Source organism: Ferruginibacter profundus (genome assembly GCF_054783275.1).
The window spans coordinates 114747-213434 of sequence record NZ_BAAGQW010000003.1 but is presented as its reverse complement, the minus strand read 5'-3'; the positions used below and the strand labels follow the sequence as shown (position 1 = coordinate 213434).

At 39.1% G+C, this 98688-nt stretch carries 97 protein-coding genes (1 of these 97 cut by a window edge); 56 read left to right on the top strand and 41 right to left on the bottom strand.

The window, feature by feature from the left end:
* Window positions 1-184 precede the first annotated feature (184 nt).
* Together ACYVM0_RS20760 and ACYVM0_RS20755 are read left to right on the top strand one after the other, a co-directional pair.
* Window positions 185-880: a Rossmann-fold NAD(P)-binding domain-containing protein gene (locus tag ACYVM0_RS20760; protein WP_460560277.1), complete on the top strand. Its 696-nt coding sequence runs from the start codon at window positions 185-187 to the stop codon at window positions 878-880.
* A gap of 207 nt (window positions 881-1087) precedes the next feature.
* Window positions 1088-2503, top strand: a complete 1416-nt coding sequence (locus ACYVM0_RS20755; protein WP_460560275.1) for an MBL fold metallo-hydrolase — start codon at window positions 1088-1090, stop codon at window positions 2501-2503.
* 74 nt (window positions 2504-2577) lie between these two features.
* Here the strand turns inward: ACYVM0_RS20755 and ACYVM0_RS20750 are convergent, their stop codons facing one another.
* The 4 genes from ACYVM0_RS20750 to ACYVM0_RS20735 form a co-directional block, all read right to left on the bottom strand.
* Entirely contained in the window at window positions 2578-3075 is a 498-nt protein-coding gene (locus tag ACYVM0_RS20750) for a hydrogenase maturation protease (RefSeq protein ID WP_460560273.1), read from the bottom strand.
* On the bottom strand, window positions 3059-3817 hold the full coding sequence (gene cybH, locus ACYVM0_RS20745) for a Ni/Fe-hydrogenase, b-type cytochrome subunit (protein ID WP_460560271.1): 759 nt from the start codon (window positions 3815-3817) through the stop codon (window positions 3059-3061). The genes ACYVM0_RS20750 and cybH overlap by 17 nt, the downstream gene beginning before the upstream one ends.
* 17 nt (window positions 3818-3834) lie before the next feature.
* Window positions 3835-5559, bottom strand: a complete 1725-nt coding sequence (locus ACYVM0_RS20740; RefSeq protein ID WP_460560269.1) for a nickel-dependent hydrogenase large subunit — start codon at window positions 5557-5559, stop codon at window positions 3835-3837.
* 78 nt (window positions 5560-5637) lie between these two features.
* Complete coding sequence (locus ACYVM0_RS20735) at window positions 5638-6771, bottom strand: hydrogenase small subunit (protein WP_460560267.1); 1134 nt, start codon at window positions 6769-6771, stop codon at window positions 5638-5640.
* A gap of 160 nt (window positions 6772-6931) precedes the next feature.
* Between ACYVM0_RS20735 and ACYVM0_RS20730 the strand changes: the two genes are divergently transcribed.
* From ACYVM0_RS20730 to ACYVM0_RS20695, 8 genes are all read left to right on the top strand, one after another.
* Window positions 6932-7135, top strand: coding sequence for a hypothetical protein (locus tag ACYVM0_RS20730; RefSeq protein ID WP_460560265.1), 204 nt, complete (start codon window positions 6932-6934; stop codon window positions 7133-7135).
* Between the two features lie 11 nt (window positions 7136-7146).
* Entirely contained in the window at window positions 7147-7494 is a 348-nt protein-coding gene (locus ACYVM0_RS20725; protein WP_460560263.1) for a hydrogenase maturation nickel metallochaperone HypA/HybF, read from the top strand.
* 23 nt (window positions 7495-7517) lie between these two features.
* On the top strand, window positions 7518-8276 hold the full coding sequence (gene hypB, locus ACYVM0_RS20720; RefSeq protein ID WP_460560261.1) for a P-loop NTPase family protein: 759 nt from the start codon (window positions 7518-7520) through the stop codon (window positions 8274-8276).
* Between the two features lie 6 nt (window positions 8277-8282).
* The gene (gene hypF, locus ACYVM0_RS20715; protein WP_460560259.1) at window positions 8283-10628 is read left to right on the top strand and encodes a carbamoyltransferase HypF; all 2346 of its coding nucleotides are present in this window, start codon (window positions 8283-8285) and stop codon (window positions 10626-10628) included.
* Window positions 10629-10637: 9 nt separating this feature from the next.
* The gene (locus tag ACYVM0_RS20710; protein ID WP_460560257.1) at window positions 10638-10895 is read left to right on the top strand and encodes a HypC/HybG/HupF family hydrogenase formation chaperone; all 258 of its coding nucleotides are present in this window, start codon (window positions 10638-10640) and stop codon (window positions 10893-10895) included.
* Between the two features lie 16 nt (window positions 10896-10911).
* Window positions 10912-12015, top strand: coding sequence for a HypD family hydrogenase formation protein (hypD, locus tag ACYVM0_RS20705; protein WP_460560255.1), 1104 nt, complete (start codon window positions 10912-10914; stop codon window positions 12013-12015).
* Window positions 12016-12120: 105 nt separating this feature from the next.
* Window positions 12121-13158 carry a hydrogenase expression/formation protein HypE gene (gene hypE, locus ACYVM0_RS20700; protein ID WP_460560253.1) on the top strand — a complete coding sequence of 346 codons (1038 nt, stop codon included), beginning with the start codon at window positions 12121-12123 and terminating at the stop codon, window positions 13156-13158.
* Window positions 13159-13379: 221 nt separating this feature from the next.
* Window positions 13380-13703: a hypothetical protein gene (locus tag ACYVM0_RS20695; RefSeq protein WP_460560251.1), complete on the top strand. Its 324-nt coding sequence runs from the start codon at window positions 13380-13382 to the stop codon at window positions 13701-13703.
* 12 nt (window positions 13704-13715) lie between these two features.
* On the opposite strand, the gene ACYVM0_RS20690 is transcribed toward ACYVM0_RS20695, so the two are convergent.
* Entirely contained in the window at window positions 13716-15998 is a 2283-nt protein-coding gene (locus ACYVM0_RS20690; RefSeq protein WP_460560249.1) for a sensor histidine kinase, read from the bottom strand.
* A gap of 230 nt (window positions 15999-16228) precedes the next feature.
* Here ACYVM0_RS20690 and ACYVM0_RS20685 point away from each other — a divergent pair, with 230 nt between their 5' ends.
* The 11 genes from ACYVM0_RS20685 to ACYVM0_RS20635 all read left to right on the top strand — a co-directional run bounded on the left by ACYVM0_RS20685 (window position 16229) and on the right by ACYVM0_RS20635 (window position 26761).
* Window positions 16229-16855, top strand: coding sequence for a response regulator (locus ACYVM0_RS20685; protein WP_430987454.1), 627 nt, complete (start codon window positions 16229-16231; stop codon window positions 16853-16855).
* Window positions 16856-17072: 217 nt separating this feature from the next.
* A complete protein-coding gene (locus ACYVM0_RS20680) occupies window positions 17073-17663 on the top strand; it encodes a hypothetical protein (protein ID WP_460560247.1) in 591 nt (196 codons plus the stop codon).
* Complete coding sequence (locus ACYVM0_RS20675; RefSeq protein WP_460560245.1) at window positions 17614-18216, top strand: hypothetical protein; 603 nt, start codon at window positions 17614-17616, stop codon at window positions 18214-18216. Before ACYVM0_RS20680 ends, ACYVM0_RS20675 begins: the two co-directional genes overlap by 50 nt.
* A gap of 94 nt (window positions 18217-18310) precedes the next feature.
* On the top strand, window positions 18311-21679 hold the full coding sequence (locus tag ACYVM0_RS20670) for a beta strand repeat-containing protein (RefSeq protein WP_460560243.1): 3369 nt from the start codon (window positions 18311-18313) through the stop codon (window positions 21677-21679).
* A 47-nt stretch (window positions 21680-21726) separates the two neighbouring features.
* Window positions 21727-23166 (top strand): T9SS type A sorting domain-containing protein, encoded by a 1440-nt coding sequence (locus ACYVM0_RS20665; RefSeq protein WP_460560241.1) that lies wholly within the window; start codon window positions 21727-21729, stop codon window positions 23164-23166.
* Window positions 23167-23327: 161 nt separating this feature from the next.
* Window positions 23328-23585 carry an acyl-CoA-binding protein gene (locus ACYVM0_RS20660; protein ID WP_460560239.1) on the top strand — a complete coding sequence of 86 codons (258 nt, stop codon included), beginning with the start codon at window positions 23328-23330 and terminating at the stop codon, window positions 23583-23585.
* Window positions 23586-23840: 255 nt separating this feature from the next.
* Entirely contained in the window at window positions 23841-24113 is a 273-nt protein-coding gene (locus tag ACYVM0_RS20655) for a hypothetical protein (protein ID WP_460560237.1), read from the top strand.
* Window positions 24114-24139: 26 nt separating this feature from the next.
* Entirely contained in the window at window positions 24140-24583 is a 444-nt protein-coding gene (locus ACYVM0_RS20650) for a hypothetical protein (RefSeq protein WP_460560235.1), read from the top strand.
* Between the two features lie 921 nt (window positions 24584-25504).
* On the top strand, window positions 25505-25873 hold the full coding sequence (locus ACYVM0_RS20645) for a hypothetical protein (RefSeq protein ID WP_460560233.1): 369 nt from the start codon (window positions 25505-25507) through the stop codon (window positions 25871-25873).
* A 123-nt stretch (window positions 25874-25996) separates the two neighbouring features.
* The gene (locus tag ACYVM0_RS20640; protein WP_460560231.1) at window positions 25997-26293 is read left to right on the top strand and encodes a hypothetical protein; all 297 of its coding nucleotides are present in this window, start codon (window positions 25997-25999) and stop codon (window positions 26291-26293) included.
* Between the two features lie 12 nt (window positions 26294-26305).
* On the top strand, window positions 26306-26761 hold the full coding sequence (locus ACYVM0_RS20635; RefSeq protein WP_460560229.1) for a hypothetical protein: 456 nt from the start codon (window positions 26306-26308) through the stop codon (window positions 26759-26761).
* Window positions 26762-27108: 347 nt separating this feature from the next.
* Here ACYVM0_RS20635 and ACYVM0_RS20630 read toward each other — a convergent pair whose 3' ends face one another.
* From ACYVM0_RS20630 to ACYVM0_RS20610, 5 genes are all read right to left on the bottom strand, one after another.
* Window positions 27109-27642 carry a hypothetical protein gene (locus ACYVM0_RS20630; RefSeq protein WP_460560227.1) on the bottom strand — a complete coding sequence of 178 codons (534 nt, stop codon included), beginning with the start codon at window positions 27640-27642 and terminating at the stop codon, window positions 27109-27111.
* 8 nt (window positions 27643-27650) lie between these two features.
* Complete coding sequence (locus ACYVM0_RS20625; protein WP_460560225.1) at window positions 27651-28451, bottom strand: tetratricopeptide repeat protein; 801 nt, start codon at window positions 28449-28451, stop codon at window positions 27651-27653.
* Window positions 28452-28614: 163 nt separating this feature from the next.
* Window positions 28615-33411, bottom strand: coding sequence for a PKD domain-containing protein (locus ACYVM0_RS20620; protein ID WP_460560223.1), 4797 nt, complete (start codon window positions 33409-33411; stop codon window positions 28615-28617).
* 197 nt (window positions 33412-33608) lie between these two features.
* The gene (locus ACYVM0_RS20615; protein WP_460560221.1) at window positions 33609-34067 is read right to left on the bottom strand and encodes a hypothetical protein; all 459 of its coding nucleotides are present in this window, start codon (window positions 34065-34067) and stop codon (window positions 33609-33611) included.
* A 10-nt stretch (window positions 34068-34077) separates the two neighbouring features.
* On the bottom strand, window positions 34078-35577 hold the full coding sequence (locus tag ACYVM0_RS20610; RefSeq protein WP_460560219.1) for a carboxypeptidase M32: 1500 nt from the start codon (window positions 35575-35577) through the stop codon (window positions 34078-34080).
* 16 nt (window positions 35578-35593) lie between these two features.
* Between ACYVM0_RS20610 and ACYVM0_RS20605 the strand changes: the two genes are divergently transcribed.
* From ACYVM0_RS20605 to ACYVM0_RS20585, 5 genes are all read left to right on the top strand, one after another.
* Entirely contained in the window at window positions 35594-36688 is a 1095-nt protein-coding gene (locus tag ACYVM0_RS20605) for a Nif3-like dinuclear metal center hexameric protein (RefSeq protein WP_460560217.1), read from the top strand.
* 88 nt (window positions 36689-36776) lie between these two features.
* Complete coding sequence (locus ACYVM0_RS20600) at window positions 36777-37532, top strand: zinc ribbon domain-containing protein (protein ID WP_430987443.1); 756 nt, start codon at window positions 36777-36779, stop codon at window positions 37530-37532.
* 257 nt (window positions 37533-37789) lie between these two features.
* Window positions 37790-39445, top strand: a complete 1656-nt coding sequence (gene recN / locus ACYVM0_RS20595; protein ID WP_460560214.1) for a DNA repair protein RecN — start codon at window positions 37790-37792, stop codon at window positions 39443-39445.
* Between the two features lie 71 nt (window positions 39446-39516).
* Window positions 39517-39729 carry a hypothetical protein gene (locus tag ACYVM0_RS20590; protein ID WP_460560212.1) on the top strand — a complete coding sequence of 71 codons (213 nt, stop codon included), beginning with the start codon at window positions 39517-39519 and terminating at the stop codon, window positions 39727-39729.
* 46 nt (window positions 39730-39775) lie between these two features.
* Window positions 39776-40597, top strand: coding sequence for an enoyl-ACP reductase FabI (locus ACYVM0_RS20585; RefSeq protein WP_460560210.1), 822 nt, complete (start codon window positions 39776-39778; stop codon window positions 40595-40597).
* 123 nt (window positions 40598-40720) lie between these two features.
* Here ACYVM0_RS20585 and ACYVM0_RS20580 read toward each other — a convergent pair whose 3' ends face one another.
* Window positions 40721-40942 carry a DUF2795 domain-containing protein gene (locus tag ACYVM0_RS20580; RefSeq protein ID WP_430987439.1) on the bottom strand — a complete coding sequence of 74 codons (222 nt, stop codon included), beginning with the start codon at window positions 40940-40942 and terminating at the stop codon, window positions 40721-40723.
* A 184-nt stretch (window positions 40943-41126) separates the two neighbouring features.
* Between ACYVM0_RS20580 and ACYVM0_RS20575 the strand changes: the two genes are divergently transcribed.
* From ACYVM0_RS20575 to ACYVM0_RS20565, 3 genes are all read left to right on the top strand, one after another.
* Complete coding sequence (locus ACYVM0_RS20575) at window positions 41127-41780, top strand: ABC transporter ATP-binding protein (RefSeq protein ID WP_460560208.1); 654 nt, start codon at window positions 41127-41129, stop codon at window positions 41778-41780.
* 98 nt (window positions 41781-41878) lie between these two features.
* On the top strand, window positions 41879-43339 hold the full coding sequence (locus ACYVM0_RS20570) for a M48 family metalloprotease (protein WP_460560205.1): 1461 nt from the start codon (window positions 41879-41881) through the stop codon (window positions 43337-43339).
* A gap of 30 nt (window positions 43340-43369) precedes the next feature.
* Window positions 43370-44947, top strand: coding sequence for a DUF6770 family protein (locus ACYVM0_RS20565; protein WP_460560203.1), 1578 nt, complete (start codon window positions 43370-43372; stop codon window positions 44945-44947).
* 57 nt (window positions 44948-45004) lie between these two features.
* Here the strand turns inward: ACYVM0_RS20565 and ACYVM0_RS20560 are convergent, their stop codons facing one another.
* From ACYVM0_RS20560 to gatC, 3 genes are all read right to left on the bottom strand, one after another.
* Entirely contained in the window at window positions 45005-45571 is a 567-nt protein-coding gene (locus ACYVM0_RS20560) for an ATP:cob(I)alamin adenosyltransferase (RefSeq protein ID WP_460560201.1), read from the bottom strand.
* Window positions 45572-45646: 75 nt separating this feature from the next.
* Window positions 45647-46360: an ABC transporter ATP-binding protein gene (locus tag ACYVM0_RS20555; RefSeq protein WP_460560199.1), complete on the bottom strand. Its 714-nt coding sequence runs from the start codon at window positions 46358-46360 to the stop codon at window positions 45647-45649.
* A gap of 93 nt (window positions 46361-46453) precedes the next feature.
* The gene (gene gatC, locus ACYVM0_RS20550; RefSeq protein WP_460560197.1) at window positions 46454-46744 is read right to left on the bottom strand and encodes an Asp-tRNA(Asn)/Glu-tRNA(Gln) amidotransferase subunit GatC; all 291 of its coding nucleotides are present in this window, start codon (window positions 46742-46744) and stop codon (window positions 46454-46456) included.
* A gap of 113 nt (window positions 46745-46857) precedes the next feature.
* Between gatC and trpS the strand changes: the two genes are divergently transcribed.
* Together trpS and ACYVM0_RS20540 are read left to right on the top strand one after the other, a co-directional pair.
* Window positions 46858-47883, top strand: coding sequence for a tryptophan--tRNA ligase (gene trpS / locus ACYVM0_RS20545; RefSeq protein WP_460560195.1), 1026 nt, complete (start codon window positions 46858-46860; stop codon window positions 47881-47883).
* Between the two features lie 100 nt (window positions 47884-47983).
* Window positions 47984-48610 (top strand): deoxynucleoside kinase, encoded by a 627-nt coding sequence (locus tag ACYVM0_RS20540; RefSeq protein WP_460560193.1) that lies wholly within the window; start codon window positions 47984-47986, stop codon window positions 48608-48610.
* A gap of 101 nt (window positions 48611-48711) precedes the next feature.
* Here ACYVM0_RS20540 and ACYVM0_RS20535 read toward each other — a convergent pair whose 3' ends face one another.
* From ACYVM0_RS20535 to ACYVM0_RS20525, 3 genes are all read right to left on the bottom strand, one after another.
* On the bottom strand, window positions 48712-49362 hold the full coding sequence (locus tag ACYVM0_RS20535; RefSeq protein WP_430987428.1) for a response regulator: 651 nt from the start codon (window positions 49360-49362) through the stop codon (window positions 48712-48714).
* A 155-nt stretch (window positions 49363-49517) separates the two neighbouring features.
* Window positions 49518-50333 (bottom strand): sensor histidine kinase, encoded by an 816-nt coding sequence (locus ACYVM0_RS20530; protein ID WP_460560187.1) that lies wholly within the window; start codon window positions 50331-50333, stop codon window positions 49518-49520.
* Between the two features lie 13 nt (window positions 50334-50346).
* Window positions 50347-50892, bottom strand: coding sequence for a hypothetical protein (locus ACYVM0_RS20525; protein WP_460560185.1), 546 nt, complete (start codon window positions 50890-50892; stop codon window positions 50347-50349).
* Between the two features lie 1085 nt (window positions 50893-51977).
* On the opposite strand from ACYVM0_RS20525, the gene ACYVM0_RS20520 reads away from it, so the two are divergent.
* On the top strand, window positions 51978-52643 hold the full coding sequence (locus ACYVM0_RS20520) for a response regulator (RefSeq protein ID WP_430987425.1): 666 nt from the start codon (window positions 51978-51980) through the stop codon (window positions 52641-52643).
* A gap of 77 nt (window positions 52644-52720) precedes the next feature.
* On the opposite strand, the gene ACYVM0_RS20515 is transcribed toward ACYVM0_RS20520, so the two are convergent.
* The 3 genes from ACYVM0_RS20515 to ACYVM0_RS20505 are packed head-to-tail and all read right to left on the bottom strand — an operon-like array spanning window position 52721 to window position 54790.
* Entirely contained in the window at window positions 52721-53371 is a 651-nt protein-coding gene (locus tag ACYVM0_RS20515; RefSeq protein WP_460560183.1) for a response regulator transcription factor, read from the bottom strand.
* Window positions 53349-54149: a sensor histidine kinase gene (locus ACYVM0_RS20510; RefSeq protein WP_460560181.1), complete on the bottom strand. Its 801-nt coding sequence runs from the start codon at window positions 54147-54149 to the stop codon at window positions 53349-53351. Before ACYVM0_RS20510 ends, ACYVM0_RS20515 begins: the two co-directional genes overlap by 23 nt.
* Window positions 54122-54790, bottom strand: coding sequence for a hypothetical protein (locus ACYVM0_RS20505; RefSeq protein WP_460560179.1), 669 nt, complete (start codon window positions 54788-54790; stop codon window positions 54122-54124). Before ACYVM0_RS20505 ends, ACYVM0_RS20510 begins: the two co-directional genes overlap by 28 nt.
* 1090 nt (window positions 54791-55880) lie before the next feature.
* On the opposite strand from ACYVM0_RS20505, the gene ACYVM0_RS20500 reads away from it, so the two are divergent.
* The 5 genes from ACYVM0_RS20500 (at window position 55881) to ACYVM0_RS20480 (ending at window position 60421) form a co-directional block, all read left to right on the top strand.
* Window positions 55881-56150, top strand: coding sequence for an LPXTG cell wall anchor domain-containing protein (locus ACYVM0_RS20500; protein ID WP_460560177.1), 270 nt, complete (start codon window positions 55881-55883; stop codon window positions 56148-56150).
* 280 nt (window positions 56151-56430) lie between these two features.
* Entirely contained in the window at window positions 56431-56718 is a 288-nt protein-coding gene (locus ACYVM0_RS20495; RefSeq protein ID WP_460560175.1) for a hypothetical protein, read from the top strand.
* Between the two features lie 687 nt (window positions 56719-57405).
* Complete coding sequence (locus tag ACYVM0_RS20490; protein WP_460560173.1) at window positions 57406-58092, top strand: response regulator transcription factor; 687 nt, start codon at window positions 57406-57408, stop codon at window positions 58090-58092.
* A 160-nt stretch (window positions 58093-58252) separates the two neighbouring features.
* Window positions 58253-59092 carry an aminotransferase class IV gene (locus ACYVM0_RS20485; RefSeq protein ID WP_460560171.1) on the top strand — a complete coding sequence of 280 codons (840 nt, stop codon included), beginning with the start codon at window positions 58253-58255 and terminating at the stop codon, window positions 59090-59092.
* Between the two features lie 18 nt (window positions 59093-59110).
* Window positions 59111-60421: a cryptochrome/photolyase family protein gene (locus ACYVM0_RS20480; RefSeq protein WP_460560169.1), complete on the top strand. Its 1311-nt coding sequence runs from the start codon at window positions 59111-59113 to the stop codon at window positions 60419-60421.
* Between the two features lie 72 nt (window positions 60422-60493).
* Here the strand turns inward: ACYVM0_RS20480 and ACYVM0_RS20475 are convergent, their stop codons facing one another.
* The 3 genes from ACYVM0_RS20475 to mqnB are packed head-to-tail and all read right to left on the bottom strand — an operon-like array spanning window position 60494 to window position 62845.
* Entirely contained in the window at window positions 60494-61273 is a 780-nt protein-coding gene (locus ACYVM0_RS20475; RefSeq protein WP_460560167.1) for a hypothetical protein, read from the bottom strand.
* 18 nt (window positions 61274-61291) lie between these two features.
* The gene (locus tag ACYVM0_RS20470) at window positions 61292-62149 is read right to left on the bottom strand and encodes a 1,4-dihydroxy-6-naphthoate synthase (protein ID WP_460560165.1); all 858 of its coding nucleotides are present in this window, start codon (window positions 62147-62149) and stop codon (window positions 61292-61294) included.
* A 39-nt stretch (window positions 62150-62188) separates the two neighbouring features.
* The gene (gene mqnB, locus ACYVM0_RS20465) at window positions 62189-62845 is read right to left on the bottom strand and encodes a nucleoside phosphorylase-I family protein (RefSeq protein ID WP_460560163.1); all 657 of its coding nucleotides are present in this window, start codon (window positions 62843-62845) and stop codon (window positions 62189-62191) included.
* Between the two features lie 48 nt (window positions 62846-62893).
* Here mqnB and ACYVM0_RS20460 point away from each other — a divergent pair, with 48 nt between their 5' ends.
* The 4 genes from ACYVM0_RS20460 to fabD all read left to right on the top strand — a co-directional run bounded on the left by ACYVM0_RS20460 (window position 62894) and on the right by fabD (window position 65713).
* Window positions 62894-63304, top strand: a complete 411-nt coding sequence (locus ACYVM0_RS20460) for a 6-pyruvoyl trahydropterin synthase family protein (protein ID WP_460560161.1) — start codon at window positions 62894-62896, stop codon at window positions 63302-63304.
* A gap of 285 nt (window positions 63305-63589) precedes the next feature.
* Complete coding sequence (locus tag ACYVM0_RS20455) at window positions 63590-64006, top strand: 6-pyruvoyl trahydropterin synthase family protein (protein ID WP_460560159.1); 417 nt, start codon at window positions 63590-63592, stop codon at window positions 64004-64006.
* Window positions 64007-64034: 28 nt separating this feature from the next.
* A complete protein-coding gene (folE, locus tag ACYVM0_RS20450) occupies window positions 64035-64631 on the top strand; it encodes a GTP cyclohydrolase I (RefSeq protein ID WP_460560157.1) in 597 nt (198 codons plus the stop codon).
* Between the two features lie 191 nt (window positions 64632-64822).
* Window positions 64823-65713 (top strand): ACP S-malonyltransferase, encoded by an 891-nt coding sequence (gene fabD, locus ACYVM0_RS20445; protein ID WP_460560155.1) that lies wholly within the window; start codon window positions 64823-64825, stop codon window positions 65711-65713.
* A 60-nt stretch (window positions 65714-65773) separates the two neighbouring features.
* Here the strand turns inward: fabD and ACYVM0_RS20440 are convergent, their stop codons facing one another.
* Together ACYVM0_RS20440 and mdh are read right to left on the bottom strand one after the other, a co-directional pair.
* Window positions 65774-68260, bottom strand: a complete 2487-nt coding sequence (locus tag ACYVM0_RS20440) for a DUF7948 domain-containing protein (protein ID WP_460560153.1) — start codon at window positions 68258-68260, stop codon at window positions 65774-65776.
* Window positions 68261-68364: 104 nt separating this feature from the next.
* Window positions 68365-69294 carry a malate dehydrogenase gene (mdh, locus tag ACYVM0_RS20435; protein ID WP_460560151.1) on the bottom strand — a complete coding sequence of 310 codons (930 nt, stop codon included), beginning with the start codon at window positions 69292-69294 and terminating at the stop codon, window positions 68365-68367.
* A gap of 169 nt (window positions 69295-69463) precedes the next feature.
* On the opposite strand from mdh, the gene ACYVM0_RS20430 reads away from it, so the two are divergent.
* Entirely contained in the window at window positions 69464-70066 is a 603-nt protein-coding gene (locus ACYVM0_RS20430) for a T9SS type A sorting domain-containing protein (protein WP_460560149.1), read from the top strand.
* A 3-nt stretch (window positions 70067-70069) separates the two neighbouring features.
* Here ACYVM0_RS20430 and ACYVM0_RS20425 read toward each other — a convergent pair whose 3' ends face one another.
* Together ACYVM0_RS20425 and ACYVM0_RS20420 are read right to left on the bottom strand one after the other, a co-directional pair.
* Window positions 70070-70564, bottom strand: coding sequence for a hypothetical protein (locus ACYVM0_RS20425; protein WP_460560147.1), 495 nt, complete (start codon window positions 70562-70564; stop codon window positions 70070-70072).
* The gene (locus ACYVM0_RS20420) at window positions 70564-71058 is read right to left on the bottom strand and encodes a TlpA family protein disulfide reductase (protein ID WP_460560145.1); all 495 of its coding nucleotides are present in this window, start codon (window positions 71056-71058) and stop codon (window positions 70564-70566) included. The genes ACYVM0_RS20425 and ACYVM0_RS20420 overlap by 1 nt, the downstream gene beginning before the upstream one ends.
* A gap of 248 nt (window positions 71059-71306) precedes the next feature.
* On the opposite strand from ACYVM0_RS20420, the gene efp reads away from it, so the two are divergent.
* From efp to accC, 3 genes are all read left to right on the top strand, one after another.
* Window positions 71307-71873, top strand: coding sequence for an elongation factor P (gene efp, locus ACYVM0_RS20415; RefSeq protein ID WP_460560143.1), 567 nt, complete (start codon window positions 71307-71309; stop codon window positions 71871-71873).
* Between the two features lie 227 nt (window positions 71874-72100).
* Entirely contained in the window at window positions 72101-72580 is a 480-nt protein-coding gene (gene accB / locus ACYVM0_RS20410; RefSeq protein WP_460560141.1) for an acetyl-CoA carboxylase biotin carboxyl carrier protein, read from the top strand.
* 122 nt (window positions 72581-72702) lie between these two features.
* Window positions 72703-74049, top strand: coding sequence for an acetyl-CoA carboxylase biotin carboxylase subunit (gene accC / locus ACYVM0_RS20405; protein ID WP_460560139.1), 1347 nt, complete (start codon window positions 72703-72705; stop codon window positions 74047-74049).
* A gap of 140 nt (window positions 74050-74189) precedes the next feature.
* Here accC and rfbD read toward each other — a convergent pair whose 3' ends face one another.
* The 8 genes from rfbD to ACYVM0_RS20365 all read right to left on the bottom strand — a co-directional run bounded on the left by rfbD (window position 74190) and on the right by ACYVM0_RS20365 (window position 81735).
* The gene (gene rfbD, locus ACYVM0_RS20400; RefSeq protein ID WP_460560137.1) at window positions 74190-75062 is read right to left on the bottom strand and encodes an SDR family oxidoreductase; all 873 of its coding nucleotides are present in this window, start codon (window positions 75060-75062) and stop codon (window positions 74190-74192) included.
* 6 nt (window positions 75063-75068) lie between these two features.
* Window positions 75069-75623: a dTDP-4-dehydrorhamnose 3,5-epimerase family protein gene (rfbC, locus tag ACYVM0_RS20395; protein WP_460560135.1), complete on the bottom strand. Its 555-nt coding sequence runs from the start codon at window positions 75621-75623 to the stop codon at window positions 75069-75071.
* A 118-nt stretch (window positions 75624-75741) separates the two neighbouring features.
* The gene (locus ACYVM0_RS20390) at window positions 75742-76725 is read right to left on the bottom strand and encodes an SDR family oxidoreductase (RefSeq protein WP_460560133.1); all 984 of its coding nucleotides are present in this window, start codon (window positions 76723-76725) and stop codon (window positions 75742-75744) included.
* A gap of 26 nt (window positions 76726-76751) precedes the next feature.
* Entirely contained in the window at window positions 76752-78041 is a 1290-nt protein-coding gene (locus ACYVM0_RS20385; protein ID WP_460560131.1) for a nucleotide sugar dehydrogenase, read from the bottom strand.
* A 30-nt stretch (window positions 78042-78071) separates the two neighbouring features.
* A complete protein-coding gene (locus ACYVM0_RS20380) occupies window positions 78072-79049 on the bottom strand; it encodes a UDP-glucuronic acid decarboxylase family protein (RefSeq protein WP_460560129.1) in 978 nt (325 codons plus the stop codon).
* A 6-nt stretch (window positions 79050-79055) separates the two neighbouring features.
* Entirely contained in the window at window positions 79056-79280 is a 225-nt protein-coding gene (locus ACYVM0_RS20375; protein WP_460560127.1) for a PLD nuclease N-terminal domain-containing protein, read from the bottom strand.
* Window positions 79281-79284: 4 nt separating this feature from the next.
* Window positions 79285-80601, bottom strand: coding sequence for a UDP-glucose dehydrogenase family protein (locus ACYVM0_RS20370; RefSeq protein ID WP_460560125.1), 1317 nt, complete (start codon window positions 80599-80601; stop codon window positions 79285-79287).
* Window positions 80602-80604: 3 nt separating this feature from the next.
* Complete coding sequence (locus tag ACYVM0_RS20365) at window positions 80605-81735, bottom strand: DegT/DnrJ/EryC1/StrS family aminotransferase (protein WP_460560123.1); 1131 nt, start codon at window positions 81733-81735, stop codon at window positions 80605-80607.
* 203 nt (window positions 81736-81938) lie between these two features.
* Between ACYVM0_RS20365 and ACYVM0_RS20360 the strand changes: the two genes are divergently transcribed.
* Entirely contained in the window at window positions 81939-83213 is a 1275-nt protein-coding gene (locus tag ACYVM0_RS20360) for a 3-deoxy-D-manno-octulosonic acid transferase (RefSeq protein ID WP_460560121.1), read from the top strand.
* Here ACYVM0_RS20360 and ACYVM0_RS20355 read toward each other — a convergent pair.
* The gene (locus ACYVM0_RS20355) at window positions 83186-83905 is read right to left on the bottom strand and encodes a hypothetical protein (RefSeq protein ID WP_460560119.1); all 720 of its coding nucleotides are present in this window, start codon (window positions 83903-83905) and stop codon (window positions 83186-83188) included. The two genes, ACYVM0_RS20360 and ACYVM0_RS20355, sit on opposite strands and share 28 nt — an antisense overlap.
* Window positions 83906-83994: 89 nt before the next feature.
* Between ACYVM0_RS20355 and ACYVM0_RS20350 the strand changes: the two genes are divergently transcribed.
* The gene (locus ACYVM0_RS20350) at window positions 83995-84564 is read left to right on the top strand and encodes a thymidine kinase (protein WP_460560117.1); all 570 of its coding nucleotides are present in this window, start codon (window positions 83995-83997) and stop codon (window positions 84562-84564) included.
* A gap of 126 nt (window positions 84565-84690) precedes the next feature.
* Window positions 84691-85188 carry a hypothetical protein gene (locus tag ACYVM0_RS20345; RefSeq protein ID WP_460560115.1) on the top strand — a complete coding sequence of 166 codons (498 nt, stop codon included), beginning with the start codon at window positions 84691-84693 and terminating at the stop codon, window positions 85186-85188.
* Window positions 85189-85266: 78 nt separating this feature from the next.
* Here the strand turns inward: ACYVM0_RS20345 and ACYVM0_RS20340 are convergent, their stop codons facing one another.
* Entirely contained in the window at window positions 85267-88230 is a 2964-nt protein-coding gene (locus ACYVM0_RS20340) for a M4 family metallopeptidase (RefSeq protein ID WP_460560113.1), read from the bottom strand.
* Between the two features lie 204 nt (window positions 88231-88434).
* Here ACYVM0_RS20340 and ACYVM0_RS20335 point away from each other — a divergent pair, with 204 nt between their 5' ends.
* The 5 genes from ACYVM0_RS20335 to ACYVM0_RS20315 all read left to right on the top strand — a co-directional run bounded on the left by ACYVM0_RS20335 (window position 88435) and on the right by ACYVM0_RS20315 (window position 92553).
* Window positions 88435-89094 (top strand): heme exporter protein CcmB, encoded by a 660-nt coding sequence (locus ACYVM0_RS20335; RefSeq protein WP_460560111.1) that lies wholly within the window; start codon window positions 88435-88437, stop codon window positions 89092-89094.
* 96 nt (window positions 89095-89190) lie between these two features.
* Window positions 89191-89919, top strand: a complete 729-nt coding sequence (gene ccsA, locus ACYVM0_RS20330) for a cytochrome c biogenesis protein CcsA (protein WP_430987390.1) — start codon at window positions 89191-89193, stop codon at window positions 89917-89919.
* On the top strand, window positions 89885-90115 hold the full coding sequence (locus ACYVM0_RS20325; protein ID WP_430987389.1) for a CcmD family protein: 231 nt from the start codon (window positions 89885-89887) through the stop codon (window positions 90113-90115). Before ccsA ends, ACYVM0_RS20325 begins: the two co-directional genes overlap by 35 nt.
* An 84-nt stretch (window positions 90116-90199) precedes the next feature.
* Window positions 90200-91618: a Glu/Leu/Phe/Val family dehydrogenase gene (locus ACYVM0_RS20320; protein ID WP_460560109.1), complete on the top strand. Its 1419-nt coding sequence runs from the start codon at window positions 90200-90202 to the stop codon at window positions 91616-91618.
* A 164-nt stretch (window positions 91619-91782) separates the two neighbouring features.
* Window positions 91783-92553 (top strand): 3-keto-disaccharide hydrolase, encoded by a 771-nt coding sequence (locus ACYVM0_RS20315; protein ID WP_460560107.1) that lies wholly within the window; start codon window positions 91783-91785, stop codon window positions 92551-92553.
* A gap of 73 nt (window positions 92554-92626) precedes the next feature.
* Here ACYVM0_RS20315 and ACYVM0_RS20310 read toward each other — a convergent pair whose 3' ends face one another.
* The 4 genes from ACYVM0_RS20310 to ACYVM0_RS20295 all read right to left on the bottom strand — a co-directional run bounded on the left by ACYVM0_RS20310 (window position 92627) and on the right by ACYVM0_RS20295 (window position 96155).
* Window positions 92627-93358: a 3-keto-disaccharide hydrolase gene (locus ACYVM0_RS20310; RefSeq protein WP_460560105.1), complete on the bottom strand. Its 732-nt coding sequence runs from the start codon at window positions 93356-93358 to the stop codon at window positions 92627-92629.
* A gap of 3 nt (window positions 93359-93361) precedes the next feature.
* Window positions 93362-93733, bottom strand: a complete 372-nt coding sequence (locus tag ACYVM0_RS20305; protein WP_460560103.1) for a c-type cytochrome — start codon at window positions 93731-93733, stop codon at window positions 93362-93364.
* A gap of 23 nt (window positions 93734-93756) precedes the next feature.
* Window positions 93757-94812: a sugar phosphate isomerase/epimerase family protein gene (locus ACYVM0_RS20300; protein WP_460560101.1), complete on the bottom strand. Its 1056-nt coding sequence runs from the start codon at window positions 94810-94812 to the stop codon at window positions 93757-93759.
* A 185-nt stretch (window positions 94813-94997) separates the two neighbouring features.
* Window positions 94998-96155 carry a Gfo/Idh/MocA family protein gene (locus ACYVM0_RS20295; protein ID WP_460560099.1) on the bottom strand — a complete coding sequence of 386 codons (1158 nt, stop codon included), beginning with the start codon at window positions 96153-96155 and terminating at the stop codon, window positions 94998-95000.
* A gap of 216 nt (window positions 96156-96371) precedes the next feature.
* Between ACYVM0_RS20295 and ACYVM0_RS20290 the strand changes: the two genes are divergently transcribed.
* The 3 genes in view from ACYVM0_RS20290 to ACYVM0_RS20280 are tightly spaced (at most 50 nt apart) and all read left to right on the top strand, a layout consistent with a single transcriptional unit that may run on beyond the window.
* A complete protein-coding gene (locus ACYVM0_RS20290; RefSeq protein ID WP_460560097.1) occupies window positions 96372-97664 on the top strand; it encodes an MFS transporter in 1293 nt (430 codons plus the stop codon).
* A 20-nt stretch (window positions 97665-97684) separates the two neighbouring features.
* Window positions 97685-98578, top strand: a complete 894-nt coding sequence (locus tag ACYVM0_RS20285) for a hydroxypyruvate isomerase family protein (RefSeq protein WP_460560095.1) — start codon at window positions 97685-97687, stop codon at window positions 98576-98578.
* 50 nt (window positions 98579-98628) lie between these two features.
* A protein-coding gene (locus ACYVM0_RS20280; protein WP_460560093.1) for a GMC family oxidoreductase crosses the window boundary here: on the top strand, window positions 98629-98688 show its start. Its footprint extends 1623 nt past the window's final position; only the first 60 of its 1683 coding nucleotides appear in the window; the start codon lies at window positions 98629-98631; its stop codon lies beyond the right edge, outside the window.

The window sequence follows — 98688 nt, the reverse complement described above, 5'->3', positions numbered from 1 at the left end:
GCTTTCGGGAAAGAGGTCGTCGGTTCGACCCCGATACTCTCCACAAAGGTTCACATAAGTGAGCCTTTCTTTTTTTATGTTCTTTTCTGTTTATATTATTTAAGTGTAGTAATCTGATGTTATAAAATTCTCCGTGTCCTTCTTTATTATTTTTGTTATTTTGTTTTTACTAAAACAACTTTCTATGGCAAACAAAACAGCAATTGTAACAGGTGCCTCAGGCAATATGGGCCAGGCAGTGGTAAAAAAATTTTTAACCGAAGGGTATAATGTGGTAGGAACGATTGTTCCCAATGACCCTGCACCATTTGATATTGCAGATGATAAACTGGAAAAGGTAGTAGTAGACCTGATGAGTGAAGAAGATGCGGAAAAATTTGTGCAGAATGTAGTGGCAAAGTATGGTACAGTGGATGCGGTAGTGGCAACTGTGGGTGGCTTTGCAATGGGTACTGTTGCCAACACAAAAACATCCGACATTTATAAACAATACAAACTCAATTTTGAAACGGCTTATAATGTTGCCCGCCCTGCCTTCGTACAAATGCTGCAACAGAAAAGCGGCCGGATATTTTTAATTGGTTCCAAACCCGGATTAAGTGCAGTGAATGGTAAGGGAATGATTGCTTATGGTTTAGGCAAATCATTGATTTTTCGCCTGGCAGAATTAATGAATGCGGAAGCAAAAGGAACCGGTGTTGTTACAAGTGTGGTGGTACCCAGCACAATTGATACGCCACAAAACCGTAAAGCCATGCCTGATGCAGATACAAGTGCATGGGTAAAACCGGAAGCTATAGCAGCAGCAATTTATTTTTATTGTACTCCTGATGCGGCAGTGTTAAGAGAACCGGTGATAAAAGTTTATAATAACGGATAAGTTTCCAACAAGAGAAAAAATATTTAATTTTTATTGTTTGCCGGATTTTTATCCGGCAATTGATTTTAGCAAATATTGTATTCAACTTGTTAAAATGATTTTGCTCATATTGCTTACTGATAACAATCATTAAAAGTAGATTTATGATAACTACCTTAAAACTCAAACTTGTTGCATTTTTGTACAGTAAATAAAAATAGTTTACTGATGATAGTTGAACAAATTTATACCGGCTGTATTGCTCATGCGGCATACTACGTAGCGAGTAATGGCGAAGCTGCCATATTCGATCCCCTGAGGGAAGTGCAGCCTTATATTGACAGGGCTGCTAAAGACAATGCCGAAATTAAATATGTTTTTGAAACTCATTTTCATGCAGATTTTGTTAGCGGCCATTTAGACCTGGTAAAAAAGACGGGGGCGAAAATTGTTTTTGGCCCTACAGCAAAGCCAGCATATGATGCCATTGTTGCTGAAGATAACCAGGTATTTAAAGTAGGGGATATAAGTATTAAAGTATTGCATACACCGGGCCACACCATGGAAAGCACTACCTATTTACTGATTGATGAAAATGGAAAAGAACATGGTATTATAACCGGCGACACTTTATTTATTGGAGATGTGGGCCGGCCCGATTTGGCACAACATGTAATTGCAGAATTAACCGAAGAAAAATTAGCCGGTTACTTATTTGATTCTTTAAGAAATAAAATTATGCCGTTGAGCGACGATCTTATTGTTTATCCTAATCATGGTGCAGGTAGTGCCTGCGGTAAAATGATGAGTAAGGAAACAACAGATACGTTGGGGCACCAGAAGAAAGTGAATTATGCACTCAACCCCGCTTTAACCAAAGAAGCATTTATTAAAGTATTGCTCAACGGATTAACCACACCCCCAGTTTATTTTCCACAAAATGTGTTGCTGAATATTAAAGGATATGAAAGCCTGGATAAGGTTATGGAACGAGGAAAGCAACCCATGAGTGTAGCAGCATTTGACCTGGCAGCCGGTGAAGCTGATACGATAATTATTGATACAAGAAATGCCACTGAATTTGCCAGGGGCTTTATTCCCAATAGCATCAACATAGGTATTGATGGAAATTTTGCACAGTGGGTGGGAGAGATGATAAAAGATGTACGGCAAAAAATACTTTTAGTTACTGAGCCTGGCAGGGAAGAAGAGTGCATTATACGTTTGGCAAGAGTTGGGTATGATAATACGCTGGGGTATTTGAAAGATGGTTTTGCTGCATGGAAAAATGCCGGTAAGCAATATGAGACTATGAACAGGATTACACCTGCAGAATTTGAAAAAAAATATGCGGCAGAACAATTACTCGTATTTGACGTAAGAAAGAAAAGTGAATTTGATGCACAGCACGTGGTTAACGCTATCAACGTACCCCTTAACCAGGTTGAAAAATGTTTGGCAGCATTCCCCACCAATAAATCGTTTGTATTATACTGTGCAGGTGGTTACAGAAGTATGATAGCTGCATCAATACTTAAGCAGGTAGGGTGGAATGATTTTGCAGATGTAACCGGTGGCTTTGCCGAAATTGCGAAAACCAGTGTACCTAAAACAGCATATGTTTGTCCGACTACTTTATTATAAAGAGCAAATGATCTAAATCAAACGGCCCGGAATTTTCCGGGCCGTTTTGGTAAGGTGAGTTCAGGTGAAAATTTTTATGCCGCAAGAATTTCTTTTTCTTTTGTTTCCTGTGTTAAAGAAGTAAGTAGTGTTTTTATTTTAGCGATCAGCAAGGGCATCGCCTCTTCTATATCGCTGGTTAATGTTATGCCCTGTTGCTGCAGGCTTTCAATACTCATCACCAACAAATGTATCACCGGCATTTTGCCCATTAACTGCAATGCGCTCACCATATCTTTTAAACCAATATCGTGGGTGCTCATGGCTTTTGGAAAATCCTGTGCAAAGCGTGGCTTTATTAAACGTATAGTTCCGTTAGGGTTATTATCTAATGTGGCATCAATTAAAATAATCGTTTCATAGCCCTCAAAATATCCTAACAAATGAAAACCACCGGTACCACCATCAACCACATCAACATAGTCGGGTAAATGCTCGTGTTGCAGCCTTTCGGCAGCATGCACACCCACACCTTCATCACCCATCAGGTAATTGCCAATACCTAAAATCAGAATTTTATTTTGCTGCAACATCTTTGTCCTTTGAAGTTTTCTTTTCCGGGTTAGGTGTCTGGTGATGGTTTCTCTCAAAGGTTTCTTCTTCAATAAATTTCCAGCCACCACCCATACTGCTCATTTCGCCACGGCCTTCTACATAATCATGGTAGAACACGAGGTACACATGTATTATCACAAACAGGATAAAGAACCACATACTCCAGTGATGGATTTGCCGGGTTAAAATATCGCCGCCAAACATGGCAGGCACCCAGGCAAATAATTTAGGAAACCACCAGGTGCTCATAGCAGCATACAGTCCAAAACCGGTAAGGCATTGTACTAAAAATGCAATGAACGTAAGAAAATAAATAAATCCTGCCATGGCATTGTGGCCAATGCTCATGTGTTCTTTTCCTTTCAGCATTAAAATATCCATGCGGAAGACATACCACATCTCTTTAAAGAATTTTTTAGAGATGGGAAGAAATTGCCGCCAGCTGGCATATTTATTTCCTACGAAGCCCCAGTAGATACGAAATAAAAAATTAAAGAAAAATATATAAGCGGCTGCAAAATGAACATAACGTACCCAACCCATGGTGTAGGTATTGGTGGCATCTTTATGGCTTTGTAATGCCAGCGGATTGGCCATATAAAAACCGGTGGCTATCAACGCAAGCAGCACCAATGCATTTACCCAATGATAAATTCTTACCGGTTGTTCCCATACATACACCCTGCGAAGCCGGTGTACCCGTAAATGTTTTTGTAACATAAAAAATATTTTAGCAATTAATCTCCCAAAATGCTGATGCGGCTGATGTGTTTACCCTCTTCATCATAAATATGAACGCTGCAGGCCATGCAGGGGTCAAAGCTGTGAATGGTTCTGATAATTTCAAGTGGTTGTTTTTCATCGGCCACCGGTGTACCAATCAAGGAGGATTCATAAGCAGACATTTGCCCTTTATGATCTCTTGGCGATGCATTCCATGTGGTGGGAACTACCAATTGATAATTGGCAATCTTTTCATCTGCTATGTTTATCCAGTGTGCCAGCGCACCACGGGGTGCTTCTGTATGCCCGACACCCTTTGCAGTTTTAGGCCAGGTGGCAGGGTCAAACTTGCCCATCTCTGCCATTCGGGTATCGCCATTTTTTATATTGGCGATTAACTGATCAAAGAATTCTAATCCCCATTGTGCGGTCAATACACTTTCCAGTCCACGTGCAGCTGTTCTTCCTAAAGTAGAAAATAAGGCGTCGATAGGAACGTTAAGATCTTTCAAAGCTTTGTCTACAACTTCTTTAAAATCTTCTCTTCCTCTTGCATAACCCACAAGCATACGTGCTAAAGGACCCACTTCCATAGCATTGCCTTTCCACCTTGGTGTTTTAAGATAACTGTAATCTTTACTGGTATCTAAATTTTCAAATGGCGGTTTGGGGCCGGTATATTTTATCTTGCTTTCTCCTGCCCATGGATGCAGGCCTTTATCTTTTCCTTCTTTGTATTCGTACCAGCTATGCGTAATAAATTCCTGTACCTCTTCTTCCTTACGCAGGTCAACATCATATACTTTACTTACATCTTTATTCAGAATTGCCCCACCGGGGAATTTATATGATGCAGGATCCCTGTATCCGTTTGTTGGCAGATCGCCATACACCAGGTAGTTGCCTAAGCCGCCGCCAATTGCACCCCAGTCTTTATAAAAAGAAGCAATGGCCATTAAATCGGGGATGTATACCTGTTCAATAAATTCTTTTCCTTGTTGCAGTAGTTGACCAACATACGCTAATCGTTCTGCATTAATACCACTTACATCATCTATACTTATTGCACAGGCCATTCCGCCAACTAAATAATTCGGATGCGGATTTTTTCCACCGAATATGGCATGTATTTTTACAATTTCTTTTTGCCATTCCAATGCTTCAAGGTAATGTGCAAGGCCAATAAGATTTACTTCTGCAGGTAATTTGTAAGCAGGGTGCCCCCAATAGCCATTGGCAAAAATGCCCAGTTGCCCGCTCTCTACAAATTTCTTTACCCTGGTTTGAATATCGCTGAAATATCCCGGAGAACTTTTTGGCCATTTGGAAATGCTTTGTGCCAGCTCTGATGTTTTTTTAGGATCAGCTTTTAATGCATTCACCACATCCACCCAATCCATGGCATGTAAATGATAAAAATGAACTACGTGGTCGTGCATGTATTGTGAGCAGAACATAATATTCCGCACCAATTCTGCATTGGGAGGAATAACAATATCCAGTGCATCTTCCACACAACGTACAGAAGTTAAAGAGTGAATAGAAGTGCATACACCACAAACCCTTCCTACAAAAGCCCAGGCATCCCTGGGGTCTCTGCCTCTTAAAATTTCTTCCAGTAAACGTACCATGGTACCACTGCTGTAGGCATCTGTTATTTTACCACCTTCTATATCGGCTTCTATTCTTAAGTGACCTTCAATTCTTGTTATCGGGTCAACAACTATTCTTTTACTCATACAATTATTTTTACTTCTTTATTATTAAAAATTGCAACAAATTGTATGCTCCGGAAACCCCTTCATGGGGCAGGGGCATTAAGATTTTAATTCCTGTTCGCTTTGCTTTCCTTCTTTTTCAAGATTGAAAATAAGCTTGTGTTTACGCACATTGGTGGCAATAGCATGTGCTGCAATAGCAACACCGGTGCCAACCAGTGCCACTTTACCCAGGGTATCGGCATTGGCTTCTATACCAAATCCTGCAAAAGCAGAAGCTCTTTCATATAACCTGCCGTTATCCCAGTAATTCTCTTCGCTGCATCCGATGCAGGGATGGCCGGATTGAATCGGGTAACTGGTACCGTTATTCCACTTCATTACACCACAGGCGTTGTAAGTGGATGGTCCTTTACAGCCCACTTTATACAGGCAATAGCCTTTTTTGGCACTATCATCATCAAAGGTTTCTACAAACAGGCCGGCATCATAGAATGGCCTGCGGTAGCAAGTGTCGTGCACACGTTTGCTGTAAAAGGCTTTTGGCCTTCCCAGCCTGTCAAGCTCAGGGATTTTTCCAAATGTTACCAGGTGTACAATTACACCCGCCATTACTTCGCCAATAGGAGGACAACCGGGTACTTTAATTAATGGTACATTTCCTTTTAATAATTTATGAATAGGAGTTGCCCTTGTAGGGTTTGGCCTTGCCGATTGCACACAACCATTACTGGCGCAACTGCCCCAGGCAATAATGGCTTTAGCGCCTGCTGCGGCTTCTTCCAATATCTGCATCGATGTTTTACCACCAATCATACAATACACACCATCAGCACCTGTTGGTACACTGCCTTCCACGCAAAGAATATATTCGCCTTTATATTTTTCCATGGTGTTTTTCATTGCTGCTTCTGCCTGGAAGCCCGACGCTGCCATCAGCGTTTCCGTATAATCCAATGAAATTTTGTCTAACAGAATATCTGCTACAATGGGATGAGAAGAGCGGATAAAACTTTCGCTGCAACAGGTACATTCCTGGAAGTGTAACCAGATCACCGGTATACGTGGCTTGGTTTCCATGGCTTTTATTACCTGGCCAATGGCAGATTGCTCCAGGCCCATAAAGGCAGCCATCATTGTAACAAAACCGAGAAAGTCGCGGCGTGTATAACCTTTTCTTTCCACCTCCTGGTAATAGGTAGGTTGCGTTTTTATAGAAGCATCGTTAGTCATGAAGAATATTTTAAAAGTGAGGGAGTATCGTTAATTGGTAGTAAAGCTATTTTTCTGCTCTTCTAAATTTTATGACTTTTTTCATTTTTAAATATGACATTGGTCATCGCTGTAATTCAGGCTGCATGGTACTTTTAGTGCATTATCTAAAAATTGCAGTATGAAAAAACTTATTGTTGCTTTAGTATTTATTGTTTTGTGTATGCCTTTAATAAGCCCTGCACATCCCGGCCACGGAGAAACAGGCGGATTTACTATTACACATTATTTTACAGAGCCTGTACATGTAATTGTTTCTTTAGTGGCTTTGGCCGGCGTGATCCTTTATGCCCGTCATTTAAAAAAAAGCGAACAACGTAAATAAATCAGCTCATTATGCATGAACTCTCTATTGTAATGAGCATTGTGGATATTGCTCAACAGCAGGCTGCTGAAGCAGATGCAACAACCATCGAAGAAATTGAAATAGATATCGGTTGCCTGAGTACCATAGAAATGAATGCCTTTGAATTTGCCTGGCGGCAGGGCGTAAAGCAAACCATCTTAGAACCAACTCTTAAAAAGATCAACCGTATTAAAGGCAAAGCAACGTGTTTGGATTGCAATGCGGTTTTTGCAGTAGACAATGTATATGATGCCTGCCCGGTTTGCAAAGGGCATTTCATTAATATCACAGCAGGAAAAGAACTAAGGGTAAGATCTTTAGTGGTGGCAGAAGAATAATTATAAAAATAAACAGCTACTATATGTGTGCAACATGCGGATGCGACAGCAATGGAAATGTAACCATACACGGACCCGGCCATCAACATCAACACGATGAACAGGCTCACACTCATCACAAAAAAGTGGTGGATGTGGAGCAGGATATATTGCATGAAAATAATTTACTGGCCCAGCGAAACCGGGGTTATTTTGATGCAAAAAATATTTTAGCAGTAAACCTGGTCAGTTCTCCCGGCTCCGGTAAAACATCTTTATTGGAAAGAACATTAACCGACTGTAAAGGGCAAATGGAATTTGCGGTGATAGAAGGCGATCAGCAAACAACAAATGATGCAGATCGGATTCATGCTACCGGAACAAAAGTGGTACAGATCAACACCGGTAAAGGATGCCATTTAGATGCTCATATGGTGATGCATGCGCTGCAGGGGATGAAACCCAAAGAAAACAGTGTGTTGTTTATTGAAAACGTGGGTAACCTCGTTTGTCCGGCTATGTTCGACCTGGGAGAAAAAGAACGTGTGGTGATCATTAGTGTAACGGAAGGAGATGATAAACCATTGAAATATCCTGATATGTTTTACTCCTCTACCTTATGCATCATTAATAAAACAGACCTGTTGCCTTATGTACCTTTTGATATGGAGAAGGTAAAGGCCAATGCAAAAAAAATAAATCACCGGTTACAAATTATTGAATTGAGTTGTACCAATGGCGAAGGGTTACAACTTTGGTATGACTGGTTGAAAGCAAAAATATTGGTACCTGAAATTGTTTAATATTCTATGCACACTTATCATATCCATATAAAAGGAATAGTACAGGGCGTTGGTTTCCGGCCCTATGTATGCAGGGTGGCAGAACAATTTCATATCAACGGTTTTGTAAGCAATGCCTGCGATGGTGTACATATAGAATGCAATGCATTGCCTGAAACCGTTAAAGCATTTTATCAACAGGTCATCAGCGACCCTCCGGCCAACGCTGTAATAACAGCGCATCATCTTGAAGAAATACCGGTAAAAATATTTTGTTCATTTGCTATCAGGCAAAGTATACACGATACTAAGCCAGACCTGCTGCTGACACCTGATATTGCCTTGTGTGATAATTGCAGGCACGAATTATTAACCGCAGGTAATAAACGGTTTCAATATGCATTTACTACCTGCTTAAATTGCGGGCCACGGTATTCTATTACTACAGCATTGCCTTACGACAGGGAACATACTACCATGAGTAACCTGGTGATGTGCCCTTCATGTACTGCAGAGTATAACAATATACAAAACCGGAGGCACTACAGCCAAACCAATTCCTGTAAAGAATGTGCCGTGCCGATGCATTGGTACAGTTCATCTAAAATTTGCTTAAGTAATAATGCAGATCAAATACAGGAACTTGTTATTGAAGAATTGAAAAAAGGCCGCATCATTGCCGTTAAAGGAATTGGCGGGTACCTGTTATTATGCGATGCAGCCAACGAAACAACAGTACATTCTTTAAGAACAAGAAAACAACGTCCGGCAAAGCCTTTTGCATTGCTGTATCCCAATATTGAAATGGCAGACGGTGATGTGTGTTTACATTCATTTGAAATAAATGCCTTGCATGATAAATCTGCACCCATAGTTTTATGCAGGATGAAAGCGGTTTCTGCCAATGGTATTTGTAAAGAGATGATTGCGCCGGGGTTGGATAAAATTGGCCTGATGTTACCCTGTTCTCCATTGCTTTTATTAATTGCCACTGCTTTTGGTAAACCATTAATTGCTACAAGTGGCAACATCAGCGGTGCATCCATTATTTATAAAGATAAAGATGCGCTATTGAATTTATTTGAAGTGGCAGATTTTGTATTGACATATGAAAGAGATATTGTGGCACCACAGGATGATAGTGTGATCCGGTTTACTGACAGCGGACAAAAAATTGTATTACGCAGAAGCAGGGGCCTGGCACCGGATTATTTCCCTAATCCCTTTGCTGTTGGTGAGGGTACTCTGTTGGCCATGGGTAGTGAATTAAAAAGTGCCTTCGCCATTGCAGAGCAGAATAATTTATACATCAGTCAATACCTTGGCGACCAGGGTTCGCTGGAGGCGCAACTGTCTTACAAAAAAACATTACAGCATTTTACGTCATTAATTCAGGCAGTACCGCAACATATTCTTATTGATAAACACCCCGGATATTTTGTGTCGCAGTCGGGTAAAGAAATGGCGGATACCAAAAACATTCCCCTTACTGCAATACAGCATCATAAAGCACATTTTGGCGCTGTGCTTGCAGAAAATAATTTATTGCAAACTAATGTACCGGTAGCAGGTTTTATTTGGGATGGTACCGGGTACGGTGATGACGGGCAAATATGGGGTGGCGAAATATTTATGTATGAAGATGGTGAAATGGAACGTGTGGCACAACTCGATTATTTTCCGCAACTACTGGGCGATAAAATGAGCAAAGAACCAAGACTATCAGCATTAAGTTTATTAAAAAATCTACCCCATAAACAAGCTGTGATTGAAAAGTATTTTTCGGTTCAGGAATGGAAATATTACCAGCAACTGGTGCAGCAACATGATGCTTTATTAACCAGCAGTATGGGAAGATTTTTAGATGGTATAGCATCCATATTGGGTATTTGCCAGCTTAATACCTACGAAGGTGAAGCAGCCATGAAATTAGAAGTGCTGGCAGCAAGTTGTATGGAAAAAGTAAGTGATGACTATTACCCGGTGCTGTTGCAGAAAAGCCGTTTAGACTGGAGCTCTTTTTTAACAGCATTAATTAACGACCAGGAACAGGGGAAAGATATCGCTGCCATTGCATGGAAAGTATTTTTCTCTTTGTATAAAATGATTGAACAGGTGATCAGTTATTTTAAAATAGAGAATGTTGCATTTGGCGGCGGCGTTTTTCAAAATGCATTGCTGGTACATTTGTTAACAGAAAATATTTCTCCTGCAATAAAATTATATTTCCACAGGCAGCTTAGTCCTAACGATGAGTGCATTGGCTTTGGGCAGATAGCCTGTTTTGAAATAGAAAATACAAATGAAAAGTCAAAACTAAAAATTCCCGGAAAAAATAAAACCGCAGCAAAACAATTTCAGCTCACCGATTAAATCAACGATATGTGCTTAGCTATTCCCGGTAAAATATTATCCATCACCAACCAGCTGGATGAAACATTTCGTTTTGGAAAAGTTTCTTTTGGCGGAATAATCAAAGAAGTGAATTTATGTATGGTGCCGGATGCAAAAATTGATGATTATGTATTGGTGCATGTGGGGGTTGCCATTAGTATAGTAGATGAAGAAGAGGCACATAAAGTGTTTGGTTACCTCAGGGAAATGGGAGAGGTGGAAGAGCTGGAGCAAAACCATTTGTAAATTTAATTTATCGCCAATGAAATATTTATCAGAATACCGTGATCCGGAATTGGCGGAAGAATTTATTAAAGAAATTCACCGCATTACAACAAAACCATGGACGCTGATGGAAATTTGCGGAGGCCAGACGCATAGTTTGGTTAAGAATGGTATTTTAGACATGTTACCCGGTAATATCACCATGGTGCATGGTCCCGGTTGCCCGGTTTGTGTTACCAGCGTGAGTGTGATTGATGAAGCTGTTTACCTGGCACAACAACCCAATGTAATACTGTGTTCTTTTGGCGATATGTTACGTGTACCCGGCAGCCATAAAAATTTACTGGAAGTAAAAGCTGAGGGCGCAGATGTACGTATCTTATATTCTCCACTTGAAGCCGTTGTTGTAGCAAAAGAAAATCCGGATAAGGAAATTGTTTTTTTTGCAGTAGGTTTTGAAACTACCGCTCCTGCCAATGCATTAAGTGTGGTGCAGGCTGGCAAAATGGGCATTGATAATTACAGCATCTTAGCATCGCATGTTTTAGTACCACCTGCAATGGAAGCCATATTAAGTGATGATGAAAATAAAATTGATGCGTTTTTAGCAGCAGGTCATGTGTGTACTATCATGGGCATGGAAGAATATTATCCTGTAGCAGCAAAATATAAAACACCAATTGTTGTTACGGGCTTTGAACCTGTTGATCTGTTGCAGGGCATTTTAATGGCCATACAGCAATTGGAAAAAGGTGACTATAAGGTAGAGAATCAATATGCCCGGTATGTGCAGCGTGAAGGCAATAGAATGGCACAGGATACCATTAATGAAGTATTTACTGTAAGCGACAGGATATGGCGTGGTATTGGCCCTATAGCACAAAGCGGTTACGAAGTAAATGAGCAGTACAAAAAATTTAATGCAAGAGTAAAATTCAATATTGAGCTGCCGGTGGCAATGGAAAATAAAGAATGTATCAGCGGTGCTATTATGAAAGGATTAAAAAAACCAAAGCAATGCCCAAATTTCGGTATCAAATGCAAACCAGAACATCCTTTGGGTGCGCCAATGGTAAGTAGCGAAGGAGCCTGTGCAGCCTATTATCATTATGCCAGCGAAGGTGAATTGATCACAGCATGATTTTATATCCATTTTTGCAAAGGTGACGAGCCGTCATCAGCGTTTTAGCCGCAGCGGGAGTTTATCTGAAAAAATTATTAATTACCCATTACTCAATTATCCATTATGCATCTCGCCTGCCCCATGCCCAAGTTTGATTTTGATGTAATTACATTAGGCCATGGCAGTGGTGGATTATTAACCCATCGCCTGTTACAAAGTGGCGTGTTTAATATTTTTAAAAACGATCTGCTGAACCAGCAACACGATGGCGCCAGTTTTTATTTGGAAGGGAATATTGCATTCAGCACAGACAGTTATGTGATAGCACCGGTATTTTTTCCGGGCGGTAATATCGGCGACCTGGCTATTAACGGCACTGTAAACGATCTGGCAATGTGTGGTGCAGAAGCAAAATACTTGTCACTGGCATTTATTATTGAAGAGGGATTTACCATGCAGGAGTTTTGGAAAGTGCTGGTTAGTATTAAAGAAGCTGCCACTAAAGCCAATATAAAAATTGTAACCGGCGATACTAAAGTAGTGGAGAAAGGAAAGGGCGATAAAATTTTTATCAATACATCCGGCATTGGCGTCATTCATCCCAAAGCCAGCATTCATCACAATAATATTGAGGAGGGTGATGTAATTATTGTGAGTGGTAATATTGCTTCGCATGGCATTGCCATAATGAGCTTGCGCAAAGGGTTGGAATTTGAAACTACAATTAAGAGCGATACCATCAATCTTAATCATACAGTTCTTTCACTTATAGAAAAATTCGGCAGCGATATCAAATTTCTGCGAGACCCTACACGTGGGGGAGTTGCTTCGGTACTAAATGAAATTGCAGAATTGACCAATCTGGGTTTTTATATCGAACAAAAATTAATTCCCGTTGATGAGCAGGTGGATGGTGCCTGCGAAATGCTGGGGCTGGATCCCTTGTATGTAGCCAATGAAGGTTTATTTATTGCAGTAGTAAAAAAAGAAATAGCCAAAGATTTTTTGCAGCAATTGCAACAGGAAAATACAGGAACTAATGCCGCTATAATCGGCTCTGTTACCAGCGATCATCCAGGCAAGGTTATTTTAAAAAGCCGCATCGGGGGAACACGGGTTGTGAATTATTTAACCGGGGAGCAGTTACCCAGGATCTGTTAAATGATATGTTCATTTACAGCTTTTCCTGCAGGCATGTAGCAATAATTAAGCAGACTTGTACCCATTAAAAAATGCTGCGTTTGAAATACCCTGCAACTACCCTTTTAGATAAAATATTTTTTTTATATTAAACTAAATGTGGAAAATACTATCTTTTTTACGTAAAAATACTTTGTCATTTCGGTATATATACTATATTTGATTATAAATCAAATTCATATATGGTGGATTTAGAGCTTACCGAAATCACTATGGCAGGAGTACAACATTTGGAAGATTGGTTAACGGAGAATGGATACAGCAGCACTGTTGATATCTGGCAACCCGGAATTGCAGATATCCGTGCAGACGGAAAAGGTGAGAATATCCTGATCCAGGCCAAAACCATATTGCATCCAAATGAACAAATACCGTTAAACGGAACCGATAGATTTGCTTTGAAGGAAATGGCTGCACGGCTGGAACGCATACCTTATGTAGCTTATGTGGTAATAGATGATGAAAAGAACCTTGTTGGTGAAATTATCTGGGAAAGACTGAATTAGTAATAACACGATTTATTTAAAACCGAAGGTTGTAAAACAAATGGTCATTATGCAACCTTCGCCGGGCCTTGATTGAATGCTTACTTTACCATTGTTTACCTCTGATCTGCTTATTATATTTTTCAGGCCTACTCCGTTTCTTTTTTTAGATGTATCGAAGCCGATACCGTCATCCTGTATACAAAGACAAAGTTGTTCTTCTTTTTGCGTAATGCTGATTGTTGCATGAGTGGCGTGTGCATGTTTAATGATATTGTTTAATTGCTCCTGCACTATCCTGAAAATAGTGAGCTTTAATTTTTTATTTAAAGAACTTTCATCAAAATCAACCCAGTTGCTTTTTATATGTAGCGTATTTACAGCACGGATATTTTGTACAAGGTCATTTATTGCCTCCTGTAATCCTATTTCTTCCAGCGAAGGTGGCAGTAATGAATTAGACAGCTTTCTTATTTCAAGCATTGCTTTTTCTGTAAGCGTTTTGCTTTCCCCTATTAATTTTGCACTGAATTTTTTTTGTACCTGGGCACACTCCAGGTATAATTTTGCAGTGGCCAGTATCTGGTTGATATTATCATGCAATTCCTGTCCTATCTCAACACGTTCTTTTTCCTGTCCTGTTATTACAGCATCTGTTATCTGCTTTTGCCTTATTTTTCTTTCTTCAAGTAAACTGTTTTCCAGCTGTACTTTTTCAGTAACATTATTACCTATTGCCATTACCGCTTTTTTTTCATTATAGATAATGTCGTGAGAAGATACTTCTATAATTATCCTGGAGCCTGCTTTTGTAACATGATGCCACCGCATTGTTTTTTTTAACAGGCTGTTGTCCCTGGCCTGGCTAACCACTTCTGCAAATATGCCTTGCTCAGCTTCAGGATAAATATCCAGTATGGTCAACTGTAAAAACTCTGCTCTTTCATAACCATATAATGCAATGGCAGTATCATTTACTTCAGTAATTTTCAGGTCAGTAATATCCCAGATGATAATACTGGATGGGTTGTTATTAAAAAGATAACGGTAGCTGTCAACTGAATTTTGCAATAATACTTCAGCCATCTTATTTTCCAATATTACCGCCAGTATATTCCTTGCCCTTTCTATGGTTTTTTCTTCGTCTGCAGTGGGCGTTTTTACAGTGGTATAATAAATGGCAAAAGTGCCAATCACTTCTTTTTTTGAATTGAAGATAGGAAACGACCAGCAGGAGCGCAGGCCTTCCTGCAGGGCATAATGCTTATACGCCACCCACCTGGGGTCATTTTCAATATCGGTAACAATTACTTTTTCCTTTTTAAAGGCGGCTGTACCGCACGAGCCCGATGCAGCACCAATTGATACACCTTCAATTGCCGCACAATATTTTTCGGGTAGTGATGGCGATGCCCAGTTATACAATTTATTATCTTTTAATTTTAGTACCGAGCATATCATGCCCGTATGTATTTGCTCTATTGCTTTAAGATAATAACCTAAGTTGGCCTCCAGGTTGCTGTTGGCACGGGCATTGTTTTCTAAAAATTCTTTTTCAATTCTTTCCAGCTCTCTCAGGCGGCGGGTTTCGGAAATGTTTTTAAAAAAAATAGATATGCCTGATGTGGATGGGTAAATTGTTATTTCCAGCCAGATATTTTCGGCAGCATAATATTCTTCAAAATTTACCGGTGTTTTATTGCGGAGAGCTTTTTTATATTTGGAATAGATATTTTTTTTATTGGGGCTGTTATAAAAATGCCAGAAATTTTTTCCGATAATGGCTTCATTGGCAATGCCGGTTATTTTTTCCAGCTGGCTGTTCCAGCATTTTACGGTCCAGTTATGATCAACGGTAAAAAAGCCATCAGTAATACTATCCAGCACTTGTTGCAGGTCTTTTTCAATTTCCTTTTGTTCTGTCAGGTTATTTACAATGGTACTTGTTCTTACCTGGCCAAGTGCATTAGTGAAAAATGCAGAAAACACTGCCACGGGAAAACGCTCCCCGTTTTTTTTAATGCCCGTTGCTTCTACCCTGGCAAAGCCATTTTTTTCTCTTCGTTTTAAAGCCATTAAAAAACCCGGATCATTATGATCAATCAGGTCTTTCCTGGTAACCGTTTTAAATTCTTCGGGGCTGTACCCAAACATTTTAGTTGCCGCTTCGTTGGTTTCAAGAATGGTACCATCAGGAACAGTGAGAAAGAAAGCACTCAATGATTGCTCAATCAATACTTTATATTTATGTTCTGCTGCATTTGTTGTAAATAAACTGCTTGCAGCATCGGGATAACCAGAGTATAAATTTTTCATAATAAACACATGCCAGGTATTACCGGGCTCATTAAGTTTTAAGATTTACTATACCCTTCGCTAAAAATTTACAGTACCTTTTGGATTTAAAACAATATTGCTACTGGCAATTGTTTACTCTTTTAAAAGCAAACAATCAGTGATTTGTAAGTTATATAGATAAAAATTAGTTTTTTGTAGAAATAATTCTATCTTTATAATAACCTTATCACCCTTAAATCCTACTTGAATTGAAAAAGTTCCTGATAGTAGACGATCACGTAATTGTTCGTTCCGGAATAAAATTCCTCTTAGCAGAAATTTATCAACTTGCTGAAATACATGAAGCATCTGATGGCGATAGCGCTACTGAAAAATTAAAAGAACACCAGTTTGACCTGATTATGCTGGATATTCAGATGCCCAAGACAGATTCATTTGGTTTAATGGAGTATATACATATCAAATATCCGCAGGCAAGGGTATTGGTTTTTTCGGTTAGTGCAGAAAATACCTATGCCAGGAGGTTTATGAAGGCTGGCGCTTACGGCTTTGTTTCCAAAGAGGCACCGCTTGAAGAAATCATAAAAGCGATCAACCTGGTGCTAAACGATAGAAAATACATCAGCGAATCGCTGGCTTATAAAATTGCAGAAGATTCATTTGCCGGAAGATCTGATAATCCGTTTAATAAACTCTCCCCCCGGGAGTTTGAAATAGTATCATTATTGCTCAGCGGGCAAACAGTAAGTGATATATCCCAGTCACTCAATATTCAAACTTCTACCGTAGGTACACACAAAGCAAGATTGTTTGAAAAACTTAGTATCACCAATATACTGGAACTTAAAGAGCTGGCAACAGCATATAATTTGTAATAAATACTTCGTTCAAACATTCTTTTCTGTCCTGTGCTTTTCTTTAAAAGCATACAACGTAATACTATACACTATAGTAATAATAGAATTCTTTCTACAAGGGAATGGCAGCTCCCGCTACATGCTGTGTTTTTTTATTTGCGGTATTTTACACTTGCATATTATGGGGTTCATCCAATAGCCCTGTAACAACAATATCCTAACATAAAAACCAATTATGAGTAAGTCTGCCACTCGTAAGATCTCGATCTATTTAAAAATAGACGAGAACAGCATTGAGGAATATTTTAACCCCCACGACCCTGCCCGGTTAGACCGGCGGCAATTAAGCAATGATTTCCAGGAATATCTTACCGCATCTGTAGCCTGTGCCGGACGGCATACTGTTATTGATTATAAAGTTTTTTGCAGCGAATCAGGAGGCATGCGTTTTATGGTTGAGCCTTTGATGAGAACTATCCGCCGCCATTTTCAAATTCAGAAATTATTAAAGGAAACAGAATTTAAAAAATTCAAAAGGAAGAATTATATCCTTTTGATGTTCAGCATCCTTATTGTAATGTTTTGCCAGGGCGTTGTACCCAACTTGTTCGGGCAAGATCACAGGATACATTCCATGTTCAGTAATGCTATTGATGTTTTTAGCTGGGTAGTATTATGGAAACCGATTGAAAGACTGATCTTTTACTGGAATCCTTATTTAAAAGAAATTTTGTTATTTGATAAGATGCAGAATGGTAAAGTAAATATTATTGAAAGTGAAGAAGAACTTATTAATCATCACCTGGAGCATGTTGATGCAGCTTAATGCAACAGCACAATCTAAAAGTGGTATTGAGAATTATAATTTTCTCAGTAGTAAGGAGGCATATGTATGGATGCCATTGGTGCATCATGTAAGTAAAAAAGCTGTTTATACAGAGTTGCGTTATAATTATGAAGCTGTTGGAGCAGCATCATTATACATGGGTAAAAGCTTTACTAAAAAAAGTACAACTGCATATACGCTTACCCCGATGCTGGGTTTGGTAATGGGTAGTTATAATGGAGGTTCGCTGGCCTTAAATGCAGAACTGGAGCATAAAAAAACTTTTGCGTCGATGCAAACACAATACACAGTGAGCAGTGATGCGGTAAAAGATAATTTTTTCTTTACCTGGACAGAGATAGGGTATCAGCCTTTTAAATGGTTGTATGCAGGAGTAAGTACACAACAAACCATACAATATGGAGGTGAAGTGCAGTCGGAATATGGTATACTAACCGGGTTTGTGGTAAAAAAAATTACAGTACCGGTATATGTATTTAACCCTTTAAATAAAAGCAGGAATTTTATCATCGGGATCAATACAGAATGGTAATAAAATATTTTTCATCACACAGGCAAAAAAATAATCGCTGCCTGTACACTAATAACTATTGAATCAACCAAATCCAAATCCATAAATCCAGTTTATGAAAAAACCAATCATCACAGTCATGGCATTACTATGTGCCGTAATCTCTTTCGCCCAGGTTGGCGTTGGAACCGTTACACCTAATTCCACATTAGATGTACGGGGGTCAATGTCTACCAATTACAGGTCTTTCACCGCAAGTACTACAGCTGCTGCCACCGATAACCTTTTGGTGTTTACCGGTACCAGTGCCGCTACAGTAACATTGCCTACAGCAGTAGGTTGCGATGGCAGAAGCTACATGATAAAAAACGCAAGTACCACAGGCCCTACGCCGGCACTAACCATTGCCACAACATCAGCACAAACTATTGATGGTGCCGGTTCATGGTCGCTGACTTCAGCCAATGAAACCATAACATTAATAAGTAACGGTGCCAACTGGCATGTTACAGCACAAAGTTTACCCGGTGGTTCGGGCACCAACTGGACACAGAATGGTAACTCAGTGCCGTCTTTAAAATCAATTGGTACTATCAGTAACTATTCGCTGCCGTTCATTACCAACAATACTGAAAAAATGCGTCTTACCAATACCGGTAGTTTGGGCGTGGGCACCTCAACTTTTAATGCAACCAATCCTGAAAAATTATTGGTAGATGCAGGAACTACTACCTCGGTAAATGCTATTGTGGGAAAAGGATCTATAGACAGTTACTTACAGCTGAATATTCAAAATAATTCTGCAGGTGCTAATGCATCATCAGATGTGGTGGCCACAGCTAACAATGGCGATGAAACCACCAACTTTGTTGATATGGGTATCAATGGTGGCAGTAACACCAGTGGTGTTATGGGCGCAGCCAATGATGCATACCTGTATAATATTGGTCAGAACATGTTGATAGGCACAGGAACAGCATCAAAATCATTGGCATTTTTAACAGGAGGTACCTCTCAATCTGCTAATGAAAGAATGCGTATTGACGGAACAGGTAAAGTGGGGATTGGTACCAACGCCATTCCTAAAGCAGCCATCGGTGCAGCAAAATTTGCCATCGAAGGTACCGGCTCATCCCTAAATGGCCCGCATTTACAATTCACTACTTCTGCAGATAACTATCCGTTATCGCAATATTTACATTGGTCACATGATGCCGTGTATCATACTTATGATGCTTATTTTGATGGTGCCTGGAAAAGCTCCACCACAACAGGTGGTAACTTTGTGGAAGGTAAAGAAAATGGAAGGTATTACTGGCAATATGCCAACACCAACACACAGGGTGGCGCTATTACCTGGAACAATGGTATTGCGTTAACCAATACCGGTACTGTGGGTATTGGTACAGCTACTTTCAATGCTACGAATCCGGAAAAATTAGTAGTTGATGCAGGTACCACCACTTCTGTAAATGCTATTGTAGGTAAAGGAAGTATCAACAACTACCTGCAACTGAATATTCAAAACCAATCAGCCGGTACCGCTTCTTCATCTGATGTTGTGGCTACTGCAAACAATGGTGACGAAACCACTAACTATATCGATATGGGTATTAATGGTAGTGGCAATACCAGTGGTGTGATGGGAAATGCCAATGATGGTTATTTATACAATGTAGGGCAAAACCTTTTGATGGGAACTGCAACAGCATCTAAATCGCTGGTGTTTATGACAGGTGGTACAAATCAATCCGCTAATGAAAGAATGCGTATTGATGGTAATGGAAACGTGGGTATCGGCAATACCAGCCCGGCTTATAAATTGCAGGTAACTGCAACAAGCAATCCATTGTATTTAGGCGGTGTGCAAACCGGCGCAGGTACAGATAGTGTGGTAACCATCAACAACGGTGTTATCAGAAAAATAAGTGCGGCCACTGCAGCAGCTAATTCATGGTCATTAACCGGTAATGCGTCTACAACACCCGGTACAAATTTTATCGGAACAACAGATGCACAGGCAGTAGTAATAAAAGAAAATGGAACACAGGTAGGTAAATTTGATGCCAACTCTATCGCTTTTGGTAACGGAGCAACAATTAATAACGCTGCTAACTCGTATGCATTGGGTACATCAGCTAATGTAGGCTTTAATAAAAACCATGCCTATGCTATTGGCAGCAGTGCAACTGTAAGTGCTGATAGTTCATTTGCAATTGGTGTTGGTGCAGCCACTAACGGAAGTAATTCTGTTGCAATGGGTAATGGTGCTACAGCAAATAATACTAATGCCGTAGCCATCGGAAAAAGTGCAGTAACTGCTTTTAGCATCAGCGATGCGGTTGCAATAGGTACTAATGCCACTGCAAATAGTTCTAACTCTATTGCAATTGGCAGTAACAGCACCCTGGCTAATAAAACTTCTACCAATGCTGCCAATGCAATTGCAATTGGTACCACTGCAGTTTCCAATAGTGCAAGCTCCATCGCAATGGGCACCGGGGCTACTACTGCTTTTAGTATAACCCCTGCCGTTGCTATAGGAAATGGTGCTGTAGTTAATGGTAACAGCGGTGTTGCTATAGGGAATGGCGCTTCGGTAGGAACTATTTCGAATGCAACTGCATTGGGCACAGGTGCTTCAGTATCCGGTACCGGAACAAACTCTACAGCAGTTGGTTACAATGCTTCTGCAACATTAGCAAATGAAGTGATCATTGGCGACCGTAGTAACAGCAGTTTGTCTGTAGGTATTGGTACAGAAACTTTTTCGGGCACTAACCGTGAAAAATTATTGGTAGATGCAGGAACAACCACTTCAGTAAATGCTATTGTGGGTAAAGGCTCAATTGATAGTTACCTGCAGTTAAATATTCAGAATAACTCAACCGGTACCAGTGCCTCATCAGATGTGGTGGCTACAGCCAATAACGGTAATGAAACCAGTAACTATATTGATATGGGGATTAATGGCGGTAACTATAGTGGAGGTGTAATGGGCGCTGCTAATGACGGTTACCTGTACACTATGGGAAATAACTTTTTAATCGGAACGGCTAATGCTGCTAAGTCGGTGGTATTTATGACAGGTGGTACAGCCCAGGCTGTTAACGAAAGAATGCGCATTGACGGCAGTGGAAATGTAGGTATTGGTACTAATGCGCCTACATCAACTTTACAGGTTAATGGCAGCCAGGCTTTAGCTATTACTACTAAAACAACTAACTACACGGCAACTGCAGGCGACTATACAATTGTATGTAACAACACTGGTGCAATTACAATCACCCTTCCTGCAGCAGCAGGCTGTTCGGGCAGGGTATACGTAATTAAGAAAATATCAGCAGCCCTGAATAACGTAACAGTAGATGGAAATGCTTCAGAAACAATTGATGGCGCTACCACCCGTGTATTAACAACGCAATATGAAAGTGTAATGATACAATCTAATGGCACCAGCTGGTATATCCTGGCCAATAACTAATATAGTATTTTATTAATTGACAATTTTTAGTACATAAAATAAATACTATGAAAAAAATTATAAGAACAGTTGCAACTTTTGCTTTACTGTTTGTTATCAACAGCTGCATAACAGCACAGGTAACAGTACAGAACAATGGTATTTTGAGCGTTCCTGCATCAGGTATATTCTATATCAACGGGCCTTTGATAAATGCAGCAGGAGCAACGCTTACCAACAACGGCAGTATGTATGTAAAACAGGATATTACCAATAACCAGGTAGGTATGTCTGCCGGAACAGGAACCTTATATCTAAATGGCAGCAGCATGCAATCTATAATAGGGTCGCAAATGTTTAAAACCTATAACCTGGTTACCAATAATAATGCAGGCATTACCATTAACAATAACCTAAGTGTGAGTGGTGTGCATACCTATACGGCCGGTTTAATTACCACATCGGCTACACCTAACTATATGGTGTACGAAGCAGGTTCGTCTTATACCGGTGATGGTGATACGAAACATGTAGATGGCTGGGTGAAAAAATTCGGCAGTACCGATTTTGTTTTCCCTGTAGGTAATGCTACCTATGAGCGTACTATTGCTTTAACCAACCTTACCGCAAGCAGCGAATTTAATGTCAGGCATTTTGATAATCCTACTCCCAACCGCACCAATCTCTTTTCTCCCATTGTATTGATTGATACCAATGAATACTGGAAGATCAATAGAATAAGTGGTGCTAATGCCAAAGTGGTAATGAACTGGGATAATGCTAAAATACCCGTACCGCAGGTATTGATCACCGGTATAAGAGCAGGATATTACAATGGCTCCTTCTGGACAAATATCGGGGGTACTGGTGTAGGAGCTGTGGCCACCACGGGCACAGTTACCTCCAACAGCGTAGCTGCATTCAATAACAATTTTACCATTGCCAGTACCAGCTGGGTACTGCCTCTGGATATTATCAGTTTTACAGGCGTGCGTAATGGTAATTACAACCGCCTTAACTGGACCATCGGTAACGAAGTAAACGTATTGCATTACGAATTGCAACGCAGTAATGATGCGGTTAACTTTACTACCATCAATATTCAGCAGGCTAAAAATAACAGCAGTACGGAACAATATACCTATGATGATGTAGCTGCTATGCAGGGTAAAGTATACTATCGCTTAAAATGTATTGATGATAACGGTCAGGTAAAATATTCGGGAATTGTAATTATTACAACAACGCAGGATGGCCGCAAAGATTTTTATGTGTTGAAAAACCCGGTAAGCGACAGGATAGATATTTATGCAGGAGATGTGGTTAAAGGCACCTATAATTATACTATTACAAACACTGCGGGCCAGGTGGTACAAACCGGAACACTGGATATCAGGAACCAGGGTGTGTACACCATCAATTTGCAGGCGTACATTTCCAAAGGTATGTATATGCTGGTGGTGCGTAATGCCGAAAATGTTTTACAAAAAAGTATATTGAAAGAGTAACAGGGCATTATAATGATGCACTGTGGTTTTTGGTTATAATGGATATATGCAAACGGCGGGGATTTTATAATCCCTGCTTTTTTATTGGCTCAATCTCAATGCCGGGTTGACAACCCTTTCCTATTTGATTTAAAAAATATACCTTCATAAAAAATAATATTATGGAATTACAAGCACAATTTGAAAAAGCCGCAGCCGATAGTAAAAACCTTTCTGCAAAGCCGGATAACGAAACTTTACTGCAATTGTATTCGCTGTACAAACAAGGTACCGAAGGTGATGTAAATACAGAAGCCCCCTCTAACCCATTCGATTTTGTGGGCAAAGCCAAATACGAAGCCTGGTCTTCATTAAAAGGAAAGACAAAGGAAACAGCGATGGCAGAGTATGTGGCGCTGGTGGAAAAATTGAAAGGGTAACGGATTGCCAAAGCAGCCGCTAAATCGTAATAAAAAAGGTCTGCGTATAAAAAATTTGAGTTCTGTATTTTTAGTAATACAGTTCTTTGAGTTAACTACTATCCATTTGGGATGGAACAACCGGGTAGGAAGTTTGCGCAGGGAAGTAGCTACAGGTATGGGGTTAATGAGCAAGAGAAGTCGCCAGAAGTTGCAGAGAACTTAATGACAGCGAGATTTTGGGAATATGATAGCAGAATTGGGAAAAGATGAAATTTGGCCCCCAAACCCAATATTTCAATAAGTCCTTATAGTGCTTTTAACAGCAATCCCATATTGCTCAATGACGTAGATGGAGACAAGGCTGACGTTGGCACAAATTCAAAGGGTATCAGAAAAAATATTAAGAAATCAGCAAATAAATTAGTTGATGATTTAAAAAAGAAGACAGGATTAAATCTGGAACTTGTAGATGAGCATTTACTTAATCATGCCGTTATTATTGATGAAGGAGTCAGTTTAACTGCAAAAAAAAATTTACTGATATAATTGCTGATGAAACCCGAGTTATAAAAATGGATTTTCAAACGATAAAAGTTTTGTGCGTCGACCCCGATAATTCTTTACAAATATTTTTAAATCCCAAAGAGCTCGACTATGGAATTAAAAATACTAGCTCAGACTTAAATACTACAACAAATGGCTATGCCCTAACATTTTTTTATGAGATATTTCATACCCCATTTCATAATAATTTTCCTCATGACAATAAAGGACACAAAATGCCACTTGACGGACCGGTTATTTTTGAAAACATCATTCGCAAGGAGTTAAGTAAAGCAACAAATACTAATTTGGAACAGAGAATGTTCTACAATTTTATTCATCATGGCGATGGGAAACCTGGTTTTATTGCTTTTACACCAGAAGCAAAAATTATTTATGATAAATTAATAGAACAATGGATTATATTTTCCAATTTAAGATTGGGTGATAAGGAAGGCGAAAAAAAAAATTAAAAATCATTCAATCAATACCATTTCCAACAAGTGGGATTAGTAAAATAATGAAATTCTAAATACAGATATTAAAAATGAAACACAAATATGTTTTTATAAGTTTGATCTTAAGTATGTTTATTGACAATTCTTTTGGCCAACTGAGAGACAAATACAGTAAAACCGATAACGTATGTTATGCATTTCATAATGAATCTAAAACCTGGAATTTTTATTTTGATACAACAATCAAGAAATTTAACATAGTATTCGTTTATGACAAGGGTGATATAAGCCTTAAGATTGATACACTAAAATTTAGTGGATATTATGTATTTTTGGACACAAATAGAATTAACCTAAAACTAATAACAAAAGTAAGAGGTTCACAAAGAGCAGAATATTCAATAATATCTGACTCTCTTTATTTGAAAGGAAAGTCTCGCAATGTTTATCCCTCCATTTTGAAAATGACAACTAACTGAAAAGCGAAACTTTAAAATTTTTACTCTACTGCTTTGTTATTGAATAGCATCGACTTCACCAACATTGCCGGTAGCGGTACATAGTTATTGGTGGCCAAGCTCCGCCGGCTTGAGTAAACAGTCAATTCTAACCACAAAAGTATACCTTTTTGTCGCTGATATTTGTGGGTCGGGTAAGCCAGCACGTAATCATACTAACGACAGTAGAGGCAAAGTTAAAAGTGGGAGTCTTTTTGTATATTTAAACTCAGAACTTCTTTGATTTTCGTGCGCCCCATTCGGGATGAACCAGCCGGGCAGGAATTACTCCTCTGGAAGTGGGTACAGGTATGGGTTTAATGGAAATGAATATGATTATGGGTATAGAATTTATAATCCAAGAATTGGAAAATTTCTGAGTGTAGATCCCTTGACACATTCATTTCCATGGTATACTCGTTTTTAATTTGCGGGAAACATGCCGGTTGCTGCTATCGATCTAGATGGAGAAGAGCAAAAAGCTGTTATACATTATAAAGACCAGAAAAAAATTACATATAAAATAGAGATTAGGACAAAGAAACTGACGAAAGAAATAGTAGATCAAAATGTACATCAGGTTATTAAAGGAAACCAAGTAGGAGGTAAAATCGCTCAGGGATATGTTTTAGTGTTTGAAGTGTATAGAGAAGGAACAAAATCCATTCAAATGAATGTAGTGCAAAACTCGCCAACATTGGGTTTGAATCCGCAGGAAAAAGCAATATTCCAATCAAGCAACAAAATATATGAGAATGGCAAAAAAAATTCCATCTATTCTTATCCTGATAATAATTCTGTACAATAGGCGTCTGATGCAGTACCAGGAAGTGATTTTTATGAGGCCCGTAAAACCTTTCCTACTGTAATTAAGGGAGCGACTGTATTTAGTGCTGATGGTTTCAAAAGTGTTCCTTGGATGCATTATAGTATGGATAAAAATGACAAAATTATAGATCAATCAGACCAATTTGAAGAAAGATTGACTGCGATAAAAGCAGATGAAAGTGTTACTTCTATCTCTATCGATATAAGTCTATATGGAAAAGGGAAAGTAACAGAGGTGATTGTTGAAAATGTTAAGAGAGAATATAGAAAATTTGCTACTCAAAAATCTGGCTTAAGTAAAGATAAGATTACTGTGAATGGTACGATAACACAAATTACCGATACAAATTCTTCGAACAACTCATTTAATAAAAGTAGTGTAACTGTTACAAAAAATTAAATAATATTATTTATGAAAACTTACAAACTAATAAGTCTAATTCTAATATTGCTTTTAAAGCTTAATTCGGCAAAGTGCCAAAAATGGCCACTTCCAATTAATTTTTCTGACTATAACAGAATAATTATTCTTTCTGATAGTGTAAACATTAACGATACAATTATCTATAATCACACTGAAAACACCTATTTCAGATTCGTTTTTTTTGATACACGAGGGAAATGTTATTGTGAAGTTTACAAAAATAACAAATTATATGACAAAGGTTACTACGAAAGTTCTTTGGACACATTAAAGCAATATTTTAGTTCACCTAAAGGGCATGGGTTAAGAGGAAAACTTACAGTTAGTCAGTATTTTGAACCTGTGAAAAATGGGTTATGGACAGAACACTATAAAGGGATTAGACGAAAAACATATTATGTCAAAGGGCAAGGCTATTCAAGTCAATCAAGGGCTGAAGATTGATTTCTGTAACACCATTGGTATCAAGACCTTTCGTATGTTACGGTAAAGTAATGGAGCAGCAAACGGCAGAGGGTCAAATTATCTGGTTTTTAAAAAAGAGAATACAATAAAGGGTTTAAGTAAGGTTATTTTTAAGTTGAATTTTTTAAATACTATAATTGAAAGAACTTGTTTTGCATTTGCTACGCAAATGCAAAAGCCGCAGTCAAACGGTTAGGAATACTTGCCGCAGGCAAGCCCTATAAATACAAGACCCTTGGTGCCAAAGTAAAAGATCTTGTTCGGGCTGTAAGAACGGTATTAACTAAAGGCTATGAAGTTTTGAAAGGAGCTACTATTTCAATTGTTTACCAACAATATCCTGCAGCAATAGCTATTGTATACCTTAGTTTGGTTTGCCCATAATTTGTTAATTGTAATACTAAAGGCGCGACTCTAATAAAACCTCCCCCCTGAGTAATTAAACGATAACCTATCCTAAATGTGTATAAATTTTCAAAAGCTTGGTAATATTTCGCGGGCGTAAATGTCATATCTGTAAAATCTTTACCTATAATGCCCGTCCAACCTAAACTTGATTCCATAAAATGCCTTTTTTTCCCATAGTAGATATTGAACTCTAAAGGTATATTATAAATTCTGGTACTATCTGCATGTCTTACAGATGAGGCAAATCCTGCTCTTATTGAATAATGAATTTTATTTTTCGGGTTACTTCCAAAAATTCTTTCATAGTTTATAGACAATAATGCTCCTGAATTACCCAGAAATTCCCCAAAAAAAGATTGGGTTACAGGTTTGTCATCGCAGTCATTTAACTGAGAAAACGTAACTTTTGTAATTAAAAGGGACAAGATCAAAAGAGCCACTCTCGGTATCATAATTTCCCTTATTTACATGTACTTTTTTGTTCATTAATTGCTTCTGTAAATCCAAGTTCGCTACTATTTTTGAAGTCTTCACAAGCCTCTTTCATTTTTCCTGATCTTTTATATGCAAGACCTCTAAAAAAAAGCACTTCGGCGTTTTTTAAATTGTAACTAAGAGACTTATTAAAATCATTTATAGCCTTTTTTTCGTCTCCAATTGCTGAATATGCAAATCCTCTATTTGCAAAAGCTTTTTGATTTGGCTCAATTTTAATAGAAGCAGTAAAATCTATTATTGCACTTTCATACAGCAATAATTTACTTTTTGCATATCCCCGATTACAATAATATTCACTACTGGTAGAATCTAAATTAATAGCCATGTTTTCGTCTAAAACTGCTCCGCTGAAATCATTGACCATTAATTTGCAAATAGCTCTATCATCATAAATATTTGCCCTTGACTCATTTTTACTTATAGCAAGGTTATAACATTGTATAGCTAATGTATATTCTTTTTTATATGAATAAATTCTTCCAAATTGGTAATACGCTTTATAATTATTAGAATCTAATCTAATTGCAAAATCCAAATCTGAAACTGCTTTATCATATTCTTTTAGAATACCATAAGATGCCCCCCTCAGTACGTAGGAGTCATAGATGTCCTTCTTCGTATCTATTGAAGCCGAAAAAAATGCGATTGCCTTATTCAAATCGCCATCTAGATATTCCTTATGACCTTTCTCGTAAGAGGATTGGCCCGAACAAACACTTAGAATCAATGCCAACGTAGTTGTAAATAAAATTACTTTTAGCATATTTTTAAATTATTCTTTCCTCTTACTTAAATCAACCTATACTCCAGCGGCGCACGAACCAGCAGCTACGAAGAACAAATTTTTGTTTTGAACCTGCAACATCCTATTGGCATCAATAACTTAAAATAAAAGAAAAGCAGGATAATTTTAATTGATGAGCTGATTACTGTATCAAAGCCACGTTACCCTTCAGCGTCAGCACGCTGCTGTTGTCGCAAATAATATCCACAGTATAAACAAATACATCAGGATTCTGTTTCATGCCCCTCACCGTGCCATTCCACCCGGCATTAACGTCGTTAGGCATAAAACCATTTTTTTCATACACCACTTCGCCCCAGCGGTTGAAGATGCGTAAGGTTTTAATGGAGAAAAGGCCTGTACCTCTCGGGTAAAAAATATCATTCACCCCGTCGCCATTGGGAGAAAAAGTATTCGGTATAAAAACATTGGCGCCATTACAAATAACAAATACGGTTACATGATCACGGGTTTTGCAGCCGCCGGCATTGCTTGCCTCAACCATGTATTCGGTGGTTTCTCTTGGTTTAACGGTAATGCCTGGGTTATGATATTGTACAATACTTTGTGTTGGTGTCCAAACCACTGTACTTACATCGGCCGAGATGGTGGGCATCAGGTCAACTGTTTGTCCAACATTAATAGTTTTGTCGTTGCCTGCTTCTACTGTAGGTATAGGATACACTTTTACCGTAACAAAGCCGGTATCTTTAAAACAGCCTTTATCATCGGTACCAATTACTTTATAGGTAGTGGTGTTTTGCGGAGTTGCTAATGGAGTTGCGCTGGAGGTACTGCTCAATCCTGAAGAAGGACTCCATACATAAGAGAATCCTCCGCTGGCAAATAACCGCACCGAACTGCCTTTGCACAAAGTATCTCCCCGGCTGTTCAACATCGTAAAACGTTGTTTTACTTTTACCAGCACACTGTCGGTATTACTGCAACCCTGCAGGGTAGTGCCTTTTACAATATAGTTGGTAGCAGAGTCGGGTTTGGCTGTTGGCCTGGCACAATTGGTACAACTCAGTCCTGTAGCAGGTGTCCAGGTATAGGAAGCTGCACCTGTTGCATTTAAGGAAATGCTATTGCCCCTGCACACTAAAGTATCGGCACCGGCATCAACAATGGGCACTACAAAAGCATCAATAGTTTTAGTGATGGTGTCTGCACAGCCGCTGCTGTTAATAGCGATCAGCCTGGCGTTATAAGTGCCTGCAGTGGTATAGATCTGTGATGGCGGATTTTGTATAAGGGAAGTATTGCCATTGCCGAAATTCCAGTGCCATTGTATAGCAGAAGTGTCCGGTATTAATAATTGTCCCCTAAAGCTAACAGTTAGTGGCGCACAACCATTGCCTGTGCTGCCGATACTGGCTTGTGGTGAGGCGACGATTCTTACCGGCGCAGGATTTTTTAATGTATCGGCACAACCACTTTGTGTGGTAACAATTAATTGCGGAAAATAAAGCCCCGGTGTGCTGTAAAAATGCGTTGGGTTTTGCAAAACAGAGGTATGGCCATCACCAAAATCCCAGGCATAACTGGTAATAACATCATTGCTTATAGACGAATCAGAAAATGCAATGGAAGCAGCATCACAATAATTGTGATTAATAAATCCAAAGTTGGCAGCAACACCATTTACAATAATTGTATCCGGGCCTAGTATGGGTACCACACATCCTCCCGGATCTACTAATATCATTTTGGGTACATAAATGCCGGGAATGGCATAAGTGTGCGACATTACAGAATCTAAAGTAGACGTGGTGGTACCATCATTAAAATCCCATATAAACGAAAGCCTGTCTTGCGTGGTGGCAGCAAAATGTACCGTTAAAGGTTTGCAGCCATTGATAGGGCCATAGGTAAAATTGCCCACCGGTCCCCGAACGGTAATTTTTCTTTGATAAACATCGGTACAACCACCCGGACTGGTGACGGTTAATTTAGCAAAATAAACACCCGGTACATTGTAAAAGTGAGAAGGGTTATCGGATTGTGTGGACGTGCCGTCACCAAAATCCCAGTGTACAGCAGTAAAGTTTTGTGATTGATTGGTGAAACTTACAAACAAAGGCGGGCATGTACCCAACGAATCACTCATACTGAAATTGGAATGTGGCGAAACGATCTTTACATAATCAGGAATGATGAGCGAATCACTGCAACCGTACTGATCAGTAATAAATAATTTTATGGTGTATAAGCCATCAGCCGCATAACTGTGTGTGGGATTGGTGGCAGTACTGGTAGTGCCATCACCAAAATGCCAGGTATAATTTAAGCCCGGGCCTGTTGAACTATTGGTAAATGTAATCAACCTGGTGGGGCACGATAAAGTATCTGCTGTAGCAAAACCAGCTACCGGCTTTGAAATAATAATAACACTGTTTTTTACAATAGAATCAACACAGCCCTTACTGTCTGTAACTTTCAACGATACGGTGTAAACGCCGGGCCCGCTGTAAGTGTGTTGAAACGGGGGAGCTGTTAAGGTATCAATGATGCCATCTCCGTAGGTCCATGTCCAGCTGCTGATGGGATGCGTACCATCTGTTACAGAATTATCGGTGAAGGTGATAGCACTTAGTAAACAGCTGCCGGGCACGCTGGGTGCAAAGCCTGCAGTAGGCCCGTCTACCTGTATGTACAGGGATTTTATTAAAGTGTCTTTGCAATTAAAAATATCAGTTACTATTAATTGCACCGTGTATTTGCCGGCCTGCGTATAGATATGTGAGGTGCTGGCATTGCCGCCGGTAGCGCCATCACCAAACGACCATTCATAACTGGCCACATTGGCATTATTATTACCGGTAGCAGTAAAGTTTACCGCATTGTTTTTACAAATTACAGAATCTGAAGCGGTGAAGCTGGCTCTTTCATCGATGATGCGTACAGTTGTTATTTTCGTGTATTCGCAACCTGTAGTATAATTTTTTACCCGTAAAGAAATAGTGTAGGTTCCGGTATCTGCAAAAGTATGTACCGGACTTTGTTGTGTAGAAGTATTGCCATCACCAAAATTCCAGTTCCATTCATCAGCACCAATGGATTTATCGGTAAACGTACGTGTTTTAGATCTGCATAAAAAATCCACATCAAATGCTGCAATGGGCGGATTAATATGTACGTAATTTAAGAATTTGATAGAATCGCAGCAACCGGCATTGCAAACAATTAAAGTAATAGTAAAATAGCCGGTATCCTCATATGTATGGCTTGGGTTTTGTTCTGTTGAGGTGCCGCCATCACCAAAATTCCAAAGCCAGTTGGTAATGGTACCTGTAGAAAGATCAGTGAAATTTACAGGAAGGTGGGCGCACACATCTCTTGGCGTAGCCACTAAATTTGGAACCGGTTTTACGGAAGCTGTGATACCACGTGTAACCGTTGCCGTATCCGTACACCCTCCGGCAGTGGTAATAATAAGTTGTATATCATAAACACCTGCAGCAAAAATATGTGTTGGATTGATGGCAGTGGACGTATTGCCATCACCAAAATCCCAGTGGTAACTTATTACCGGGTCAACAGAATTTATGGTAGCTGAAAATGTCCAGGTTAATGGGGCACACGCAGCCACCGGCAGATTATTAATGCTAACCTGTGGCGGTATAATTTTTACCAGGTCAATCTTTTTCAAAGTGTCCGAACAGCCATTGGCATTTGTCGCTATCAATGTAACGGTAAATGTTCCCGTGCTGTTGTAGGTATGTATAGGGTTGCGTACGGCAGAGGTATTACCATCGCCAAAATCCCAGTTATAAATGGCTGCACCGGTACTGGTATTATTAAAACTAACAGTAAGCGGGGCCTGGCAGCCGCTGGTGTTGGTTGCAGTAAAGGTTGCCGTGGGTTTATTTAAAACTGTAATGGTTTTGTAAGCGGTATCAAGGCAGCCTCCGAAATCTGCAATCATACGCACCTGGTAAACTCCGGGTGTGCTGTATATTTTTACCGGGTTGATTTGTGTGGATGTAGTGGCATCACCAAAATCCCAGGCTGCAGCAACAGGTGCCGGTGCCGAAGTATTGGTAAAGAGTAACGGGGCATTTACACAAACACTGCCGGCACTGGTAAAGGCGGCATTGATAGTGCCTATATTGATAAGATTTGTTTTGGTAATGGTATCAGTACAGCCGCCACCGTTAGCAGTGATCAGCCTTACGGTATAAATACCTGCGGTATTGTAAATATGAGAAGGATTGGCTGCTGTGGAAGTACCACCATCACCAAAACTCCATTGGTAAGTTAATACACCTGTACCGGTTGATAAATTTTGAAAATTAACAGTTACCGGTGGGTTACAGGCGGAAGGGGTGTTATTAGAAAAATCGGCATGTACACCACTGCTGATTTTTACATATTGCAGCTTTGTTAACACCTTGCTGCAACCAGCACTATTGGTTAATCGTAAAGTAACATTATAGTTACCCGATCCGGTATAGGTGTGAGAAGGGTTTTGAATATTGCTGGATGCACCATCGCCAAAATCCCATTGCCAGGTACTGATAGTACCGCTGCCGGAAGTACTTTGGTCGGTAAAATTTACCGGTAAGGGAAAACAGCCCGTTAACGGAGCTCCTGTAAAGGCAACTGCCGGCGCTGCATTTACAGTAATGTATTGTGTTTTAATAATGGTATTGGAATCTCCATTTACATCATGCACCACTAACTTAACCGTATATTGGCCGGGATTAAAATAAGTAACAGAAGGATTTTGAAGAAAAGAAATGGTGCCATTGCCCAGATCCCATTTCCATTGGGTGGGAGAGCCTGTGGATTGATCGGTGAAACTTACTACAAGCGGTGCACAACCCGCCAAAGGAGTGGCTGTAAAATTAGCAGTTAATTGAGCTTTTGTTGAAAAACTTAAAAAAACTGATAATACAGCAATTAAACTGTATTTGACTCCAGTGCTGGCAGTCATTGTTAGTGCGTTGTTTTTTATGAATAATTGGACAGTACAGCCAAAGCTGTATGCTGCTATAACTCAAAACCAGATAAAAAATTGTGTTAGAAAGAAAATAGCCAGGACGAGTATTTCCGTTGTGGTTTAAGACAATTAGTATAAGGTTGTAAGCTAAAAATTCTGCGAAAAGCTAAGTTAAGGAAGTTTATCCACATTTACAAGCGCTGCATGTGCAAAACTTTAGGTTCCGTGGTGCCCCAGGGGGCTAATTCCATAATAGGGAGGGCTTTTTTAGTGAACTTCCACTCACGGTTTAAGAAGCTGAAGGCCGTAACCGAATTGGGCAGGGTGATCACCAGTTTACTATAATCATCATTGGAGCTCCAGGTTCCGGAAAGAACAGTGGTACCCATTGTAGCCGTCATAGGGCCATCAAGTAAGGTGTTTTTGGTAAGCTTAAATGTATAACCGTTAAACTGTGCGGTCAGGCTGGTGCCATTGTCAGTAGCCTCTTCCACCACAAAATCTTTATTTAAAATATTGTCTTCAAAATATTGTTCCAGTAAACTTCTGTTAGCCGCAATAATGGCGCTTTTACTACAGCTGCTCAGCAGTAACAATACTGCAAAAGCCAGTGCAATAATAAACCTCGACCTGTAGATTATACCCGGCATACCTTCATTTTTAAGTATTGTAAATATCACTGTATTTTTTAGTGGCATAATTAATAAAATGGGTACTGTTTAATGTTTCGCCTGTGGCTTTTTTACACAATTCCTCAGAAGTGTGATACCTGCCGTACGGATAAATATTTTTTTTAAGCCAGTTGAGCAAAGTGGCGTTATTGCCATCCGCTATTTCTTTTTCCAAAGAGTCATTTTCCCTGCTTATCGCTGCATACAATTGTGCGGCATACAAACTTCCCAAACTATAGGTGGCAAAATAACCAAAACTGCCATGGCTCCAGTGTACATCCTGCAGGCAACCTCTTTTATCATCAGGTACTTTTACACCTAAATATTGTTCGTAATGTTCATTCCAGTATGCAGGAATATCTTTGGTTGCAATCGTTCCGTCTATCAGCATTTTCTCTATCTCGTACCGTATCATCACATGAAAATGATAGGTCAGTTCATCGGCTTCGGTTCTTATTAATGAAGGCTGTACTTTATTGATGGCCCTGTAAAATTCCCTGGTGGTTATCTTGCCAAACTGCTTAGCGAAGAACGTTTTTGCCAGCGGAAAATTGTGTTGCCAGAAGGGTAAAGCCCTGCCCACATTGTTTTCCCACAGGCGGCTCTGGCTTTCGTGAATGCTCAGGCTGGCGTACTCACCCAGGGGTAATCCGTATTCATCACCGGGTAAACCCTGCTCGTACAAAGCATGCCCGCCCTCATGTATACAACTCCAGGTCATGTTACCAAAATCGGTTTCATCTATTCTTGTGGTAACCCTTACATCGGCATTATTAAAATTGATGGTAAAAGGATGTTCGCTTATATCCTGCCTGCCGGCTTCAAAATCAAACTGCATGCGTTTTAAAATTTCCACGCCAAATTTCCATTGCTGGTCTTTATCAAAATGCTGGTGCAGAAAGTAGCTGTCTGCCTGTGTTTTATTTTTTATAGTGTTTAATAAAACTGATAATTGAGGTTTAAGGTCTGCAAAAACTTTATCTGTAATGGCTACAGTTAATCCTTTGTCATACTCATTCATTAAAGCATTGTAAGGATGTTTTTCATATCCCAAAATTTCAGCTTCCTGTTTTTTCAGTTGTATCAGGTCATCCAGGGGTTGCTGAAAAATAGCAAATGCATTTTCCTTTCTCGCCTGTATCCAGGCATGAAAACTTTTATTGGTGGTTTCGCTTAGCTGCCGCACAAAATGGCTGCTGAACCTGGTGGCTTTGGTATAATCGGTCAGGCTCAGCTCCACATTCTTTTTTTCGGCATCACTCAAATCGTCTTTGCCTGCCAATTCTTTAAGTAATACACCCATTTTTTCATCGGTAAATTGCTGGTGGGCTATTTCACTCAATGTGGCAATCTGTTTGCCGCGTATGGTATTTCCTTTGGGGGGTAAATACGTTTCCTGGTCCCATTGCAAAACTGCTGATGCGTATTTTACATCGGCTATTTTTTGCATCTTTGTTTTATATTCATCGTACAACATTGCTGATTTCATACTTTAATATTTATACATGATCATTCAGGATATAATAACTTCCTTAGAAAAAACGACACCCCTTACATTACAGGAAAGTTACGATAATGCCGGCCTTATTACAGGTAATGCCAATTGGCAATGTACGGGAATTATTACAACATTGGATGCAACAGAAGAGGTGGTAAAAGAAGCCATCGAAAAAAAATGCAACTTGATCGTGGCGCATCACCCTATTGTATTTGGCGGATTGAAAAAAATAACCGGCAGCAATTATGTGGAACAAATCATCATCACTGCCATAAAAAATGATATTGCCATCTATGCCATTCACACAAACCTCGATAACTGGCTATACGGTGTAAATGGCACCATCGCTGATAAATTAGGTTTAATGAACTATGAAGTGTTGCAAGCTAAAAAAGGGGTATTAAAAAAGCTGTTCACCTTTGCCCCGGTTGAGCATGCAGACAAAGTACGCAATGCGATTTTTGCTGCCGGCGGCGGAAAAATCAGTAATTACAGCGAATGCAGCTTCAATAGTCCCGGTTCAGGCACTTTTAAACCTGGCGCAACCACAATGCCTTTTATTGGAACAATCGGCAAAAGGCATACTGAAGAGGAGATCAAAATAGAGGTGATCTTTCCTGCCTGGTTGGAGAAACCAATTTATAATGCCCTCATTCAGGCGCATCCCTATGAGGAGGTGGCTTATGACATAATTTCTTTAGAAAATACCAGCCAGGTGATTGGCAGCGGTTTAATAGGCAAATTGCCCACCCCCATGGCTGAAGTCGATTTCCTAAAAAGTATAAAAGAAATTTTTAACATTTCAATGGTCAGGCACACAGCTTTAATGGGAAAAGAAGTGCAAAAAGTGGCCCTTTGTGGGGGTGCCGGTAGCTTTTTAATCGGGGCTGCAATAGCGGCTGGTGCTGATTTCTATATCAGTTCCGACATCAAATACCACGAGTTTTTTGATGCCAACGGCCGCCTGGTAATTGCTGATATTGGCCACTACGAGAGCGAACAGTTCACCACCGACCTGTTATTTGAGGTTTTGACAGAAAAATTCCCTAACTTTGCCGTCCTTAAAACTGGCCTGAATACCAATCCAGTTCAGTATTTTTAAGAAAAGATAAGGATGATCTACAGATGGCTTTTAAAACGCCTGTCTTTAAAAAATCTGAAATCACAAATCTAAAATCTAAAATTAAAATATGGCTTCAGTAAAAGATTTCTCCGTTGAAGAAAAATTAAAGTCCCTGGTATTATTGCAAAAAATAGATTGCAAACTGGACGAAATTCAAATTCTTAAAGGTGAATTACCTATGGAGGTTAAAGACCTTGAAGATGAAATTGAAGGATTACATGCAAGACAAACCCGTGTGGAAGAAGAAATAAATGGTATCCAGGAATTTATCGAACAAAAGAAAAATGGTATCAAAGAAGCGGAAGAGCTGATTAAAAAATACGAAAAGCAAAGTGAGAATGTAAAGAACAACCGTGAGTTTGAAGCGATCAATAAAGAGATTGAAATGCAAACCCTGGAAGTGAAACTTTGCGAAAAGCACATTAAAGATGCTACTGAAGAAATTTCTGATAAAGCAAGACAACTGGAAATTGCAAAGAAAGCAGTAGCTACCAAAGAACATAACCTTGCCGGTAAAAAAGGGGAGCTGGAAAAGATCATCAGCGAAACTGAAAAAGAAGAAAAGCACTATAATAAAGAAGCAGAAGCAGCAAGAACTCATGTTGATGAAAGATTGGTATTGAGCTACGATCGTATCCGTAAAAACTACCGTAATGGCTTAGCAGTAGTACCGGTAGAAAGAGATAGCTGTGGTGGTTGTTTTCATGCTATTCCTCCGCAGAAACAAAGTGAAATTAAGCTGCGTAAAAAAGTAATGGTGTGCGAAAACTGCGGCCGTATTTTAGTTGACGCAGATTTAAATGATACTGTAGAAGTAAAATAAGTGCTCCGGATATGCTATCCGGATCTACCGCAAAATAATTAAAACATCCCGACATACGTCGGGATGTTTTTTTGCCACGGATGGCACAGATTTTCACGGATTAATACACTTGGCCGGAACTTGGTTTTATTATGAAAATAATCCGTGAAAATCTGTGGAATCCGTGGCCAATTTTTTTGCCGCAGGCAAAATAGTCTACTTTCTTCTGCGGCATCAGCGAAATCTGCGGGATATTCTCTAATTTGCTCCATCAAATTATGCTTTCAAAATTACACATACAGAATTACGCTATCATTGATGATCTTATTATCGATTTCAGTGATAACCTCAATATCATCACCGGTGAAACAGGAGCCGGTAAAAGTATTTTAATGGGCGCCCTGGGCTTAATACTGGGCGAAAGAGCTGATAGCAGCGTATTGCAGCAAAAAGAAAAGAAATGCGTGGTGGAAGGTTATTTCAACAGCGAAAACAAAACTGCGGTAAAGCAATTCCTGGCAGCGAATGACCTTGATGCAGAAGAAGAACTGGTGATAAGAAGAGAGATTGCGGTTAATGGAAAATCAAGGGCATTTATTAATGATACCCCGGTAAATGTAAACCAGTTAAAAGCATTAAGTGCGGCGCTGGTGGATCTGCACCAGCAGTTTGATACGTTGGAACTAGGCGATGCAGATTTTCAGCGGGAAGTATTGGATGCATTGGCAGATAACGGAAAATTATTGCAGCAATACAGCACGCAGTTCAATCAATTTACCAGAACAAAAAAAGAACTACAGGAATTACAACAGCAACAAACCACTGCCAATACCAGTTACGACTATAATAAATTTTTATTCGACGAACTGGAAGAGGCTAATTTTAAAGACAACGAATTAGAAGAGCTGGATGCAGAATTAAAGTTGTTAAGTAATGCCGAAAATATAAAACAGCAATTAGGCAGTATTTACTTCGAATTGAAAGAAAGTGAGCAGCCGATAGTGCAACAACTGAAAGCACTAAATAATCGTTTACATGGTTTAGAACAATATCATGGTGCTATTGAAGGCTTGAATAAACGTTTATTAAGCACACAGATAGAATTACAGGATATTGCAGATGAACTGGAACAGATCAATGATAGCGTACAATACAGTCCTGAACGCATACAGGAAGTGAATGATAAGATTTCATTGGGTTATAAACTATTGAAAAAACACAGCGTAAATTCCACCAGCGAATTGCTTGCTGTTAAAGAAGCATTACAGGAAAAATTAAATGATGTGCTGAACATCAGCGAAGCCATTGCACAAAAAGAAAAACTTACTGCTTCGTTATTAAAGGAGTGCGAACAATTGGCAAAAACAATTGCTGCTAACCGCCATAAAGCCATCAAACCTTTTACAGAAAAAGTGAATGGTTTATTAAAGCAGGTGGGGATGCCCAATGCACAAATTAAAATTGAACTGACTGCTGTTGAATTAAGTCATACAGGAAGTGAAGCGATTGAGTTTTTATTTGATGCCAATAAAAGCAATCGTTTTGAACCTTTACGTAAAGTTGCCAGCGGAGGTGAGCTGAGCAGGTTAATGCTTTGCATAAAATCTTTAGTAGCGCAAAAACTGCAATTACCTACGTTAATATTTGATGAAATTGATACCGGCATCAGTGGTGAAGCTGCCAAGCAGGTTGGTAATATCATGAAAGAATTATCAAAAGGGCATCAGCTGATTTCCATTACGCATCAACCACAAATTGCGGCAAAAGCCAATGCACATTATTTTGTGTATAAGGCCATCAAAGGAGATAAGATCATCACTTCAGTTAAGCTTTTGAATAACGACGAGCGTATTACCGCCATTGCACAGATGCTGAGCGGCGAAAAGCCCACTGCTGCTGCATTACAGAATGCCAGGGAGATGGTGGGGAATTAGTACCGGAAAGCTACGGCTTCCCGCCGGTATTTTGAACCCGTTGTTTCAAACAATACTACCAATCACAAATCATGCTCCAAAAGATTTTATTACTTATGGTGGTGGCAGCAGCTATACTTACCGGCTATGGTATGTATCAATTCTGGAACAAAAAAATCAATCCCCGCCGGTCTTTCAAACATTTTATACTGTATATGGCACTTAACCTTGCCGGTATATTGGTGATTGTGTTTGTGTTTGGCTTTGTTATAATTTATTTTAAAGAGTTTTTCTTTAAAAAATAAGAATAGTACATTTACTTTTTAAAAAAATAAAATTCAACAAACGATCATGTCATACAACTTACTAAAAGGAAAACGTGGTATCATCACCGGTGCACTGGATGAAAATTCAATTGCCTGGAAAGTAGCAGAAAAAGCGCACGAAGAAGGTGCCACATTTGTTTTAACCAATGCACCCATTGCCATGCGCATGGGAGAGATCAATAAACTGGCAGAAAAAACCGGCAGCCAGATCATTCCTGCAGATGCCACAAGCGTAGAAGAATTGACTAACCTGTTTACCCAAAGCCAGGAAGTACTGGGCGGTAAACTGGATTTTGTACTGCACTCTATCGGGATGAGTGTGAACATCCGTAAAAAAATTCCTTATACAGAAAGCAATTACGATTACTTCATGAAGGGCATTGATGTAAGTGCAATGAGTTTTCATAAAATGCTGGCGGTAGCAAAAAAATTAGATGCGATAAACGAATGGGGTAGCGTGGTGGCATTAACGTATATGGCAGCACAACGCACGTATCCGTTCTATACTGATATGGCCGATATTAAAGCAATGCTGGAAAGTATTGCCCGCAGTTTTGGTTATCATTATGGGGTAGATAAAAAAGTACGTATCAATACCGTTTCTCAATCACCTACCAAAACCACGGCAGGTACCGGTATTAAAGGCTTTGGCGATTTCTTTGATTATGCCAATGCTATTGCGCCTTTAGGCAATGCCAGTGCAGAAGATTGTGCTAATTACTGCATTACTTTATTCAGCGATTTAACCAGGATGGTTACCATGCAGAATTTATTTCACGATGGCGGTTACTCTACAACAGGTGTAAGCAATTATGTAATGGAGAAGTTAGGTGTACCTGAGAGTTAATTCTTTTATCGGTTAATTAGTTATTGAAACAATGTAAATAAATAAGCCTCCTGAATTTTTCAGGAGGCTCTTTAATATCGCATAGAACCACTCGTAGCCGGTGGCTGAAAACTTGCAGCTTTCTTAATACTCTTCTTCATTAAAAAAGAAATCTTCATGGCTCGGGTAATCCGGCCAGATATCTTCCAGGCTTTCGTATATCTCACCTTCATCTTCCAGTTCCTGTAAATTTTCTACCACTTCAATGGGGGCACCGCTACGGATAGAGTAATCAATCAACTCATCTTTGGTAGCTGGCCAGGGTGCGTCTTCTAAATGGGAAGCTAATTCTAGTGTCCAAAACATATTATATCTCTTTAATTTTCTTAAATAATTGCAGGGCTGTCTATCCCTAATTTTCCGCAAATGTATACGTTCTGTGGAAATAACCAAAAGTGTTTTATTAACGGCTGGTTTTTAAGAAGATTGTGTAAACCCCGTTAAAAGTTGCATTAGCTGTTTTTAATAAATTATTACTTACTTTTAAAGCATGTTATCAGCAAGAAATATTCATAAGAAATACGGGCAGTTAGAGGTTTTAAAAGGGGTGGATATCAATATAAAAAAAGGAGAGATTGTGAGCATTGTGGGCAGCTCGGGCGCCGGCAAAAGCACGCTGCTGCACATTTTGGGTACTTTGGATAAAGCTGATGCCGGCGAGATCATCCTCAATAACCAGCGGGTGGATAAGCTCTCTCCCAAAAGGCTGGCTGCCTTCCGCAATAAGGAAATTGGCTTTGTTTTCCAGTTTCACCACCTGTTGCCGGAATTTACCGCTTTGGAGAATGTGTGCATTCCGGGCTGGATTGCCGGGGGCAAAAAGAAGGAAATTATTGCTAAAGCAGAGGGATTATTACAAACTTTAGGCCTGTCCGGCCGCCTGGAAAATAAGCCACAGCAGCTTTCCGGGGGCGAACAGCAGCGTGTGGCTGTAGCCAGGGCATTGATCAACAATCCCTCCATTGTGATGGCAGATGAACCCACAGGAAACCTGGATAGTGCCAACGCAAAAGACCTGCATCAACTGTTTATCGACCTGAGAAAACAATTCGATCAAACCTTTTTAATTGTTACCCATAATGAAGAACTGGCGCAGATGAGCGACAGGATTGTAATGATGAAAGATGGCAAAATAATAAATTAGGTAATTATCCGTTATCTAGCAGTTATGAGTAAAATTTTTAATTGAAAATATTACTGAATCACTATTTTTGCACTGCACCCTAAAGGATAACTAATTTTATGAAACCGTCTACCGGCAGAGCTTCCGGCTTGATCATAGCCTTTTTATTTTTTTCTTTTTATATAGTGGCGCAGCGCCCGCAATTGTATGCTTACCAGGACCTGTCGAAGTTTTCTTTTGCAAAGCAGGATGATTCTTTAAAAAAGAATTGGGTATGCCCCGATTTGTATAAAGACAAAGCCACTCAAAAAAAATACAAGGAAATATGGGATGGCCGAACTGATTTTATTACCAGCGCCATTGAAGCCAATAATTATATTAATGACGGCGATATTTACAATTATATCAACCAGATCATTACCGACCTTACAAAGGGCAACCCCACGCTAATCAAACAAAAGCAGCTTTTACTCATCGACAGAAGTGCTTCCGTAAATGCCTATGCTGTTGGCGGCAATGTAATTGCAGTTAATCTCGGGCTGATCACATTTTCGCAAAGCAGGGAAGAAGTGGCATTGGTGGTAGCACACGAATTATCGCATAATATTTTAAACCATGCCGAAAATTCGATGAAGGAAATGGCCGTGTGGTTAACTTCTGATGAATATAAAAACTCATTGAATGCGGTATTGGATTCTAAATACGAACGCCTGACCAAATTAAAAAAAGTAGTGGAAGGATATAGCTTCAGCAGAAGCAAACATCACCGCTATCACGAAAGCGAAGCGGATTCATTGGCAATTGTGTTGCTGAGAAACAGCAATATCTCTTTTGACCCTAAGGCATTTTTAAGACTGGATAGTACAGACAACGAATATAAAGAGCCTTTAAAGAATGAAACCAAAACCTACTTCGCTGCTTATAATACTACTATTGAAGATTGGTGGTTTACAAAACGTACCAAAGGGCTGTCTTCAAAAAATTATAATTTTAAAGACACCACCAGGCTTAATGATTCATTAAAAACACATCCTGACTGTATAGAGCGGTATAACAAAACAAAAAATCTCGTAAACATCAAAGGTGCTTTTACTCCGGTAACCGCCAGTATAAAAGAGAAGGCCAATAAAATGCTGCTCTGGAATATGTACGATAACATGGATCTTACCGCATGTTTGTACCGTATCTTTTTAGAAAAGGATAAAGGCAATACCGACACCTGGTACGATTTTATGGCGCATAATATTCTAGCAGGTCTTAATTATTCCAATAAGCAACTCAACCGTTTTAATGCTATTGGCATTAAGCCCAAAGAGTACATTTCTAAAAACTATTACGAACTGCAGACCATGCTGGAACAAATACCCGCCGATAATTTAGAACAACTATATAAATCATCCGCCAATCAGAGTTTTTGGGGAAGTATGTCAGCTGAATCAAAAGGATTAAAAGTGCTGATGAGTACACTTAATTTTGACAGTGACGACAATGATAAAAAGAAATCCAGTGCCGCTAAAGAATTCATCAGTAGTAACCCCACAAGTATGTACTGCGAATTTGCAGATCATTTTAAAAAATAGCATTTTATCTTTTACCTGAAACTATACAACATGAGAAAATTAATGGTATGCCTTACCTTTTGCATTTTTGCAACTATGGCTAACGTAAAGGCACAATCGAAAGTATTTCAAGAAGTAAATGAAGACATTTCTTCTGAAATGAAGATCATTACACAGGATGAGGCCCTGGTGGGCTACCTGGTGTTTACACAACTGGAAAAAGCCAGCGAAGATTCTTTTAATTACAAAATAACATTGATGGATGAAAACCTCAATGATATTGGTACTGTAAATTTCAGGGAAGAAAAACTTGACCTTGATGCGGTATCTTTTGAGCAGGACATTTTATGCTTAGCGTATTTAAAAAGCAATATCAACGGAAAAGTATTTAAAAACAGGAAGGAGTACAATGCCTTTGATGCAAAAAATGCCATCTTTACGCAGTTCTTAACGCTTGATGGAAAAATCATAAAAACCAACACCAATAGTATCAGTTTAAAATCTGCCGACTACGAACTATGGGCATCACCCAGGAGTAAGTTTACTTACTATGGCGGATTAACACACCGTATACAATTAAAAAACATTTCTCAAAAAGGCTTTGCTTGTTTTTATGGCGATAAGGATGGCTGTAATTTAATCAGCTACGATCTTACCGGTAAAGAACTATGGAAGAAAAGTATTTCGGAAGAGCAGGCCTATAGTTTACTTACTTCAAAAGCAGATATTTATTTGTTGCAGAAGGTAAAAGAAAAATATTACGAAGGAGGTTATTCATTGCTGAGTTATAATGCTGCTGATGGTAAGGCTTACGATAAAATTGCTTTAAACGATAAAGAAGGTAATTCTTTAAAAGTACTGAGCTTTGCAAATGATCCTGTAACCGGTACGCCATACTTAAGCGGAAGTATAATTGACCAGGATAAGGGTAATAATATCAGCAACGGAAAGCAACTGGCTAAGGGCCCTTATTCAGGTGTTTTTGTAATGGATATAAAAGGCCATACTAAAACTGATATCAAACAAACTTTTACGTATTGGGGCGATGGTTCTCAAAAGCCAACGATATCTAAAAGAGGGTACATCAGTGATGTAAAATCTTATGCCATCATGAGCAGCTCATTCAGGGATTATAATGGTAATACCTATTTTACCGGATCAGAGTTTGTTAAAAAAGCCAAGATCGGTTCTATTGTTTCATCCATTATATTTTTACCACTGGTAACTGTAACGCCAATTATCCTGGCAGTATCGGGTACTACTAAGTGTAAGGTCACCGATGTGGCTTTAATGAAATTAAATCCAAAGGGAAGTTTATCTTTTGAAACAGAGATTCCATGCGACGATTCCAAATACCTCAGGGGTGTTTTTCCTTTAAATGGTTTTTTAAATCAGAGAAGTTTTTACAGCGTGGATAATGCCAACACCAAAGCGAACTATATGATTGTTGACGATAGTAAGAACATCATGATCTACAATGTGAACCAAAAGAAAATTGTACGTACCGTTCCCCATAAAGATGGAAAGATCAGGACCTACATCTTTCCTGCAAAAGAAGGACATATCATGGTAGTGGAAAATAACAAAAAAGAAAAATACACCAGACTGTCTATTGAAGCGCTGAACTAAGATATAAGAACGCTTTTATTAATGTCCCCTCAACTTGTTGAGGGGATTTTTATAACATTAACTGCTGATTCTTGGTTTCCACGGAATTTCTCCCACACCCAGCAAATGGCCGATATATCTTGCCAGCACAAAAAGATAATCACTTAAGCGGTTAAGATATTTTATCACTAATGGCTCTACAAACAGGTCATGCTGCTGCATATTTACACATAGCCTTTCTGCCCGGCGGCAAACACAGCGGGTGATATGTGCGGTGGATATGGCTGGATGCCCTCCCGGAAGAATAAATGATTTCATTGCCGGTAAAGTTTCATTCATGCTGTCGATCTCGTTTTCCAACAGCACAATATCTTCTTCCTTCAGATCCGGGATCTTCATTAAAGGTTCTTTATCCGGGTCGCAGGCCAAAGAGGAGCCGATAGTGAAAAGGCGGTCCTGTATTTCTTTTAAAGTTATCCTGGAAGGTTCATCGGTAATATTGTCAATCACCAGGCCGATATAGGAATTTAATTCATCAACGGTGCCATAGCTTTCAATACGGATATGGCTTTTGGCAACTTTTGTGCCGCCGATAAGGGACGTCTTTCCAAGGTCGCCTGTTTTTGTATATATTTTGAATGCCATAATAGTTGTGGTAGTTACAGCACAAAGCAACAAAAAATATCCGTATTAGTTCAGTAAAAATATGGAGGCACCGGTCTATGCAGGTTGCGCAATGGTGGCCGGGTTAGCATTGAGTTTATCCGTTTCAATTACGCCGTCTCGTAAACGTACCACACGGTGGGCAAACATAGAGATGTCTTCTTCGTGGGTTACCAGTATAACGGTATTGCCATCGGCATGTATCTTACCCAGTATATCCATGATCTCGTAACTGGTTTTACTATCTAAATTACCTGTAGGTTCATCTGCTAAAATAATAGCAGGGTTATTGATCAATGCCCGGGCAATGGCCACCCTCTGGCATTGTCCGCCACTTAATTCATTGGGTTTATGATGACTTCTGTCCTGTAGTTTTACTTTAGCCATTACTTCATTGGCTCTTTCTGTTCTTTCTTTTTTACCAATGCCGCTGTACACCAATGGCAGTGCCACATTTTCCAATGCAGTTAACCTTGGCAATAAATTAAATTGCTGAAACACAAATCCTATTTCCTGGTTGCGTACTTCGGCAAGGTCATTGTCGGGCATGCGGCTTACATCCTTGCCATTTAAAATGTATTTACCTCCTGTAGGAGAATCGAGACAACCCAGGATATTCATTAAGGTAGATTTACCGCTACCGCTCGGGCCCATCAGAGCCACGTATTCATTCTTAAATACATCCAGGCTAATACCTTTAAGCACCTGCAATTCCTGCTTGCCCAGGTAGTAGCTTTTGCGGATGTTCTCTAAATGAATTATTCCGGTCATAAATTGGGTTTAGAAGTTTAATGGTTTAGAGGTTTAGTGGTTCAGGTGTTTAGAAAACTCTTAACTAAACTGCTAAACCTCTAAACTCCTAAACTATTTCTTTATCACTTTCGGTACTTTAAAAAATTGTTCATCATGTAAGGGGGCATTACGTAAACCTTCTGCACGGCTTACACTGCCTTGTACTTCATCTGCTCTCAGCACATTTACCTGCTCACTCATATGCAACAAGGGTTCTACTCCTGTAGTGTCTACTTCGTTCAGTTTTTCTACAAACTTTATCATGCGCTGCAGGTCGTTTTTAATACTTTCTTTTTCAGCGTCGTTAAACTGTAACCTTGCCAGGTTAGCCAGTTTATCTACCATTGCATCATTTACTTCCATGTTACAAATATACTCCAGTTTTAGGTTTGCCTGTTTTGAATTTATTTAAGTGGCAGCATATTTACCCCTCTCTGATTCCATATTGCCAATTCCTTTTTTTATCTTCGCCCACTATGGCAAAGCATAAAGAAACCATGCCTACCGGCAGGCAGATAGTAATGAGTGGCATCAGGCCCACCGGTTTTTTGCATTTGGGTAATTACTTTGGGGCAATCCGTAATTATATTAAAATGCAGGAAGATTTTGAATGCTATTTTATGGTGGCCGACTGGCATTCACTCACCACACATCCTGATACCAAAGAGCTGAGAGGCAATGTAGAAAGGGTATTGGCGGAAAATATTGCCTGCGGATTAGACCCCGGCAAGGCGGCTTTTTTTTGCCAGAGTCATGTGCATGAAACGGCAGAACTGTATCTATACCTGAATATGCTGGCCTATAAAGGGGAACTGGAAAAGACGGTTACATTTAAGGATAAAGTGCGCCAGCATCCCGAAAATGTAAATGCCGGTTTATTAACCTACCCGGTTTTACAGGCTGCTGATATTATTTTACACCGTGCCCGATATGTACCGGTGGGTAAAGACCAGGAGCAACACCTGGAAATGGCCCGCAATTTTGCCAACCGCTTTAATCACCGCTACGGAGAAGTGTTTCCTGAGCCTGTTGCATACAACTATAATGCAGAATTGGTAAAAGTGCCCAGCCTGGATGGCGGTGGTAAAATGAGCAAAAGTGAAAACCAGATGGCTACACTGTACCTGGCAGATGAAGATGACATGATAAGGAAGAAAGTGATGAAAGCTAAAACTGATGGCGGCCCTGCAGAAATGAATTCGGTAAAACCCGATTACATAGAAAATATTTTCGGGCTGATGAAACTGGTATCGGCTGAGGATGTGATTGCAAAATTTGAAGCTGATTACAATAACTGCACCATTCGCTACGGCGATTTAAAAAAGCAACTGGGAGAAGATATGGTGAAATTTATAGCCCCGATAAGGGAAAGGATCAATACCATTTTGCCCGATAAAAACTATTTGAAACAGGTAATGGAACAAGGCGCAGAAAAGGCCAATAAAAGCGCTGGGGAAACCATGGCACTGGTAAGGGAAGCCATGGGATTAAAATATTTCTGATTTTAGATTTTAGATTTCAGAATTTGTTTACTTTAGATGTTCCGCTTGTGAATGAGTATGCAACCGGCAATCGCAAATCGACAATTGAATTATGGCTAAAATGAAAAAACCAAAGCATATTGCTGTGGCCGGAAATATAGGTGCCGGCAAAACCACGCTTACAGAAATGTTGAGCAAACATTACAAATGGATTCCCCAGTTTGAAGATGTGGATCATAATCCTTACCTGAACGATTTTTATGAAGATATGCCCAGGTGGAGTTTTAACCTGCAGATATTTTTCCTGAACAGCCGTCTTAATCAATTGCTGGAAATACACCGCGGTACAGAAACGGTGATACAGGACAGAACGATTTATGAAGATGCCAATATTTTTGCACCCAACCTGCACGACATGGGCCTGATGGGCAAACGTGATTTTGATAATTACTATAAGTTTTTTGAAACACTTAAAAGCATGGTGCAGCCACCGGACCTGCTGATCTATTTAAAAGCATCGGTACCAACGTTAGTGGCACAAATTCAAAAAAGAGGAAGAGAATACGAAGAAAATATAAGGCTGGACTACTTAAAAAAACTAAACGAGTTTTACAATAATTTTATTGATAATTATAAAGAAGGTCCCTTATTGATCATTGATGCAGATAAAAATAAATTTGCAGAAAACGAAGAACACCTGGGACAGATCATCACAAGTATTGACAGTAAGTTGTTTGGCTTATTTTAAGCAAGCTTCAAGGGGGCAAATTTGCTGGTTAAACAGTATTTAAAAAGAGTTTGCTGTTATTATTAGGTGCTCCCTTGCAGCTATTCCTCTTGCCACTATTCTCAATCTATAAGTGAGTTCTTCATCGCATAAAACACCAGTCCCACAGAGTTCTTTACCCCAAAGCGTTCCATCAGCCTGTCTTTAATAGCTTCCACTGTTCTGGAACTGATATCCATTTTAGATGCAATCTCTGCTGCTGTAAATTCCATACAAACCAAAGTGAGTACTTCTTTTTCCCTTTCGCTTAAAACCACTTCGGTAGTGAGATTGGGATTGAATTTTTGTTTGGAATAATTTTTTTTGATGAGTACCTTATTTACAAAAGGATTCAGGTAAAAACCGGTACGCATTACATCCATCACAGCTTTCCGTATTTCGGATGGCTCGGTACTTTTTAAAAGATACCCTGCAGCACCGCAATCCATCAGGTGGCCTACAAATCTTTCATCTTCGTACATGGTAAGTATGATCACACGTATACCCGGAAAATTTTTGGTGATCATCTTGGTGGTATCAATACCATCTTTTACGGGCATTTTTAAATCGCATAAAATTACATCCGGCTGCGATTCAGGAATCTTTGATAAAAGTTCTTCCCCGTTTTCGGCCTCCATAACAAATTTAATGTTGGTGTAGGCACGCATGGAAAGAATGACTCCTTTACGGAATATTTTGTGATCGTCTGCTATTGCAACTTTAATTTCATCCATAAGTAAGGCGGTGCGATAAAATTACGGAAAACAATCATTAATTAAAAAAATATCGAATGATGAATTTGTAATACCCGGTTTACTGCCCTTTGAAACTTTAAAAATGAGGAGAAAGTTCACACAGATTTAATACTGGTGTTTACGTATGCGGTATGCTAAATCAACGCTTCCATCGGCACTTCAATGGTAACCTTGTAGTAGGTGTGGCTGGGGTCTATCTCAAAATATATCCTTCCCTTAAGTACTTTAATACGGCTGGCAATATTTTTTAAACCCAGGCCCAGGGCACTCTGGTTCAGTTTTTCAAAATCGGCCTGTACAATACCGGTACCATCGTGGTGCAGGCGAAAATACATATTGCTGCCGCTGTTGTTTTGGGTAAGGTGTATAAAACCGGCATTGCTATGCTTAAATACATTGTTCACCAGTTCCTGCACAATACGAAATACCAACAATTCCTGCTCCACTTTTAACCTTACACGGTAATCATGAAACCTTGCGCTGGCATTAATACTGCCGCTGCCGCTTATTTTTTGAAACAGGTCGTTTACCGCACTTTCCAAACCGAAATTTTTAAGTGTGGGCGGCATCAGGCTATGGCTGATATTGCGGATAAGCAAAATAGCATCATCAATAATCTGCTTGGCACTGTAAATACTTTGTAATTGCTGGGCTTTTTCCTGGTTTACCAGGTTCTCGTTAAGGTAAAGACGGGCAGTGGCCAATAACGGACCGGCATCATCATGCAGGTCGGCGGCTATGCGGTTACGTTCTTCTTCCTGGAAACGTATGGAAGCGTTTAATAGTATCTGTTGTTTTTCCTCTTCTAATTTTTTAAGCTGGTTATTAAACCGGATTACTTTTCGCTGGTGTATCACTACAAACACAACAATACCTATGGCAAGTATTATCATGCCTAGCGTACCAAGGAATAAAGCAGCGGAAACACCTCCTGTTTGTAAAAAATACATTGCCGGTTAATAATTAGTTTTGTTTGTTAAAAGGATATGGGTTTTCATCAAGCATATCAAATGGGTTATTATTTGGGGTAAGGGGAATATTGGTTTCCTTAATAAATAACGCTACACATAGCAGCAAATTCTTAAAAATATTAAACGAACTATAAATAAATACATATTGCGCTCTGAAATTCAAATCATTGATCATTGTTTTGGAATAGATCAGTAAAAAGAAATTTCCTGAAAAGAAAATAAACAAGGCCACTGCAATCCAAAATGGTTTTGATTCATATAACGGAATTTGTACCTCATATTTTATCTTTTCATAAAAAAAATAAATTAAAATAATTAACATGAAGAAACTTTCTACAATTGCCTGGTTGGCACCAAATTTAAGTTTGGGACTTACAAAGTAGTCATATATGGAATATACGAGGAATATGGGGGCTATGACTAGAAAAGCTTTTCTGGCTAACTTATTTTTAAAGTTATTTTGAAAAAAGTAGAGTAAAATGCAAAATTCAAGGGCAAGATGGAACCTTATCACTATAAAATAAAGTTCTTTATTCAAAGAGTAACTCTTTATAAGAATTTGGAGGCCTATTGTTAATGCATAGCAAATAATGTAAATACAAAATACCTTTAGTACATTCGACTTATTGTTTTTATAAAACAAAGCCAAAAAAACTAAAGGTAGAAAATTAGATAAGTAAGATATGTTAAGAATTAGGTCGATGTGGAATCAATTAATTCTAACAAATGTAATAAAGAGTTGTCTATAAACAAAACTCTTATTCTGCTAATTAATTAAGCTGCACTTACAATTGCATCAATCCAAGGTTCGTTCATGGTAAAAAGGTTTTTTTTGTGGTTTATAATCAGTTTCTTAATGCAAACTTGCTCCAAAACCCTTCCGTGGGCAACTGCTCCGCAGAAATGTTAATATGTGGAAAAGTAATGAAACCCCCTGTGGTAAAGGATTTGCGTACTTGCACCAAGTAAAAAGACGGTAAAAGATGGGGTAAATGTACGAAAATAAAATAGTAAAATTACTATGGAATAAAACGTAGCTTTACCCAGGCAATTTTACTATTTCAAGTAAGTAATTGTCCGGGCCTGTGGTTCCAGGCCCGGAGTAGTTTTCCGGGGCGGGGTAGAAACTGATAAAACCTGTTTACAATAATGTTACCCTGGGGTAGCAATTGTAAACATAAAAACATTTGGTTCAGAGGTATTGGACGTAAAACGGGCTATGAATTAGTTGATTAACACCGGCAACACAAGCACAAACAGGTTCTTCTTGGATATCAGGCTACTTAAAGCTTTAGTTTTTTGGATAATTGGATAAAATCTTTTCGTGTGCCAATGTTAATCAACTGCAACAAAAATAGGGCGGTGTGCAGGGGTGAACAAGAGCATTAGTGCTCGTTTTTGGGTTTACAGGATTTACTTTATATCAAGTAATAGTGCAAAGGGGTACCGTAGATTAACGATATACAAATAGCGTACCATTACTACGTATAATTGCTAAAAACGAGGTGATAACCAACAGAATGTGGAAAAGTTTTTACTACAGCGGTGTACAGTATTGTAGCCTAACTGTTAATGGAAAATCGTAACTTTAAACGGATTTATACTAACCCCTTTTCTTAGACTATGAGTAACGACCACTTGATCAAGATTGCTATTGCTGACGACCACAAAATTTTCAGGGATGGCATTAAGATGGCCCTTTCAGGAAAAACCAACCTTAAAATGCTTTGGGAGGCCGAAGACGGCAAGGATATGATGCACAAGATTGCTATTAAAAAACCCGAGGTTTTATTAATGGACATCAGGATGCCGGAAATTGATGGCATAAATGGCATACAACTGATACGCAAAGAGTATGAGGACATCAAGATAATAGTGCTGACTATGTATGATGACCAGCAGATGATCAGCAAAATGATGGAAATGGGTGCCAACGCCTATCTTACCAAAACCACCGACCCAGAAGAAATTTACGAAGCCATACTCACCTGCATGAACGATGACTTTTATTTTAACGACCTGGTGAATAAAGCAGTGATGGGTAAACTGATGCAGAAAAAAAATGTACGCCAGCACTACGGCACCAATACCCCGGTAAATTTTAACGAGAAAGAATTGAAGATACTGAAACTGCTTGCTGAGGATAAAACCACCGAAGAGATCTCTAAAATAATTTTTCTCAGTCCACGTACTATTGAAACCATTCGCCAGAATATGAAAACCAAGGTGGATGCTAAAACCATTGGCGGGTTAATTATGTATGGGATGAGGAATAAGTTGATTGAGTAGCTGGTAGTTTACCATACCAACTACAATAACTATTGTAGTTTCTGCGAATTTGGCGAAACCTGCCTGCCGCAGGCCAATTAAAAAGTAATTATTCCATTCTTTACTGCATAAATTGCCAGCCCAACACGGCTTTTTACATCCAGTTTTGTAAACAGTGCGTCACGGTAAGTATCAATATGCCTTGGGGTCATATTCATCGTCAGGGCAATTTCCTTATACGTCATATCGGTACTGGCCAATTTTAAAAATTCAATTTCTCTTTCATTCAGCAATGCTTTTTCCAGTGATGCCTGCTTTCGAAAAAGCGATGCTATTTTATTGGTGGTGTGGTTAGAATAATAATATTCACCTGCGGCAATACAAACGAGAGCATTTTTTAATTCTGTCGGATGAATATCTTTTTTAAGAAAGCCTGAAACACCAGCCTGAAGCAAACGTATCAGCGCTATTTCGCTGTCGTACATGGTAAGGATAACTATTTTTATTTGCGGGTGCTGTTGCGATAGCCATTTTGCAGTTTCATAGCCATCCATTTTTGGCATATTCAGGTCCATCAGCACGATGTCAGGATCGTAGCCATTGGCTATTAATTCAGTAACCTCCAGGCCATTTCCTGCTGTGGCCACCACAGTAAATTCATCAAAATTATTGATAAGATTGGCAAGAGCATCTCTTAATAAAATATGGTCGTCTGCCAGTATAAGTTTATAAGCTTGTATCGTTTTCATTTAATGGGATTTCTATTTTAATTTGTGTTCCTTCATTTACAATACTGCTGATATTGGCAGAACCTTTTAACAATACCGCTCGTTTTTTTATATTTTGTAACCCTGTGCCTGCCTGTTTTTCGGCTAGTTTAAAACCCTTGCCATTATCATTTATTTCAAGTATAAGCGATGCTGCTTCATAGTGCAGGTGTATATCTATTGCAGAAGCGTCTGCATGTTTGATGATATTGTTGATGCTTTCCTGAACAATTCTGAATAATACCAGTTCAGTATTAGTATTTAAAAAAACGGTATTGCCTGTAGTGGAAAGGTTGATATTGTATTGGCCGGATTTTTTTAACTGGGAGGCTTCAAATTCAAGAGCCTTAATAAGGCCGTTATTTAAAATAATTTCGCTGCTCATACTGCGGCTGATATCAGAAAGATCGTTAATGGCTTCACTGATCATATTTACCGAATCATCAATCTGCATCCTTGTTTTTTCTCCATCGCCATGGTTAAGTGTGTTCAGATGTAATTTGGCTAGGGTTAGTTTTTGTCCGATGCTATCATGTATTTCTCTTGATATATTTTGAAAAGTTTGTTCCTGTATTTCTAATTGCGATTGCAGTAGCGCATTTTCATGCGATGCTTTTAATGCTTCAATATCTTTAAAATAGGCATTTTGCTTTTGCTGATAGCGGTAGATTATGCTTGTAATAAATACAGTAAGCCCAAGCATCAGTAAAACCGAAATAATTATAAAAACAATTATAAAATCTGCTGGTGCTTTAAACATAAATAACTTTTGATAATAAAAAGATACATAACAATTAGAGCTGTATTAGAAATAGCAAAAATCTGAAATCCAAGATTTTTATAGTCCTTGTTTTCTTTTATAAATGGAAGTAACGAATAAATAGGGAAATTGATGCAGCTTGCGAAAAATACACCCAATACAATCCAAAAAGATGAAGATTTTATAAGAATTAATGTGGGGTTACTATGTAATAAATCTCTAAAGTAAAAAACAGAAAAAATGATTAGGAATAAATTCGCTACAATTTTGGCATCGATAAGAATAGATAGTGTTATGTGCAATATAACTAAGATAATAGCAATTATTATAGATAAACAAAATAGCAGCTTTATTTTTTTAAGCCATGTCGACCTCTTCAACACCTCAATGTAAAATAATCCCAACATCACAAATTGCAATAAAGTAAATAGTTCAGTTATTAAAAAAGCTGTTTCAAAACCATAGACTTTATAATAATGAAATAAAAAAGTACCAGCTGAAACCAACAGACCAAAGGTGATAAACCACAAAATGTATTTGTAATAAACAGGTTTATCTTTTTTTAAAAAGACAAGTGCCACAATAAAAGTGATAGTAATAACAATAGAGCCAAATAGTACAATAAAGCTGTGCAGTTTCAAATTATAGATTTTCTATGCAATACTACTTTTATTTATTCAAAAAGCTTTCCGAAAAATCCCATTTTTTTCTGTTGTTTTTCACATTTATTTAAACTGTGCATGTTTCATCTTTAAAGCATCAAGTTAATCCGTACCCAATTAAACTAATCCGTACTCTATTTTATGCAACAGTTACATGTAACAGTAAGGGTCAAGCCGCCATCATAAAATTTAAAGTAGCAGAATTATTTCTGACCACTACTATTAAAAATTTACAAGGGAAGATACAGCGTTGAACTGTGGATGAAGTGAGAGCTTCTTCAACGTACTCTATAAAATTTAATTTAAAATGAATAAGTAATTAATTTAAAATAAGATTATCCTGTTGCTTATTGTATCAGCTTTTAGTCTAAAAAATTTTGCACAGTCAAGCCCGACAGATTTCCCAGTTTCAATAAAGAATACACCAATATTAACTGATACAGTTTTTGTGAATTACCTGACTGATTTTTATACAGACTTAAATATTAAAAGTAAGAATATGGATAAAATTAAGTCGATAGCGGTAGCTAATACTATATCTGAAAAAGACCTGAATGAAATCTATTAAGATTTTGGATATTCTACCAAAGAAGATTTCTTTGCATTCATAAATAGGCAGAATCAAAGAACAAAAAGTTCTAAATACAAAATACGATTTTTCAAACATCAGTAATGATGAGAAAAGTAATATAATTCAATCTGCTTCATCCTCTATGCCAGTAGCAAATATTGTACCTTTGGGAGGAGGTAATGAATGTGAAGCAAGACGACTTAGGTGTATTGCTAGTGTCAGCGCACAGTCTATTCTAATGCATGCGGGGTGTGCAACTGCAGATTTAACAATCATACTTGGAATTATATGTCATAGTGCTGCATTAGTTTATCAGGCAGCTGAAAGTGGTAGATGTAATGATGCAGCTCAAGATTGTTCGGCTTCTCAACAATAATAGATTTAGAACCACTTGTAAAATCAAAAATAGATTTAGCCGGTATTATTACTGAACAATAATTAGGCAGGTAATTAATTACTGGCTAAATCTATAATTTATAAAATTAAAAAACTATAGTTATGAATTCAATAAAGTTAAATTCTCTCAAGGCAATTCCTTTTATCTGTATAATTGTAAGTATCGCTATTAGTAAATCGCAATTAGGTATAACCGAAAATAATAAGTTACTCCTATATGCAGGATTATCGGGTATTTCTCTTTTATCTGTATTTTTTCTTTTTATCAAAAAAAAGAAATTGGCAATGAGTAACAGAGGAATGGTAATTTCGGTAATTACAGGTTTAGTTGCAACTTTAATTGTGGCTTATCTTTTTATAAAAAATAAATGAAACGAGGAAAAGGATTTTGATTTTTGCAATTGTGTATTATATAAGCACCATGTTAATCTTTATTTTATCCCCGGCATTAGTTAAAAAAGTATTTTTTTTTGACTAGTTACATAGTCATTAATATTACTCTACTTGGGATTTTATATATAGCAGTAAAAAAAGCGATTGACCACTAATAGCTGTTGCCAATTTTTTAACTGTTGCCATTATTAATTTTGTATCCTTAAGTGAACTTCGCCGGAAATAGCTTTCCAGTCATATAATTTTCAACCGTACCACTTTGAAATTTTGGTTAACCTGGATATTGACCTATTTAATAAGCAATACTATTTTGGCTCAATCCAAAATAAAAGATTCGCTGAATCCCTCCAAGCCTGAAATCTTCACTTCCGGTTTTATTGATATTGTTAATAATGGTCAGATAAATGCATCAGCTCGTTTTATCCGTTTGTACATTGGCGAACCACATAAATTTGCCATTCCACTTTCTTTGTATGGCGGAGTATCCAACAATAATTTTCAAAATCAAAGTAATACAGGGGGCAAAGAAGTAATGATCATTTGGTAAATCAATACATTAATCCGTTAAGTGGTCTGATCAGTATTTCAATTGACGGCGTTAGCTATTTTAAAAAAACACGAAATATTACTAAAACAGGTTTTCTTTATCATATTGGCGAAAGGGTTTTAACAGGGTATAGGACAGGGCTTGTTTCTAATCCACAAACCGGTAAGCCGACTAATTTTTTAAACAGTTTTGCTACAGCAGGGCTGTATTTTCAAACAGGTGCATGGGAACGAAGTAATGCAAAAAACGTGGGCGTATTTTGGGTGGCATTCCGATATATCGGATGTTATTCAAATCCAGCTCAAGTAAAAGATTTTCTACCAGGCACTAATACCAATGGTTTTTATCATGGTTATTCTGTTGGCTTTGGAGTTGAAATAAATAATTTGGTAAATCTGAAGGCTGTATATTACAAATATGTAAAAAAAACTGAAATTGATTATTCGCTACCTATCTATCAATTTTCCTTTAATTATTCCCTCAAAAGCTAACTTATTATTTCTTAATATATAGGTGCGGTTTTAATAATTTGTCCCTAAAACGTTCATTCCCCCACACTACATCGTAAAATTCCCATCCTAAACATAGGGTAATTACACGCTTTCTTATGTTTCATTATAATTTGAACTTGCAGTTCGGCGTTAATAGATAGCAAATCTACTAATCCAAACCAAGACAAGTAATATTATGATCCCCAAAAACGATAGTGAAGAACCGATAAGAGTAATTATTGCAGATGACCATGTGCTGTACCGTGCAGGTGTTAAAACCGCTTTGAGTGCTAAGAAAGACATTAAAGTAATAGCTGAAGCCGACAATGGCATGCACCTGCTGAACATGCTTAAAAACGTAGCGACAGATGTAATATTGCTGGATATCCAGATGCCGGTGATGGATGGTATAACTACGTTACCAGAAGTGAAAAAACTCTATCCCAACATTAAAATAATAATGCTGACGATGATGGATGATCACAGTATGATCACCAAACTGATGGAGCTGGGTGCTAACAGTTACCTGACCAAAACCAGCGACAGCGAAATTATTTATGAAGCCATAAAGACCTGTTACGAACAGGAATATTATTTCAATTCTCTTACCAACAAGGCCTTACTTACCAACCTGAAGCAAAGGAATTTTGTAACCCCCCAAAAATTAATGCAGCAGGAAGCACAGCTGAACGATAAGGAAACCCTTATCTTAAAACTGATGTGCGAAGAAAAAAGTACTAAAGAAATTGCAGATATTGTTGATCTGAGTCCCCGTACGGTGGAAGCTATCAGGGATAAGCTGAAAGTAAAAACGGGTGCAAAAAGTACAGCCGGCCTTATTATGTATGCCGTAAAGCATAAGATACTGGATGAAGAAATGTAAAATTCAATACTTGAACTAAGTCTCTAAAACTGTAATGAAGAGGTAAATCCCGCCAGCAATGGCGGGATTTTACTTTTACTAAGGTTGGTAACCCTGCTTCAAATCAGCAACTGCCGGCCGGCTTTTCAACCACTGACGGGGTTTAAGGTATATTTGCGTTATGGCATGGATCAGTTACAATGGAAAGATGTATAAAGATAATACACCAATAGCAGGTGCGGCTAACCGCGGCCTGAGGTATGGTGATGGTTTATTTGAAACCATGAAAATGAAAAACGGACAGCTCATTTTAGATAATGAACATTTTGCCCGTTTGTGGAAAGGTATGACGGTATTGCAGTTTGCCATACCCAAACATTTTGACCCGGAAAAATTAGCTGCAGCAATTTTGCAACTGGCAGCAAAGAACGGGCATGAAAAAGCTGCCCGGGTAAGGGTCACTGTTTTAAGAGGCGACGGTGGCTTATATGATGTTGCCGATCACTCACCCAATTATATAATAGAAACATGGGCATTGCCTGAAAGCAACGGCGAACTCAACAGCAATGGTTTGGATACAGGTATTTATACAGCAGTAAAAAAAAGCTGTGATATACTCAGTAATTTAAAAACCAATAATTACCTGCCGTATGTAATGGCGGCGCTGGAAGCTAAAAAGCAAAAATGGAATGATGCTGTAGTGATTAATAGTTTCGGGAGAGTATGTGATACCACAATTGCCAATATTTTTATTATTAAAGATGAAGTGGTATATACGCCGGCATTAAGCGAAGCTTGTGTAGCAGGTGTGTTCAGAAAATATATTATTGACCAGGTTCCTGCTACCGGTTTTTCCTGTAAAGAAAAGGAGATAACTATAGCGGAATTAATAGATGCAGATGAAGTTTTTTTTACCAATTCCATTTACAATATGCGTTGGGTAAAAAGTTTGGCAGATAAAAATTTCGGCAACGCTATTACTCAAAAAATTTACGCTTCGCTGTCGCCAACCATTTTATAACTTATTTGTTAGTATTAGATGACGCCAACAGTAAATATATTCTGGTTTCGCCGTGACCTGCGCCTGCAGGACAATGCAGGGCTTTATCATGCATTAAAAAGTAGCCAGCCGGTTGTACCTGTTTTTATTTTTGATACCAATATTTTAGATGCGCTGGAAGATAAGTCGGACAGAAGAGTTGAATTTATTCATGCCGCCTTACAGGAGTTACAGGAGCAATTAATACAGATGGGATCTTCGCTGGAAGTATACCACGGTACACCTTTAGCAGTATACAAAACCTTGCTGGCTAAATATACAATTGAAAAAGTTTTTACCAATCATGATTACGAGCCCTATGCTTTGGAAAGAGAAAAAGCAATGGCAGAATTGCTGAAAAGTAATGGTGCTTCTTTACATACCTATAAAGACCAGGTATTGTTAGAAAAAAATGAAGTGCTTAAAGATGATGGCACCCCTTATACCGTATTTACCCCATACAGCAGAAAATGGAAAGCAGTTCTAAATGAGTTTCACTTAAAGCCGTATCCCACGCAAAAATATTTTGCTAATTTTTACAAACAACTGCCGGCAGCAATACCTGCTTTAAAAGATATTGGTTTTACTATTGTTGATGTTCCTTTTCCTGCAAAGGATTTAGATAAAGAGCTGGTAAAAAAATACCAGGAACAAAGAAATTTTCCTGCCATAAAAGGCACTTCAAAATTAGGTGTGCATTTACGCTTTGGTACTATAAGTATAAGAGCCCTTGCTGCAAGAACCAAAGACCTTTCAGAAACTTACCTGAATGAATTAATATGGCGTGATTTTTATCACATGATACTCTGGCATTTTCCTCATGTGGGTAAAGGCAAAGCCTTTAAAGCACAATATGATACTATTGAGTGGAGAAAAGACAGCGGAGAGTTTGAACGCTGGTGTAAAGGACAAACCGGGTACCCCATTGTTGATGCCGGTATGAGAGAATTAAATGCTACCGGCTTTATGCATAATCGTGTACGCATGATAGTGGCTTCGTTCCTCACCAAACATTTATTGCTCGACTGGAGATTGGGTGAAGCTTATTTTGCACAAAAATTATTGGACTTTGACCTGGCTGCCAATAACGGGGGCTGGCAATGGGCCGCAGGCAGTGGTTGTGATGCTGCACCTTATTTCAGGGTGTTTAATCCTTACCTCCAAACACAAAAATTTGATCCGCAATTAGTATACATAAAAAAATGGGTGCCCGAATTCCAGGAGTTCAGTTATCCTAAACCAATAGTGAATCATGAAGAAGCCAGGAAACGCTGCCTGGCAGTGTATGCCGAAGCATTGAAAAAAGAATAGGACGTGTAGCGTGAGAGGTGAACCGCCAGGCGTGAATTATTGACGATTCTCCTGTCACGCCTCACAACATCCTTACATCAGGCCATCGCCATAAGTATCAAATTTTCTGAAATAACTTTCCCTGTATGCAGGATTGAATTTTGCATAAAAGCTGATGAGTAACATCACCTTGGTTTTCAATCTCGGATATTTATCTACTGCTTTCCAGAAACCAACATTAGGGCGAAAGAGATTTTGTGCCAGTGTATTCAGGTCATTTTCCATGGCCGATAAAGCATACTGTGTCAATATACCTTTTTTGCAAAGCATAGTATCCACATCCTGCGATGACTGGTTATTTTGTATAGCACCAACGCCACCTGCAGCATCGTTATAAAGAAAGCCTGGTTCATTGGCTTTATTCCATGCGGCAGTATCTAAATATCCGGGATGATTGCGGAATAAAATGCTGGAAAATTCGTGGTGAATGGTTTGTTCAATATAGTCGTTGGTATAACCATTACTAATACCATCGCTGGTAATGTAAAGATTGTCGGAAGAGTTGGTGCCACCAAAAGGCGTTTTGAAAAACTCCATGTCTTTAAGAAAATATATAGCTTTTAAATTGGCCGCCAGTAAAGGAGTTGGATATTTACGGAGCGCTTTAATGGCCACTTCTTTGGTACGCTCAATCTCTGCCGGTAAAATTGCCCTGCCGATTGCATTTATTTCAGCTGTTCTCCAGGTATCGGGAAATATTTCCGGGGCATAACTGAAAACTATAGCTACACCCTTTACAGTAGTATCAGAAAAATCAGCAAATAAATTACTGCTGAACAGCAGTAAAACAATCAGCAGGTGATTTTTTTTCATGTGCTAATGTAATAAACCTTATTGTAAAAAAATAGCTTCTGTATTAATAATCGTACCGGGATGAAGCTGCCGGTATATTTCCAGTAATTTTATGATCGCATTTCTGCCTTCTTGTTCCAGGCCGATAGAAAATTTATTTACATAAAGGTCGATATGCTTCCGCATCACTTCTTCACTCATTTCCTGCGAATGCCTGCGGATATAATCATTGAGTTGAGGATAGCTGGCGAATGCAAATTCAATACTCTTTTTTATCAGCCGGTCAATTTTTTGCTGTACCGCACTATCAATATTTCTTTTTATCACAATGCCACCGAGGGGAATAGGATTACCGGTTTCTTTTTCCCAGTAATCACCCAGGTCAATTATTTTATGCAAGCCTTTATCAGCATAGGTAAAACGATTTTCGTGAATAATAACCCCCAGTCCTTTATCGGCTAAAACAAAATTTTCAATCTCATCATACCGGAGAAATATTTTATGCTTAGCGTTGGGATAAGCAAGTGAGAAAAGTAAATGCGCCGTTGTGTTCTCCCCGGGTATTGCAATCACTGCATTGTCTACTTCGCTTTTATCTTTCAGGTATGCTGCCTGTGGCTCACCTTTGGGGGGGCGGCAAATCAGCAATGGCCCCACACCGTTACCCAATGCACTGCCACTGTTTAGTACAGCATAATTGCCTAATGCCAGCGGCAACACACCATAACTGAGTTTGGTAATATCCAGTTTGCCTTCAATAGCCCATTGGTTAAGGGTTTGTACGTCTTCCAATACCGTTTCAAATACCAGGCCTTCGGTATCAATTTTGTTATTTACCAATGCATCAAAAATAAAAGTATCATTAGGGCATGGTGAAAAACCAAGTGTAAATTTCATCTGTTAATTATTTTATTGAGCTACCAGGTGATAGCTGTACTAATCTTTTAATTGCCTTACCAGTTTAGTTAATTCTGTATTTAAACTTTCAAAGGCTTCTTTTATTTTCCATTTTGATTTATCTCTTTCACCAACATAATTACTGATGGCACGGATTTGTATAAAAGATATTTTTTCCTGCAGGCAAACATAATGCAATGCGGCACCTTCCATAGTTTCCACCTGTGGGTCAAATGCATCAGCCAGTTGAATTTTTTGTAAAAAACTATCACTCACTTTATTTATGGTTACAGCCTTTACCGATTTCAGTTTTATATTTTTGGGTAATATGGTGGCATTGATCAGCCAGCCGTTTGCAAATGGAAACTGGTGGCCGTCAATTAATCCGGAGCTGGTAAAAGGTGTAAATATTCTTTTTTCTTCGGCACCAATATCACCAAAAGTATCCTGTTTAACTAATACAGTCTCACCCAGGGCCAGTTCGTTTGAAAAGGCGCCTGCAATACCTGCCTGTATTACAAAATCGTACCCCCGCTGTTGCAATTTTTTTTGCAAATGATACATGGTGGCAGGCGTTCCCACGCCTGTAATGAGGATATCAACATTGGAATACTGGTTGATAAAAAGCTCAATTTCATTTGGCGTTGCCGCTATCAGTAAAATTTGCATACCGCAAAATTCGTATTTACACTTCATATTTCAGGATTTAGGGGTTACCTTTGCCGAAATTTTTGAAAATAGCCAATGGTTTACATCACCCGTATAGAGCATTTTAACGCAGCGCACAAGCTTTTTAACCCCAAATGGAGTAAAGAGAAGAATGAGGAGGTATTTGGCAAATGCGCTAACGAAAACTGGCACGGGCACAATTTTGAGCTGTATGTTACTATAAAGGGAGATCCCAACCCCGATACAGGCTTTGTATATGATGTAAAAAAGTTGAGTATAATTGTAAATGAGCATGTAATTGAAAAACTCGACCATAAAAACCTGAATATGGATGTTGATTTTATGGCCGGCAAACTTTGCTCTATCGAAAACCTGGTTATTGGTATCTGGAACCAGCTTACACCACACCTGCCGCCAACGGTTCAGTTGCATTGCCTTAAATTATACGAAACCCCACGCATTTTTGTGGAATATTACGGCAATTAAGGGTAGATAAAGGTTTGGCAATCCAGGTATTTTCTTTTTACCAGGCAAGTTTTTTAAGCGTTAACAACCCTTAAAGATTTTACGCAATCGGGAAATTAAGTTTCACGTTACTCAAACAATTCCTAACTTTATTTGTAATTGACTTTCATTAGTTGATGTGTTTGAACAGCAGACTTCTGTTATAACCTTCAGCAAAAAAAGTATTGAATTATTCCACACAATTTTTCAGTACGCTTGTTGATGATTTCCTGCAACAAAATTGGTTGATGTGTGTTATACAATTGTATGAATAAAAAAGTAGCCGTTTACCGTAAGGAACATTTTAATGCAGCGCACCGGTTGAATAATCCTTTGTGGGATGACGCAACCAATAAAAAGGTATTTGGTAAATGTAATAATCCCCATTACCACGGGCATAATTATGAATTGATTGTAAAACTTACCGGTGTGCCCGATGTAGCCACTGGTTATGTATACGACCTTAAATTGCTAAGTGATATCATTAAGGAAAATGTGATAGATACGTTTGATCATAAAAATTTAAATGAGGACACCGAGGCATTTAAAAACCTGAATCCCACAGCAGAAAACATTGCAGTGGTCATCTACAATATTTTACGGGAAAAGATTGATGCCGCATTTGATCTCCAGGTACGCTTATATGAAACCGAAAGAAATTTTGTGGAATACCCGGCAAACTAAACAATAAAATCATTTTAAACAGTTACTAATGGCATATTCAAAAGGGGAGAAGTACGACGAAAAAACAACCGAAGGCCTTATTAAAACCTACAGGGAAAGTATTGAACTTTTAGGAGAAGACCCGGCAAGAGAAGGTTTGCTTAAAACACCGGAACGTGTGGCAAAAGCTATGCAGTTTCTTACACAGGGTTACCAGATGGATGCCAATGCCATTTTAAACTCTGCCAAATTTCACGAAGAAGTAAGTGAAATGATCATTGTAAAAGACATTGAATTGTATAGTATGTGTGAACATCACATGTTGCCTTTTTACGGCAAAGCACATGTTGCCTATATACCCAACGGATATATTACCGGCCTTAGCAAAATTGCAAGGGTGGTGGATGTATACAGCCGCAGGTTGCAGGTGCAGGAAAGATTAACACACCAGATATTAAATGCTATCAAAGAAACATTGAACCCATTGGGTGTTGCAGTAGTAATTGAAGCATCGCATTTATGTATGATGATGAGAGGTGTGCAGAAACAAAATTCTGTAACTACTACTTCTGCTTTCTGGGGTGAGTTTGAAAAGAATGAAACGAGAAGTGAATTTGTGAAACTGATCAGTTCGAGGCTGCATTGAGTTAACCGGTTAATTGGTTTATTGGTTTATTTGTGGTTAAGGTGCTTAACTTCAAATAAACTTTTTTTATGCCTACATTTTTGAAGCCTGATATTTATATCTTTGATTTATAAAACTGAATTGGATTTTAAAAAGGTCTAAGCCAATCAACTAATTAACAAGTAAACTTATTAACCAATAAATTCACCACGATGGCACATGCTTATGTATTTCCCGGCCAGGGATCACAGTTTTCAGGAATGGGAAAAAACTTGTACGAGAGTAATTCATTAGCCAAAGAATTATTTGAACAGGCCAATGAAATTTTAGGTTTCAGGATATCAGATATTATGTTCAGCGGAAGCGATGAAGACCTGAAACAAACCAATGTAACTCAACCTGCAGTTTTTTTACATTCGGTAATTGCTTATAAAACATTAGCTGATGCAAGGCCCGACATGGTAGCGGGCCATTCATTGGGAGAATTTTCGGCATTGGTAGCCAACAACACATTGAGCTTTGTAGACGCCTTAAAATTAGTTTCAATAAGGGCGAAGGCCATGCAAAAAGCCTGCGAACTTAACCCCTCTACCATGGCTGCAGTATTGGCTTTGGCTGATGATAAAGTAGAAGAAATTTGTGGCAAAGTGCATGTTGAAACTGAAGAGGTGGTGGTACCGGCAAACTATAATTGCCCCGGGCAATTGGTAATAAGCGGCAGTATCAAGGGCGTGGAAATGGCTTGCGAATTAATGAAAGCTGCCGGTGCAAAACGTGCCTTACTATTACCTGTTGGGGGCGCATTTCACAGCCCGTTAATGATCCCTGCCAGGGAAGAGCTGGCAGATGCTATAAATGCCACGCTATTTAATGTTCCATCTTGCCCGGTTTACCAGAATGTTATTGCAAAAGCAGTTACCGAACCTGCAGCTATAAAACACAATTTAATTGCTCAGTTAACCGGTGCCGTTAGGTGGACTCAAAGTGTACAGGCAATGGTTGCAGATGGCGCTACTCATTTTACCGAAGTTGGTCCGGGTAAAGTATTACAGGGGTTGGTACAAAAAATAAATAAAGAGATGGTGGTGAATGGAGTGAGTTAAAAAAATACCGGGTGCCATTGGCACCCGGTAAAATAAATATGCAGAAGGCTGATCATTTTATTACCTGATCAAAATAGTGGTTCCTTTTTGACGTATGATATTTCCTGTAGCATCTATTACTTCCAGCATCCATACAAAAGTACCCGCATTTTGCTCCTTGCCTTTATAGGTTCCATCCCATCCGGTAGCGGGGTCTTTAGTTGAAAATACCAATTCTCCGTAACGGTTGTAAACACTGAAGTAATGAAATTCCTGCACACCGGTAACAATCGCTTTCAGGATATCATTATCGATATCTCCATTAGGGGTAAAAGCATTAGGCACATAAATACTTGTTTTGGTATTGGGTGGAAGTCCTGCAAGTTTAAAGTCCTTAATAGCCTGTGTACCACCGCAGGCTTCGTTAATAACTACTTTTATGGTATAGGTAACATTTAAAGTTAAGCCTGCAAATACACCGGTACTATTACTGCTGATGAACGTAGTGCCATCATACAATGCATAAGTGACTGTAGAACCGGCAGAAGGAGCAGGTGATAAAGATGCCGTGGCAGACATGGTGCTGAGATTGGTGGCTACCGTTACCGTGTACACGGGCAATGCGCAATACTGGGATACATCGATGGCGGTAACAAAACCTGCACCACAGGCATAAATAAGATTTTTTCCATGGTCATACGCAATATCATACACTGAATTGGTGCTAAAACCGGCAATATTTATATCTGCTGCAGCTGCATCATCAAAACCAACACCATTGAATTTGTATACCTTGATTGTACCATTAGTGTAGCCAATGAATACGTTATTACATTCATCTGCAAAGATACCGCCCTGCATCAGCGCTGTGGAGGGTAGTACAACAGCAGTACCTGTTTCAACACCTGTTTTTTTGTTGAAGGCTTTAAGCGTTTTGCCATCCCAGTAAAATAAATAATCTGCATTAAGTGCCAGGCAATTGGTGGAATTATCCAGGCCACCTCCAAAATACGGCCTGTTATACGGTTCTTTTATTGTTAAACATCCTGATAGGCTTGTCCAGGCGATATTAGCAGGGGCATATGGCGGTGTATGTTTATATATTTTACTGTCGCCATTGGGTGTAAGTACCGAAATTGAAAATATAGTATACATGTCATTGCTTACGGGGTCAATAATAATATCAGAAATATCATTATGCCCCCCGGATAAGCCGGAAATATTTGAAGTAGATGGATCAACCAGCGGAGGGGAAAGAATTGCCAGTTCGTTATTGGCAGAACCACCGCCGCCAGCAATCAACATTTTAGGGGTGCCGCCATTGCAGTTCCACAACATCTTCCAGTTTTCGCCAAAATTTAAATTGGCATTGGTAATATAATTATCATATACGCCTGCTGTGGTTAACCTGATCACTTTAAAGCCAGAGCCTGCCAAACCTTGCCCGAGGTAAATGCTACCACTGGTTTTTTCTACTACCCAGCCACCTTCTGAACCACCAAAATTCCAGACCGGTAGGGTTAATGCACCCGTAAATGTCCATTGTAATACACCGGCAGCATTAAACTTTGCCATCTTTTGTACAGAAGCATCGCCACCCCCTGATACATATACATTACCCTGGTAATCGAAATCGATATCTTTTGCAGCTGAGGCATATTGGCCGGTTAAACTGCTGGTGCTTGTAACAAACGGATCAATAATAATTGCTTTATTGTTATTGTACGTACCATCTGTTTTAAAACCAACTTCTTTATTGGTTACTTCAAAAGCAATATTGATTCTTTCATTTTTATCATCTGCATAAAAACAAACCGGTACAGACTGAATAATACCATCAATATCAGAACTGATGATAAGATTACCACCTGCATCTGTTTTCAATTTACTTACATCTCCCCTGTATTTCATTTTTATTACACTGATATCGGCACCAGGTTTTACCAATAAACTATATTCATAACCTTGTTTACTGGCAGACGAAAAAGAATATTCTGCATCAATACCCGGGTAAATGTCTTTATAAATTATTTTTTTAAAAGCCCGAGCCTTGCCCGGCAACATACCGTAAGTATGGTAGCCTCCTGATAAATCTTCAGCAATTACAAGGGGGGCAGGGTTTGCGTTAACCCATTCCATGGTGATGGTTCTGTCAATGGGAATTACTTTTTCTTTTATCTCTGCTTCACTCATGCCTTTACGCTCCAGTTTTTCTATGTCCCTGTTGGAAAGTTTTTTTAATTTCCGTTGTAAGTACAGCACTCCTTTTTGGGTAAACAAAACCGGCATATTCAGGCCTTCGTAGCCGTATAATATATTGCCCATATATTCACAGGACGATAAAACAGTGCCGTATTGCCCGATGTTTTCGATGTAGCGTATCCTGGTATCAAACAAATCATTTGAACCTGCCGGGGAATATAATAATGGTTTGCCTGCTATAGCAGCGCCCGGGGCAATAACCTTTTTTTCGGTAACTGTGGTTTGTGCGGTACTGTATATCCAGGTAAAAAATAAGAGGCAAATACAGCAGCAATACTTCAAAGTAAATGGTACATTTTTTTGCATAAGGGTTGTTAAGGCATTACGGGGCTTATAAAGGTAAGGATATATAATAAAAAAAACTGCTAAAATATTTTAGCAGTTTTTCTATTTTAGCCAGGTAAACAGGCTTATAAAGTTGCCAATACGTCGTTCATGCTTCTTACTGCAGCGGCGCTTTTTTCAAAAGCTGCTTTTTCAGCATCATTCAGTTTAAAATCAATGATCTTTTCCCATCCGTTTTTACCAATAGTTACCGGTACGCCCAGGCAAATATCATTTTGGCCATATTCTCCATCTAAAGCAACACAGCAGGTAAATAATTTTTTCTCATCACGAATAATGCTTTCCACTAAAGCAGCTCCGGCAGCACCTGGTGCATACCATGCAGAAGTGCCGATAAGGGCAGTTAAAGTAGCTCCGCCTACCATTGTATCTTTTACAATTTTCTCTTGTTGTTCGGCAGTTAAAAAGTCGGTAACGGGGGCACTGTTCCAGGTGGCTTTGCTGATCAATGGAATCATGGTAGTATCGCCATGTCCGCCCACAACTACAGCATTTAAATCAGCAGGGCTGCAACCTAAGTGCTGGCTCAGCTGGTATTTAAAACGGCTGCTGTCTAAAGTGCCGCCCATTCCAATGATCCTGTTCTTTGGTAAACCGGTAGATTTTAATGCCAGGTAGGTCATGGTATCCATCGGGTTGCTGATAACAATAATTATAGCATCAGGTGAATGTTTTAAAATGTTTTCGCAAACACCCTTTACAATGCTTGCATTTACACCAATCAATTCTTCCCTGGTCATACCGGGTTTGCGGGGCAAGCCACTGGTGATCACTACCACATCGCTGCCGGCAGTTTTGGTATAATCGTTAGTGCTGCCAACAATTTTGGTATCAAAACCCAAAAGGGTAGCGGTTTGCATCATATCCTGTGCTTTACCTTCGGCAACGCCTTCTTTAATATCCAGCAATACCAATTCGTTACACAATTCTTTACGGGCAATATTATCGGCACAGGTGGCTCCCACGGCTCCGGCACCTACTACAGTTACTTTCATACGATCATTTTTATGTTTAAGGAAATTATTTTCGCCGCAAAGGTAATTGATTAGAGCATTGCTGTTATTGACTGTTGTCATGTTTTTTAAACCAACAGTAAAATCTTTTAACGATTTGCTAAGATTGTTTGGAACATTTTTGCGTTAGCAGGTATAACTTATTCAAGCCATGATCAAACCTCTTATCCTCACCTGCTTTGCGGTGGCCTGCTTTAATTTGCCCGCTATAGCAATAGCACCCGGAATTTCGGTAGTATATGATTCCAAAAAGAAAGCCGTTAATATCAGGTGGCAGCAAAAAAATCCCGGTATAAAATCCTTTATTATACAGCGGAGTGCCAACAATAGCGACTGGGCAGATATTGCCCGGCAGGAAACCGTTAATTTTAATCCTGCTAAAACCTACTTTTTTGCAGATACCAAAATAGCTGCGGGTGAAAATTATTACCGTCTTAAATGTATCACTGAAAAAGGGCAGACGGAATATTCTGCCAGTGTAATGGTTATTACCGGCACTTCAGAAAACAGTTGGGTAATGTACCCGGTACCTGTAAGAGACCTGCTGACGTTACAATACAAAGGCGCACAAAAAATTAACGGTGTGGTAAATGTCTTTATCAGTAATGTAAATGGCAGAATAATTACCCGGGTAAGAAGTGCTTCATTGAATACCATTATCAGGATACCGGTAGATAACCTGGGCAGTGGCATTTATGATGTAAGAATTATTATTGAAGATGAAGTGGTATGGAACCAGCGGTTTGTAAAATAGAATTTACTTTTTCAGTGCTTCCAGAATTTCCTTCTTTTTTACACTGCCCTGGTTAAAATACACCAATTGATTTTGTTTATTGTAAAATGCTAAAACAGGGATGGTTTTGGGTTGATAGAAGCCGCCAAAAAAATATTTGATGTCTCTGCCAATGTAAACCGAAGGATATTGCGCTAAATTAAATTTATCGTAAAATATTTTTATTTTCTGCAGTAGTTCTGTAGTTGCCAGAACCAGGTTGGTTGAATCTGTAATCTCAGGTAAGGTAAGCATCAGTTGCAGTTGATCCTGGCAATGGCCACATTCGGGATTAAACAACATGATGATGGTGTTTTTGTTTGCCTTAAGAACAGTTTGTGTAAATGCAACAGAATCGGCATTCAGCAAAGTAAAATTGGGCAGGGCCTTATTTTTCAGGTAAGGCGGCGTGGTATCGTACTGCGAAAAAGCAGCAGAGCTGAAAAGTAAAACGGTAAAAAAAATAATCAGTTGCTTCATTATTTTATGGCGGCAGCAATTTCTGCTATTGGTGTACTACCTGTAAATGAGGTTACAAAATTTCCTTTTTTGTCGTATACAAAAATGGAGGGGAAGGAACGTACTTTATAAAAAGTACCTAAAAAATAACTCGGATCTCTGCCCATAGTTATATTAGGAAAGTCAGCGATCTTATATTCGTCATAAAATTTTCTGAGGTAGGCATAATCTAATGGCGAAGCCATAACGATCTGCGCTTTTTTAAAAAGTTTTATGCTTGCTGTAAGTTCTTTGGTTTCCATCTGGCAATGCTCACAGTCCGGGCTGAACATCATGATGATGGTTGCTTTTTTCTTTTTCAGGTCGGCTTTGGTAAAATAAGTGCTGTCTTTTACATTGGTTAATTTAAAAGAGGGTACGTTAGGAAAGCGCAGGTACAATATTGACGTATCTACCTGTGCAAAGCTCATTGCACTTACGGCTACGGCAAAAAACAAAAGAATATATTTTTTCAAAGCTTAATTTTTTTATAAAACTAAATTTTTTGATTGAGAATGAAATGTTAAGAGGCAGAAAAGTTTAGAAGTTTAGGGTTTAGAGGTTTAGTGTTTAGAAAGTTCAGGAGTTTAGAATAGCAGTGTATAAACTTCCGAACACTACCCCCTGAATTTCCCAAACCTGCCCCTAAAACAGAAAACCCAAAACAGTAGGCTGAAAACAGCTTTTTTTCTCTACTTTTGCAGCCACTTAAAAACAAAGCATCATGGCAACTACAGCAGATATGCGTTCAGGACTGATCATCAAGGTAGATGGCAGTTTATATACCGTAATTGAATTCGGGCAGAATAAAACCGCCCGTGCAGCAGCAAAAGTCTGGGCAAAATTAAAAGGTGTGGATAATGCCCGTACCATTGAAGTAACCTGGAATAGTGGTGAAACCATACACCCGGTAAGGGTAGAGAAAAAAGCCTACCAGTATTTGTATAAAGATGATACCGGTTATAGCTTTATGGATACCGAAACCTTTGAGCAGATCACTGTTGCTGAAGCAATGATAGATGCACCTAAATTTTTAAAGGATGGCCAGGAAGTTTCCGTATTAATTAATGGCGAAACCGACCAGCCAATGGGGGTGGAATTACCAGATAAAATTGTATTACTGGTTACTTACAGCGAACCGGGCATGAGGGGAGATACGGCAACCAAGACATTAAAACCAGCTACCGTTGAAACCGGCGCTACAGTTAACGTTCCTTTATTTGTTAATGAAGGGGAGTTGATAAGGGTGAATACAAAGACAGGCGAATACGTAGAAAGAGTAAAAGCTTAACTAATAATTTTATACTGAAAATGGATAGCGGTTTTTACTGTTATCCATTTTTAATTTTATACGATTTTTATGTGTTTTTTAGGGTTTTTTGCACATTTTTAGCCCATTTTTGGCAAAAAAAGCCCAATTCCCAAATTTTTTATTTTAAGAAAACTTGCATTTTTGGATAATCATTTACTACCTTAGCAGTCCCCTATAATTATCCATTTACTAATCAAAAATTACACATGGACATTAAACAGATTCAGGAGCTTGTTAAGCTCATCAACAAAACCAATATCGGCGAAATTACCATTGAAGAAGAAGGGGTAAAAATAACCGTTAAACAAAAAAAAGATCCCGTACAACATATTGTAGCTAATGCAGGAGCACCTGTTTATTCTGCTCCGCCACCAGCACAGGCTCCGGCCGCAGCTGCGCCGCCACCGGCAGCAGCAAAACCAGCTGCAGAACCCAAAGCCGATAACCTGGTAACCATTAAAAGTCCGATGATAGGAACTTTTTATCGCCAGAGCGGTCCGGGTAAACCGATTTTTGCTTCTGTAGGTGATGAGGTTACAGTAGGTAAAGTGGTTTGCATCATTGAAGCCATGAAACTTTTTAACGAAATTGAAAGTGAAGTAAAAGGAAAGATCGTAAAGGTACTGGTAGAAGATGCCAGCCCTGTAGAATATGATCAGCCTTTATTTTTGGTTGACCCATCTTAGTCGTGGGTGGTGAATCGTCAGTCGTGATTAGAGCTTTCAAATTGAAAAGCTTTTGGTTTATCATACTGTTCTAACTCACGTCTCACAATTCACGATTCACATCTCACCATTATTAATTTCAAATGAACAAGATGTTTAAAAAGATATTGATTGCCAATCGTGGGGAAATTGCACTTCGTGTAATACGTACCTGTAAAGAAATGGGCATCAAAACCGTTGCGGTTTATTCCACTGCTGATAAAGATAGTTTACATGTAAAATTTGCTGATGAAGCCGTTTGTATTGGTAAACCTGCCAGCAGCGAAAGTTATTTGAACATGGCGCATATTATGGCGGCTGCCGAAATTACCAATGCGGATGCTATACATCCAGGTTATGGTTTTTTAGCAGAGAATGCCAAGTTTGCAAAAATTTGTGGCGACCATGGTATTAAATTTATTGGCCCCACGCCGGAGATGATCAATGCAATGGGAGATAAGATCACTGCCAAGCAAACAATGATCAACGCAGGGGTTCCGGTAGTACCAGGTGTGGAAGGTTTACTGGAAAGTGTGGAGCATGCAAAATCTGCTGCTAAAGAAGTGGGTTACCCTGTAATATTAAAAGCAACTGCCGGAGGTGGAGGTAAAGGTATGAGGGTGGTTTGGAACGAAGAAGAAATAGAAAAGGCTTACGAAAATGCAAAGACAGAAGCCGCCGCTTCCTTTAAAAACGATGGTATCTACATGGAAAAATTTGTAGAAGAACCACGCCATATTGAAATACAAATTGTGGGCGACCAGCATGGACAGGTTTGTCATTTAAGTGAAAGGGATTGCTCTATTCAACGGCGTCACCAGAAATTGGTGGAAGAATCACCATCGCCTTTTATGACGCCGGAGCTGAGGGAAGCCATGGGTAATGCAGCTATTAAAGCAGCGGCATCTATTAATTACGAAGGTGTAGGCACGATTGAATTTTTAGTAGATAAACACCGCAATTTCTATTTCATGGAAATGAATACCCGTATCCAGGTAGAACATTGTGTAACGGAAGAAGTGATCAACTACGATTTAATTAAAGAACAAATAATGATTGCCGCCGGCGATAAGCTTACCGGTAAAAATTATATTCCTGTAATGCATGCTATTGAATGCCGCATTAACGCAGAGGATCCTTACAATGATTTTCGACCAAGCCCCGGAAAGATTACGGTGTTGCATCAACCCGGCGGGCACGGTGTACGGGTAGATAGCCATGCGTATGCAGGTTATGTAATTCCTCCCTATTACGATAGTATGATAGGTAAATTAATTGCGGTTGCGCAAACCCGTGAGGAGGCTATTGATACCATGAGCCGTGCATTGAGTGAGTATGTGATTGAAGGTGTAAAAACAACTATTCCTTTTCATTTGCAATTGATGAAGCACCCCGATTTCAGAAGTGGTAACTTTACCACTAAGTTTTTGGAAGGGTTTACCATGCAATAAGTAATTGATAATATATCAGGATAAAGGCTACACCAAGTGTAGCCTTTATTATTTTCCAATGACCGGCGGCTTCACACCACCAACTACAATACTCCGTTCGGTGAAAATACCGGCAGGGAAACTAAGGAGGGTATTGTTGTTTATTGTGTCAACTTTAAACACTTTTTCAAACTCTCTTTCCAACCAGGAATAGCAATACCAAAAGTTTTTTTAATTAAATCGGTATCCAAAGCAGAATACAGCGGCCGTTTTACCGGCGTTGGATATTGCGATGAAGGGATAGGGGTAACAATGCATGTACTGCCAGTGAATTCTTTTATGGCTACAGCAAACTGATGCCAATTAATTACGCCGTTGTTGCAATAGTTAAATACCTGGCTAGGGATACCGGATAAAGAATGTTTGTCAATGATTGACATTATTACAGTGGCTAAATCTGCTGCATAAGTAGGGCAGCCCCATTGATCGGCTACCACATTTATGCTTTCTTTTTCTTTCATCAGGCGCAGCATCGTTTTTACAAAATTATTGCCGAAGGAAGAGAATACCCATGATGTTCTGATGATGATGGCAGAAGGATTATTTTGTAAGGCCAGTTGTTCGCCTTGCAATTTAGATGCGCCATAAACACTAACCGGATTGGTAACGTCGGTTTCTTTATAAGGGTGTTTACCGGTACCATCAAAAACATAGTCGGTAGAAATATGAATGAGCTGAGTGTTATGCGTTGCGCAAACAGCCGCAAGATTTCCTACCGCAGTTGCATTAACTAAAAAGGCCGCATCGCTTTCCGTTTCTGCTTTATCAACTGCGGTATAAGCAGCGCAGTTAATACAGTAACCGATGTTGTTTTTGGCGAAGTATTTTTTTACTGCTTCAAAATCTTCAATAGCCAATACATCTCGCCCTACAAACAAAAAATGGTATTGCGGATACAATGTTGCCAGTACCTGGAATTCTTTTCCAAGCTGGCCATTGGCACCGGTAATTAAAATGGTTTTATTTGTTGCCACTTCTTTTTAAAAAATAAAATTAGTGATACAATCATTCAGGAACGGGTGCTTTGTATCTTTTTCGGAAATGATAGCTTTATCAGCAGGAATCTGCCAATCGATTTGTAAAGCAGGGTCATTGTACATTATGCCACCCTCGCATTCTTTATGGTAAAAATCATCGCACTTATAAAATACTTCTGCAGTTTCGCTTATTACCGAATAGCCATGAGCAAATCCCTGCGGTATCAATAATTGTTTTTTATTGGTTGCAGATAACTCAATAATAAATGATTTGCCGTATGTAGGAGATCCTTTGCGGATATCAACCGCTACATCTAAAATACTTCCGCTTAATGCTCTTATTAATTTTGTTTGTGCATGCGGATTTAGCTGGTAATGTAAACCTCGTATCACACCATACGACGATTGTGCCTGGTTATCCTGTACAAATTTTATAGTAACCCCTTCTGCTGCAAAAGTGTTTTCATTATAGCTTTCAAAAAAATAACCACGGCTGTCTTCAAAAACTTTAGGTTCAAAAACCAGTAAGCCGGGAAAATCTGTTTTTACAAAAGGCATTTTAAATTGATAATTGATAATCACTTAACGAATAATACTTTCTGGGAGCAAAGCTTTGCAATATTGTAACGGACCTGAAAATTAAAAAATTATTCATTATCCGTTATCTCATTATTCATTAACTATAAAGTTGTTTAAAATAATTAATAGTCTCAATGAGCCCGTCTTCAAATTTTTTTGTTGGCTGGTAGCCTAATAATTTTTTTGCCAATGAAATGTCTGCCAGTGAATCTCTAATGTCTCCGGCTCTTGGTTCACGATAGGTGGCTTTAAAATTACTGCCTAATTGTGCCTGGCATGTCTTGTATAGATCATTTACCGTAAATCTTTCCCCAACGGCAACATTGTATACCTGTTTAAAAGCAGCTTCATTATCAGTAAGCATTCCTTTTACGTTTACCTGCACTGCATTGTCTACAAAAGTAAAATCCCGGGTTTGTTCTCCGTCGCCATTAATGTAAACCGGGGTTTCGTTCATGATGCCTTTTACAAATAAAGGTATCACTGCGGCATAAGGACCGTCAGGATCCTGCCTTGGCCCAAAAATATTAAAGTACCTGAAGCCCATAAGTTTGATGCCATATACATCGGCAAAAACCTGGGCGTATAATTCATTTGTTTTTTTTGTTGCTGCATAAGGTGATAAACAATTACCAATACGTTCTTCTTTTTTGGGTAATGTAGGCTCGTCGCCATATACAGAAGAAGAAGAAGCATATACAAATGTTTTTACTTTATTATCAACAGCAGCTTTAAGCATGTTGGCAAAGCCACCAACATTTACTTCGGTAAAATACAAGGGTTCTTTAATGCTCCTGGGTACCGAACCTAAAGCAGCCTGGTGGCTTACATAATCAATACCTTCGCATGCCTGCATACAGGTTGCCGCATTCCTGATATCTCCTTCAATAAATTCGAAGCCGGGATATTGGTTTAAAATGTTGAGGTTATTTTTAAAACCATTCACCATATTATCCAGGACCCTTACTTTTTTAGCACCATTTTTTAGCAGGTATTCTGCAATATGGCCACCAATAAAACCGGCCCCCCCGGAAACTAAAAAATTGCTGGTGCTGATATCTTTGTTATGAAAACTATTCATTTAATCATTATTAATTATTCATTTAACTACAGGCTCCAGTAATTCCTGCTGCTTATCTTACCCCTGTAAATGCCTTTTAAATCTGCTATCAAAGCATGGGGCTTTGTGATAGTATTAAAATAAGCGTCATCTAATTGTTTATATGCATTATGCGGTACAGTTACAATTATCGCATCATAATCATTACTAAGTTCTGCTGCTAAAGAAAAACCATATTCATGTTTCAGCTCATCACTTTCAGCATGCGGATCAGCAACATCTACATTTAACGAATAAGATTGTAATTCTTTTACCACATCTGCTACTTTGCTGTTCCTGATGTCGCTTACGTTTTCTTTAAAAGTGGCGCCCATTACTAATACTTTAGCATCTTTTACATTGCCATTATGCTGAATAACATGCTGCAGTATTTTCTTTGCCACATATCCTGCCATACCATCATTAATAACACGTCCGGCTAAAATTACCTGGCTATCATAGCCTAATTCTTTTGATTTGTAGGTTAGATAGTACGGGTCAACGCCAATGCAGTGCCCGCCTACAAGACCGGGTTGAAATTTTAAGAAATTCCATTTAGTACCTGCCGCTTCCAGCACTTCGTAAGTATTGATATTCATTCTGTCGAATATGATACTGAGTTCATTCATCAATGCAATATTCAGATCACGTTGCGTATTCTCTATAATTTTTGCGGCTTCGGCTACTTTAATAGAAGAGGCTTTGTGTACACCTGCTTTCACTACCAGTTCATAAACTCTGGCAATCACATCTAAACTTTCTGCATCGCAACCACTTACTACTTTTATAATACTTGACAAGGTATGTTCTTTATCTCCCGGATTAATTCTTTCGGGTGAATAACCTAATTTAAAATCAATGATATTTTTTATACCACTTAATTTTTCAATGATGGGTAAACAATCTTCTTCGGTACAACCAGGGTAAACCGTACTTTCAAATACTACATAATCATCTTTCTTTATCACTTTACCAATAGTTTCGCTGGCTCTTTGTACAGGCACAAGGTCGGGCACATTGTGCTCATCTACAGGAGTGGGCACAGCAACAATGAAAAAATTGGCCTGCCTTAAAACATCAAGATCGTTGGTAAACTCAATATCACAATTATCAAATGCACTGCTTTCCAGTTCCTGGCTGGGGTCAATTTTGTTACGCATCATTTCCACCCGCTTTGGATTAATATCAAAGCCTATCACTTTAATTTTTTTAGCAAATTCCAATGCGATGGGTAATCCAACATAACCTAAGCCTATCACGGCTAACTTCTTTTTTTTCTCAATCAGTTCCTGGTACATAATCAGTAATAAATAATTAATGATGAATAATTAGCCCTTTCGTTCAAATTCTTTGGGCAGTTTATATAATTCTTCTTTAGGTAAATTTTTAAAATATTCGTAGGTGATTTTTAATCCTTCGGCCCTTGCAACTTTTGGTAGCCAGCCTAATAATTCTTTTGCCCTGGTAATATCCGGCTGTCTTTGTTTAGGATCGTCAGTAGGCAATTCTTTATAAATAATTTTTTGTTTGGTGCCTGTGAGTTTAATGATCTCTTCTGCAAAATCTTTTAGTGAGATCTCATCAGGATTGCCAATATTTACAGGCTGTGCATAATCACTCATTAACAGGCGGTAAATACCTTCTACAAGGTCATCTACATAACAGAAACTCCTTGTCTGGCTGCCATCACCAAAAACGGTGAGGTCTTCTCCACGCAAAGCCTGCCCTATGAATGCCGGTAATGCCCTGCCATCGTTTAATCTCATACGTGGACCGTAAGTATTAAATATCCTGATGATCCTTGTTTCTACCTGGTGGAATGTGTGATAGGCCATGGTGATCGCTTCCTGAAAACGTTTGGCTTCATCATATACACCCCTGGGCCCGACAGGATTTACATTACCCCAGTATTCTTCGTTTTGAGGATGTACTAACGGATCGCCGTACACTTCACTGGTACTGGCTACTAAAATTCTTGCCTTTTTTGCCAATGCCAATCCTAAGCAATTGTGTGTTCCCAGGGAGCCTACTTTTAAAGTCTGGATAGGGATTTTTAAATAATCGATGGGGCTGGCGGGAGAAGCAAAATGTAAAATATAGTCCAGCTTGCCGGTTACATGAATAAATTTAGATACATCATGGTGGTAAAATTCAAACTCCTTTAATTTAAAAAGATGTTCGATATTTTTAAGGTCACCTGTAATTAAATTATCCATGCCTATTACATGAAAACCTTCTTTGATAAACCTGTCGCAAAGATGGCTGCCTAAAAAACCTGCTGCGCCTGTTATTAATACACGTTTCATTTAATGTTACAATTGTTTGTTAGTAATTCTCTGAACACGACCTATAAATAAAAATAAAAGCGAACCGAGCATAGGCAAAAAAATAATTACCACGACCCATATTAACTTTGTTACTGAATCTTTAAAATCACTTTTTAAAACATTAACCAATGCACTAAGCCAGAACAGCAAAATAAGGAGAATAAAAATACTCCAGGTAACTAAATTAAACTCTGGTTGCAGTAGTTCCATATTATTATTGTTGATTGACCACCCTTCTTCCCACACTAACGTAATAGAAGCCCATTTCTTCCATCTGTTTTAAATCGAATAAATTTCTGCCGTCAAAAATGGTTTTATTTTTCAGTAAAGAAGTGATCCGGTCAAAATCGGGAGTCCTGAATTCACTCCATTCTGTAGCGATTACTAAAACATCCGCATCCTCTAAAGCATCATATTGCCTTTCTGAAAAAACTATTGTATCTCCCAATAATGCTTTTACATTACCCATCGCCTCAGGGTCAAAAGCCTGTACAATAGCACCTGCTTTCAGTAATTCTTCTATAATATATAAAGCGGGCGCTTCTCTAATATCATCGGTATTAGGTTTAAAAGCCAAGCCCCACAACGCAATTTTTTTGCCTTTAAGGTCATTATTAAAAAACGCTTTTATGGCAGGTAATAAATGCAGTTTTTGCTTGTCATTTACTTCCATCACAGCATTTAAAATTTTGAAATCGTAATTGATGTCATTAGATGACTTTACCAATGCCTGCACATCTTTGGGGAAGCAGCTGCCACCATAACCAATACCTGGAAATAAAAAACGTTTGCCGATTCTTTCATCGCTGCCAATGCCTTTGCGCACCATATCCACATCTGCACCGAGGCGTTCGCATAACTGGGCAATTTCATTCATGAAAGTGATCTTTGTAGCTAAAAAAGAATTGGCGGCATACTTGGTTAACTCTGCACTTTTTTCATCCATAAAAATTATGGGGTTACCCTGGCGTACAAAAGGTGCATACAAATCATTCATTAATTTTTTCGCTCTTTCAGATGTGGTGCCAATAACCACCCTGTCTGGTTTCATAAAATCGTCTACTGCCACACCTTCACGTAAAAATTCAGGATTGCTTACCACATCAAATGCAACGGTAGCATTTTTTGCAATGGCTGCATGTACTTTATCTGCAGTGCCAACAGGCACGGTGCTTTTATCAATAATTACTTTATATTCTGTAATAATTTTTCCAAGGTCATCAGCAACGCCTAAAATGTATTTTAAATCTGCACTGCCATCTTCTCCGGGAGGAGTTGGCAAAGCCAAAAAAATCACTTTAGCGTCTTTAACAGCTTCATTAAGAGAAGTGGTAAAATGTAAACGGCCTTCTTTCTGGTTACGTAAAAATAATTTTTCTAAACCTGGTTCGTAAATGGTAATTTGTCCTGATGATAATTTATCGACTTTATTTTTATCAATATCCACACAGATAACATTGTTGCCTGTTTCGGCAAAGCAGGTTCCTGTTACTAATCCTACATACCCTGTTCCAACAACTGCAATTTTCATGTGCTATTTATTTACAAATTCTAAAACTTTATTTACGATAAATGTTTGTTGCTCTTCATCCAGTTCGGTGTGAATGGGGAGGCTGATCACTCTTTCCGTTAACCAGTCGGTAATAGGCAGGTTAAAGTTGCTTCCGCCAAAAGCGTCAAACATTTTTTGCCGGTGAGCGGGCACGGGGTAATAAATCATGGAAGGTACCCCGTTGTCTGCCAAAAACTGGTGTAACGCATCTCTGTCAACACCCTCTACCAGTAAAGTATATTGATGAAATACATGTTTGTTATCAGCAGCTCTAAACGGAGTTGTGATCTTTTTATTATCCGCAAAAGCGTTATCATAAAAATCAGCAGCCTTTACCCTGGCTGCAATATATTCGTCCAGGTGTTGCAGTTTTATATCCAGGATGGCTGCCTGTATGGCGTCCAGCCTGGAGTTACAACCCACTACATCATGATAATATCTTTTACTTTGTCCGTGGGATGCGATCATTTTTAATACAGACGCCAATTTATCATCATTGGTAAATATGGCACCGCCATCGCCATAGGCACCCAGGTTTTTGCTGGGGTAAAATGAAGTGCAGCCGATGTTACCGATGCTGCCGGTTTTTTGGGTGGTACCATCACTAAAGGTGTAATCATTACCAATTCCCTGGGCATTATCCTCAATCACAAATAAATTGTGAGCCGCAGCAATTTTCATAATGGCTTCCATGTTGGCAGCATGGCCATATAAATGCACTGGTACAATAGCTTTTGTTTTAGGTGTGATAGCTTTTTCAATTGCCACCGGATCAATGCAAAATGTTTTAGGATCTACTTCTACAAAAACGGGTTTCAAACGGAGTAATGCCGCTACTTCCACAGTAGCAATATAGGTAAATGAGGGGGTGATCACTTCGTCGCCGGGCTCCAAACCTAAGGCCATCATGGCAATCTGCAATGCGTCGGTGCCATTGGCACAAGGGATACAATGTTTGCTGCCATGGTATTTTGCAAGGTTATCAGCAAAATCAGCCACTACTTTTCCGCCTATAAAAACGGAGCTTTCCAAAACACCTAATACTGCTGCATCTACTTCAGTTTTTATCTTATGATACTGCGTCTTAGTATCTACCATTTGTAAGGGCCTCATAAAGCTTATTTTAAATGTGGGCAAAGATAACATTCAGCAGGCAGTTGGCAAAGGGAGAATTGGGAACCTGCCTGCCTGCTGCCGGACTGGTAACCAGGATTTTGGAATGAGAATATTTCTGTTGTACAAAACATCCCGGTAGTTGAAAAGCCGGATTGCAGAAGCAATAATCTTTTTTGTATAGATTTGCTTTAAAATAACACTTGGCCAAACTATTTTATAACCTGTTTCTTTTTCTGTACTCTGCAGGCATACGTATGGCTTCTGTATGGAATCCTAAAGCCCGGAAATGGCTTGAAGGCCGGAGGAAACAGGATTACAATGTATTTCAACCGGGAATTAAAAATCCCAAATCAAAAATCATCTGGATGCATTGCGCCAGCCTGGGCGAATTTGAGCAGGGGCGGCCACTTTTAGAAAGCCTGCGTAAACAAGATGCCAATCTGAAAATCGTACTTACTTTTTTTTCGCCCAGTGGATATGAAGTAATGAAAGATTATAAAGGAGCAGATGTTGTTTTTTATTTACCGATGGATAATATTTTTTCGGCAAAGAAATTTATTGATGCTATTAACCCATCATTAGTGCTGTGGGTAAAATACGAATACTGGTTTTATTACCTGCAGGAATTAAAACGGCGCAATATTCCGGTGCTGCTGGTTTCGGGTGTATTTAGAAAAAGCCAGCCATTTTTTAAATGGTATGGCGGTATCTGGAAACAAATGCTGGATAATTTTGATCATCTTTTTGTACAAAATGAAAGTTCAGCAAGATTATTGCAAACTATAGGCGTGCATGAAAAGGTTTCGGTAAGCGGTGATACCAGGTTTGACCGTGTACTGGAAATTGCCCAACAATCATTGGACTCGGCAATTATACAATCTTTTTGTGCAGGTAATACCATTATTGTTGCCGGCAGCACCTGGGAAGATGACGAAATTATTTTAGCGGCTTATGGCGATGAAACCGGTCACCGGCAAAAAATAATTGTAGTACCGCATGAATTAGATAAAGCGCATCTTGATAATGTAAAAAGGATGTTTAAAAAATCGGTTTGTTATACTGAGGTAGAGGCTGATGCTGCATTATTAAATTCAATTTCCGGTTACAATACTTTGATCATTGATACCATTGGTATGTTAAGCCGGTTATATAGCTATGGTCATATTAATTATATCGGCGGCGGTTTTACCAATGATGGCATTCACAATATACTGGAAGCTGCAGTATGGGGCAGGCCTGTAATTATTGGCGAGAATTATGAAAAGTATTTTGAAGCAACAGACCTGGTGGAATGTGGCGCTGCAGAAAGTATAAGCGATGTGGTTGAATTAAAAGAAGTGATTGATAACTGGCTTACAGATACCACTGCATATAACGAAAGCGCAACTGCGGCAAAAGAATACGTGTATGCAAAGGCAGGGGCTTCAAAAAAAATAATGGAGTATATTTATATAAAACGCCTCTTAACCAATTGAATAAATTGCTTTACAATTTCATTGTCTTCACTCCAGCCGATCTTGGTTTTTAATTCTCTCTGGATCCAGTATTCGGCCTCGGGTAAAATAGAAAAACTGTTAATGGTTTTTATACTCCTTTCATACATATTTTCATCGCCACGGAATAATTCGTTGATATATAAAAAACGGTCGTTGACACCAATGGCTTTTTTCAGGTCACGTATCGGAGTTTCGGTTAAAGTATCGCCGAGGTCACTTTTGGATTGCTTTAATTTATCGTTTAAGGAAGCTGTATTGGCACCAATAGTCTCGTGCACCTCTTTTTTTTGTGCAGGTGTTTCCTGTAAATGATGCGCCAACGTGGGAATATCCTGTTCCTGCTCCTGTTCAAAAATTATCTGTGGTTTATTCTGTACACTTATCTTTTGCATGGCTTCGGCATTGCGCCTGATCTCTTCCAGTTCTGCTTCTATTTCGGCTTCATCCACCTGCAAAACTTCCACTGTTTTTTCTTCCTCCCTTTTTACTGCGGGTAAAATAGTTTGTGGTATATCTATATTAACCGCAAGAGTGGCATCCGGTGCAGCGGCCTGCTGTAGTTGAGAAAGCTCCAGCTCCAGCATTTGCACTGTTAAGAGTAACTGGCCTGCCGGCACTTTAGCGGCAAACTGTTCCTGTAATTTTTTTATGAGTGTGTCCACTCTTTGCATGAATAATTATACTTTTGATGCCCTGTAAGTAAAACGGTACCAATTTTTGGTGGCCTAAGTTACAACTACAATTTTAAAAAATTATACTAATGTTTATAGAACCCAGTTTTGGTGGCGGGCGAAGGGGTTGGATTGAAGTGATCTGCGGCAGTATGTTCAGTGGCAAAACCGAAGAACTGATAAGAAGATTAAAGCGGGTGAAGATCGCCAACCTTAAGGTGGAAATATTTAAACCTGCCATAGATGTGCGTTATGATGCAGAAAAAATTGTAAGCCACGATACCAACGCTATACAATCCACCCCGGTGGAAAGCTCACAAACCATTTTACTGCTGGCGCAGGATGTAGATGTAGTGGGTATTGATGAAGCCCAATTTTTTGATGCAGAGATCGGTAATGTGTGCGAATTGCTGGCCATGAAAGGGGTTCGTGTTATTGTGGCCGGGCTGGATATGGATTATTTAGGCAAGCCCTTTGGGCAAATGCCCAGCCTTTTGGCCAAGGCCGATTACATAACCAAGCTGCATGCCATTTGTGTAAAATGTGGCAATATTGCCAACATCAGTTTCCGTAAAGAAGCCAAGGGGCCGCAGGTTTTGCTGGGCGAAAAAGATATTTACGAACCCAGGTGCAGGCATTGTGCACAGGAGCAGGCGTAACTTTATTGCGGTGCAACCTTTTAATAAATACAAGTCTCAACAGCAGGAGTAATTTAAATGTATTAAAATTCAATTGCAGCCTGAACGGCATATGCATATTTTACATACTTTTTTAAATTTATTGCCATGAAACATTCAATCATTATCACATTATTCATCGCTGCCCTCATCTCCTGCAATCAATCAACTGATGAGAGTAAAATTCTGGAAAACCGCATTGATAGTTTGGAGAAAAAACTGGCCAATACATACAAACCCGGCTTTGGAGAATTTATGAGCAGTATACAAGTGCATCATGCCAAGCTTTGGTTTGCCGGGCAAAATAAAAACTGGGCCTTGGCCGATTTTGAGATACATGAAATAATGGAAGCAGTGGAAAATATTCAAAAGTATCAAACCGAAAGAAAAGAGTCAGAAAAAGTGATCATGCTTAATCCAGCATTGGATAGTGTGAACGCCGCCATAACAAAACAAGATCCTGTTCAATTTAAAAACAGTTATGTGTTGTTAACCAATACCTGCAACAATTGCCACCATGCCGTAAATTTTCAATTTAATGTGGTTACCGTTCCCGATAAACCTCCATTCACCAATCAAATATTTTCAACAGAAAAATCCAAATAAAAAAATTGGACATTGCAAGTACAAAAAAACGTCCCCAATTAAAATTGAGGACGTTTTTTCATTGGCTGTAAGATGCATTTATTGCTTCACAAACTTGGAAGAAAGCACTGTTTCTCCATTGTTTATCTTAAGCAGGTAAACACCTTTTGGCAGGGTTGAAATATTTACCTGTTGTATATTGCTGCTGATCTTTTCTTCCATCACCACAGCACCACTTATGTTCACCACTTTTAATGTAGCTTTTGGAGCAATTTCGCCCAGTACGCTTACATTTAATACATTGGTGGCAGGGCTTGGGTACACTTTCAATAAACCGTTGCCGGTAATTTCAGTTCCGTTACCGGTGATGCTTGCAGTACCCAATTGTACTTTTAAAGTATAACAGGTGGATGCATTATTAGCATTGTTGTAACCAAATACTCTTGCATAGTAAGTACCTGCAGTATAGGTGCGACTAATGGTTTCGCTTGTAGTGCCACCATTTTGAGAAATCGCCAATTGTGTACCTGCACTATTTACAACTGTAAGGTCGTAATCAGCCGGTAATGTTGTTAAAGTAATTGTTGCAGTACCGCCGTTGGTAATTACAAATTTGTAATAATCATTATCGCCACTGGGGCTTATTAAGCCGGTAACGTTAGTGTTAAACGGAATTACAGCTGCGCCGGAAATGGTTCCGTTGGTAGAAACATCCAATGCGCTCTGGCAACTGGTTGCCACAGTTGCAGTAGCTTTTATTGTATAGCATGTTGCACTGTTGGCACCGTTGTAGCCAATTACTTTTATGTAGTAAGTGCCTGCTGCCTGGCTGGTTAAAGAAACAGTTTCTGTTGCAGTAGAGCCTGTGCCAGAACCAATCTGCGTGCCTGCGCTGTTATAAATGTACAGGTCGTAATCCACGCCACCCGGACCAACAAGATTAAACACATTGCTGCTGGTAGCAGTGGTTACTATTTTAAAGTAATCAATATCTGTTGTGGAACTGATGGCTGCAGAATTGGTAACACCTGATGTTATACTTGCGGCGGTTGCCAATGTTTCATTAGGTTCAAATGCAGCAGCACAACCCGATGCAACAGCAGTTGTGGTAAATGAAGCCGTAGCTGCAGTGCTGGTTGATGCAGAACAATTAGTTGTTACTCTCCAGTCGTAAGCAGTAGAAGCAGTGAGGCCTGTTACAGCAACTGATGTAGCTGTAGTTGCAGCAGCAAGCGTTGTCCATGTAGAGGCAGAAGATAATTTATACTCTACCAAATAACTTACCGCATTAGAACCTGCAGTCCAGCCTAATGTAGCGCCGGAGCTGGTAATAGCCGATGCGGTTAATGCAGTGGGTGTACCGCAGGCAGAACTGTATGCAGCACCAATACCCACCGCATACCATGCATTGGTGGTAGCAATTACTTCTGCACTTCCTGCACCATACAGATCAATGGCAGATTGAATAGCATAAGTTCTTGCATTGGCATAAGTAGAAGTAGAAATTAAATAAGTGGTATTGGTTCTGTAGGCAATAGCTGCAGCTTTATCAATACCAATACCTGTTACCGTGTAGGCGCTGCCGATATCGTTGGTGCCGCTGCCTCCCTGCGATAAAAGATAGAACCAGAAATTTAATACACCACTGTTGGTATGTACGCCACATTGGTCGTTGTTGTTGCTAGGGGTACAGCTGGTTGTGTTTACCCAATAGGTACCACCATAAGTATCCGGCTGGCTGAATTGGTTGGGGTTGGCCATATTACGGAATGCTGCACCAATGTTTTCACCAATTAACCAGTTGCCGCCGGTACCCTTTGCATAAAATTCTATTGCAGTGCCAAAAATATCGCTGAAGCCTTCGTTCATGGCTCCGGATTCTTTTGAATATACCAGGTTGGACGTTCTTTCAGTAACACCATGAGTGATCTCATGCCCGCAAACATCTAATGCTGTTAACGGCGTGTAAGTAGTGCTGCCGCTGGTACCACCGTCACCATAGGTCATACGGGTACCATCCCAGAATGCGTTGATATTATTGCCGTAGCCAAATGCAACTAAGTTGGTATGTACATAACTGTTTAAAGCAAAACCAGCATTATCAACACTGTTACGGTTAAACTTAGATAAATAAAAGTCATAGGTTTTTTCGGTGCCCCAATGGCCATCTGTGGCATACTGATCTTTATTGGCATTTACATTGTTCCAGTTATTATCCGCATCAGTAAAATCAACTGCTGCTCCGTAATTGGTTCCAGCCAGTCTCATATCATAAGTGTTGATACCATTGCCCCTGCCGGTTTCTCTTAAACGATAAGTGGTGCCTGTAAAATCAGTGGTAATAGTTTGTGTGCCGGTATAGGCTGTAACTGCTGTACCTGTTGCATTAGTGGTATGAATTAATTCTCTTGTACCTAAAATGCTTCCGTTAACGGCATCAACAAATACAATCTGCCTGCTCATGGGGTATTGTGCATATATATCCAGTTTATATGCCAGCCTTAAAGATGCAGGTATCACTTCATTTTCGCCGCTATACCATACTAATTCAGATTTGGGATAGAAAGTAGCCTTAAAATCATTTTGTTCTCTTTTAATAAAGGCTTCCTCTGCAGGTATCTGCCACTTATAAGATTGTGCACCAACAGCAGCCATTGCTTTTTGCAAGGCAGCAGAAAAGTTGATGGCAGCGGCATTTTTTAAACCGGCCGGAAAATCTTTTACCCATTTTCCATTCTGGCTCAATACAGTATTTCCCTTTACATGCATTACATAAATGGCATTCTCTACAGGAATGCCTAAATAACTTTGCTGGTAACGAAAATGTTCCATGCTAAGGTTGTCTTTTTCTGAATGTGCAAGCAAGGCGCCGGAAGAAGAAGTAAAACTGCCTTTATCATCAGCCAGTATTACCGAGCCTTTGTTAAAGGCAGCCGGCGCATTTTTAAAATCAATAAATTCAGGATACATGCCGGGATTGCCTTTTACAAAATCCTGCGCTTTGGTATCCATAGCGGATAGCAGTCCTGATGAGACCAGGAGGGTGATTAAAATTTTTTTCATTGTTTGTTTGTTAAGTTAGGAATAGAAGAAAAATATATTGTAATATAAATGGAATAATTATCTCATACAAGAGTAGAAATACGGTGGGAGAATTACTGTGGATAACATTGGTTTTAACTAACAGCTGTTAGTATAGTTGATTACATTGTTATTCCCGGGGTAAATTTTATTCCGGTTTTTATTGAATGTTAGTAATTTGCAGCAATGTTTAAACGGATCTACGCTTTGTTACATAAAGATGTATTGCTTGAGTTCAGGCAAAAGCATACTTTTTATGGCATTGTATTGTACATTGCTTCCACCGTTTTTGTTATTTATCTTTCTTTTCCGGACAAGCCTGATGGTGCAACCTGGAACAGTTTATTCTGGATCATTCAATTATTTATTTGTGTAAATGCCGTGGCTAAAAGCTTTTTGCAGGAAGGGAAGGGCAGGATGCTCTATTTTTATTCCATTGCGTCTCCGGCAGAATTCATCATCAGCAAAATAATTTACAATGTTTTATTAATGGTGCTGATGAGCAGCATCAGCCTGGTATTGTTCTTTTTCTTTTTAACCAACCCGGTCAACAATTCCTTACAATTTACGGGCATTGTAATTTTAGGAGGCATCAGCATTAGCCTGGTATTTACTTTAATGAGTGCAATTGCTGCAAAGGCGCAGCAGAATGCAGCCCTTATTGCCATAATGGGCTTCCCCATCATACTACCGCAATTATTAATGCTGATGAAACTGAGTAAAGTTGCCTTTGCAGAAGTATTTCGGGCAGGCGCCGTGATGCAACTGAGCCTGCTTATTGTTGGGTTGGATGTACTGGTAGTGGCCATGGCCGTGGTGCTTTTTCCTTACCTGTGGAAGGATTAAAATAAATAAGCCGGCAGTATTTGCAAAAAACAACAAACTGGTAACTGCAAACTCAAAACTCTGCCCTATCTTTGCGGCACTAAAAAAAATCTTCTTTTGAAGAAAAGCTGGTGGAAAATATTATCCTTTGTTTTGCTTATCTACACGGTAGTGGCAGGTTTTTTAATGAAGGTTCCTGATCTGCCCATTATCCATCAGTCTATCCGCAATTTATATTTTCATGTGTGCATGTGGTTTGCAATGATGATCCTCTTCATTGTAAGTTTTGTGTACAGCATTAAATACTTACGTGACTCCAGTTACCGCAATGATATTTTTGCTAAAAATTTTGCAGCAGTAGGCGCATTTGTTGGTATACTCGGTTATGGCACCGGTGCTATCTGGGCCAATTATACCTGGCTTACCGATCAGAATCAGAGTCTCGGTAGTGTACTTAAAGAACCTAAATTACTGGGTGCTGCCATTGCTTTATTAATTTACGGTGCCTATTTTGTATTGAGGGGCAGCTTTACTGATATTGATAAAAGAGCCAGGGTAAGTGCGGTGTATAATATTTTCGCTTTTGTAATGTTGTTTCCCAGCATCTGGATCATTCCAAGAATGGTGGGGAGCTTACATCCCGGTGCGCCGGGCAGCGATAGCGGTAACCCTGCTTTAAACGCACAAAAAGATCTTGATGCAGCCATGCGTATGATCTTTTATCCTGCAGTTATCGGCTGGACATTGCTGGGGGTATGGATCGCTACTTTAAAAATAAGAATACAATTATTAACAGATAAAACACTATTAAATGAAGAAGTATCAATGGACATCGATAATAAATAAGGTGTTATTAATGTTTGTTTCTTTGTTTTTTTGTGCCGTTGCATTTGCACAGGATAAACCCGGGGTAGAAGAAGTAATGAGGAGCAATGGAAAAATTTATGTAGTGGTGGCAGTTTGCCTCACTATACTGATCGGGCTTTTCCTTTATGTTTTTTTAGTAGACAGAAAAATAAGTAAAATAGAAAAAGAAAACTAAACCGACCTGCCAGCCGGTTATAATAATTCGCCTGAATTATACATTTTTAAAACAACGATTGCAAAAAACTAAACTACAACTTTTATGTCAGCAGAAACTACGTACAGTTTTTTTCACAGTGTGGAACAAAGCTTTGACAAAGCAGCAAAATTCACTACATGGGATAGTGGATTGTTAGAACAGATCAAACAATGTAACTCGGTATTGCGTATGCACTTTCCGGTTAAGGTAAATGATAAGATAGAAGTAATTAAAGCTTATCGTGTGCAACACTCTCATCATAAAGCACCTTGTAAAGGAGGTATCCGTTACAGTCCTGAAGTAAACCTGGATGAAGTAATGGCACTGGCTGCATTGATGACCTTTAAATGTGCCATTGTAAATGTGCCATTTGGTGGCGCTAAAGGCGGTATCACTATCGATCCTAAAAAATACAGTGTATACGACCTGGAAAAAATAACCCGCCGTTACACCGCAGAATTGGTAAAGAAAAATTTTATTGGCCCGGGCATTGATGTACCTGCACCCGATTACGGAACAGGGGAGAGAGAAATGGCCTGGATAGTGGATACTTACCAATCACTTAAACCCGGCGAAATTGATGCAGCCGGTTGTGTTACCGGTAAGCCAATCACACAAGGTGGTGTACGTGGCCGTAAAGAAGCTACAGGCATGGGGGTATTCTTCGGTATCCGTGAAGTATGTAATATGCCCGACGTAATGGAAAAGCAAGGCTTAACGGTGGGTGTTGTTGGTAAGAGAGTAGTGGTACAGGGATTAGGAAATGTGGGGTATCACAGTGCTAAATTTTTCCGTGAAGCAGGTTCAAAAGTAATTGCCCTTGCAGAATTTGAAGGTGCTATTTTTAATGCAGATGGATTGAATGAAGAAGAGGTTTTTCAACACAGGAAAAAAACAGGTTCTATTTTAAATTTCCCCGGTGCTACCAACCTGGCAAAAAGTTCGGATGCATTGGAACTGGATTGCGATATCTTAATTCCTGCGGCATTGGAAAATGTTATTAACGGCGATAATGCACCAAGGGTAAAAGCAAAAATTGTTGGCGAAGCAGCAAACGGCCCTTGTACACCGGAAGCGGATGAAGAATTTACAAGACGTGGTATTTTATGTGTACCCGATATGTACCTTAATGCGGGTGGCGTTACGGTTAGTTATTTTGAATGGCTGAAAAATTTAAGTCACGTACGTTACGGCCGTTTGGAAAAACGTTTTGCAGAAAATTTAAATGGCCATATACTGGGGCAGATTGAAGAGTTAAGCGGTAAAACCGTAAGTAAAAAAGAAAGAGACTTTATTATGCACGGGCCGGAAGAACAAGACCTGGTGCATAGTGGCCTTGAAGAAACCATGATCACTGCAACCAGGGAAATCATGCAGATATGGAAAGACAACCCTACCATACCTGATATGCGTACTGCGGCTTATGTAAGTGCTATCAATAAAGTAGCACAGAGCTATAATGAGCTGGGTATTTTCCCGTAGTTAGTTAGTACGTTGAAATTTCATTTCAACCTGCAATGTGTCCGAATTCTATCCTGATGCATGTGATCAAAATACGACCTTAAAAAAATACTTGTGTACTTTCTGTATTGTACACAAGTATTTTTTATTTTTAAGCATCATTTCTTACGATTAAAATTTGCATTATGAAAAATAAGTTCCTGTTATTGTTTCCCGCATTATTGTTTGTGGCGCTGGTGTCTTCCGGCCAGGAAATTGATCCCAAACTTACAGAAGTATATGCCCCGGTGCCACCCGTAGTAAAACCGGGCAAGACCAACAGCGATGCACCTTCTGATGCCATCATTTTATTCGGCGGGAAAAATCTTGATGAATGGGTTTCTGTAAACGACAGCACCAGGCCAGCTATGTGGACAGTGAAAAAAAACAGCGTTACTGTAAAAAAAGGCACCGGTAATATTCAAACCAAAAGAAAATTTACCGATTATCAATTGCATATTGAATGGCGTATTCCTGAAAATATTACCGGTAGCGGGCAGGCACGTGGCAACAGCGGTGTCTTTTTAGCGAGTGTGGGCCCCGGTGATGAAGGCTACGAAATACAGGTACTGGATTGTTATGAAAATACTACTTATGTAAACGGTCAAACCGGAAGCATATACAAGCAATCTATTCCTTTAGCAAATGTTTGTAAAAAACCGGGCGAATGGCAATCGTACGATATCGTATGGACAGCACCCAGATTTAATGAAGATGGTACTGTAAAAACGCCGGGCCGCATCACCGCTATTCAAAATGGAGTGTTGGTACAAAATAATACCGAAGTAAAAGGCATTACTGTTTACCGCGGACAACCGTATTATAAAAAACACGGACCGGCGCCAATAAAATTGCAAGACCATGGAGATCCTAGTGAACCGATCAGTTACAGGAATATCTGGGTAAGGCCTTTGTAAGCATAAGAATATAATAAATAAAAAAATAAGCACTCTTTATGGAGTGCTTATTTTTTTTGGAGAGAATATCCTTTTACAATTTCTTGATTTTTATATTCCTGTACCAAACCAGGTTGCCATGATCCTGTAAAGCAATTTTTCCTTTTTTATACGTGCCAAAGCCCGGCATGCTTTTAAACTTACTTCCTGCCACCAATGCTTTCCAGTTATCATCCCACATAGTGGTGCTTACCACGTTAGTGCCATTCAGGTAAAAATCCAGCTTGCCATCTTTGGATTTTATTTCCACTTCGTTCCAGTCGGTTACCGGCTTAACGGTTTCTTTGCTGCAGGAAATCAGGTCGTACAGGTCGCCGGCACGGTGTTTGGTGATTTTGCCATCCGGATGCCCGTTATTATCCAGTACCTGCATTTCGGGCCCGGTTTCGTACGTATTATGGTATTTAGTGGTGTCTTCATTTACATAAAATATGATACCACTGTTACCATTAGCCGCAATTTTCCATTCCAGTTTCAAATCAAAATTGTCGTATTCGCCATCAGAGGTAAGGTCGCCACCTTCGCCTTTCTGCGTGGTATCTACATAAACAGCACCATCAGCCACTTTCCATCTTCCTGTGCCGGTGCCTTTACCATAGGCATGCCAGCCGGCAGTATTGGTGCCATCAAATAATGTAACCCAGCCAGAAGTATCTGTGGCAGCAGGTTTTACTTCAGCAGCAGTGTCGCCGGTTTTATTTTCGGTATTATTACAGGCCATTAATATAGCCAGCGATGCAATCGGAATCAGGAGTTTATTTTTCATAATTTATTTTTCATCTTTTAGTGATAAAACATATTTTACCATCAACACAGCATCTTCTTTAGAAATACCGCTGTGCCCTGCCATGGGTACCTGGCCCCAGTTACCGGAACCGCCCTTCTGCACTTTTTCTGCCAGGGTATTAATATTGGCTTCAGTATTTTCGTACTTCTGGCCAATCAGGTTATAAGCAGGCCCTACTGAAGCTTCTTTTATTTTATGGCAACCCAGGCAATCGGATTTTGCTACCAGCTCTAATCCTTTTTCGATATCAGGATTACCTGCTGCTGATTTTGAATCGCCACTTTTTTCACCGGAACCTCCACCGCAGGAAAAACAAAATGCGGCAATTGAAAGCATTAGAATAGTTTTTTTCATCTGTCTTTTATTTTATGTTTTTTTTATTGCAATCCTAAGATCGTTTTATTAAAATTGGTATTGTTACCTGTTTCTGCAAAATCATCAAAGGCTTTTTCTGTAACCCTTATGATATGGTCTTTAATAAATACCGCCCCTTCCTTAGCACCATCTTCGGGGTGTTTAATGCAGCATTCCCATTCCATTACAGCCCAGCCTTTGTAACCATATTGCGTTAATTTGCTAAAGATAGTTTTAAAATCAATTTGACCATCACCCAGCGAACGAAAACGTCCGGCTCTGTCGATCCAGTTTTGAAAACCACCGTACACGCCCTGTTTGCCGGTTGGATTAAACTCTGCATCTTTTACATGAAACATTTTAATGCGGTCATGATAAAAATCGATGTATTGTTTATAATCTAGTTGCTGCAATATAAAATGGGAAGGATCATATAACAGGCAGGCTCTTTTATGATGGTTCACTTTTTCTAAAAACATTTCGTAAGAGATGCCATCATGCAGGTCTTCACCGGGATGAATTTCATAACATACATCTACACCACATTCCTCAAACTGGTTCAATATCGGCAACCATCTTTTGGCTAATTCGGCAAAACCATCATTTACCAAACCTGCAGGCCGCTGCGGCCACGGGTACACGGTATGCCACAATAATGCACCACTGAAAGTAGCATGTGCATTCAATCCTAAATTTTGTGAGGCCTTTGCCGCATACAGTAATTGTTGCACTGCCCACTCCTGTCTTGCTTTGGGATTATTTTTTACCGCATCTGGTGCAAAGCCATCAAACAAAGCATCGTAAGCAGGATTTACGGCTACCAATTGTCCTTGTAAATGTGTGGACAATTCTGAAATTTCCACACCACAGGCATTGATGGTACCTTTTAATTCATCTGCATAAGTTTTGCTTTCGGCGCATTTTTGCAGGTCGATCAACCGGCTTTCCCAGGTGGGGATTTGTACGGCTGCAAAGCCAAGATCTTTCGCCCATTTGCAAATAGCTACCAGGTCATTAAATGGTGCTTTATCACCCATAAACTGGGCTAAAAAAATACCGGGGCCTTTTATTGTTTGCATTGTTATACTCCCAAAGGATTTTTAATAAAGTAAAAAATAAATTTTTTCTTTTAGCCACGAAGACACTAAGTCACAAAGATTAAATGATAGATCATTTAATAACTCCTGATTATTTTGAAGAAATAAGCTCCCGGTGTCTTTGTCTCTTCGTGGCAAATATTTTTAGTACAAAATTCGCTTATAAATTATATGGTAAATTCCCTCCACTTCTCATTGCTCTGCGATGATGCCACCACATTTTCTACAAAAGCCATTCCTCTTATTCCTTCCTCTACGCCGGGAAAATCCAGCCATTCTTCTTTGGGTGTTTCCCCATTAATTTTTGCCCTTACCGTTAATGCAAAGTTGCGGTATAAATTTCCAAAGGCTTCCAAATATCCTTCGGGGTGGCCAGCAGGAATTCTTGTATTGTGTGCGGCGAATGAACTGTTGTAAGCACCACCCGTTCTGTAAATCTCAGCAGGCTTATCCAGCCATTTTACTTTTAAAGTGTTGGCATCTTCCTGTTGCCATTCCAGGCCGCCTTTTTCGCCATACACTCTTATCTTAACATTATTTTCTTCACCTGCTGCAATTTGTGTAGCCATTAAAACCCCCGTAGCGCCGTTGTTGAATTTTAAGAATGCAGCACCATCATCATCCAGCATTCTGCCTTCTACCACAATATTTAAATGAGAACAAATTTGTGTAACCTGCAAACCGGTAATGTATTCAGCCATGTTAAAGGCATGTGTACCTATATCACCCATGCAACCGGCCTTACCACTTTTCTTGGGATCGGTACGCCAGCTGGCCTGCGCCTGGCCGGTGCCTTCTAAAAAAGTACTCAGCCAGCCCTGCGGATATTCTACATATACTTTTCTTATTTTTCCCAGTATGCCACTCTTTACAATTTGTTTAGCCTGCTTTACCATAGGGTAGCCGGTGTAAGTATGACACAATAACAAGGTTAAGCCGGTAGCGGCAAGTTTTTCTTTTATTAGTTTGGCTTGCTCTAATGTAAACGTGATGGGCTTTTCAATTACCACATTAAATCCTTTATCCAATGCCATCATTGCGGGATCAAAGTGAACAAAGTTGGGTGTAACAATACTTACAAAATCAATTCTTTTATCTGCAGGCATTGCGGCTTCTTTTTCCAGCATTACTTTATAATCAGTATAGATCCTGCTTTCATCTAAAAATAATAACCTGCCTGATTCTATAGCAGTTTCGGGGGTTACACTTAAAGCTCCGGCCACCATTTCCATCTGGCCGTCCATATTTAATGCAAGGCGGTGTACGGCACCAATAAAAGCATCTTTACCGCCGCCGATCATAGCCATTCTTAATTTACGCTGCATGATAGTATTTTATGTTTATGTGATATTATTTTAATTCAGCAAACAAATTATTTAAGAGATAGGCATTAAAAATAGAAAAAAATATTAAAGTACCTGCCAGATATTTTAAAATTAATCGCAACCGTTTGCGGAAAGTTTTTTGGTGCATTTGATTTTTTGATGATTATTAAAATTATATTTACGAAGTAAACCTGGTCTCACTCTTTAAAATACGATATGCAAGCTATAGACAGAAACAAACTCTTTGTTGCCAGTTGCCTGGCATTATTAGTAACCTCTCTTTCATTTGGTATCCGTGCAGGATTATTAGGCACCTGGGGTACACAATTTAATTTAGATAAAGCTGAAATATCTACCATTACAGCCACTGCATTCTGGGGATTTCCGCTGGCGGTGATCATTGGCGGAATGATCGTTGATGTAATTGGCATGAAGAAACTGCTGGTGATGGCTTTTATATTTCATCTTGCAGGTATTTTGTTAACCATTTTTGCAGGAAGTTTTGGCAGCCCTTACTGGGCATTATTTATTTCTACATTATTAATAGGTATTGCTAACGGTACCGTGGAAGCCGCTTGTAATCCATTGGTAACTTCTTTGTATACCGATAACAAAACAACAAAACTCAATCACTTTCATTTATGGTTTCCGGGTGGCATTGTAATAGGTTCGCTGGTTGTTTATTTCTTCGGACAAAAAATTGCTGGTACTGATACCATCAGCAACTGGAAGATACTGGTGAGTGTAATGCTTGTTCCAACATTATTATATGGCTGGCTTTTTTTAAAAGAACAATTTCCTGTTACAGAAAGGGTAGCCAGTGGTGTATCTACTGCAAGTATGTACAAAGCATTGGCCAGCCCGCTTTTTATTTTCATGATCATTTGCATGTTTGGTACCGCCATCACAGAATTATTTACGGGGCAATGGATCGGGGTACTGTTAAATAATGTTACTACCAATGCCTTATTAATATTAGCAGTATCCACCGGGGTAATGGTGATCGGCCGTGCATTTGCAGGTCCGGTTGTGCATAGCCTTGCGCCGCAGGGGGTATTACTGATGTCTGCAATATTAGCCGCTTTAGGCTTGTACATTTTAGGCCATTCCGGTGGCAGTATGGTTTTTGTTGGCGCTTTAATTTTTGGAATGGGGGTATGTTATTTCTGGCCTACCATGCTGGGCTTTGTATCGGAAAATTTACCTAAAACGGGTGCCGTGGGATTAAACCTGATGGGGGGTGCCGGTATGTTTGCAGTTTCAATTTATACTATGTTTATGGGCACTGTATACGATAATAAAATTGCAGCCCATTTGCCTGCCGGTGCCGATCTGAAATTGTACAACAGCCCCGAAGCTACAGAAGCCATGAAAGCTGCCCTGGCAGAGGCCAATAAAACTGCAGGCCCCGAAATTATCAATACTACTTTAATTCTACCGGTAATTTTAATTGCTGCATTTGCAGGATTATTTTTTTACATGCGCAACAAACCTAAAGTAGCGTTATAACCAACTACATTATTTTTACAATGGAAAATCAATCTTCAAGAAGACAATTGTTAAAACAGCTGGCAGTGGGCTCTTTAGCTGTGGCTGCAAGCCCGATGGCTGCCTTAGCTGCTGCAGATAATACAGAAGACATGTATAAACTCAAAGGCAATATCAACCACTCTGTGTGCAGGTGGACCTATAATTTTTTACCACTGGAAGAATTGTGTGGTGTGGCCAATAAGATCGGGTTAAAAGCCATTGACCTGGTTGGCCCTAAAGAATGGAATGTTTTAAAAGCACATGGTTTGGATTCCTCGATGTGCAATGGCGCCGAAATCAGTTTAACAGAAGGATGGAATCACACCGAGAATCATTCCACATTAATAAAAAATTATACCGACCATATAAATTATGTTGCTGATGCCGGTTATAAAAATTTAATTTGCTTCAGCGGCAGCCGCAAAGGAATGGATGATGAAACCGGGTTGAAAAATTGTGCCGCAGGATTAAAACAAATTATTGCACTGGCAGAAAAAAGAGGCGTCATCATTCAAATGGAATTGCTGAATAGTAAAGTAGACCATAAAGATTATATGTGCGATAAAAGTGCCTGGGGTGTTGAATTGTGCAAACGTGTAGGATCAGAAAATTTTAAATTATTGTATGATATCTACCATATGCAGATTGACGAAGGTGATGTGATAAGAACAATAAAAAACAACTACCAGTACTTCGGCCATTATCATACTGCCGGTGTGCCGGGCCGCCACGAAATTGATGAAACACAGGAACTATATTACCCGGCTATTGCCAAAGCAATTTTAGCAACGGGTTTTAAAGATTATATCGCACAGGAATTTATTCCTACCGGAAAAGACAATGCAGAAAAAATTAAAGCATTAAAAGCGGCAGTAAAATTATGTGACGTATAATTTAAGTGTTCTACAATCATAAATCTAAAATCTAAAATCATAAATCGATTATGGCAGATAATACTTACGACGCAATTGTGGTGGGGTCGGGAATCAGCGGAGGATGGGCT

Bases quoted from the DNA above. Each gene is read 5' to 3' on its own strand.
- ACYVM0_RS20295 (WP_460560099.1), bottom strand. From the start codon at position 96,155: ATGCAGCGTAAATTAAGAATGGCTATGATCGGCGGCGGTAAAGATGCT.
- ACYVM0_RS20380 (WP_460560129.1), bottom strand. From the start codon at position 79,049: ATGAAACGTGTATTAATAACAGGCGCAGCAGGTTTTTTAGGCAGCCAT.
- rfbC (WP_460560135.1), bottom strand. From the start codon at position 75,623: ATGCCTTTTGTAAAAACAGATTTTCCCGGCTTACTGGTTTTTGAACCT.
- ACYVM0_RS20615 (WP_460560221.1), bottom strand. From the start codon at position 34,067: ATGCCGGGTATAATCTACAGGTCGAGGTTTATTATTGCACTGGCTTTT.
- ACYVM0_RS20755 (WP_460560275.1), top strand. From the start codon at position 1,088: ATGATAGTTGAACAAATTTATACCGGCTGTATTGCTCATGCGGCATAC.
- trpS (WP_460560195.1), top strand. From the start codon at position 46,858: ATGGCAAAGCATAAAGAAACCATGCCTACCGGCAGGCAGATAGTAATG.
- ACYVM0_RS20620 (WP_460560223.1), bottom strand. From the start codon at position 33,411: ATGACTGCCAGCACTGGAGTCAAATACAGTTTAATTGCTGTATTATCA.
- ACYVM0_RS20475 (WP_460560167.1), bottom strand. From the start codon at position 61,273: ATGAAAAAAAATCACCTGCTGATTGTTTTACTGCTGTTCAGCAGTAAT.
- ACYVM0_RS20430 (WP_460560149.1), top strand. From the start codon at position 69,464: ATGATCAAACCTCTTATCCTCACCTGCTTTGCGGTGGCCTGCTTTAAT.
- hypF (WP_460560259.1), top strand. From the start codon at position 8,283: ATGCACACTTATCATATCCATATAAAAGGAATAGTACAGGGCGTTGGT.
- ACYVM0_RS20300 (WP_460560101.1), bottom strand. From the start codon at position 94,812: ATGCAAACAATAAAAGGCCCCGGTATTTTTTTAGCCCAGTTTATGGGT.
- ACYVM0_RS20455 (WP_460560159.1), top strand. From the start codon at position 63,590: ATGAATAAAAAAGTAGCCGTTTACCGTAAGGAACATTTTAATGCAGCG.
- ACYVM0_RS20315 (WP_460560107.1), top strand. From the start codon at position 91,783: ATGAAAAATAAGTTCCTGTTATTGTTTCCCGCATTATTGTTTGTGGCG.
- ACYVM0_RS20510 (WP_460560181.1), bottom strand. From the start codon at position 54,149: ATGTTTAAAGCACCAGCAGATTTTATAATTGTTTTTATAATTATTTCG.
- ACYVM0_RS20460 (WP_460560161.1), top strand. From the start codon at position 62,894: ATGGTTTACATCACCCGTATAGAGCATTTTAACGCAGCGCACAAGCTT.
- ACYVM0_RS20485 (WP_460560171.1), top strand. From the start codon at position 58,253: ATGGCATGGATCAGTTACAATGGAAAGATGTATAAAGATAATACACCA.
- ACYVM0_RS20285 (WP_460560095.1), top strand. From the start codon at position 97,685: ATGGAAAATCAATCTTCAAGAAGACAATTGTTAAAACAGCTGGCAGTG.
- ACYVM0_RS20385 (WP_460560131.1), bottom strand. From the start codon at position 78,041: ATGTACCAGGAACTGATTGAGAAAAAAAAGAAGTTAGCCGTGATAGGC.
- ACYVM0_RS20650 (WP_460560235.1), top strand. From the start codon at position 24,140: ATGGATTTTCAAACGATAAAAGTTTTGTGCGTCGACCCCGATAATTCT.
- ACYVM0_RS20730 (WP_460560265.1), top strand. From the start codon at position 6,932: ATGAAAAAACTTATTGTTGCTTTAGTATTTATTGTTTTGTGTATGCCT.
- ACYVM0_RS20600 (WP_430987443.1), top strand. From the start codon at position 36,777: ATGGCTTCAGTAAAAGATTTCTCCGTTGAAGAAAAATTAAAGTCCCTG.
- ACYVM0_RS20500 (WP_460560177.1), top strand. From the start codon at position 55,881: ATGAATTCAATAAAGTTAAATTCTCTCAAGGCAATTCCTTTTATCTGT.
- ACYVM0_RS20470 (WP_460560165.1), bottom strand. From the start codon at position 62,149: ATGAAATTTACACTTGGTTTTTCACCATGCCCTAATGATACTTTTATT.
- ACYVM0_RS20560 (WP_460560201.1), bottom strand. From the start codon at position 45,571: ATGGCATTCAAAATATATACAAAAACAGGCGACCTTGGAAAGACGTCC.
- accB (WP_460560141.1), top strand. From the start codon at position 72,101: ATGGACATTAAACAGATTCAGGAGCTTGTTAAGCTCATCAACAAAACC.
- ACYVM0_RS20735 (WP_460560267.1), bottom strand. From the start codon at position 6,771: ATGACTAACGATGCTTCTATAAAAACGCAACCTACCTATTACCAGGAG.
- ACYVM0_RS20710 (WP_460560257.1), top strand. From the start codon at position 10,638: ATGTGCTTAGCTATTCCCGGTAAAATATTATCCATCACCAACCAGCTG.
- ACYVM0_RS20610 (WP_460560219.1), bottom strand. From the start codon at position 35,577: ATGAAATCAGCAATGTTGTACGATGAATATAAAACAAAGATGCAAAAA.
- ACYVM0_RS20625 (WP_460560225.1), bottom strand. From the start codon at position 28,451: ATGCTAAAAGTAATTTTATTTACAACTACGTTGGCATTGATTCTAAGT.
- ACYVM0_RS20320 (WP_460560109.1), top strand. From the start codon at position 90,200: ATGTCAGCAGAAACTACGTACAGTTTTTTTCACAGTGTGGAACAAAGC.
- ACYVM0_RS20325 (WP_430987389.1), top strand. From the start codon at position 89,885: ATGAAGAAGTATCAATGGACATCGATAATAAATAAGGTGTTATTAATG.
- ACYVM0_RS20725 (WP_460560263.1), top strand. From the start codon at position 7,147: ATGCATGAACTCTCTATTGTAATGAGCATTGTGGATATTGCTCAACAG.
- ACYVM0_RS20605 (WP_460560217.1), top strand. From the start codon at position 35,594: ATGATCATTCAGGATATAATAACTTCCTTAGAAAAAACGACACCCCTT.
- ACYVM0_RS20645 (WP_460560233.1), top strand. From the start codon at position 25,505: ATGCCGGTTGCTGCTATCGATCTAGATGGAGAAGAGCAAAAAGCTGTT.
- ACYVM0_RS20555 (WP_460560199.1), bottom strand. From the start codon at position 46,360: ATGACCGGAATAATTCATTTAGAGAACATCCGCAAAAGCTACTACCTG.
- ACYVM0_RS20340 (WP_460560113.1), bottom strand. From the start codon at position 88,230: ATGAAAAAAATTTTAATCACCCTCCTGGTCTCATCAGGACTGCTATCC.
- ACYVM0_RS20580 (WP_430987439.1), bottom strand. From the start codon at position 40,942: ATGTTTTGGACACTAGAATTAGCTTCCCATTTAGAAGACGCACCCTGG.
- ACYVM0_RS20365 (WP_460560123.1), bottom strand. From the start codon at position 81,735: ATGAGGCCCTTACAAATGGTAGATACTAAGACGCAGTATCATAAGATA.
- ACYVM0_RS20440 (WP_460560153.1), bottom strand. From the start codon at position 68,260: ATGCAAAAAAATGTACCATTTACTTTGAAGTATTGCTGCTGTATTTGC.
- ACYVM0_RS20670 (WP_460560243.1), top strand. From the start codon at position 18,311: ATGAAAAAACCAATCATCACAGTCATGGCATTACTATGTGCCGTAATC.
- ACYVM0_RS20590 (WP_460560212.1), top strand. From the start codon at position 39,517: ATGCTCCAAAAGATTTTATTACTTATGGTGGTGGCAGCAGCTATACTT.
- ACYVM0_RS20540 (WP_460560193.1), top strand. From the start codon at position 47,984: ATGAAAAAACCAAAGCATATTGCTGTGGCCGGAAATATAGGTGCCGGC.
- ACYVM0_RS20370 (WP_460560125.1), bottom strand. From the start codon at position 80,601: ATGAAAATTGCAGTTGTTGGAACAGGGTATGTAGGATTAGTAACAGGA.
- ACYVM0_RS20640 (WP_460560231.1), top strand. From the start codon at position 25,997: ATGGATAAAAATGACAAAATTATAGATCAATCAGACCAATTTGAAGAA.
- folE (WP_460560157.1), top strand. From the start codon at position 64,035: ATGGCATATTCAAAAGGGGAGAAGTACGACGAAAAAACAACCGAAGGC.
- ACYVM0_RS20355 (WP_460560119.1), bottom strand. From the start codon at position 83,905: ATGCAAAGAGTGGACACACTCATAAAAAAATTACAGGAACAGTTTGCC.
- ACYVM0_RS20585 (WP_460560210.1), top strand. From the start codon at position 39,776: ATGTCATACAACTTACTAAAAGGAAAACGTGGTATCATCACCGGTGCA.
- ACYVM0_RS20490 (WP_460560173.1), top strand. From the start codon at position 57,406: ATGATCCCCAAAAACGATAGTGAAGAACCGATAAGAGTAATTATTGCA.
- ACYVM0_RS20535 (WP_430987428.1), bottom strand. From the start codon at position 49,362: ATGGATGAAATTAAAGTTGCAATAGCAGACGATCACAAAATATTCCGT.
- mqnB (WP_460560163.1), bottom strand. From the start codon at position 62,845: ATGAAGTGTAAATACGAATTTTGCGGTATGCAAATTTTACTGATAGCG.
- ACYVM0_RS20690 (WP_460560249.1), bottom strand. From the start codon at position 15,998: ATGAAAAATTTATACTCTGGTTATCCCGATGCTGCAAGCAGTTTATTT.
- ACYVM0_RS20565 (WP_460560203.1), top strand. From the start codon at position 43,370: ATGAGAAAATTAATGGTATGCCTTACCTTTTGCATTTTTGCAACTATG.
- ACYVM0_RS20425 (WP_460560147.1), bottom strand. From the start codon at position 70,564: ATGAAGCAACTGATTATTTTTTTTACCGTTTTACTTTTCAGCTCTGCT.
- ACYVM0_RS20635 (WP_460560229.1), top strand. From the start codon at position 26,306: ATGAAAACTTACAAACTAATAAGTCTAATTCTAATATTGCTTTTAAAG.
- ACYVM0_RS20305 (WP_460560103.1), bottom strand. From the start codon at position 93,733: ATGAAAAAAACTATTCTAATGCTTTCAATTGCCGCATTTTGTTTTTCC.
- efp (WP_460560143.1), top strand. From the start codon at position 71,307: ATGGCAACTACAGCAGATATGCGTTCAGGACTGATCATCAAGGTAGAT.
- ACYVM0_RS20750 (WP_460560273.1), bottom strand. From the start codon at position 3,075: ATGTTGCAGCAAAATAAAATTCTGATTTTAGGTATTGGCAATTACCTG.
- ACYVM0_RS20660 (WP_460560239.1), top strand. From the start codon at position 23,328: ATGGAATTACAAGCACAATTTGAAAAAGCCGCAGCCGATAGTAAAAAC.
- ACYVM0_RS20520 (WP_430987425.1), top strand. From the start codon at position 51,978: ATGAGTAACGACCACTTGATCAAGATTGCTATTGCTGACGACCACAAA.
- ACYVM0_RS20350 (WP_460560117.1), top strand. From the start codon at position 83,995: ATGTTTATAGAACCCAGTTTTGGTGGCGGGCGAAGGGGTTGGATTGAA.
- ACYVM0_RS20760 (WP_460560277.1), top strand. From the start codon at position 185: ATGGCAAACAAAACAGCAATTGTAACAGGTGCCTCAGGCAATATGGGC.
- hypD (WP_460560255.1), top strand. From the start codon at position 10,912: ATGAAATATTTATCAGAATACCGTGATCCGGAATTGGCGGAAGAATTT.
- ACYVM0_RS20375 (WP_460560127.1), bottom strand. From the start codon at position 79,280: ATGGAACTACTGCAACCAGAGTTTAATTTAGTTACCTGGAGTATTTTT.
- gatC (WP_460560197.1), bottom strand. From the start codon at position 46,744: ATGGAAGTAAATGATGCAATGGTAGATAAACTGGCTAACCTGGCAAGG.
- ACYVM0_RS20335 (WP_460560111.1), top strand. From the start codon at position 88,435: ATGTTTAAACGGATCTACGCTTTGTTACATAAAGATGTATTGCTTGAG.
- ACYVM0_RS20695 (WP_460560251.1), top strand. From the start codon at position 13,380: ATGGTGGATTTAGAGCTTACCGAAATCACTATGGCAGGAGTACAACAT.
- ACYVM0_RS20290 (WP_460560097.1), top strand. From the start codon at position 96,372: ATGCAAGCTATAGACAGAAACAAACTCTTTGTTGCCAGTTGCCTGGCA.
- mdh (WP_460560151.1), bottom strand. From the start codon at position 69,294: ATGAAAGTAACTGTAGTAGGTGCCGGAGCCGTGGGAGCCACCTGTGCC.
- ACYVM0_RS20575 (WP_460560208.1), top strand. From the start codon at position 41,127: ATGTTATCAGCAAGAAATATTCATAAGAAATACGGGCAGTTAGAGGTT.
- ACYVM0_RS20665 (WP_460560241.1), top strand. From the start codon at position 21,727: ATGAAAAAAATTATAAGAACAGTTGCAACTTTTGCTTTACTGTTTGTT.
- cybH (WP_460560271.1), bottom strand. From the start codon at position 3,817: ATGTTACAAAAACATTTACGGGTACACCGGCTTCGCAGGGTGTATGTA.
- hypB (WP_460560261.1), top strand. From the start codon at position 7,518: ATGTGTGCAACATGCGGATGCGACAGCAATGGAAATGTAACCATACAC.
- accC (WP_460560139.1), top strand. From the start codon at position 72,703: ATGAACAAGATGTTTAAAAAGATATTGATTGCCAATCGTGGGGAAATT.
- ACYVM0_RS20345 (WP_460560115.1), top strand. From the start codon at position 84,691: ATGAAACATTCAATCATTATCACATTATTCATCGCTGCCCTCATCTCC.
- ACYVM0_RS20530 (WP_460560187.1), bottom strand. From the start codon at position 50,333: ATGTATTTTTTACAAACAGGAGGTGTTTCCGCTGCTTTATTCCTTGGT.
- ACYVM0_RS20515 (WP_460560183.1), bottom strand. From the start codon at position 53,371: ATGAAAACGATACAAGCTTATAAACTTATACTGGCAGACGACCATATT.
- hypE (WP_460560253.1), top strand. From the start codon at position 12,121: ATGCATCTCGCCTGCCCCATGCCCAAGTTTGATTTTGATGTAATTACA.
- ACYVM0_RS20480 (WP_460560169.1), top strand. From the start codon at position 59,111: ATGACGCCAACAGTAAATATATTCTGGTTTCGCCGTGACCTGCGCCTG.
- ACYVM0_RS20570 (WP_460560205.1), top strand. From the start codon at position 41,879: ATGAAACCGTCTACCGGCAGAGCTTCCGGCTTGATCATAGCCTTTTTA.
- ACYVM0_RS20680 (WP_460560247.1), top strand. From the start codon at position 17,073: ATGAGTAAGTCTGCCACTCGTAAGATCTCGATCTATTTAAAAATAGAC.
- ACYVM0_RS20310 (WP_460560105.1), bottom strand. From the start codon at position 93,358: ATGAAAAATAAACTCCTGATTCCGATTGCATCGCTGGCTATATTAATG.
- fabD (WP_460560155.1), top strand. From the start codon at position 64,823: ATGGCACATGCTTATGTATTTCCCGGCCAGGGATCACAGTTTTCAGGA.
- recN (WP_460560214.1), top strand. From the start codon at position 37,790: ATGCTTTCAAAATTACACATACAGAATTACGCTATCATTGATGATCTT.
- ACYVM0_RS20740 (WP_460560269.1), bottom strand. From the start codon at position 5,559: ATGAGTAAAAGAATAGTTGTTGACCCGATAACAAGAATTGAAGGTCAC.
- ACYVM0_RS20390 (WP_460560133.1), bottom strand. From the start codon at position 76,725: ATGAATAGTTTTCATAACAAAGATATCAGCACCAGCAATTTTTTAGTT.
- ACYVM0_RS20630 (WP_460560227.1), bottom strand. From the start codon at position 27,642: ATGATACCGAGAGTGGCTCTTTTGATCTTGTCCCTTTTAATTACAAAA.